The sequence below is a fragment of the Bifidobacterium sp. LH_424 genome, from assembly GCF_056356895.1.
The window spans coordinates 1-115,343 of record NZ_JBKEVC010000001.1 but is presented as its reverse complement, the minus strand read 5'-3'; the positions used below and the strand labels follow the sequence as shown (position 1 = coordinate 115,343).

74 protein-coding genes, 2 tRNA genes and 4 pseudogenes (1 of these 80 running past the window's edge) are annotated in these 115,343 nt (G+C 68.2%); 29 read left to right on the top strand and 51 right to left on the bottom strand.

All coding sequences use genetic code 11. The features are described 5' to 3' along the window. A protein-coding gene (locus AC1AYP_RS00400) for a bacterial Ig-like domain-containing protein (protein ID WP_476546461.1) crosses the window boundary here: on the bottom strand, positions 1-1,229 show its 5' end (the start). It extends 2,866 nt beyond the left edge of the window; the window shows 1,229 of its 4,095 coding nt (coding positions 1-1,229); the start codon lies at positions 1,227-1,229; the stop codon falls past the left edge of the window. 377 nt (positions 1,230-1,606) lie between these two features. Here AC1AYP_RS00400 and AC1AYP_RS00395 point away from each other — a divergent pair, with 377 nt between their 5' ends. The 5 genes from AC1AYP_RS00395 to AC1AYP_RS00375 all read left to right on the top strand — a co-directional run bounded on the left by AC1AYP_RS00395 (position 1,607) and on the right by AC1AYP_RS00375 (position 7,550). After that, positions 1,607-2,446, top strand: a complete 840-nt coding sequence (locus tag AC1AYP_RS00395) for an ABC transporter permease (RefSeq protein WP_476502601.1) — start codon at positions 1,607-1,609, stop codon at positions 2,444-2,446. An 84-nt stretch (positions 2,447-2,530) separates the two neighbouring features. Then, positions 2,531-4,132, top strand: a complete 1,602-nt coding sequence (locus AC1AYP_RS00390) for an Eco57I restriction-modification methylase domain-containing protein (protein ID WP_476502600.1) — start codon at positions 2,531-2,533, stop codon at positions 4,130-4,132. After that, positions 4,129-4,839: a PaeR7I family type II restriction endonuclease gene (locus AC1AYP_RS00385; protein ID WP_476502599.1), complete on the top strand. Its 711-nt coding sequence runs from the start codon at positions 4,129-4,131 to the stop codon at positions 4,837-4,839. The genes AC1AYP_RS00390 and AC1AYP_RS00385 overlap by 4 nt, the downstream gene beginning before the upstream one ends. 277 nt (positions 4,840-5,116) lie before the next feature. Further along, positions 5,117-6,175 (top strand): ABC transporter substrate-binding protein, encoded by a 1,059-nt coding sequence (locus tag AC1AYP_RS00380; RefSeq protein ID WP_476502598.1) that lies wholly within the window; start codon positions 5,117-5,119, stop codon positions 6,173-6,175. Between the two features lie 187 nt (positions 6,176-6,362). Continuing rightward, positions 6,363-7,550 (top strand): nucleoside hydrolase, encoded by a 1,188-nt coding sequence (locus AC1AYP_RS00375; RefSeq protein ID WP_476502597.1) that lies wholly within the window; start codon positions 6,363-6,365, stop codon positions 7,548-7,550. 10 nt (positions 7,551-7,560) lie between these two features. On the opposite strand, the gene AC1AYP_RS00370 is transcribed toward AC1AYP_RS00375, so the two are convergent. From AC1AYP_RS00370 to AC1AYP_RS00345, 6 genes are all read right to left on the bottom strand, one after another. Further along, positions 7,561-8,352: an isoprenyl transferase gene (locus AC1AYP_RS00370; protein ID WP_476502596.1), complete on the bottom strand. Its 792-nt coding sequence runs from the start codon at positions 8,350-8,352 to the stop codon at positions 7,561-7,563. 5 nt (positions 8,353-8,357) lie between these two features. Further along, positions 8,358-9,173, bottom strand: coding sequence for a DNA repair protein RecO (gene recO, locus AC1AYP_RS00365; protein ID WP_476502595.1), 816 nt, complete (start codon positions 9,171-9,173; stop codon positions 8,358-8,360). Between the two features lie 113 nt (positions 9,174-9,286). Further along, positions 9,287-11,035 carry an alpha/beta hydrolase family protein gene (locus AC1AYP_RS00360; protein ID WP_476502629.1) on the bottom strand — a complete coding sequence of 583 codons (1,749 nt, stop codon included), beginning with the start codon at positions 11,033-11,035 and terminating at the stop codon, positions 9,287-9,289. 68 nt (positions 11,036-11,103) lie between these two features. Further along, positions 11,104-12,324: a flavodoxin-dependent (E)-4-hydroxy-3-methylbut-2-enyl-diphosphate synthase gene (gene ispG, locus AC1AYP_RS00355; RefSeq protein WP_476502594.1), complete on the bottom strand. Its 1,221-nt coding sequence runs from the start codon at positions 12,322-12,324 to the stop codon at positions 11,104-11,106. After that, on the bottom strand, positions 12,324-13,505 hold the full coding sequence (gene dxr, locus AC1AYP_RS00350; RefSeq protein WP_476502628.1) for a 1-deoxy-D-xylulose-5-phosphate reductoisomerase: 1,182 nt from the start codon (positions 13,503-13,505) through the stop codon (positions 12,324-12,326). The genes ispG and dxr overlap by 1 nt, the downstream gene beginning before the upstream one ends. Beyond that, a complete protein-coding gene (locus AC1AYP_RS00345) occupies positions 13,505-15,352 on the bottom strand; it encodes a DivIVA domain-containing protein (protein WP_476502593.1) in 1,848 nt (615 codons plus the stop codon). Before AC1AYP_RS00345 ends, dxr begins: the two co-directional genes overlap by 1 nt. Positions 15,353-15,491: 139 nt before the next feature. On the opposite strand from AC1AYP_RS00345, the gene AC1AYP_RS00340 reads away from it, so the two are divergent. Continuing rightward, positions 15,492-15,565, top strand: a tRNA-Val gene (locus AC1AYP_RS00340). A 60-nt stretch (positions 15,566-15,625) separates the two neighbouring features. Here the strand turns inward: AC1AYP_RS00340 and AC1AYP_RS00335 are convergent. Continuing rightward, complete coding sequence (locus AC1AYP_RS00335; RefSeq protein ID WP_476502592.1) at positions 15,626-16,042, bottom strand: DUF3052 domain-containing protein; 417 nt, start codon at positions 16,040-16,042, stop codon at positions 15,626-15,628. A 124-nt stretch (positions 16,043-16,166) separates the two neighbouring features. Next, positions 16,167-17,054, bottom strand: a complete 888-nt coding sequence (locus AC1AYP_RS00330) for a YlbL family protein (protein WP_476502627.1) — start codon at positions 17,052-17,054, stop codon at positions 16,167-16,169. A gap of 110 nt (positions 17,055-17,164) precedes the next feature. Here AC1AYP_RS00330 and AC1AYP_RS00325 point away from each other — a divergent pair. Next, positions 17,165-18,050 (top strand): annotated as a pseudogene (locus AC1AYP_RS00325) (zinc-dependent metalloprotease); the annotation flags it as partial. 44 nt (positions 18,051-18,094) lie between these two features. Further along, positions 18,095-18,835 (top strand): annotated as a pseudogene (locus AC1AYP_RS00320) (zinc-dependent metalloprotease); the annotation flags it as partial. Here AC1AYP_RS00320 and AC1AYP_RS00315 read toward each other — a convergent pair. Next, on the bottom strand, positions 18,836-20,359 hold the full coding sequence (locus AC1AYP_RS00315) for an ATP-dependent helicase (RefSeq protein ID WP_476502590.1): 1,524 nt from the start codon (positions 20,357-20,359) through the stop codon (positions 18,836-18,838). A gap of 87 nt (positions 20,360-20,446) precedes the next feature. Between AC1AYP_RS00315 and AC1AYP_RS00310 the strand changes: the two genes are divergently transcribed. Together AC1AYP_RS00310 and AC1AYP_RS00305 are read left to right on the top strand one after the other, a co-directional pair. Next, a complete protein-coding gene (locus tag AC1AYP_RS00310) occupies positions 20,447-22,456 on the top strand; it encodes a phosphotransferase (RefSeq protein ID WP_476502626.1) in 2,010 nt (669 codons plus the stop codon). Between the two features lie 101 nt (positions 22,457-22,557). Then, positions 22,558-22,782: a DUF3107 domain-containing protein gene (locus tag AC1AYP_RS00305; protein WP_034530082.1), complete on the top strand. Its 225-nt coding sequence runs from the start codon at positions 22,558-22,560 to the stop codon at positions 22,780-22,782. 26 nt (positions 22,783-22,808) lie between these two features. Here the strand turns inward: AC1AYP_RS00305 and AC1AYP_RS00300 are convergent, their stop codons facing one another. Beyond that, on the bottom strand, positions 22,809-23,693 hold the full coding sequence (locus AC1AYP_RS00300) for a PHP domain-containing protein (protein WP_476502589.1): 885 nt from the start codon (positions 23,691-23,693) through the stop codon (positions 22,809-22,811). Positions 23,694-23,821: 128 nt separating this feature from the next. Here AC1AYP_RS00300 and AC1AYP_RS00295 point away from each other — a divergent pair, with 128 nt between their 5' ends. Then, a complete protein-coding gene (locus tag AC1AYP_RS00295) occupies positions 23,822-24,733 on the top strand; it encodes an SPFH domain-containing protein (RefSeq protein ID WP_476502588.1) in 912 nt (303 codons plus the stop codon). A 36-nt stretch (positions 24,734-24,769) separates the two neighbouring features. Then, the gene (locus AC1AYP_RS00290; protein WP_476502587.1) at positions 24,770-25,756 is read left to right on the top strand and encodes a D-2-hydroxyacid dehydrogenase; all 987 of its coding nucleotides are present in this window, start codon (positions 24,770-24,772) and stop codon (positions 25,754-25,756) included. Between the two features lie 55 nt (positions 25,757-25,811). Here the strand turns inward: AC1AYP_RS00290 and AC1AYP_RS00285 are convergent, their stop codons facing one another. Both AC1AYP_RS00285 and murI read right to left on the bottom strand, forming a co-directional pair. Further along, complete coding sequence (locus tag AC1AYP_RS00285) at positions 25,812-26,663, bottom strand: patatin-like phospholipase family protein (protein WP_476502586.1); 852 nt, start codon at positions 26,661-26,663, stop codon at positions 25,812-25,814. A gap of 140 nt (positions 26,664-26,803) precedes the next feature. Further along, positions 26,804-27,598: a glutamate racemase gene (gene murI, locus AC1AYP_RS00280; RefSeq protein ID WP_476502585.1), complete on the bottom strand. Its 795-nt coding sequence runs from the start codon at positions 27,596-27,598 to the stop codon at positions 26,804-26,806. 165 nt (positions 27,599-27,763) lie between these two features. Between murI and dapF the strand changes: the two genes are divergently transcribed. Together dapF and AC1AYP_RS00270 are read left to right on the top strand one after the other, a co-directional pair. Further along, positions 27,764-28,660, top strand: coding sequence for a diaminopimelate epimerase (gene dapF / locus AC1AYP_RS00275; RefSeq protein WP_476502584.1), 897 nt, complete (start codon positions 27,764-27,766; stop codon positions 28,658-28,660). Positions 28,661-28,790: 130 nt separating this feature from the next. Then, positions 28,791-29,507 (top strand): vitamin K epoxide reductase family protein, encoded by a 717-nt coding sequence (locus AC1AYP_RS00270; protein ID WP_476502625.1) that lies wholly within the window; start codon positions 28,791-28,793, stop codon positions 29,505-29,507. 302 nt (positions 29,508-29,809) lie between these two features. Here AC1AYP_RS00270 and AC1AYP_RS00265 read toward each other — a convergent pair whose 3' ends face one another. The 4 genes from AC1AYP_RS00265 to AC1AYP_RS00250 all read right to left on the bottom strand — a co-directional run bounded on the left by AC1AYP_RS00265 (position 29,810) and on the right by AC1AYP_RS00250 (position 36,936). Beyond that, positions 29,810-31,825, bottom strand: coding sequence for an ABC transporter ATP-binding protein (locus AC1AYP_RS00265; RefSeq protein WP_476502583.1), 2,016 nt, complete (start codon positions 31,823-31,825; stop codon positions 29,810-29,812). Further along, positions 31,822-33,687, bottom strand: a complete 1,866-nt coding sequence (locus AC1AYP_RS00260) for an ABC transporter ATP-binding protein (protein WP_476502624.1) — start codon at positions 33,685-33,687, stop codon at positions 31,822-31,824. Before AC1AYP_RS00260 ends, AC1AYP_RS00265 begins: the two co-directional genes overlap by 4 nt. A 59-nt stretch (positions 33,688-33,746) precedes the next feature. Further along, complete coding sequence (locus AC1AYP_RS00255; protein ID WP_476502582.1) at positions 33,747-34,331, bottom strand: MarR family winged helix-turn-helix transcriptional regulator; 585 nt, start codon at positions 34,329-34,331, stop codon at positions 33,747-33,749. A gap of 358 nt (positions 34,332-34,689) precedes the next feature. Further along, on the bottom strand, positions 34,690-36,936 hold the full coding sequence (locus AC1AYP_RS00250; protein WP_476546460.1) for an exo-alpha-(1->6)-L-arabinopyranosidase: 2,247 nt from the start codon (positions 36,934-36,936) through the stop codon (positions 34,690-34,692). 205 nt (positions 36,937-37,141) lie between these two features. Between AC1AYP_RS00250 and AC1AYP_RS00245 the strand changes: the two genes are divergently transcribed. After that, positions 37,142-37,732 (top strand): TetR/AcrR family transcriptional regulator, encoded by a 591-nt coding sequence (locus AC1AYP_RS00245; protein WP_476546459.1) that lies wholly within the window; start codon positions 37,142-37,144, stop codon positions 37,730-37,732. A 44-nt stretch (positions 37,733-37,776) separates the two neighbouring features. Here AC1AYP_RS00245 and AC1AYP_RS00240 read toward each other — a convergent pair whose 3' ends face one another. The 8 genes from AC1AYP_RS00240 to AC1AYP_RS00205 all read right to left on the bottom strand — a co-directional run bounded on the left by AC1AYP_RS00240 (position 37,777) and on the right by AC1AYP_RS00205 (position 52,268). Next, entirely contained in the window at positions 37,777-39,012 is a 1,236-nt protein-coding gene (locus tag AC1AYP_RS00240; protein ID WP_476546458.1) for a glycoside hydrolase family 5 protein, read from the bottom strand. Between the two features lie 103 nt (positions 39,013-39,115). After that, positions 39,116-40,393: a glutamate-cysteine ligase family protein gene (locus tag AC1AYP_RS00235; RefSeq protein WP_476502578.1), complete on the bottom strand. Its 1,278-nt coding sequence runs from the start codon at positions 40,391-40,393 to the stop codon at positions 39,116-39,118. Positions 40,394-40,522: 129 nt separating this feature from the next. Continuing rightward, a complete protein-coding gene (locus tag AC1AYP_RS00230) occupies positions 40,523-45,502 on the bottom strand; it encodes an acyl-CoA dehydratase activase-related protein (RefSeq protein ID WP_476546457.1) in 4,980 nt (1,659 codons plus the stop codon). A gap of 347 nt (positions 45,503-45,849) precedes the next feature. Next, entirely contained in the window at positions 45,850-46,581 is a 732-nt protein-coding gene (nrdG, locus tag AC1AYP_RS00225; protein WP_476502576.1) for an anaerobic ribonucleoside-triphosphate reductase activating protein, read from the bottom strand. Further along, complete coding sequence (gene nrdD / locus AC1AYP_RS00220) at positions 46,581-48,980, bottom strand: anaerobic ribonucleoside-triphosphate reductase (RefSeq protein ID WP_476502575.1); 2,400 nt, start codon at positions 48,978-48,980, stop codon at positions 46,581-46,583. Before nrdD ends, nrdG begins: the two co-directional genes overlap by 1 nt. A gap of 428 nt (positions 48,981-49,408) precedes the next feature. Continuing rightward, entirely contained in the window at positions 49,409-49,732 is a 324-nt protein-coding gene (locus AC1AYP_RS00215; RefSeq protein WP_476546718.1) for an exodeoxyribonuclease VII small subunit, read from the bottom strand. A gap of 159 nt (positions 49,733-49,891) precedes the next feature. Continuing rightward, positions 49,892-51,250: an exodeoxyribonuclease VII large subunit gene (gene xseA / locus AC1AYP_RS00210; protein WP_476546456.1), complete on the bottom strand. Its 1,359-nt coding sequence runs from the start codon at positions 51,248-51,250 to the stop codon at positions 49,892-49,894. A 49-nt stretch (positions 51,251-51,299) separates the two neighbouring features. Beyond that, complete coding sequence (locus AC1AYP_RS00205; protein WP_476546717.1) at positions 51,300-52,268, bottom strand: endonuclease/exonuclease/phosphatase family protein; 969 nt, start codon at positions 52,266-52,268, stop codon at positions 51,300-51,302. Between the two features lie 561 nt (positions 52,269-52,829). On the opposite strand from AC1AYP_RS00205, the gene AC1AYP_RS00200 reads away from it, so the two are divergent. Then, positions 52,830-52,902 (top strand) — tRNA-Arg (locus tag AC1AYP_RS00200). 76 nt (positions 52,903-52,978) lie between these two features. On the opposite strand, the gene AC1AYP_RS00195 is transcribed toward AC1AYP_RS00200, so the two are convergent. Continuing rightward, positions 52,979-53,149 (bottom strand): hypothetical protein, encoded by a 171-nt coding sequence (locus AC1AYP_RS00195; RefSeq protein WP_476502572.1) that lies wholly within the window; start codon positions 53,147-53,149, stop codon positions 52,979-52,981. A 220-nt stretch (positions 53,150-53,369) separates the two neighbouring features. Between AC1AYP_RS00195 and AC1AYP_RS00190 the strand changes: the two genes are divergently transcribed. Further along, positions 53,370-54,167, top strand: coding sequence for a DUF4391 domain-containing protein (locus AC1AYP_RS00190; protein ID WP_476546455.1), 798 nt, complete (start codon positions 53,370-53,372; stop codon positions 54,165-54,167). 117 nt (positions 54,168-54,284) lie between these two features. Here AC1AYP_RS00190 and AC1AYP_RS00185 read toward each other — a convergent pair whose 3' ends face one another. From AC1AYP_RS00185 to AC1AYP_RS00160, 6 genes are all read right to left on the bottom strand, one after another. Next, on the bottom strand, positions 54,285-55,253 hold the full coding sequence (locus AC1AYP_RS00185) for a Ppx/GppA phosphatase family protein (RefSeq protein WP_476502570.1): 969 nt from the start codon (positions 55,251-55,253) through the stop codon (positions 54,285-54,287). A gap of 100 nt (positions 55,254-55,353) precedes the next feature. Beyond that, complete coding sequence (locus AC1AYP_RS00180; protein WP_476531574.1) at positions 55,354-56,583, bottom strand: aminotransferase class I/II-fold pyridoxal phosphate-dependent enzyme; 1,230 nt, start codon at positions 56,581-56,583, stop codon at positions 55,354-55,356. A 70-nt stretch (positions 56,584-56,653) separates the two neighbouring features. Continuing rightward, positions 56,654-57,889 carry an MFS transporter gene (locus tag AC1AYP_RS00175; protein ID WP_476532297.1) on the bottom strand — a complete coding sequence of 412 codons (1,236 nt, stop codon included), beginning with the start codon at positions 57,887-57,889 and terminating at the stop codon, positions 56,654-56,656. Positions 57,890-57,996: 107 nt separating this feature from the next. Beyond that, complete coding sequence (locus tag AC1AYP_RS00170; RefSeq protein WP_476546454.1) at positions 57,997-58,725, bottom strand: GNAT family N-acetyltransferase; 729 nt, start codon at positions 58,723-58,725, stop codon at positions 57,997-57,999. 201 nt (positions 58,726-58,926) lie between these two features. Continuing rightward, positions 58,927-63,042, bottom strand: coding sequence for an ATP-dependent DNA helicase (locus AC1AYP_RS00165; protein WP_476546452.1), 4,116 nt, complete (start codon positions 63,040-63,042; stop codon positions 58,927-58,929). After that, complete coding sequence (locus AC1AYP_RS00160) at positions 63,039-67,277, bottom strand: PD-(D/E)XK nuclease family protein (protein ID WP_476546716.1); 4,239 nt, start codon at positions 67,275-67,277, stop codon at positions 63,039-63,041. The genes AC1AYP_RS00165 and AC1AYP_RS00160 overlap by 4 nt, the downstream gene beginning before the upstream one ends. 233 nt (positions 67,278-67,510) lie before the next feature. Here AC1AYP_RS00160 and AC1AYP_RS00155 point away from each other — a divergent pair, with 233 nt between their 5' ends. From AC1AYP_RS00155 to AC1AYP_RS00120, 8 genes and pseudogenes are all read left to right on the top strand, one after another. Next, positions 67,511-68,932, top strand: coding sequence for a serine/threonine-protein kinase (locus AC1AYP_RS00155; protein WP_476546451.1), 1,422 nt, complete (start codon positions 67,511-67,513; stop codon positions 68,930-68,932). A 119-nt stretch (positions 68,933-69,051) separates the two neighbouring features. Beyond that, positions 69,052-74,985: an Ig-like domain-containing protein gene (locus AC1AYP_RS00150; RefSeq protein ID WP_476546449.1), complete on the top strand. Its 5,934-nt coding sequence runs from the start codon at positions 69,052-69,054 to the stop codon at positions 74,983-74,985. Then, on the top strand, positions 74,982-76,124 hold the full coding sequence (locus tag AC1AYP_RS00145; RefSeq protein ID WP_476546447.1) for an AAA family ATPase: 1,143 nt from the start codon (positions 74,982-74,984) through the stop codon (positions 76,122-76,124). Before AC1AYP_RS00150 ends, AC1AYP_RS00145 begins: the two co-directional genes overlap by 4 nt. 79 nt (positions 76,125-76,203) lie before the next feature. Further along, a complete protein-coding gene (locus tag AC1AYP_RS00140) occupies positions 76,204-77,415 on the top strand; it encodes a DUF58 domain-containing protein (protein ID WP_476546445.1) in 1,212 nt (403 codons plus the stop codon). Further along, positions 77,412-79,088: pseudogene (locus AC1AYP_RS00135) on the top strand (transglutaminase TgpA family protein); the annotation flags it as partial. The gene AC1AYP_RS00140 and the pseudogene AC1AYP_RS00135, both read left to right, overlap by 4 nt. A gap of 763 nt (positions 79,089-79,851) precedes the next feature. Then, entirely contained in the window at positions 79,852-80,778 is a 927-nt protein-coding gene (locus tag AC1AYP_RS00130; RefSeq protein WP_476532327.1) for a PP2C family protein-serine/threonine phosphatase, read from the top strand. Further along, positions 80,771-81,349: a variant leucine-rich repeat-containing protein gene (locus tag AC1AYP_RS00125; RefSeq protein ID WP_476546443.1), complete on the top strand. Its 579-nt coding sequence runs from the start codon at positions 80,771-80,773 to the stop codon at positions 81,347-81,349. Before AC1AYP_RS00130 ends, AC1AYP_RS00125 begins: the two co-directional genes overlap by 8 nt. Before the next feature lie 14 nt (positions 81,350-81,363). Then, on the top strand, positions 81,364-81,882 hold the full coding sequence (locus tag AC1AYP_RS00120; protein WP_476546442.1) for an FHA domain-containing protein: 519 nt from the start codon (positions 81,364-81,366) through the stop codon (positions 81,880-81,882). A 149-nt stretch (positions 81,883-82,031) separates the two neighbouring features. On the opposite strand, the gene AC1AYP_RS00115 is transcribed toward AC1AYP_RS00120, so the two are convergent. The 7 genes from AC1AYP_RS00115 to AC1AYP_RS00085 form a co-directional block, all read right to left on the bottom strand. After that, positions 82,032-84,542 carry a S9 family peptidase gene (locus AC1AYP_RS00115; RefSeq protein ID WP_476546440.1) on the bottom strand — a complete coding sequence of 837 codons (2,511 nt, stop codon included), beginning with the start codon at positions 84,540-84,542 and terminating at the stop codon, positions 82,032-82,034. A gap of 92 nt (positions 84,543-84,634) precedes the next feature. After that, positions 84,635-85,885, bottom strand: coding sequence for an App1 family protein (locus AC1AYP_RS00110; protein WP_476546715.1), 1,251 nt, complete (start codon positions 85,883-85,885; stop codon positions 84,635-84,637). 68 nt (positions 85,886-85,953) lie between these two features. Continuing rightward, on the bottom strand, positions 85,954-86,358 hold the full coding sequence (gcvH, locus tag AC1AYP_RS00105) for a glycine cleavage system protein GcvH (RefSeq protein WP_476546438.1): 405 nt from the start codon (positions 86,356-86,358) through the stop codon (positions 85,954-85,956). A 116-nt stretch (positions 86,359-86,474) separates the two neighbouring features. Then, the gene (locus AC1AYP_RS00100) at positions 86,475-88,112 is read right to left on the bottom strand and encodes a L,D-transpeptidase (protein WP_476531556.1); all 1,638 of its coding nucleotides are present in this window, start codon (positions 88,110-88,112) and stop codon (positions 86,475-86,477) included. Between the two features lie 198 nt (positions 88,113-88,310). Then, a complete protein-coding gene (nudC, locus tag AC1AYP_RS00095; RefSeq protein ID WP_476546436.1) occupies positions 88,311-89,441 on the bottom strand; it encodes an NAD(+) diphosphatase in 1,131 nt (376 codons plus the stop codon). Next, positions 89,438-90,283: an alpha/beta fold hydrolase gene (locus tag AC1AYP_RS00090; protein WP_476531552.1), complete on the bottom strand. Its 846-nt coding sequence runs from the start codon at positions 90,281-90,283 to the stop codon at positions 89,438-89,440. The genes nudC and AC1AYP_RS00090 overlap by 4 nt, the downstream gene beginning before the upstream one ends. A gap of 17 nt (positions 90,284-90,300) precedes the next feature. Beyond that, positions 90,301-90,927, bottom strand: a complete 627-nt coding sequence (locus AC1AYP_RS00085; RefSeq protein WP_476502555.1) for an NUDIX hydrolase family protein — start codon at positions 90,925-90,927, stop codon at positions 90,301-90,303. Between the two features lie 220 nt (positions 90,928-91,147). Between AC1AYP_RS00085 and trxA the strand changes: the two genes are divergently transcribed. Both trxA and AC1AYP_RS00075 read left to right on the top strand, forming a co-directional pair. After that, the gene (trxA, locus tag AC1AYP_RS00080) at positions 91,148-91,510 is read left to right on the top strand and encodes a thioredoxin (RefSeq protein WP_476502554.1); all 363 of its coding nucleotides are present in this window, start codon (positions 91,148-91,150) and stop codon (positions 91,508-91,510) included. A gap of 135 nt (positions 91,511-91,645) precedes the next feature. Then, positions 91,646-93,175 (top strand): hypothetical protein, encoded by a 1,530-nt coding sequence (locus AC1AYP_RS00075; RefSeq protein ID WP_476546434.1) that lies wholly within the window; start codon positions 91,646-91,648, stop codon positions 93,173-93,175. 111 nt (positions 93,176-93,286) lie between these two features. Here the strand turns inward: AC1AYP_RS00075 and AC1AYP_RS00070 are convergent, their stop codons facing one another. From AC1AYP_RS00070 to AC1AYP_RS00035, 8 genes are all read right to left on the bottom strand, one after another. After that, on the bottom strand, positions 93,287-93,940 hold the full coding sequence (locus AC1AYP_RS00070) for a peptide deformylase (RefSeq protein ID WP_476546432.1): 654 nt from the start codon (positions 93,938-93,940) through the stop codon (positions 93,287-93,289). A gap of 43 nt (positions 93,941-93,983) precedes the next feature. Next, positions 93,984-95,372, bottom strand: a complete 1,389-nt coding sequence (gene glmM, locus AC1AYP_RS00065; protein WP_476502551.1) for a phosphoglucosamine mutase — start codon at positions 95,370-95,372, stop codon at positions 93,984-93,986. Between the two features lie 265 nt (positions 95,373-95,637). Continuing rightward, positions 95,638-96,507: a sulfite exporter TauE/SafE family protein gene (locus AC1AYP_RS00060; RefSeq protein ID WP_476546714.1), complete on the bottom strand. Its 870-nt coding sequence runs from the start codon at positions 96,505-96,507 to the stop codon at positions 95,638-95,640. Positions 96,508-96,616: 109 nt separating this feature from the next. Further along, positions 96,617-99,226 (bottom strand): aminopeptidase N, encoded by a 2,610-nt coding sequence (gene pepN, locus AC1AYP_RS00055; RefSeq protein ID WP_476546430.1) that lies wholly within the window; start codon positions 99,224-99,226, stop codon positions 96,617-96,619. 101 nt (positions 99,227-99,327) lie between these two features. After that, positions 99,328-101,193 (bottom strand): ribonuclease J, encoded by a 1,866-nt coding sequence (locus tag AC1AYP_RS00050; protein ID WP_476546429.1) that lies wholly within the window; start codon positions 101,191-101,193, stop codon positions 99,328-99,330. 193 nt (positions 101,194-101,386) lie between these two features. After that, a complete protein-coding gene (gene dapA, locus AC1AYP_RS00045) occupies positions 101,387-102,292 on the bottom strand; it encodes a 4-hydroxy-tetrahydrodipicolinate synthase (RefSeq protein WP_476531545.1) in 906 nt (301 codons plus the stop codon). A gap of 58 nt (positions 102,293-102,350) precedes the next feature. After that, positions 102,351-103,106 (bottom strand): 4-hydroxy-tetrahydrodipicolinate reductase, encoded by a 756-nt coding sequence (dapB, locus tag AC1AYP_RS00040; protein WP_476502547.1) that lies wholly within the window; start codon positions 103,104-103,106, stop codon positions 102,351-102,353. Between the two features lie 135 nt (positions 103,107-103,241). After that, positions 103,242-107,156, bottom strand: coding sequence for an SNF2-related protein (locus AC1AYP_RS00035; RefSeq protein WP_476546428.1), 3,915 nt, complete (start codon positions 107,154-107,156; stop codon positions 103,242-103,244). 141 nt (positions 107,157-107,297) lie between these two features. Between AC1AYP_RS00035 and AC1AYP_RS00030 the strand changes: the two genes are divergently transcribed. Together AC1AYP_RS00030 and AC1AYP_RS00025 are read left to right on the top strand one after the other, a co-directional pair. Then, positions 107,298-108,665: a bifunctional phosphopantothenoylcysteine decarboxylase/phosphopantothenate synthase gene (locus AC1AYP_RS00030; RefSeq protein WP_476546426.1), complete on the top strand. Its 1,368-nt coding sequence runs from the start codon at positions 107,298-107,300 to the stop codon at positions 108,663-108,665. 68 nt (positions 108,666-108,733) lie between these two features. Next, positions 108,734-109,498, top strand: coding sequence for a type III pantothenate kinase (locus AC1AYP_RS00025; protein WP_476502544.1), 765 nt, complete (start codon positions 108,734-108,736; stop codon positions 109,496-109,498). 65 nt (positions 109,499-109,563) lie between these two features. Here the strand turns inward: AC1AYP_RS00025 and AC1AYP_RS00020 are convergent, their stop codons facing one another. The 4 genes and pseudogenes from AC1AYP_RS00020 to AC1AYP_RS00005 form a co-directional block, all read right to left on the bottom strand. Beyond that, positions 109,564-110,991 (bottom strand): ABC transporter substrate-binding protein, encoded by a 1,428-nt coding sequence (locus tag AC1AYP_RS00020; RefSeq protein WP_476502543.1) that lies wholly within the window; start codon positions 110,989-110,991, stop codon positions 109,564-109,566. Between the two features lie 131 nt (positions 110,992-111,122). After that, positions 111,123-112,463 (bottom strand): ABC transporter substrate-binding protein, encoded by a 1,341-nt coding sequence (locus tag AC1AYP_RS00015; protein WP_476502542.1) that lies wholly within the window; start codon positions 112,461-112,463, stop codon positions 111,123-111,125. Between the two features lie 276 nt (positions 112,464-112,739). Continuing rightward, positions 112,740-114,818 (bottom strand): beta-galactosidase, encoded by a 2,079-nt coding sequence (locus tag AC1AYP_RS00010; RefSeq protein ID WP_476546425.1) that lies wholly within the window; start codon positions 114,816-114,818, stop codon positions 112,740-112,742. A 415-nt stretch (positions 114,819-115,233) separates the two neighbouring features. Next, a pseudogene (locus AC1AYP_RS00005) lies at positions 115,234-115,343 on the bottom strand (carbohydrate ABC transporter permease); the annotation flags it as partial.

Sequence of the window (115,343 nt, the reverse complement as noted above, 5' to 3'; positions counted from 1 at the left end):
CCGTCCACCTCGCTCATCGAGAGCTTCTTGCCGTCGGCCTGCGCGATGTCGCGGGCGAGCATCTGGCTGCCGGTGGAGTAGGCGTGCACGTTGTACTGGCCGACGAGGTCCTTGACCTCCTGCGGGTAGTCGTTGTAGGACTTGACGAAGTCGGCGGAGTTGGTGGCGTCGGTGGCGGAGATGATCGTGTCCGCGTTGCCCTTGAGCGCCTTGGACAGGGCCTTGATGGTGGCCTGCTGCTCGGCGTTGTTGACGTGCATGCCCTCCTGCGGCTTCTTCAGCGCGTTGGAGTACGGCGTGACGGTCTTGTCCTTGTCGGAGTAGTACTTGCTCCAGTAGTTGTTGATGAGGTTCTCGTTGGAGTCGCCCTTGCCGTCGTAGTCGGAGGCCTTCTGGGACGGGGTGCCCCAGTAGCTGGTCTCGGACTCGTTGAACGGCTCGACGGTGTCGACGTTCACGTTCGCGCCGAGGCTTTCCAGATGCTCGACGTTCTTGGCCATGTACTGGGCGAACTTCTCCGGGTCCTTGAGGTTGTTCGAGCCGGAGTTGTATCCGCCGGTCGCGTAGCCGCTGTTGGTGAGGAACCACGGGGCGGAGTTGGCGAACGCCTCGATGTCGGTGATGTCGGCCTTGCCGTTCGTGCCTTCGGCGCCGCGCTTGATCCACCAGTCCTGGGCCGCGGACTTGCTGAAATCGTACTGGCTGTCGTCGGTCGGGTCGAACGCGGCGGCGAGCTTGTCCTTGTCGGCCTGCTTGGTGGTGACGCCGCCGTAGACGTTCTTGGAGCCGTCGGCGTCGTCCTTCCACGTGCCGGGCACGGCGGCGCCCTGGCGCATGAACGGGTAGCCGTACGCCACGTCGGAGGCGTTGCCGCCGCCCACGTTGTAGCGGGCCATGTTGAGGTCGAGGCCGTCCGAGCCGAAGATGGACTGGTAGAACTGCTCGCGCAGCTGCTTGCCGTATGCGACGGCCTTCTGCTTGGACGCCTCGTCGCCGAGGTTGGTGGTGATGGACGATTCCTCGCCGAGGCTGCCGGTCGCGTTCGCGAACCATGCGAGCGAGGTCCCCCAGCCGTCGAACTCGTTGGCGTACCACGGGTTCGGCGTCACGGTGACGGCCGTGGCGCCGGCGTCGGCGGCGTTCGCCGTGCCGACGGCCGCGAACGCGCCGCCCGTCGTGAGCGTCGCCGCGGCTACCAGCGCCGCGAGCGACCTTCCCAGTGATTTCATTGATTCTCCTTGCCTTGTCGTTCCGCCGTCGCCATCGATGCGGCACCGCGTCTTCGCATGTGGGCCGTTCCACCGGTTCCGGCGTCCGCGTCGGCTCCTTCACCCGACGCCCGGAATGTTTGCGCAAACATCCCGATTGCGTCCCATCATACCACAAGAGCGTCGCCGAGGCGCCGTCGAGGCCGTCGCCACCCCGCGCGCGGCGGCGCGGCGGCGACGGTCCGCGGACGGCCCCGTCACGGCCTATACTGTGTGCGGCAGACGCGCGCCGGCCGGGAACGGCGGCGCGCGAACGACACGATGCGACCGGACGACGCGCAGGCTCCTCACCTTACTGTCCCACGTCCCGGCCGCGAGAAGGAAGCAAGGTGACCCTCATGACAGGAACGACGCACACGACCCCGCACGCGGGACCGACGGAACCATCCGCGTGGACGCGCGTCATCGCGGCGGTCTCGCGCCGCATCCCCACCATCATCGCCGTGGTCGCGCTGTTCGGCGTCTGGGAGGCGTGGGTGCGCATCGGCCACGTGCCCTCCACGATGATTCCCGCGCCGAGCGAGATCCTCCAGGCGACGATCGAGGTATGGCCGACGCTCGGACCGGCGGCGGCCGTGACCACGTACGAGGGCGTCGTCGGATTCCTGTTCGCCGTGCTGCTGGGCGTGCTCGTCGGCATCGGACTGTACTGCTCGCGCGTGTTCAACGCCGCGTTCTACCCGCTGCTCGCCGCCGCGCAGACCATGCCGCTCATCTCCATCGCGCCGCTGTTCCTCATCTGGTTCGGCTTCGAGACGTCCGGCAAAATCGTCATCACCGCCGTGTTCGGCCTGTTCCCGGTGGCCGTGCAGACCGTGCGCGGGCTCGAGGCGGTGCCCGAATTCTATTCGGACGTGGCCCTGACCTGCGGGGCGACCCGCTGGTGGACCCTGTGGCACGTGAAGCTCCGCGTCGCGGCCCGCCAGATCTACGGCGGCATCCGCGTGACCGCCGCGTACATCTTCGCCACCGCCTCCACCGCCGAATACCTGGGCGCACGCAAGGGCCTCGGCATCTGGCTGCAGGCCGCGTACAACTCGTTCCGCACGCCGCTCATCTTCTCCGCCACGTTCACGATCATCGCGATGACCTGCCTGCTGCTCATCGCCGTGAACCTGAGCGAGCGCCTGCTGCTCGGCCCGGTCGGCGACGACGCCGATCCCGACGCGGACCAGTGAGCGTGGTGTCATGAATGTCATTCGTGACACCACGCAGGTTCATCCGCCACCCCTCATGACGACCAAGGTAATACACTGGGGAGGATGAATCAGGAAACAGCGGGAGTCGTATATACCAAACCTTGGGTGGTGCAGCTCATGCTCGACATGGCTGGATACGTCGCAAATCGCGGAAAGGCACTATCGGAGCGTCTCGTGGTCGAACCCAGTTGCGGCGACGGCGCTTTTCTCGGAGAAATCGTACATCGGCTCCTTGCCGATTCCACCCCCACCTCCGATGAAGAATGGAAACAGCTGGGTGATGCAGTACGCGCGTACGATATCGATGAGCAGGCGGTGAATCGTTGCCGGGAATCCGCCGCGGGGATTCTGCATCAATATGGTTGCCCCGAAAGCATCGCGAAGGCTTTGACCGTCCGATGGATCACCAAAGACGATTTCCTCCTATCCGGAATTCCCGAAGCAGATTGGGTCATCGGCAATCCTCCCTACATCCGTGCCACAGATATGGATACCGTCACACGCGAACGGTACATGGCGGTCAGCAATTCGATGACAGCAGGAACCGACATTTACGTCGGATTCTTTGACCACGGCATCGACTCGCTTAAGCCAGGCGGCAAACTTTGCTTCATCTGCTCCGATCGATGGCTGCAGAATCAATACGGCACTCGCCTACGCGAAAAGATCGCTACCGAGGCGAATCTCGACACATTGGTCCGCATGCACGGCGTAGATGCGTTTGCAGAAGAGGTAGATGCTTATCCGGCAATCACCCTCATTACAAAATCCCGTCCATCTGAATCATTGAAATACATAGACTGCGCGTCGAATTTTACCGATTCGGACGCATCCTCGGTGCTCGCATGGATAAGCACCCCATCCGAGGTATCCGGATTGCGATTTTCCGCAGCAATCGCCCGAAAACCGCAATGCCCATCAGATATGTTTCCGCTGGGAACCCCCGATGATATGCGATTCGTGCTGCGGGCTCAGGAGCGGCTACCCAAATTGGAGTCAACGGGCGTGAACCTTGGTATCGGAGTAGCTACGGGCTGTGATGCGGTCTTCGTGACGGATAATCCCGATCTCGTAGAAAAGGATCGGATGCTGCCATTGTTCTATATGCGCGATCATCGACGTCATATCAACAAGCAACGCTGGCTGGTCAATCCATGGAATCCGGATGGTTCTTTGGTGAATCTCAATGATTATCCGATTATGGAGGCCTATTTCAACGACAATCGCACCAAACTCGTCAAGCGACATGTAGCCAAGAAACACACTTCGGCGTGGTACCGAACAATCGACAAACTCAACCCATCCCTCATGCACCGCGACCTGTTGCTTATGCCCGATATGGCCGCGACACCGGACCCCATTCTCAGTCGAGGAAAATACCCGCACCACAATTGCTACTGGATTGCCAGCGATGTGTGGGATCTACCAGTACTCGGCGGATTGCTGATGAGCGATCAGACCAAGACGTTCATCGATTGTCTCGGAGTGAAAATGCGCGGGAGGACACTCCGTTTTCAAGCCCAGTATCTGCGGCTACTCCACGTTCCCCAATACAGTGATATCGCTCGCCCGACGCGCGAGGCTCTGGCTCAGGCGTTTCACAACGGAGACAGGGAACTAGCCACCATTTCGACACGACAGGCGTATAAGGAGGCCTTGTCATGAGAAACGACGTCAAAGCGGCGATTCTGCAAATGTACCGCATGCTTGAGGAAGCCGCCCAACGGCAACGTACCGCCGGCGACATCGATCGTGGACGCAGAGCCGAAGCCACGTCAGGACGGCATCTCGACCCACTCGCCGATTTGATTCGCGAGGACCTCATTGCCGGAGGATTCTCCCCCGACGACATTTTTGACGGCACGGCGTATCAACTCCGTCTTCCCGGCTGGTATCGGCGCTCGAAGAACTGGGACATAGTCGCTCTTAACGGCGATGACGATTTGGTGGCGGCGATTGAACTGAAATCCATCACCAGTTCGTTCGGGAACAACGCGAACAACAGAGCCGAGGAGGCCCTGGGAAGTGCAGCCGACGCTCACGCAGCGTTCTCCGAACACCTTTATGGCGCCGACGCCATGCCTCCGGCGCTCGGCTATGTCATGATTGTCAAGAATTGTAAACAAAGCCGAGATGCCGGGCGAACCACACAGCAAACGCTTTTCGACACGGATTCCGTATTCGAGAATGCCTCGTACTTGGACAGATTCCGAATTTTGTGCGAAAGACTGAGAGCATCAAACCTGTATCAGGCAGTATGGCTGGTATATGCCGATCCAGACACAGGAATGGTTACGGAGCCCAGTCCGACGTTGACCTATGAGAAGTTCATAGCTACCATTACCGCGACCCTTTCGATTCATCGAGCGTAAACGATTCAGCCTTCCACCCACAGAGTCGATTGTAGATATCGATGGATACGAAAAAAAGAGAAATGAGATAAGCCTCCTCTACCCTCCCCTCTATAATGGCAAGCGCTTGTCCGGCGTGTGGCAAACGGCCCCCTCTCCCCTTTTTTCGCTTCGCATGGGAGGGCGGCCGGGGCGCCGGTCGGGCGGACTGTCAGGCCCTCCATGCCGTTCTCTGCCGATCGTCCGTCCGGAGCGACACCCAGAGAACGGTTGAGAGACAACGAACTAGGGATTCATCATGAAGCACAGCCTTGTGACCAAGGCCATCGCCCTCGTGGGCGCGATCGCCATGACGATCGGCGTCGCCGCGTGCGGCCAGAGCAACGACTCCTCCTCCACCGACGGCCTCAAGAAGGTCACGTTCATGCTGTCCTGGGCGCCGGACACGAACCACATCGGCGTCTACGTGGCCAAGAACAAGGGTTGGTTCAAGGACCAGGGCCTCGACGTGGACATCGTGGCCGTCGCGCAGGCCGGCGCCGAGCAGGCCGTGAACAACGGCAACGCCGACTTCGCGCTGTCCAACCTCACCAACGTGGGCATGTACAACCTCAAGGGCGCGCACCTGAAGCAGGTGCTGCAGGTCCAGCAGAAGCCGAGCGCCATCTGGTGCGCGCTCGCCTCGAACACCGCCATCAAGTCCCCGAAGGACCTGGACGGCAAGACGTTCGCCACGTTCGGCTCCAACGAGTCCGACGCGGTGGTGCGCCGCATGATCCAGACCGACGGCGGCAAGGGCGAGTTCGACAAGGTGACCGTCGGCACCTCCACGTTCAAGACGCTCGAATCCGGCAAGGCCGACTTCGGCGGCTTCTACGCCACCTGGGAGGGCGTGCAGGCCGACATGTACGGCCCGAAGCTCAACTGCTTCACCGAGCCCGACTACGGCGTGCCCGGCAACGCGGACGCGATCGGCGTGATCACCAGCGACAAGACCATCAAGGAGAACCCGGACCTCGTGAGGAAGTTCACGCAGGCCACCCAGAAGGGCTACGAGTACGCGTACTCCCACCCGGACGACGCGGCGGACATCCTCGTCAAGGAGGCGCCGGACGCGAACCTCGAGAAGAAGTTCGTGCGCAAGAGCATGCAGACCGTCGTCGACGGCCAGTACTGGGGCGATCCGGCCAAGATCAAGGACGGCTCCTTCGTGCTCGGCACCAACGACTTCGTCGAGCCGCAGAAGTACTTCGACTTCCTCGCCCAGGAGGACGCCTACACGGATTCCCACGACAAGGTGATCCACAAGGCCCCGAACACGAAGGACTTCGCCACCAACGAGTTCCTCGGCAAGTAACGCCGACTTGAAACGGCTCCCCTTGTCAGGGGAGCTGGCCCGCGAAGCGGGACTGAGGGGTAGTCGACCGCGGATATACGACGGCGTGCTCTCCCCCAGTCTACCGAACGACAAAGCCCCCTCTGACGAGGGGGCTTTGTCGTTCGGTAGACTGGTCGGCATAGCCATCATGGGAGGGGACGATCATATGGACATCGACCATACGGCCTGCAGGACCCGCGTCGTCGCGTGCGTGGATACGGGCGTCGACGACGCGATGGCGCTCGCGTACCTGCTCGCCTCGGCGGGCGAATGCGAACTGCTCGGCGTGCTCGCCGGCTACGGGAACGTGGACGCGGCCACGGCCGAACGGAACACGCGGATCGTGCTCGACCTGTTCGGCGGGCACGACGTCCCCGTGTTCCGTTCCTCGACGCATCCCTCATGGGCGGACGCGTTCATCCCCGACGCGGGATGCGCGCAGTTCCATGGGGCCGATGGGCTGGGCGGGACCGTCGGCGCGGCGGCGGCCGACCCGTCCGAACCGTCGGTACCGAAAGGCGCGATCGTGTCCGTGGGCGGCTACCGGACGGACGACCCGCATGCGAATCCGGCGGCTCCGGCCTCGCCGGCAGCCTCCCGTCCCGTCGCCAGATTATCGTACGGCCGCCCCCACCGGCCCACGTCCACGGCCTACGCCGGCCTGGACGCGGACGGGGACGGCATCGACTTCCTCATCGACGCGGTGCGCATGTTCGGCCGCCGCGTGACGGTGCTCTCCACCGGGCCGCTCACCGACGTGGACGCGGCGATCCGACGCGCGCCGGACATCGCCCCGAGGCTCAGGCTCGTGATGATGGGCGGCACGCTCACCCAGCCGGGCAACTGCTGGGACGCGGTGGCCGAAACGAACATCATCCAGGATCCGGAGGCCGCGGACCGCGTGTTCCATTCCGGCGCGGACGTGACGATGGTCGGCCTCGACGTGACGCACCAGTGCCTGCTGCCGCGGCGCGCGGTCGCCCGATGGCTCGACGCCGGAACCGACCGCGGCCGGTTCCTCGCGCGGATCGCCGGATTCTCCATCGCCGCGAACCGCAACGCCGATCCGAAGCTCTTCGCGGCCGGCATGCCGTTGCACGACCCGCTGGCCGCGGCGGTCGCCCTCGACCCGACGTTGGTCTCCACGTTCGACGTCGCCCTGCGCGCCGAGACGGCGACCGGCGACTTCACCGGCGTGCGCGGACGCACCACCGGCGACCCCGTGGGGCTCGTCACGCCGGACGTGCCGCGCGTCCACGTCGCCCTCGGCGTGGACGCGGATCGTTTCGTCGGCGAGTTCACCGACCGTCTCGCCATGATGTGCGACGCCCGGCCGTTGCTGAGGTACCTCTGACGCCCCTAGTTCACTTCTTCACGCCACCGAACCTGCGGTCGCGGTGGATGTAGTGGTCGATGGAGCGCCACAGGACCTCGCGGCCACAGTCGGGGAACAGCTCGGGCACGAAGTCGAGCTCGGCGTAGGCGGCCTGCCAGGGCAGGAAGTTCGAGGTGCGCTGCTCGCCGGAGGTGCGGATCACCAGATCGCAGTCGGGCACGTCGGGCAGGTAGAGGTGGTCGGCGATCATCTTCTCGGTGACGCGGTCGCCGCTGATCTTCCCGTCGCGCACGTCCTTCGCGATGGCGGCGCAGGCGTCGGCGATCTCGGCGCGGCCGCCGTAGTTGATGCAGAACACCACGTCGATGACCTTGTTGTGCTTCGTGCGCTCCTGCGCGACCTCGAGCTCGTCGATGACGGACTTCCACAGCTTCGGACGGCGGCCGGACCAGCGCACACGCACGCCCCACTCGTCCATCTGCGCGACGCGGCGGTGGATGATCTCACGCGAGAAGCCCATGAGGAAGCGCACCTCCTGCGGGCTGCGCTTCCAGTTCTCGGTGGAGAACGTGTACAGCGACAGGTAGCGCACGCCCGCCTCGATCGCGCCGGCGATCGTGTCGAACACGACCGGTTCGGCGGCCTGGTGGCCGTTGGTGCGGATCATGCCGCGCTCCTTGGCCCAACGCCCGTTGCCGTCCATGATGACGCCCACGTGGCGGGGCACCTTGCCCTTGGGAAAGTCGGGGATGCGGGAGGGGTCGGAGAAGGGGGCCGCCGGGATGTTCAGCGACGTGTAGTCCACGTTTTCGAAAGCCATGTCTGTCAATCTAGCAGTCGCATGGAACGTAGCGGGCGCTCGAGATAGTACTCGGCCCAATCCTCCACGAGACGCGCGGTCTCGGGCAGGAGCCCGCGGCCGTCGAGCTCCGTCCAGTCGCCGTCGGTCAGCGCCTCGAGCTGGGCGAGCGCGAGCGGCGTGATGCACTTCGCCTCGGGCGTGTGGTCCTTCGCGCACATGAGGCCGCCGGCGGGGATGGACAGGTACACGCCGGCGGAAAGGCCGCCCGTGAAACCGTCCGTGAAACGTTGCGGCTGCTGGGTTTCCGCCGTGCCGCCTTCCGTGGAACCGCCTGTGAAACCATCCGTGAAACGCCGTTGCCCGCAGACGACGCACGCGTGCAGGCGCGGCGACCAGCCGGCGAGCGCGAGCGCGCGCATCACGTAGGAGGCGGAGATCTGGTCGGAGGCGTGCGCGTGCTTGGCGAGCGCGTTCAGCGCGCCGATGAGCAGCCGGTATTGGCCGGCCACGCGCTCCTCCTCCGCGCCGACGATCTTGTCGGCGGTCTCGACGATCACGTTGGCGGCCGTGTACGCGTCGTAGTCGGCGCAGATCGGTTCGGCGTAGGCGGCGACGGATTCGGCCTGGGAGACGACGTCGAGCGAACGTCCCTGCGCGATGAGCAGGTCGGCGCGCATGAACGGTTCGAGGCGTGCGCCGAAGCGTGATTTGACGCGGCGCACGCCTTTGGCGACGGCGCGGATCTTCCCGTGGTTGCGGGTGAGCAGGGTGATGATCCGGTCGGCCTCGCCGAGTTTCGCGGTGCGCAGCACCACCCCTTCGTCTCGATACAGCGGCATGGTTCCCCATTATGGTGCGACGTGTGACCGGCGACGTGCGGCCGGTCCCGGGACACCCCCTCAGTCGGCTTCACCGACAGCTCCCCCTCAAGGGGGCGCCGGAGAACAACGAATCAGTAGACGAAGAGGCCCCAGAAGGCGAAGAAGAAGAGGACGTGGAGCATGGCAGCGGCGGTGAGCCAGAACAGGACGCGTCCGAAGCGCGTGTCGGCGAGCACCGGTTCGCGTCCGGTCACGATGCCGTGGATGGCGTCGCGCCGGGGCGGCCAGCGCAGCACGCCGCGCCGGGAGGCGACTTCGATGAGCCGGGCGAACACGCGCGACCACGCCCAGACGACGAGCGTGCACACGATCTCGATGACCGGCCAGCTCCACCAGATCATGCCCGGCTCCTCGTCGGGCGCGGCACCCCAGGCGAGTCTGACCACGGCCATGACCACCTGGCCGAGGCCGGCGGCGAACAGGAGGAGCGTCGCCATCGTGGTGACGGTGAGCGTGACGAGCGCGTTGCCGAATCCGTGCCGGAATCCGAGCCCCGGGTAACGCACGCCCCGATTGCGCCGCCGCAGCCGAAACGCGATGCGCCGGCCCAGCGCGATAAGCCAGGCGACGAGCGTCGCCAGCAGCAGCACGAGCATGCCCGCGTGCAGCACCGTGCCGTAGATGGTGAGCGAGCGTCGCGGCGTGAGGTCGTCGGGCACGGCGATCGACTGGTAGATCGTGTCGCCGGCGACGCGCTCCGATGTCTGGCGAAGTCCCGCGGCGGTGCCGGACGCCCAGGCGATCACGTCGTCCACGTAAGCATCGGCGAATTTGGTGCCGGTCTCCGCCTCGTCGCCGAGCCGCAGCACGTGGTTGGCGACCGGGTAGCTGCGTACGGTCACGTCCTTGTTGCCGGCCGCGTGGGCGAGGGCGAGCATATGCGTGACGCCGTCGACCTGCGCGGTCATCACGTCCTTCGACCCGTAGGCGATGAGCGTGGGTATCGCATAGGCGGACGTCTCGGGCAGGTCGAGGTCGAAGTTGTGCAGGCCGAACAGCGCCGTGTCCGCGTTGAACACGCGGCGCACGATCGACTGGTAGCCGTCGTTCGCGCCGACGAGCGCGAAGTCCTGGGAGACGAAGAAGCCGAGCGAGCGGCGCGGCGTGAACACCATCGGCGACAGGAGAATCTGGAACGCGACGTCCGGATCGTCGGCGAGCAGGTATTGCGAAATCCACGTCGATTCGCTGGTCGCGTAGATGCCGACCTTGGCCGCGTCCACGTCGCTCCGCGCGCGCAGCAGGCCGATCGCGGCGTCGTAGACGCGCGCGGAGGCCGGATAGTCGCGCGTGATGTCCGTGGTGGACCAGACGGGCTTGTCGATGACGGCGGTGACGAAACCGGCCGAGGCGAGCGCCGTGGCCATGTCGCCGAACGAGTTGTAGGCGGTGCCGAAGCCGGCGCCGTGCATGAACACGATGCCGGGGCGTTTGCCGGCCGCGCCGGCCGGTCGGCGGATGAGCACGGTCACGTCCTGCGTCTCGCTGTCGCCGTCGCCGTGCACGCGCCACGTCGAGTCCGCGGCGGCGTCGACCTTCACCCGGCGTGCGCCGCCGACCTGCGTGCCGTCGCGGCGCACGGTGATGGAGACCGCGGATTCCTTCACGTCGTACGCGCCTTCGCCGGCGGCCGTCGCGGTGCCGCCCGACGCGCCGTCGAACGTGACGGACGTGTCGTCGGTGAGCGTCGCGACGGTGCGTCCGGTCGGTTCGTTGTCCCACGGCACGGTGGTGAGGTTCGACACGGAGACGAGCAGGCCGATCAGGATGATGAAGATCGGCAGGCTGACGGACAGCCTGCGCCATCGCGACCACGGCATCTCCCGTGTCGCGTCAGTGCTGTCCGATGCATGCTCGTCGCGCGTCACACCGCTCCCCCGCGTCCGGCTCAGTGGCCGGGATGCTGGATCGGCACGACGACCGGGCCGGTGGAGCCGTCGGGCACCTGGCCCGCGGCCTCCATCTTCGCGGCCATGTCGTTGGCGATCTCGAGCAGCGTCTCGACGATCTGGTCCTCGGGCACGGTCTTGATGACCTTGCCCTTGATGAAGATCTGGCCCTTGCCGTTGCCGGAGGCGACGCCGAGGTCGGCCTCGCGCGCCTCGCCCGGGCCGTTGACGATGCAGCCCATGACGGCCACGCGAATCGGCGCGGTAACGTTCTTGAGGCCGTCGGTCACGGCGGAGGCGAGCTGGATGACGTCCACTTGGGCGCGGCCGCAGCTCGGGCAGGAGATGATGTCGAACTTGCGCGGGCGCAGGCCCATGTATTCGAGCAGCTTGCAGCCGACCTTCACCTCTTCGACGGGCGGGGCGGAGAGGGAGACGCGGATCGTGTCGCCGATGCCTTCGGCGAGCAGGGCGCCGAACGCGAGGCACGACTTGATGGTGCCCTGCCACTGCGGACCGGCCTCGGTGACTCCGAGGTGCAGCGGCCAGTCGCCCTTGGAGGCGAGCAGGCGGTAGGTCTGGACCATCGTGATCACGTCGTGGTGCTTGACGGAGATCTTGAAGTCGTGGAAGCCGACGTCCTCGAACATGTGGGCCTCCTTCAACGCGGAGGCGACGAGCGCTTCGGGGGTCGGCCCGCCGTACTTGGCGTACAGCTCCTTGTCGAGCGAGCCGGCGTTCACGCCGATGCGCAGGCTGATGCCCGCGTCGGTCGCGGCCTTGCAGATGTCAGGGCCGACCTGGTCGAACTTGCGGATGTTGCCCGGGTTGACACGCACGGCCGCACAGCCGGCGTCGATCGCCTGGAACACGTACTTCGATTGGAAGTGGATGTCGGCGATGACCGGGATCGGCGACTTGCGGCAGATCTCGGGCAACGCGTCAGCGTCGTCCTGGCTCGGGACGGCGACGCGCACGATGTCGCAGCCGGCGGCCGTGAGCTCGGCGATCTGCTGGAGTGTGGCGGGCACGTCCGCGGTGAGCGTGTTGGTCATCGACTGCACGGAGATGGGTGCGCCGCCACCGACCGGCACCGGGCCGACCATGATGCGGCGGGATTTGCGGCGCGGGTGGAGCGGCGACTCGCTGGTCAGCTCGACCGGGTCGCCGGTCTTGCGGAACGGTTTGTTGACGGGGTTCACGGTATTCAACGTATTCATCACTGCTTGTCTATCAGCTCGTCGGCCTTGGCGCGGGCCTCGCGTTCGAGCTGTTCCATTTCCTCCACGTCACGGAACAGCGGGTCGCCGCGCAGCTCGGCGTCCATCAGGTCGAGCACGGCCCTGACCGTGTCGACGATGCCGAGGTAGGGCAGGCGATGCTCGAGGAACGCGTGCACGGCCTGCTCGTTGGCGGCGTTGAGGACCGCCGTGTGCTTCTCGGAGGCGTTGAGGCAGTGGCGCGCGAGGGAGACGGCGGGGAACGCCTCGTCGTCGAGCGGCTCGAACGTCCACGAGGCGGCCTTCGTCCAGTCGCACGCGGCGGCCACGTTCGGCATGCGCGCCGGCGCGGACAGGCCGAGCGCGATCGGCAGGCGCATGTCCGGCGGGGAGGCCTGGCAGATGGTCGCGCCGTCGACGAATTCGACCATCGAATGGACGATGGACTGCGGGTGCACGGTCACGGCGACGCGTTCGGGCGGGATGTCGAACAGTCGGGACGCCTCGATGACCTCGAGGCCCTTGTTCATCAGCGTGGACGAGTTGATGGTGACGACCGGGCCCATGTTCCACGTCGGGTGGTTGAGCGCCTGCTCGGGCGTGATATCGGTCATCTGGTCGCGTTTCATGCCGCGGAACGGGCCGCCGGAGGCGGTGACGACGAGGCGCGCCACTTCGGCGTGCGTGCCGGAGCGCAGCGACTGCCAGATCGCGGAATGTTCGGAATCGACCGGGTTGATCTGGTCCTCGCGCGTCTGCGCGCCGAACAACAGGTGGCCGCCGGCGACGACGGACTCCTTGTTGGCGAGGGCGAGCTGCGAGCCGGCCCTCAGCGCGGCGATCGACGGTTCGAGGCCGATCGAGCCGGTGATGCCGTTGAGCACGACGTTCGCGCCGGAGCCGGCCATCGCGATGACCGCGTCCGGTCCGGCCTGCACCTGCGTGTGCTTCGCGCCGGCCTGCTCGAGTGCCTCGCGCAGCGCGGCCGCCTTCGTCTCGTCGAAGACGGCGACCTGCGGCACGTGGAACTCGGCGGCCTGCCGCGCGAGCAGGTCGATGTGCGCGCCGCCGGCGGCGAGGCCGACGACGGTGAAACGTTCGGGGTGGCGGGAGATGACGTCCAGTCCCTGGGTGCCGATGGAGCCGGTGGAGCCCAGGATGACGACGGTGTTGCTGTGGATCACTGCTGCTTCTTTTCGTCGTTGCCGAGACCCGGGAACGACAGGTTGGGGATTTCGAGGTTGCCGTCATCGGTGGACAGCAACGAGAACGGATTGGCCTGGACCGCGGGGGCCGGGGCCGGATTGGCCTGGACCGGCGCGGCGTGGGCCGCATGCGCCGCGTGCGACGCGCGGGTGGGCGCCGGCGCGGGGGCCGCGACCGGAGCCTGCGAGGACGTCACGGACGGGATGTCGAGGCGCGGCATCTGCGGCGTGAACGACGGCGCGTCGATGGCCGGGAACTCCTGCGAGACCGCGGCCATATGGGCCAGGGCGGCCAAAGAGCCGGTGGTGGGCTCAGGTTCGGAGGCCGCGGCGGGGGCAGGGACGGTCGTCTCGTGGGTCGCGGGAGCCGCGGCCACGGGAGCGGGCTGCGCGACCGGCTGCGCGGTAGCCGCGACGCTGATCGGCTGGGTCGGGTACGTCGACGGCGCCGGCTGCACCGGCTGCGCGGAGACCTCGATGGGCGCGGCTGCGGGAGCCGCGGCGGTCTGGGCGGGCGCGAAGGACGGTGCGGCCTGCACCGGAACAGTCTGCACCGGAGCGGGCGTCACGACCGGAGCCGGAGTCACCGGTTGCGCCGCATGCACCGACTGCACGGACGGCGTGAAGGAGACAGGCTGGGCGACGGGGGCCGCCGGCTCGACCGGAGCCGTCTGCACCGGCATCGTCTGTACGGGAACCGTCTGGACCGGGACCGTGGCCTGCGCGGCGGCCACCGGCTGCACCGGAACCGTCTGTACGGGAGCCGTGGCCGGAGCAGGCGTCACGACCGGCGTGACCGCGGGGGCGACCGCCGGCGTAGACGCGGCCGGGGCGACCGGCGTGGACGCGACGGACGCCGCGGCGGCGTTGCCGGCGAGCACGACGGACGGCGAGGCGACCGGCGGCTCGGGCGACGGGGTGAACAGGCTCTGCTCGGCCTGGCTCAACGCGTCGAAGCTCTCGGCGCGGGCCGCGGCGTCTCGAGCCGGCACGACGGGCGCGGACGCGGCCTGTGCCGGGGCCGCGGCGACGGGCGGGGCGGGCGCGACGGCCGGCGGCGCGTAGCTCTGCGGCGCATCGGAGACGTCGGCCTGCGGCGCGGCCGGACGCTGGTACTGGGCGTCCGGGGAGAACAGCGGGGCGACGCCGTCGACCGGCGCGGACACGGAAGCGGAGGCGTCATCGTCGCCGGTGGTGATGTAGTCGGCGATGCGGGCGAAGGATTCGAGACGGCTCAGCAGCTGCGCGCACGTGTTGAGGAAGTAGTCGACCTGGCGCTCGTCGTAGCCCTTCTTGCCCTTGCGCTGCGTGAACACGGAGTTGGAGACGAAGTCCGCGGTGATCTTGTCGAGGTCGCCCACGTCCTTCTTGGATACGCCGTCGAGCCCGAGCTCGGAGGCCGCCTTGTCGGCGATCTGGTCGGAGAGCCTGTCGACCTGCTTGCGGTCGTAGGAGGGGGTGCGCGGCTTGCCGGAGCCGAAGCGTTCGCCTTCGGCGCGGTCGAGATGCTTGACGATCTCGCGGTACAGCTCCTCCGTCTTCGCCTTCCACGCGATGCGCCCGTGCTGGGAGATCTCCCACGTGGTCTGCTTGTCGACCACGGCGCGTTCGAGGCGGGCGAGCGCCGCGTCCACCTGGGCGACCTCATAGCCGCCGCGGGTCAGATCGAAGGACACGTTCTGGATGTCCCGCTGCGTCAGCTGGGCGCCGTCGCTGTCGTACAACGCGTGCGCCCGCTCCAGAAACGCGTCCACCTGGGCGGGGTCGTAGCCCCACTTGCGCTTGCCTGCCCTGGGGATTCCGGCTTCGGATTGCTGCGCCATGGGCTATCAACCTCCTAGAGGAACGAACGGTACTGTCAGTCACCTTACGTGATTGTTGGGACGCGGCCGGGCGCCCGGACCCCCGCGTGCGGCCGTCTTCGCGTGTTTCGCCGGGGGTTACGCTATGGTGTTGCGGTGCGGGCGATTAGCTCAGTCGGCTAGAGCGCCACCTTTACACGGTGGATGTCGGGGGTTCGAGCCCCTCATCGCCCACAATCGACCGAAGAGGCTTGGAATCATGCGGATTCCAAGCCTCTTCGTCGTATCAGGCCGTCAGCGGCCCTTGCCGTAGGCGCGCAGATGGATGCCGTTCCAGTCGGGGCTCACGGTGATCGGCGTGGCCGCGTTCATGCCCGCGGTCTTCGCGGCGGACTGCACGGTGCTGGAGCTCGCGGCGCCGTCGCGTCCGGGCTTCGGGGTGAGCACCCACAGCGGACCGTCGTCGCCGAGCACGGCGTACGCGTCGACGATCGTGTCGGACAGCTCGTCCTCGTCGTCGCCGTCCCGCCACCACAGAATCACGCCGTCCACGGCGGAGTCGTAGTCCTCGTCGACGAGATCCTGCCCGGTCAGATTCTCGATCTTCTCACGGATCGTATCGTCCACGTCGTCATCCCACAGCCATTCCTGCACGATGTCGCCGGGTTTAAACCCAAATTCCTCAGCGTTCTGTGATGCGGTTTGATTCACGCAGACCACAATACCAACACACGGCGAACAGGAGCGTTAACAAACGGGGAAAAATGAGACGGACGCGCGGCGAGACGCGCATGGCGGCGGTCGGCGCGACGCCGCGCGCGCCCGCCCCGCCGCCTCACTTCGCCACGCAGTGCGGCAGGGACTCCCCCTTGCCCTCGCCGATGGCGACAAGCGCCGCGTACGCCTCGTCGAGCGTGGACACGCTCACGTCGCGCAGCCCGTCCGGCACGTGGCCGACGACCTCGTTGCAGTTGGACTTCGGCGCGAGGAACCAGGTGGCGCCGTCGCGTTTCGCGCCGATCATCTTGAGCCGGATGCCGCCGATGCGCCCGACCTTCCCCTTCGCGTCGATGGTGCCGGTGCCGGCGATCGTCCTGCCGCCGGTCTCGTTTTCCGGGGTGACCTTGTCGATGAGGCCGAGCGTGTACATCATGCCGGCGGACGGGCCGCCGATGTCGTCGACGTGCATCGCGACCTTCATGCCGGACACGTCGACGCCCTTCTTCTTCAGGAAGCGCTTCGCCGCCTTCACGGCGTCATCCTGCGAGGAGGTCATCTCCTTGCTCGTCTCCTTGCGGTACTCGTCGGTGGTCTGGCCGGCCGGCACGACCGCCTCGCGCGGCGTGACGACGCGCTGCGGGTCGAGCCACGACCAGATCACTTCGGCGTTGGTCAGCGGATAGCCGGGCACGCCGTTCGCGGAGATCGTGACGAGCAGGAGGCGGCCGGAATCCTTGTGCGTGGCGATGCCGGTCACGCCGATCACCTGGGAGGCGTCGCCCTTCCCGGACGGGACGGCGCCGAGCACGTCGCGGGTGGGTCCGGGCCATTCGGTCGCATACGCGCTCGGCAGGCACAGCGTCACCGCGCACAGGATGACGGCCGCCGCGCCGGCGAACCACCGGGGCGAGCGGGAGCGGACGTAGCGGACGAGGCGCGCGGGCGCGGCGCGCAGGGAGCCGGCACGCGGGGAACCGGCGTTCGGGGAATCGGGGAAAGGCATGGGCATACCGCGCATCATACCAGCGCACGCTTTGCGCGAAACATGCCCGGGACACCCTAATATGGACGGCAGGAAACGCAACCCGACGGCGACAGACAAGAGGATCCGATATGGACGAGAACGCAATCCACGAGTGGCTGATCAAATGCTTCGGCCCGGTGCAGGGCGAGATGGCGTGGCAGCAGATCTCCCAGCTGCCCGATTCGATCCGCGAACAGCTGATGAGCCAGGATCCGAGCACCCTGCCGAACCCGGCGGAGGTGCAGCAGATGATGGCCGCGTTCACCGCGGGCGGCCTCAACACGATGGGCGACATGAACCAGGTGGTCGAGGAGGGGCCGATCAACGTGAAGCTCGCCCGATCGCTCGCCCTCCAGCAGGCGAACGCGGACGGCTCGCGCACGAGCGTCACCGCCGCCGAGGGCGCGGCGGTGCGCCGTGCGATGAGCGAGGCGAACCTGTGGCTGGACACGGCGTGCGAGTTCGATCCGGCACCCGGCGAGCCGCAGGCGCTCACCCGCGCCGGCTGGGTGGAGGACACGCTCGACGCGTGGGCGAAGTTCGCCGCGCCGGTCGCCTCCTCGATGGGCGAGGCGCTCGCCTCGGTGATCTCCGAACGTCTCGGCGGCGCGTTCGACGGCGAGATCGCCGGCATGTTCGCCGGCCCGGTGCCGATTCCGATTCCAGACGGCATGAAGGACCCGAAGCAGCTGGTCAAGCTGCTCGGCAACACGTCGTTCGCGATGCAGCTGGGGCATGCGGCCGGCTCGCTGAGCCGCGAGGTGCACGGCGGCTTCGACCAGGGCATCGCGCTGCTGTCGAACCCGGCGGGCGCGCTGGTCGCGCAGAACGTCGAGGAGTACACGAAGCAGCTCAACGGCGGTTCCGGCGCCGCCGATGCCGGAACCGCGGACGGCAACAGCACCGGCGCGGGAGCCGCGTCCAACCCGATCGGCTTCACGTCGGCGAAGCCCGCCGACCATCCGGCCTCCGACCCCGAGACCGAGGCCCTGTTCGACGACATCGTGCGCCCCGACCCGATTCCCGCCGAGGAGGTCATGGCGTTCCTCGCCCTGCGCGAGGTGGCGCATGCGCGCCTCTATTCGGCGGTGCCGTGGCTGATGCCACGCTTCGAGGCGCTGATCGGCAAGTACGCGCGCGGCATCTCCATCGACCTGGACGCGATGGAGGAGCAGCTGCGCGACGCGGGCGCGCTCGACCCGGATTCGATCTCCGGCGCGGTGAACCTCACCAAGGTCGGCATCCCGGACACGCCGGAGCAGCGGGAGGCGCTGGCCGCGCTCGAATCCCTGCTCGCGATGGTCGAGGGCTGGGTGGACTGCGTGGTGTGGCGCGCCGGCATGGCGCACATCCCGCATATCGAGCAGCTGCGCGAGATGATGCGCCGCGAACGCGCGACCGGTGGCCCGGCCGAGCGTACGTTCGAAAGCCTGCTGGGCCTGGAGCTGCGCCCGAAGCGCATGCGCGAGGCGGCCGGCATGTGGGAGATGATCACCTCCGCGGAGGGCGTCGAGGCGCGTGACGCGAAATGGTCGCACCCGGATCTGCTGCCCGTGCTCGCCGGCGACCACGGCACGGCCGCGCAACCGGGGGCCACGGGGACCACGGGCGACGCGGATTCCGGCAAGGACGGCGACGGCAAGGGTGGTCCCGACGGCAAGGGCGAATCCGGCTCCACCGGCACCGACTGGGATGCGGAGCTCTCGAAGCTGCTCGGCGAGGAAGGCGACGGCCCCTCGGACGTTTCCTCGGCCGAATGATCAGCTGAGGAAACGGCTCAAGCGACGGTACTGGGAGCCCATGCCGTCCTTGGACCGGGCGTAGGAGACGTGGAGCGTGTCCTCGGCGCGCGTGATCGCCACGTACATGAGGCGGCGCTCCTCCTCCAGTTCATCCCCCGGCTGGGGCGAGCCGTAGGGCATGAGGCCCTCCGAACAGCCGATCACGAACACGTGTTTGAACTCGAGGCCCTTCGAGGCGTGCACGGTGGACACGGTCACGCGCCCCAGCTTCGCCGCGAGCCGGCGGGCGTCCTGGGCCTCGTCGTGCTCGCGCAGCGTCTCCGCCATCGCGAGCCGCGCGGCCATGTCCATGTCCGCCACCGGCGAGGCGGACGCCCAGCCGTTGTCGCGCTTCACCCGGTAGCCGATCCCCGCATGCCGCAGCGCCGCGCAGCATACGGCCTGCTGCGCGTTGATGCGCGTGAGGATCGCGCAGTCGGCCGGGTCCTCCCCCTGGTCGATGAGCCGGCGGATGCGCATGACCACGCCGCGCGCCTCCTCATCGTCCGTCTCGTACACGGTGCGTTCGATGCGCCGGCCGCCCTCGCGCGCCGAGATCAATTTCAGATACTCGTGCCTCACCGGCGAGGCAGCGAGCACCCGGTTCGCGTAGGAGACGATCTGCGGCGTGGAACGGTAGTCCGTGTTGAGGGAGATGTCGGCCGAAAGCGGTTTGAACTCGTCGGCGAAGGCGAGCAGGTCGTAGCTGGACGCGCCGGCGAACGAGTAGATCGTCTGCGCCGGATCGCCCACCACGCACACGTTGCGGTTGTCGCCCAGCCACAATCGCATCAGACGGTGCTGCAGCGGCGAGACGTCCTGGTACTCGTCGACGGTGAGCCATCCGACCGAGCGTCGAATCGCGGCGGCCGCCTCGTCGAAATCCTCGATCACGTGGCACGCCATCAGCAGGATGTCGTCGAAATCCATCTCGCCGCGCGACGTCTTCTCCCGCTCATACGCGTCGTACACGTCGGCGAACCGGTCCGGTTCGAGGCCGGCGGGGCGGCAGCGGCCGGTGACGGCGGCGACGCGCGTCGCCTGGTCCGGCGCGACGAGCGAGATCTTCGCCCAGTTGATCTCGTCGCGCACCGCGCGCACCGTCGTGTCGTCCTCGTCCACGCCCGCGTCGACGCGGCGCAGGGCGCGCGCCGTGATGTCGCGGGCGTCCTCGACGAGCCGCGGGAACGGCGCGTCGCACACGTCGGTCCACACGCGGCGCAGCTGGCGCAGCGCCGTCGCGTGGAACGTGGACGCCGTGACCTGCTCGCCCACGCCGAGCGACGCGAGACGCACGCGCATCTCGGCGGCCGCCTTGACCGAGAACGTGACGGCGAGCGTGCGCGACGGGTCCCACGCGCCGGTCGCGCACGCGTGCGCGATGCGGCGCGTCACCGTGCGCGTCTTGCCCGCGCCGGCGCCCGCGACGATCCGCACCGGACCGTCCAGCGCGGTCGCCGCCGCCGTCTGCGCCTCATCCAACCCGTCGAGCAGCCTGTCCATGCCCTCATTGTGGCACACCGCGCGGCGGGCGGGCGCGACGCGGTCGGCGTGTACTAATGTGGGAGTGTGACAGAACGTAATGAACTGATGCTGGCGGCCCTCACCTCCGCCGCCCTGCCGTCCGTCGTCGTGGCCGGCGTCTTCCCGGGGATGACGCATGCGGACGGCGTCGACCAGGCGCAGGTGCGTGACGTGACCGGCAAGACGTACGACGTCTACGCCTCCAACACCGAGGAGGGGCGGCGGAAGCTCGCGGCGAGGGTCAAGGCGGCGAGGACGCTGGCCGAGGCCCGCGATCCGGGCGGGCTGGGCTTCGCGCTCGACCGCGTGCTCGGCTTCGCGCCCGGCACGGACCCGCAGGGCGCCACCGGCGACACGGCCGTCATGGTGGCGATGCATCAGGACGGCGTCGAACGCGACCTCAACTTCCTCACCTTGGACGACTGCGCCGCGATGGGCACGGCGATCGGCGCGATCCACCGGCTCAACCCGTCGTTCCTCGGCCCCGCCGGGTACCCGGCGTATGCCACCGGGCAGATCCGCGCGCAGCTGACCGCGTGGATCGCACGCCTGAAGAACGCGGGCCATGTGCCGCCGGAGATCACCTCCAGCTGGTCGAAGATCATGGAGACCGAGGGCCTGTGGTCGTTCAACACGTGCATGGTGCACGGCGGCTTCGAGGACGGCGACGTGCGCTTCAGCGGGTCGACGATCACCGCGATCAACAACTGGCAGAACATGCAGGTGAACGATCCGGCGCGCGACCTGGCGTGGATCTTCTCCAAGCTCGACGAGGCCCACCGCAACGCGGTGCTCACCGCGTACGGCCGCATGATGGGCAACCGTCTCGACGGGCTCATCATGCTGCGCGCGAACCTGTGGGTGCAGATGGAGCAGGTCGGCGACTTCATCCAGGCGGTCAAACGCGCCGACTCGCAGCAGATCATCCGGTTCAAGGCGCAGGTGGACCGTCTCGCGCACCAGCTGTCGCTCGCCGCGCGCGCCGCCGAGCCGAAGCCGGCGTCGTACCGTCCGGGCGCCCGCCGCGCCGGCGCGCCGGCGGTGGACGAGGGACGGGAGAAGCCGCCGTCGACGATCACCGTGGGCACGCTGCTCGAGGCCGGCGAGCGCCGCCGAGCCGCCGCCGAGACGGCCGCGGCCGCGACGCGCGCCACGGCGGGCGAGACGGACAGCACTGGTTCGGCCGATATCGTCGCCGCCGGCGAATACGCGCCGGGCGGCGCGGACGCGGACGACACGTCGCGCACGCCGATCAGGTCGGCGGGGGCGTATGCGCCGGCCGGCGCGGACGGCTCCGACTCGTCGGCCACGATCGCGCTGCGGCAGGGGCCTCAGGGTCCCGTGAGCGGAAACGCGGACGCGAGCGCGAATGTGACGGATGCGGACTCCACGGCGACCGAGACCTCGAACGACGGACGCCGCACCGTGGGCGGCATGCAGATGCCCCCCACGATCGCGCCGATCAATCCGCTCTCCCGCACGGCGACGCCGGGGGCGGCCGCCGTGCACGTGGACGGGCCCCACGACGAGGCTCACGCTGACGGGGCGTATGAGCCGCCGGCGGACACGTCCGCGACCGTCGTGATCCCGCTGCTCGAACGTGAGGAGCGTGCGCTGCGCGACGCTCGCGCGGGACTCGAGCTCGAGGATGCGACCTCCGACGACGCGCCGCAGGCGGACGGCGAATACGTCCCGCCCGCGGCCGACGGGACGCCGCGGATCGTGGCGGAGCCGGAGGAGACGGACGACGCCGGCCTTGGTTCCGGCACCGGCGACGGCGAGGACGCCGACGAGGCGATCGACGACACGCCGTCGGTGACGCCGATGGTCGTGGCTGCGCCGTCGGTCGCGATGGTCGCCTCCACCGGCATGGTGGCCGCCGGCGAGGCGCGGGACGCCGAGCCGACGGGCGAAACGGATGAAGCCGAACCGGGCAACGGCGAAACGAATGAAGCCGAGACGTCCGAAGCCGAATCATCCGAGGCCGCCGGCGAACCGGATGACGAACCCGACGACGACACCGGCGAGGCCGTCACCGTGCCCGACGAGGCGCGGGACGCCACGCCGACGGCGTAATCACGCCCGTCCGCCGCGTCATGCCGCGGCGGACGGGCACAATGGAACATCGACGACCACAATCGCACACGAATCACACGAATCACACACAAAGGAGCAACATGGACATCGAACTGGGCATCCGCAACGTGGCGCGCACCGTCACCTTCAGCACCGAGGATTCCGCCGACCAGGTGAACGAGACCATCGCCAAGGCGCTGGACGCGCACCAGCCTGTCGTCCTCACCGACGACAAGGGCCGCCGCATCATCGTGCCGGCCGACGCGCTCGGCTATGCGATCGTCGGCTCGGAGACCAAGCACGCCGTCGGTTTCGGCGCGCTGTGACCGTGTGACCGGACGCGGCGCGGTCCTTACCGCCACAGGGGGATCGCGCCGCGTTCGACGATGCGGCGCACCGTCGCCTCGTCGGTGAGGTTCTCCCCCAGCAGGTTCGGTTTGCCGGCGCCATGCCAGTCCGAACCGCCCGTGACGAGCAGCCCGTGCGCGTTCGCGATGGCGAGCAGGCGTGCGCGCTGTTCGGGCGGGTTGCCGCGATGCCACACCTCGAGCCCGTCGAGTCCCTCTCCGATGAGCCGTTCGATCTGCTCGTCGGAGAGCAGCCGACGGTTGCGGCTCAGATCGCCCGCATGCGCGATGACGACCACGCCGCCCGCCTCGTTCACCGCACGCACCACCTCGTGCGTGGTCGGCGAAGGCGTGGGGATGTAGTACTTCGAATCGGCGCTCACCGCGTCGGCGAACGCCTCCGAACGGTTCGCGTACACGCCGGCCGCCACCAGCGCGTCGGCGATGTGCGGGCGGCCCACCGTCGTCCGGCCGCCCTCCTTGACCTGCGCCATCACCGACTCCCAGCTGATCGGATAGTCCTCGGCGAGACGCGCGACCATGCGTTCGGTGCGCTTGAGCCGGGCCTCGCGCGTCGCCGCGAACAGGCGCGTGATGTGCAGGTTGCGCGGATCGTACTGGTAGGCGAGCATGTGCACCGACACGTCCTCGTCGCACGCGGTGATCTCGCTGCCGCGCAGCAGCGGCAGCCCCTGCGCCTTCGCCGCCTTCTGGGCGCTCTCCCAGCCCGCCGTCGTGTCGTGATCGGTGATGGCGACGCCGACAAGCCCCCGCTCCCCCGCCTCGGCGAGCATCTCGGCGGGCGTGCGCGTGCCGTCGGAGAACACGGTGTGGCAGTGAAGATCCCATCCCTGCTTCGGTGGTTCGGTGGGCGCAACGTATCCAGTCATACGTTCTATCGTAACCCGGGCCCGGAGGCCTCCCGCACATCGACGTGCCCGCGCCGCGCTGGTAGAATCGACGGTACTGGGCCATGTGACTAACGAAGGTCACGGCACAACGGAAGGGAAAACAGAAAATGATAGGCGCGGTATTGGGAGGCGTGATCATCCCCATCGTGGTGGTCGTACTCGTCCTCGTGTTCTCGTCCATCTTCATCGTCCCGCAGCAGCAGGCGTACATCATCGAACGGTTCGGCAAATTCCAGTCGGTGCAGTTCGCCGGCATCCACATCCGCATCCCGTTCGTCGACCGCATCGCGATGAAGACGAACATGCGCGTCAACCAGCTCAACGTGCAGCTGGAGACCAAGACGCTCGACAACGTGTTCGTCACCGTCGTCGCATCCACGCAGTTCCGCGTCAACGCGCAGAACGTGGCCACCGCCTACTACGAGCTGCGCGACCCGGCCGGCCAGCTGCGCTCCTACATGGAGGACGCGCTGCGTTCCGCCATCCCCGCGTTGACCCTCGACGACGCGTTCGCCCGCAAGGACGACGTCGCGTTCGACGTGCAGAAGACCGTCGGCAACGAGATGAGCCGCTTCGGCTTCACCGTCGTCAAGACGCTCATCACCGCCATCGACCCCTCGCCGCAGGTGAAGAACGCGATGGATTCGATCAACGCCGCCCAGCGCGAGAAGGAGGCGACGCGCCAGCGCGCCGAGGCGCAGCGCATCCAGATCGAGACGCAGGCCGCCGCCGAAGCCGAGAAGACGCGCCTGCAGGGCGAAGGCCAGGCGAACTACCGCCGCGAGATCGCCAACGGCATCGTCGACCAGATCAAGAGCCTGCAGGCCGTGGGCATGAACATCAACGACGTGAACAACGTGGTTCTGTTCAACCAGTACCTCGACGTGATGCGCTCGCTCTCCGAATCCAGCAACGCGAAGACCGTGGTGCTGCCCGCCTCCACGCCCGGCGGCTACCAGGACCTCTACGAGCAGGTCACCAAGGCCATGCTCACCGCCTCCGAGACGCAAGGCAAGTAGGAAAGCCGACGGACCTGCGATGCCTACAATGACGGTATGAGCGAAAGCACCGAATCCGCGAAGACCATCATCAACTGCCTGCCGCTCAGCGACGCCGAACGGCAGGCTTTCATATCCGCCGCGCCCGGCGTGCGCCAGGAGTTCGTCGGCAATCCGATCGAACGCGGCACGATGACGTGGAAGGCGCGCGTCCCCGCCGGACTGCGCCACGCCGCCACCGCCGTCATCGGCAACATCCCGCCCGCCGAGGCCCGCGACTATCCGCGGCTCGAATGGCTCCAGACATGGAGCGCCGGCGTCGACAAATACGTCGCGCCCGGCGTCCTCGCCGACGGCGTCACCGTCACCAACGCGACCGGCGCCTACGGGCAGACCGTCGGCGAACACCTGTTCGCGATGATGTGGGCGCTCATGCGCAACATCCCCGCCTACGCGCGCCAGCAGGACGAGCGTCGCTGGCACGACCTCGGCCGCGCGCTCACCCCGGCCGGCGCGACCGTCCTCGTCGTCGGCACCGGCGACATCGGCTCGCATTTCGCGCGGCTCGCCAAGGCGGTCGGCGCGCGCACGGTCGGCATCCGGCGCAACCCCGCGAAACCCGCGGACGGCATCGACGAGATGCACGGCTTCGACGAACTCGACGCGCTGCTGCCCGACGCGGACGTGGTCGCGCTCGCCGTGCCCGCCTCGCCGGACACGGACCATCTCATCGATGCACGCCGGCTCCACCTGCTCAAATCCACATGCGTGCTGCTCAACGCGGGACGCGGCAACGCCGTCGACCCGCGCGCGCTCGCCGCCGCGCTCTCCGAGGACCAGTTGCACGGCGCCGGACTCGACGTGACCGAGCCCGAACCGCTGCCGGCCTCGAGTCCGCTGTGGGACGAGCCGCACTGCCTCATCACCCCGCACGTGGCCGGCGGCAACCATCTGGAGGTCACCGAGCGGCGCATCATCGCCATCGCGTTGGAGAACGTGCGGCGCTACGCGGCCGGCGAACCGCTCGCCAACGTGCGGCGGTAGGCGACGGTAGGCGACGGAGGAGCGGTAGGCGTGAAGGCGTTCCTCGCGACCGCGTTCAGCTCGCGAGGAACGCCTTCACCGACGATTCCGCCGCCGCATACCCCTTGCGGTACATCATCTCCAGGCCCTCGAAGCTCTTCCTCAGGGTGTTGAGGCCATACAGGTCCTCCGGCGCGAGGATGAGCACGCGGCCCTCCGCCTCGTAGCGCTTCGCCAGCTCGATCTCGTCGTTGTACGTCTTGTAGCGCATGCGCAGACGCTCGGCCGCCTCCGGATACGTGCGCTCGAGGATACGCGCCGGCGCGAGGTCCTTGCGCTGCTGGCGCACCTCGTCGCGCAGACGCGACAGGATGAGGATCACGCGGTCGTAGCCGTCGTCCAGCGCCTTCTGGACCGGCACCGGATCGGCGATGCCGCCGTCGTAGTACGGCACGCCGTCCACCACGTACGGCTCGCACGCCACCGGCACCGCGGACGATGCCTTCACCGCGTCGAAATCGTCGAAGCGGATGCGCGACTTGTCGAAGTACTTGGTCGAACCGTCCTGAGCGTTGCAGGCGACCACGGTGAAGCCGGTCGGATTCGCCTCGAACGCGTCGAAGTCCACCGGATACTCGCCGTCGTGGTTGCTCAGCGTGCCGTAGATGTAGTCGAGGTTCGCGAAATTATGGTTCTTGAAGAAGCTCTCCGCGCTCGCATACTCCTTGCGGAACGCGAACTTCGTATAGAACGTGTGGTTGCGGCCGTGCTGGCGCGCGATGAACGAGGTCATGTTCGCAGCGCCCGCGGAGACGCCGTAGCACATATCCACGTCGATGCCCTCCTCGAGCATGTAGTCCATCACGCCGCATCCGAAGATCGCGCGGAAGCCGCCGCCCACGTCGATCATCGCCGTCCTGTTCGCCATGTCATTTCCCCCTTGCGTTCCGTGATCCGTCAGGCCGACACTACGCCACAAGCCGGGACATCCCCGTGGTTATTGGACAGGCGGAGCGGAACCGTCGCAACGCGGGATGGTTCCGCTCCGTCTCACGTGATTCACGCGATTCACGCGTGCAGCAGCTCGCGCGACAGCGCGGCGATGCGCTCCGACGGGTCGGAGTTCGCGAGCTCCACGCCGCCCTCCGCCGATTCCGGCGCGAGATGGCCGAGCGATTCGAGCACGACGCCCAAGTGCCGCACCGTGCCCTCGTTGCCGTCGATGACGGCCGCACGCTCGGGCAGAAGCTCGCGGAAGTAGTCGCGGTAGAACACGAAATGCGTGCAGCCGAGCACCACCGAGTCGATGCGGTCGAGGTCGTACTGGTCGAAGTAGCCGTGCAGCGTGCGCATCACCAGATCATGGTCGCCGAGCCGCCCCGATTCGACGATCTCCACCAGATCGGGGCACGGCTCCTTATAGATCTCGTTGTCCGAGTCGAAACGCTCCATCAGCTTCGCGAACTTGCGCTCGCGCAGCGTCAGCGGCGTGGCCGCCACGATCACGCGCTGCGGGATGTGATGCGGGTCGGAGGGCACGTCGCCGCGGTCGCAGGCGATCTTCAACGCCGGCTCCATGCCGATGATCGGGATGTCGTACGCCTCACGCAGATCGTTCACCGCCGCGGACGTGGCCGTGTTGCACGCGATCACCACCGCCTTGATGCCTTGTTTCACGAAGCGTTCCACGATCGCGAAGCTCAACGCCTTCACCTGTTCCGGCGATTTCACGCCGTACGGCGCGTTCGCGGAGTCGCCGAAGTAGAGGACCCGCTCGCGCGGCATGTCGCGCACGAGCTGGCGCACCACCGAGATGCCGCCCAATCCGGAATCGAACACGCCGATCGGCGCCGTCGAACTCATCGCCATCCTCCTTGCCGTTCCCATGGTTCCCGTAAGGCGTTCCGCGGTCGTTCCCGCCGGTCGTTTCCCGTCGGCGTCCGCGACGCGTCCACTGCCGTCCCAGCGTACTCGCGCATGGCGAACAGCGCGGGGCCCGGGGCCGGCGCGACGGGTATGCTGGCGTGCATGAGCATTCCGCAGCATGTCACCAAAGCGCACGCCACCGGCAACGATTTCGTCGTCTACCTCGACCGCGAGGGGCGGTTCGAACCCACCGAGGAGGAGGTGCGCTTCCTCACGGACCGTCATTTCGGCATCGGCGGCGACGGTCTCATCCGTCTCGCCCATCCGCGCGACGTGTCCGATCTGAGCGGCGAGCAGATCGCCGACTGCGAGGCGCACGGCGCTGAATGGTTCATGGACTACCGCAACGCCGACGGCTCGCTGGCGGAGATGTGCGGCAACGGCACGCGCGCCATCACCCTGTTCGCGCAGCGCGAGGGCCTGTTCGACGGCGACGTGTTCCGTCTCGGCACGCGCGCCGGCGTCAAGACCCTCACCTCGCTCGGGAAGGTCGAAGGCCTCGGCGAACACGTGTTCCGCGTCGACATGGGCGCGTGGCGGCGCGGCGAGACCGACGCGTACGAGGTCACGATTCCCGGCACGCCGGGCGCGGCCCGCGGCACGTTCGTCGACATGGGCAATCCGCACGTCGTCGCCGTCATCGAAGACGCGTTCTCCACGCTGCCGACCGTCGAGGCGCTCGACCTCGTCACGAAGCCGGTCGTCGCGCCCGTGATCGAATCCGACCAGAACGTCGAATTCGTGCGTATCGACGACATCGACGACGACGCGGACGACCTCGGCGAGGCGACGATGCGCGTCAACGAGCGTGGCTGCGGCGAGACGCTGTCGTGCGGCACCGGACTGTGCGCGACGGCGATCACGCTGCGCGCGAAGACCGGCGTCGACCATTGGCTCATCACCGTGCGCGGCGGCACGTTGCGCGTCGACGTGAGCGACACGGACGTGACGCTCACCGGCGACGCGACGATCGTCGGCGACGTGACGTTGGCGCGGTGAGTCGCGCCACGCACGACGCGATACGCACGACGATACGATACGTTCGATAAGGCATTTGATAGTCGACGACGGAAGGGGACGATGACGGATGACGGATGACACGACGACGGACGAGAGCGTGGAGGACGATATGACGACCGAGGAGGTGCGGGCGCTTGGCACCCGCGACCTGAGGCCGCACGGATGGCGGCATGGCGCGACCTGGACGTATCTGGTCGTGCTGCTCGCCTCGGCGGCGGCGCTGATCGTCTCGTTCGTGCTGAGCGCGGAGACGCTCCAGCTGGCGAGGCACCCCAAGGAGCAGCTCGGCTGCGACGTGAACGCGGTGCTCTCCTGCTCGACGGTCGCGCAATCCTGGCAGTCGGAGATTGTGAAGTTCGCCGGACTGAGCTTCCCGAACGCGTTCTTCGGCATCGCCGCGGAATCCGTGTTCGTGACGATCGCAGTGATCGGACTGGTGAGGGTTCGCGTGCCGCGCTGGTTCGCCGCGTGCACGTGGCTCGGCGGGCTGGCGGCGTTGCTGTACTCGTACTGGCTGACTTCGCAGTCGCTGTTCGTGATCAACGCGCTGTGCCCGTGGTGCCTGGCGCTCATGTTCTCCACGACGATCCAGTTCATGGCGCTGAGCCATACGACCGCCGTCGTGCAGGGGCTGCCCGGTGGCGTGCGGGCCGATGACGCCGGTGCCGTCGCTGCCGACGAGTCCGACAAGTCCGGCGCGATGTCGAAGCCGCGCGGCCTCGACACGTACTACCGGCTCAACTACGATCTCATGGTCGATTTCGTGTGGATTCTCGCGATCGTCGTCCTGATCGTCGTCAAGGACGGCGCCGCCCTGTTCATGTGACGGCGCTTTCTCCCCTCGGGAGGGGTACACCTTTCAAAGCCCGGACATCCATCTGCATTCCAAGGGGTGCCTGACGAGTGTCATCCCGGATATCGTCGCCGATATGATGCCGTCCGTACCCGGTGTAACGAGGATTGAATACCCCTCGGAAGCTGGTTACAGCTGGTCAACGACGTGGAAGTACCCCTTCCAAGCGAGAAATCCCGCCGAATCTCGGTCAAACGGAGATGAATATGCCGATGCCCGGGTGCTGGGATGAGCATGCGGTCTCATCCCAGCACCCGGGCATCGGCATATATAACTTACTCGAGTTCCACGGCTCCGGTGTAGAGCTGGTAGTACTCGCCCTTTTGGGCGATGAGCTCGTCGTGGGAGCCGCGTTCGATGATGTTGCCGTGGTCGAGCACCATGATCACGTCGGAGTTGCGCACGGTGGAGAGGCGGTGGGCGATCACGAAGACCGTGCGTCCCTTCATCAGCGCGTCCATGCCGGCCTGCACGACCTCCTCGGTGCGCGTGTCGATCGACGAGGTGGCCTCGTCGAGGATCAGCGCCGGGGAGTCGGCCACGGCGGCGCGCGCGATGGAGATGAGCTGGCGCTGGCCCTGCGACAGGCCGGAGCCGTCGCCTTCGAGCACGGTCTGGTAGCCCTGCGGCAGCATGCGGATGAAGCCATCCGCGTTCACGAGCTTCGCGGCCTCGATGCACTCCTCGTCGGTGGCGTCGAGACGGCCGTAGCGGATGTTGTCCATCACGGTGCCGGTGAACAGGTTGACGTCCTGCAGCACGATGCCAAGGGAGCGGCGCAGGTCCGGCTTCCTGATGTTCTTCACATCGATGCCGTCGTAGAGGATCTGGCCTTCCTGGATGTCGTAGAAGCGGTTGATGAGGTTGGTCACCGTGGTCTTGCCGGCGCCGGTCGCGCCGACGAGCGCCATCTTCTGGCCCGGCTTGGCGAACCAGGTGATGTCGTGCAGGACCGGCTTGGCCGGATCGTAGCCGAAGGTCACGTTGGTGAAGCGCACGTCGCCTCTGAGCAGCGTGTAGCGCCCGTCGGGCGAGGTTACGGCCTGCTCCTTGGCCTTGAGCGCGACCTCGCGGGCGGCGCCGTGCAGCTTCTCCGCGGCCTTGAGCGAGCGGGTGCCGTCGTCGCCCTCCTCGCGCTTCCACGCCCAGTGGCCGGTCTCGTGGTCGACTTCGCGCATCGTGCGGCCGTCCTCGCCGAGTTCGACGTTGACGAGCGTGACAGTGCCGGAGTCGGCCTCGACCGGCTCGTCCATCAGCTGGAAGATGCGGGAGGCGCCGGCGAGCGCCATCATCACCATGTTGAGCTGCATGGACACCTGGCCGAGCGGGTTGATGAACGAGCGGGACAGGGTGAGCAGGGAGATGAGCGTGCCGAGCGTGAGCGGACCGGCGCCGGCGAGGCCGAAGTTGCCGACTCCGGCGAGCGCCATGGCGCCGCCGACGATGGCGAGGAGGATGTAGAGCATGTAGCCCATGTTGCCGACGACGGGCATGGTGACATTGCCCCACGTGTTCGCCTCGGCGGACGCTTCGAACAGCTCCTCGTTCTTCTCGTCGAAGGTCTTCTGGGTGTCGGGCTCGTGGTTGAAGACCTTGATGACCTTCTGGCCGTTGACGGATTCCTCGACGAACGCGTTGACGTCGCCGATCCAGTACTGCTGCTTGACGAAGTAGCGGCCTGCGCGGCCGACGATCTTGCGCACGACGAAGTAGAGTCCGACGGTGAACAGCAGCACGAACGCGGTGATCGGCACGCTCAGCCACAGCATGGAGACGATCGCGGCGAGCGCGGAGATGCCGGCGGCGAACATCTGCGGGAACGACTGGCTGATGGCCTGGCGCAGCGTGTCGGTATCGTTCGTGTAGTGGCTCATGATGTCGCCGTGCTCGTTGGTGTCGAAGTAGCGGATCGGCAGCCACTGCTGGTGGGCGAACATATCGTCGCGGATCTTCTTGAGCACGCCTTGCTCGACGGTGACGATGAGCCACTGCCACAGCCAGCTGGCGACGATGCCGGCCACGTACAGGCATCCCATGAGGGTGATGGCGCGGATCAGCGGTCCCCAGTCGGGGTCGGTCGCGCCGACCATCGGCAGGATGTACGTGTCGATGAGGGACTGGAGGAAGAGGGCGGAGCCGGCCTGGGCGGCGGCGCCGACGAGGATGCAGGCGACGATGGCGATGACGCGCCACCGGTAGGCCATGATGTAGCCGAAGATGCGCTTGGTGGTGCCGGGGGCGGGCTTGCGCATCGCGGGCTTGCGGTTCTGCGCGGTCTGCTTGTCGCTCATCGGTTCTCTCCTTCCTGTTCGGCCTGCTGCATGTGCTCGGCGCGTTGGGCCGCCTCGCGTTCGAGCTCGGCCTGGCCGGCGGCGGTGTTGCGGGTCTGCGATTCGTAGATGGACCGGTATTCGTCGCAGGTTTCGAGCAGTTCGTCGTGCGTGCCCTTGGCCATGATGCGACCGTTGTCCATGACGAGGATCACGTCGGATTCCTGCACGGAGGCGATGCGCTGGGCGATGATGATCTTCGTGGTGTCGGGGATCTCGTGGTGGAACGCCTCGCGGATCAGCTTGTCGGTCTTCGTGTCGACGGCGCTGGTGGAGTCGTCGAGGATGAGGATCTTCGGCTTCTTGAGCAACGCGCGGGCGATGCACAGGCGCTGCCTCTGGCCGCCGGACACGTTGGTGCCGCCCTGTTCGATGTGCGTGTCGTATTTGTCGGGGAATTCCTGGATGAAGCCGTCGGCCTGCGCGAGCTTGCAGGCGTGGCGGATCTGGTCGTCGGTGGCGTCGGGGTCGCCCCAGCGCAGGTTCTCGGCGATGGTGCCGGAGAACAGCACGTTCTTCTGAAGCACCATGGCGACCTGGTCGCGCAGGGTGACGAGGTCGTAGTCGCGCACGTCGCGGCCGCCGACCTTGAGCGAGCCCTGGCTCACGTCGTAGAGGCGGGGCACGAGCTGCACGAGGCTTGACTTGGCGGAGCCGGTGCCGCCGACGATGCCGACGGTCATGCCGGAGGCGATCTTCAGGTCGATGTCGTCGAGCACGGGCTTCTCGGAGGACGCGGAGTAGCGGAAGGTGACGTGGTCGAATTCGATGGAGCCGTCCTTGACGTCCATGACCGGATGCTCCGGGTCGGTGACGGTGCTCTCCTCCTGCAGCACCTGGCAGATGCGTTCGGCGGAGGCCTGGGAGATGATGCACATGACGAAGATCATGGAGAGCATCATCATGGCCATGAGGATCTGCATCGCGTAGGTGACGAGGGCGGTGAGGTCGCCGGTGGTGAGTCCCAGCGCCGCGTTGTTGCCGGAGGCGACGATCTGCTGCGCGCCCATCCAGGAGATCATGATCATCGAGGCGTAGATGCAGAACATCATGATCGGGCTGTTGAAGCTCATGATGCGCTCGGCCTTGGTGAAGTCCTTGAAGATGCGCTGGGAGATGCGGCCGAACTTGCCGATCTCGTAGGATTCGCGGTCGTACGACTTGACGACGCGGATGCCCTGCAGGTTCTCGTCGACGACGTTGTTGAGCGCGTCGTACGTGTGGAACACGCGCTCGAACACCGGGTGGACGAGCACCGCGAGGCCGCACAGGCCGATCGCGAGGATCGGCACGCAGGCGAGGAACACGAGCGAGATGGACGGTGAGATGCGGAACGAGAAGATCCACGCGACGACGACCATGATCGGGGCGCGCACGCCCATGCGGACCATCATGCCGTAGGCCATCTGCAGGTTGGTCACGTCGGTGGTCAGGCGCGTGATGATCGAGCCGGTGGAGAACCGGTCGATGTTGGTGAAGCTGAACGCCTGCACCTTCTCGAACTGGTCGCGGCGCAGGTTCTTCGCGAATCCGGCGGCGGCGATGGCCGCGTACTTGCCGGCGAGGAAGCCGCAGGCGAGCGACACCAGCGAGCACAGCAGCAGGATGAGGCCGAACTTGACGATGGCGTTCATGTTCCCGCCGGTGATGCCCTGGTCGATCAGGGAGGCCATGACGGTGGGGATGACGATCTCCAGGATGGCTTCGATGAACACGAATAGCGGTGCCAGCCAGCTTTCCTTCGTGTATTCGCGCATCGATCCGGCCAGCGTGTGGATGATGTGTTTCGGCCGGTCGGGTTCGACGGTCTTGCGCGATGCCATGATGGCCGCCTCGGTGGCGGTCAGGCCGTCCGCGTCGCGTGTCGCGGTCGTGTTGTCGCTCATGCGTTCTCCTCCTTCGTATCGTCCGTGTCGTTCGCGTCACCGGTCCCCTCGACCGGGACGTCATCGGGGTCGCCGGGGTCGCCGGCGAGGTCCCCGCATGGCTCACCGACCGGGGCGCCGGCGGCCGACCGTTCCTCGAACTCGCGTTGCGCCGCGTCCACGTTCGCGCGCATGCGCAGCACGTAGTCCATGAGGGCGGCCCGCTCCTCGTCGGTGAATCCCTCCACCAGTCGGTGTTCCATCCTTTCGCCGTTCGCCGAGAGGCAGGCGACGATGGAGTCGGCCTTGGCGGTGAGCACGATCTTCTTGAGTCGTGCGTCATGCGCCACCGACTCGCGGGCGATGAGGCCCTTCTTCTCCATCAGCGCGAGCACGCGCGAGGCGGTGGACCGCGTGATGCAGAACTTGCGTTCGATGGTGTGCTGGTAGATGTCCTTGTCGCGGTTGCGGGCGAGGAACATGATGATGCGGGCGTTGCCGCCCGTGGCGATGCGCGCCGATTCGGGCATCGTCTCGCCGAGATGGCGGTTGATCGCCTTGACCAGCGCCCTCAGCTCGAAGCTGAGGATGTGACTGTCCATAACTCATCCACCTTCGTTTCCGGACATGGTCGGACATGCGTTTTGTTGCATATGCAACCATCTTGCATGGTGCGATAGTAATACGTCCCGCATACAACAGTTGCAGATGCAACAATCGGCGTGTCGTATGTCACATGATGGCGAAAGCCCCCTCAGTCGAGGGGGCTTTCGGACGGCAGTCGACTCGAGGTGAGCACGGAAGGGTGGGCTTCACATATCTCCCCAGTCGGGATGACCGCGCTTCACTGGTCTCTCCCCCAGTCGGCTTCGCCGACAGCCCCCTCGTCTGAGGGGGCCATGAACAGGCCGGCGACTCCGTGCCGGAGGGGCCACGGAGAGGCCACGGAGAGGCCGACGGCTACTTCGTGAGCTTGGCGTATTCGGCGAGCATGAAGGCGGTGATGCGCCGGCCGCCGTCGCTCATCAGCATCGGCATCGAGTTGATGGGCATGGACTTGAGGAAGATGCGCATCATGGCATTGTCGGGCAGCTTCGGCAGCGCACCCGATTCACCGGCGGCCTCGACCGCCGCGACGACCTTCGCGCCGACCGGGTCCGCCTCCCATTCGCCGTAGGTGGACCATTCGTCGAGCGGCAGCGACTTGCCGTCGCCCTCCAGGTCGACCGCGACGGTGGCGGCGATGTCGCGGCTGGACGTACCGACCTCGATGCCGTATGCGCCGGCCTCGATGTGCCAGTCGCCGTATTTCTCGGACCAGTAGGCGAAGGCGCGCTCGTCGAGGTCGAACGTCACGGTCTTCGACTCGCCCGCCTTGAGGAACACCTTGACGAAGCCCTTGAGTTCGTGGGCCGGGCGGGCCACGTCGGCTTTGCCGGGGGCGACGTACACCTGCACGGTCTCGGCGCCGTCCACGTCGGAGACGTTGGCGACGGTGGCGGTGACGGACGCAGTGTTGGCGCCGGTCTTCTCCGCGTGGACGTCGGAGATCTCGAACTTGGCGTAGCTCAGGCCGTAGCCGAACGGGTAGTCGACGGCGACATCGTAGGTGTCGTAGTAGCGGTAGCCGACGAACACGCCCTCGCCGTAGTCGACGTGGCCCTCCTCGCCCGGCCAGTTGACCATGCTCGGGTCGTCGTTGATATCCAGCGGAATGGATTGGGCGAGCTTGCCGGAGGGGCTCGTCTCGCCGAAGATCACGTCGGCGAGCGCGGGACCGCCGGCCTGGCCGAGCAGCCAGGATTCGAGGATGCCTTTGGCATGGCCGGCCCACGGGGCGACGGAGACGACGGATCCGTTGGACAGCACGACGGCCACGTTCGGGTTGACGGCGGCGATTTTGGCGAGCAGTTCGGTCTGCTTGGCGGGCAGGTCGAGGGTCTCGCGGTCGAAGCCTTCGGATTCGGCGGCCTCGGGCAGGCCCAGGAACAGAAGCGCCACGTCGGCGCCCCGGGCGGTTTCGACGGCTTCGAGTTCGAGGGCAGAATCGGCGGGTTCGAGGTCGAGCGTGAAGCCGGGGGCGAAGTCGGTTTCGATGCCGCGTGCAGCGAGCGTGTCGAGGAACGAGGTCATCTTCGTGGGGGTGATGTGGGAGGAGCCGCCGCCCTGGTAGCGCGGGGTGCGGGCGAATTCGCCGATGACGGCGATCCTCGAATCCTTCTTCAGCGGCAGGATCGCATCCTCGTTCCTGAGCAGGACCATCGATTCGACGGCGGCCTGGTGGGCCACCTCGTCGTGGGCGTCGACGTCGAAGAGGTAGCCGTCGGCGCTCATGGCGGCGCGGGCCTTGTCGGTCAGGTCGATCATGCCCTGGGCCATGCGGTCGAGCTGGGCGGGGTCGATGCGGCCGTCGCGGGCCGCGTAGACGATCTCGTCGTCGGTGCCGCTCGGTGGCATTTCGAGGTTGAGGCCGGCGTTGAGGGAGGCGACGCGGTCGTGATCGGCGCCCCAGTCGGACATGACGATGCCCTTGAATCCCCATTCGTCGCGCAGCACGTCGGTGAGCAGCCAATGGTTCTGGGCGGAGTGGACGCCGTTGACGCGGTTGTAGGAGCACATGATGGTCCACGGCTGGGCGGTCTTGACGATGTGTTCGAAGGCCGGCAGGTAGATCTCGCGCAGGGCGCGCTGGGAGACGCGCGCGTCGACGCGCAGGCGGTCGGTCTCCTGGTTGTTGACGGCGAAGTGCTTGAGCGACGTGCCCACGCCCTTGGACTGCACACCTTCGACGATGCCGACGGCCTCATGGCCGGCGAGGTACGGGTCTTCGCTCCAGTATTCGAAGCAACGGCCGCCGAGCGGGTTGCGCTTGATGTTGACGCCGGGTCCGAGGATCACGGCGACCTTCTCCTGGATGCACTCCTCACCCATGGCCTCGCCGACCTTGCGGACGAGCGAGGGGTTCCACGAGCTGGACAGGCCGGCGGCCGGCGGGAAGCAGGTGGCGGGCACGGAGTCGTCGAGATCGGTCTCGCCGGTGCTGGTGGCGAGGGATTTGCGCAATCCGTGCGGACCGTCGGTGATCATGTAGCCGGGGATGCCCTTGGCTTCGACGCCCTGCAGATGCCAGGCGTCGCCGCCGGAGGTGAGGGAGGCCTTCTCCTCCAGCGTCAGATCCTTGACGGACGGGTGGGTGTGCTCGCTCATGACGTGTGCCTCTTTCCTTGAGTTCCTTTGCGTGTTCCGTTGAGTCATGCGGCCGGCCCGTTCCGGTGCGGTCCCCCGGCCCTCATCCATGAACCCCAAGCGAACCACTCACAACCAACCGGTTGGTAGGTAGATTATCAAAACACCGCCCACAACACGCCGGAATCATTTGAAATACCAACCAACCGACCGTATGGTACATACCATGACCACCAACGACCTCACCGACGACACCGACCGCCGTCATTCCATCCTCGAAGCGACCACGCTGTCCTTCGGGCGCTTCGGCTACTACGGCACGTCGATCCAGCGCATCGCCACCGCCGTCGGACTCACCAAGGCCGGCGTGCTGCACTACGTGGGCAGCAAGGAGGGACTGCTCCATCTCGCGCTCACCGACGAGTACGACCGTGCGGGAGACCTGATCATGGCCGACATGATCGCCATGGACCGCCCGCTCATCGCCGAGATGTGGCGTCGGATCGTCGCGCTCAACAGCACCCGCCCCGATCAGGTGCACATGTTCTCCACGCTGAGCGCCGAGGCCCTCGACCCGAAGCATCCGGCGCACGATTATTTCGCCGACCGCGAGCGCCGTACCGTGGCGAACGCGCTCAACATCCGCTGGTCGGTGCCGGACGGCGTGGACGTGGCGCATGTGCTCGAAGCCGGTTTCGCGATGATGGACGGCGTCCAGCTGCGTTGGCTGCGCACCCCCGGCCGTGACCTCAACGCGATGTGGGCCGACTGCGAGGACGCCCTGCTCCCCTCACCCCTCTGGGACGGCTACCGCTGAGCCGGCCCGCCATCACTACAGCATCACCACAGCATCATCGCGCGTCACTCCATCCATCCCGCGTGCCACACGTGCGTCAGATCCCACGGGTCGAGACGCGAGTCGTCCGTCACCGTGCCGTCGCCGCCGACCGGCGCGAGACGATCAAGCCGGCCGGTCGCGTCGCGGCCGCCGCGCAGACGATAACTCCAGTAGACCTGGCCGGCGGAGACGTCCCATGCGTCACGCTGCATCGCGGCGACCGCGCGGTAGACGTCGCGGCGCCGCGCAGCGGGCGACGGGACGCCGTCGTCCGCGCGCGAAACGCCGCCACCGGACGCGCCGCACCTCCCCCGCTCCCCCACGCGCGCCGCGAGCCGGTTAGCGACGCACCATTCGCCGACCATGACCGGCGTGAACCGCGCGGCGCGGCGGATGCGGCGCTCGTGCCACGCCGTGAACAGCCGGTACCAGCGTATGAGCCACGCGGCCGGCAACCTGCGGAACAGCGCCTCGGGCCGTTCCGACATGACGAGATAGACGTGCGTGTCGAGGCAGACGCCCCGCATGCCCTCACGCGCGAACCAGCCGCGCCACCGGCCGAGCCGGAACCCGTCGTGGAACACGATGACGGGACCGTCGCCGAGTATCGGGCGCAGACGCCGGTACGCCGCACGATAGAACCGTTTGAGGAAGCGCATCGGGATGTGCCCGCTTCCCCGCGCCTCACGCGGGTCCTTCGCGCGTGAGCTCGACGGCGACGTGAGGTAGGTGAGCCAATCGACCGGCTCGTTGAGCACTTCGATGCCGTACAGCGCGGGACGGTCGCGGTAACGGCGCGCGAGACGCGCGAGCACGTCCAGCGCGAACGCGACCTGCCGCGCGCTCCTGTGCCAGCGGACGACGCCGGTCAGGCCGCCGTTGTCGAAGCCGTTCTGCGAGCCGGGTACGGTGTGCAGGTCGATGAGCACCTTGAGTCCGGCACGTTCCGCCCAGTCGAACGCGCGGTCGAGATAGTCGATGCAGCCGGGATGACCGGGCACGTCGCCGAAGATGAAATACGGCACGGGGATGCGCACGAGGTTCAGGCCATGCGAGGCGATGGCGTGGAAATCGGCTTCGGTGACGTACGTGTCGCGATGACGGCGCAGCAGACGCTCCAGTTCGGACCGATCGGCCGTCCGATGCAGCCAGATCTCGTCCTCCTCGCCGCTCGCGCGGAACAGGCCGGGCGTCATCCATTGTTCCAGCACCAGCCAGCCGCCGAGGTTCACGCCGTCGATGCGCCCGATGCGTGTCATCCCGTCACCGTTGCGCGTTCTCCCATCCCGTCCCGCCGAATCCGCCGAAAACGCCGCCGCCCGCCCCGGCATGGGCCGGAACGGGCGGAAAACGGCGAATGGATCAACGCTGGAACACATCCGGGTGCTTCGGGTCGCCGGGGATGTCCTCGAGCAGGCCTTCGAGGCCAAGGAACTCGCGCCAGAAGTCGAGCGGCTGGCCGTACGGTGCGGATTCGCGGCCGTGCGCCTGAATGTTGGCCTTGGCCTCGAACACGTCCTCCTCGGTGAGCCCGTCGAAGTAGCTTTCGATGCGGATGCGGTTGGCCGGCACGTAGTACAGGGAGGCGATGATCTCCGTGAGGCGTTCGGCGCGCTCGATCGGCAGCGAATCCCAATGGCGGAACTCGATGAAGTTCTTGAGGCGCACGTCGTTGAAGTGCGTGGAGATGATGTGGTTGATCTCGTACGCGTTGAGCTCGCGGTCCGGGTACACGTCGCCCGCGTTCTCGCGGAAGGCGGCGCGGTGCAGTTCCTTGCGGCTCAGACCGGATTCGACCGCCTCGGGCGTGTGCGTCAGATCGGCGAACATGAGCGGCGTGGACAGCACGTCCACCGCGTAGTCCTCCCACGTGAACCGGCGGTCATACAGGCCGGGAATCACGTTGGTGCGCTGGAAGTCGAGGTAGTCCCACATGCGCTGGCGCAGCAGCGGGTACGGGTTGACGCGGCCCTCGAAGTACGGGGTGTTGCGGAAGAACCAGGCGAGGATCGGACCGATGGCGGTGCCGACGCGCATCTTGTCGATGGCGTCCTGCTCGTCGACGAAGTCGATGCTCACCTGCGTGGAGGCGGAGCAGCGCATCATGCACGGGCCGAACTGGCCGACGCGGCCGAGATAGTCGGTCATCGCGTCGTAGCGGTCCTTCGGGTTGACGGGGACGTCCGCATAGCTCGACTTCGGCTGGTAGCCGTAGTTGACGAGGCGGAAGCCCAGCTCGTCGAGGATCGGATCGGCCTCGCGGCGGAACTGGCCGTACAGCTGGTTGAGGTCGGCGGGCTCCTTGAGGATGCCGATCGAGGTCTCGACCTGGCCGCCCGGTTCAAGCGAGACGGAGACGCCCTTGCGGCCGAGCCCCACCAGATGCCCGTTCTCCCAGTACTCCTTGCTTTCGTCGTAGTACGGGGCGAGACGTTTGAGCAGCGCCTCGATGCCGTTCTCCTCGTAGTAGGTCACGGCGGTGTCGTCGGAATTATGCACCGGCAGGTGCTCGATCTCGACGCCGAAACCACCGGTGCCTCGCTTGGAGCATCCGGCCTCGAAGAACTTCAGGAGGCTCTCGACATGCTTCGGATTGGGCTTGGCGAGCAGATGCGCATAGCTGATTCTGGGAGTAACCATAAGGGGTATCGTAGGCGAGCCGCCCTACACGCCCCGCCGCGCGCCCGTGATTCGGCTATATGAAAAACCGATAGCGGGCGCGCTGCGTGGGCGGACGGCGGCCGAACCGACTGTCGGCCCCGACCGCCGTCAGTCGGCGGTGACGAAGCCCTGCGGCTCGTCGTCGCCGAACTTCGCCTTGTGGGCCTTCTTGGCGGCGGCGATCATCAGCTTGATGCGGTTGAGCTGGTTCGCCTCGGAGGCGCCCGGATCGTAGTCGATGGAGACGATGTTGGCCTCCGGGTGCAGGCGGCGGATCTTGCCGAACATGCCGCGTCCGGTCACGTGGTTCGGCAGGCAGGCGAACGGCTGCGCGCAGATCACGTTCGGGCATCCCTGTTCGATGAGCTCCAGGATCTCCGCGGTGAGCAGCCAGCCTTCGCCGGCCTGCACGCCGATCGACGTGACCTCGGCGGCCTTCTCGACGAGTTCGGGCATCGGGTCGTCCTGCTTGAACTTGCCGTGCGAGGAGGCGATCGCCGCCTTGATCGGCGCGTTGTAGCGGTCGAGGCCCCAGCGCATGAGCGCGTACAGGGTCTTGTTGCCGCCGGTGCCGAGATGCTTCTCGTTCCAGTCGGTGATGTACGGACGGGTCGTCATGAACTCCATGATGCCGGGCACCACGGCCTCGCAGTCCTGCGATTCGATGACGTCGACCACGTGGTTGTTCGCGTCCGGCTGGTACTTGACGAGGATCTCGCCGACCACGCCGACGCGCACCTTGCGCGGCTCGTCCTTCAACGGCAGCGCGTCGAACGACTTGACGATCTCCTTGGCGAGGCGGCCGTACGGCAGGTAGCCCTTCTTCAGCCACGGGGTCTTCGCGGCCGTCTTCGAGTAGCCGTGGTGTTCGATCGTCTCGCGCACGATCGTGTCCCACTGCTCGTAGAGGCGGTTCGCCGAGCCCTTCTCGACCTCGTACGGGCGCACGCGGTACAGGCACTTCATGAGCAGGTCGCCGAGAATCAGGGCCTTGACGGCGCGGTGCAGCAGCGCCGGCGTCGCCTTGAAGCCCGGATTGTCCTCCAGGCCCTGCGTCGAGATCGCGATGACCGGGATCTGCGGGTAGCCGGCGTCGACCAGCGCCTTGCGAATCAGGCCGAAGTAGTTGGTCGCGCGGCACATGCCGCCGGTCTGCGTAATCGCGAGCGCCACGTGGTCCGGATCGTACTTGCCTTCGATGATCGCGTCGATGAGCTGGCCGATGACCATGATCGCCGGATAGCAGGCGTCGTTGTTCACGTATTTGAGGCCGGTCTCCACGTCGCCGCGGGAGGCGTGCTTCAGAATGTCGAACTTGTAGCCGCCGGAGCGGATGACCGCCTCGACGAGGGACATGTGGATCGGGCTCATCTGCGGGGCGACGATTGTGTAGTCCTTCTTCATGTCCTTGACGAACTTCTCGCGCTTCGCGTAGCGGGACATCGTCGCGTTGTTGTGTCCGGACTTCCCCGCGGCCTTGCCGTTCGCGCCGGTCGCGTTCGCCGTGGTGCCGTCGCCGAGCGCGGCGAGACGCGCGTTCTCGACGTCGCGCTTCGCGGCGCGCTTCGACGCCTTGCGCATCGCCTCGGTGAGCTTCGGATTGGCGGCCATCGTCGTGTCGAGCAGGATCTGGCGGCCCGCGGTCGGCGCCTTCGTGCCGGTCCTGCGGAATCCGGTGGACTTCGGCGCGTCCGCCGGGACGTCGCCGCCCGCGCCGGTCGCCTTCACCTTCGCCTCGGCGGCGTCGACGGCTGCCTGCGCCGCGGCGAGCGCCGCCTTCGCGGCCGCGAGATCGGCCTCGGCCTGTTCCTGCGCCTTGCGGGAGGCCTCGTCGGTGACGTCCACGACCTGGTCGTGCTTGTCGACGGCGCCGGACGCGACCGACGCGGCCGCGGCGAGACGCGCCTTGTTCGCCTCACGCTCCTCGACGGCGGCCTTGAGCGAGCGCAGACGGATCTTCGCCGCGCCCAGGTTGGAGACCTCGTCGATCTTGAGCAGCGTGTAGACGTCGGCCTTGTCGGCGAGGATCTCGGCGACCTGGTCGGTGGTGATGGCGTCGAGGCCGCAGCCGAACGAGTTGAGCTGGACGAGTTCGAGGCCCGGGTAGGAGGCGACGAAGTGGGCGGCCGCGTACAGGCGGGAATGGTAGGCCCACTGGTTGGTGACGCGCAGCGGCATGCGCTTGACGGTGAGCTTGCGGTCGCCGACGTGGCGGAAGCCGTTCGCGTTCTTCTTGCGCGGGTCCTCCTCGCCCTTGGCGAGGAATTCGGTGAGGTTGAGCCTCTCCCCCGGCTGCAGTTCGCAGATCGAATCCTCGGAGAGCACGACCATGCCGAGCGAGCAGATCGTCTCGGGGATACCGTGGTTGATCTCCGGATCGATGTGGTAGGGGCGGCCGGCAAGCACGATGCCGCGGCAGCCGTGCTCCTTCATATAGGCGAGCGCCTTGAGACCCTCCTGCTGCACGTCGTGCTTGAAGACCTTGTCCTCCGCGTAGGCGGCCTTGACGGCGGTCTCGGCCTCCTCGCGCGTCACGTTCGCCCACGCGAACTCCTCGACGATGCGGTCGACCATGAGCTCGTGGTTGGCGAGGTTGAAGTACGGGTGCATGTAGCGGATGCCAGGCCCACGCAGTTCGGGCATGTTCGCGCCGACGACGAGCGGGTAGTTGGCGACGACCGGGCAGTTGTAGTGGTTGTCCGTATTGGGCACGAGATTGTCCTCGTAGCTCACGCACGGGTAGAAGATCGTCTTGACGCCCTTGTTGAGCAGCCACTTGATGTGGCCGTGCACGAGCTTGGCCGGGTAGCAGATGTTCTCGGAGGCGATCGATTCGATGCCGGTCTCGAACAGTTCGTGGGAGCTGCGGCCGGAGATCATCACCTTGAAGCCGAGCGAGGTGAGCAACGTGAACCAGAACGGGTAGTTCTCGTACATGTTGAGCGCGCGCGGGATGCCGATCTCGCCGCGCGTGGCCTTCTTGTCGGTCAGACGGCGGTAGGCGAAGCAGCGCTTGTACTTGTAGTCGTACAGGTTCGGACGATCGGAGCGCTTCTTCTTCGCATCGCCGCCGCGCTCGCAGCGGTTGCCGGTCACGAAGCGGGAGCCGTCGGAGAACGTGGTGATGGTGAGCTTGCAGTGGTTCTGGCACAGCTTGCACACGTCGCGTTCGGTGGTCATCGACATGTCGTCGAGCGCGTCGCCGGTGAGGATCGACGAGCGCGTGTGCTCGACCGTGCCGGTGTCATCGCCGTCCGCGGCGTCCTCGTAGTGCATGCGGGCGGTGAGGGCGGCGCCGAACGCGCCCATGAGGCCGGCGATGTTCGGGCGCGTCACCTCGCGCTCGGTGAGCAGTTCGAACGCGCGCAGCACGGCGTCGTTGAGGAACGTGCCGCCCTGCACGACGACCGTGTCGCCGAGTTCGCCGGAGTCGCGCAGCTTGATGACCTTGTACAGGGCGTTGCGCACGACCGAATAGCACAGGCCGGCGGCGATATCCTCGATGGACGCGCCCTCCTTCTGCGCCTGCTTGACGGACGAGTTCATGAACACGGTGCAGCGCGAGCCGAGGTCCACCGGGTGCGTGGAGGCGAGCGCCTTCTGCGTGAACTCCTGGATCGTCAGTCCCATCGACATGGCGAAGGTCTGGAGGAACGAGCCGCAGCCGGACGAGCAGGCCTCGTTGACGGCGATCGAGTCGATGACGCCGTCGGTGATGGCCAGGTACTTCATGTCCTGGCCGCCGATGTCGATGACGGCGGTGACGCCGGGGCTGACCATCTCGGCGCCGCGGTAGTGGGCCATCGTCTCGACGACGCCCTCGTCGAGGTGCAGGCCGGTGGTGATGAGGCCCTCGCCGTAGCCGGTGGCGCAGGAGCGGGCGATCCACGCCTCGGGCGGCAGCTCGGACTGGATTTTCTTGACGATGTTGATGGCGGCCGTCAGCGGGCTGCCCTCGTTGTTCGCGTAGCTCGACCACACGATCTCGCGGTCGTCGTTGACGAGCGTCGCCTTGATGGTGGTGGAGCCCGCGTCGATGCCGAGGAAGTGCGGGCCGTGCGCGCCCTCCAGCGTGCCGATGTGCACGTGCTCGCGGTGGTGGCGCTTGTTGAACGCCTCGCGGTCCGCCTCGGTGGGGAACAGCGGCGGCATGGTGGGCGTGTTGCTGGGCAGGTTCTTGAGCTCGTCGAGACGCTTGAGAATCTCGTCGCAGGTGTGCGCCTCGAAATGGTGGCCTTCGTCGTCGACGTCCATGTCCGCCTGGAGCGCGGAACCGTAGGCGACGTACAGGTGGGCGTCGGTGGGGACGATGAACTCGTCGACCTTGCCGTCGAGCGCGCGCTGGAACGCGGCCCTGAGCTCGCTCATGAAGAACAGCGGGCCGCCGAGGAAGATGACGGTGCCGTGGATCGGGCGGCCGGAGGCGAGTCCGGCGATGGTCTGCGTGGCCACGGCGGTGAAGATGGAGGCGGCGAGGTCCGGCTTGGCGGCGCCGTCGTTGATGAGCGGCTGGAGGTCGGTCTTGGCGAACACGCCGCAGCGAGACGCGATCGGGTATAGGTTCTCGTAGCTTTTCGCCATCTCGTTGAGGCCGGCCGCGTCGGTGTCGAGCAGGGTGGCCATCTGGTCGATGAACGCACCGGTACCGCCCGCGCACGAGCCGTTCATGCGCTGTTCCGGCGTGGGCTTCAGGTACGTAATCTTGGCGTCCTCGCCGCCGAGCTCGATGATGACGTCCGCCTGCGGGTATTCCTTGTCGATCGCCTCGGTCTCGGCGATGACCTCCTGGACGAACGGCACGTGCAGGTTGTCGGCGAGCGCGAGGCCGCCGGAACCGGTGATGGCGAGCCGGATCGGCTCGTCGCCGCGGCCGAGCTTCTCGAGCTCCGCGTGGATGTCGACGAGGAGTCCGGCGACGGTGGCGCGCACGTTGGCGTGATGGCGGCGGTAGTCGGAGAACAGCGTGTCTTTCAGGGAGTCGGACTGGTCGAGCACCACCGCCTTGACGGTGGTGGAGCCGATGTCCAAACCCACGCGCAACGGCTTCGTATCGTGGTTCGACGCCACGGTATGTGCTTCGTTCACCATGTAAACCTCTTCAACCGATTTCCGGGACGCGTCTTGCGAGTCGCAAGCAAATCGCGTATGGCCCGGCCACTCAAATCCCATACTCTAGTCCGAAGCCCTGCCCAAGGAAGGCGGGTCACGCGGGGCGCGGGCGTGATTCATCTAACAGGAAAAGCCGTAAACGCAACGCCTTCGCGTGTCCTGTCGGAATACCGCGGGAATCCCCTCCCTACCACCCCGCCAACTCCCATGGTGCGGCAACACACTTCCTCCACAACCCCGGAATCAAGCCGTTTTGGCCGACCGCACCATGGAAGATTCACCGCACCATGGGAGAGAAAGGAGGGGGAAAGGAGGGGAGGAGCGTGTCACGAGGCCTGCTGGGCTTCGCCGGCGACGCGGTCCTTGAGATAGATCTCGGGGATGTCGCGTTCCTGGTCGTGGAGCTTGCCCCAGATGACGGGGCGGCCTTGCGCGAGGGAGGCGGGCACGTCGAGGATGCGCTGGTTCTTGGAGCCGCGGAACTGCAGGAGCGAGTCCTTCTGGGTCTTCAAGTACCGCCCGTCGACGAGCACGTCGATGAGTCCGAGGAGTTCGCGCTTGTCCGGGGTCTCGCCGGGGCGTGCGAGCTCCTCCCACGTGTAGCCGGTCCAGCACCAGATGTCCTTGGAATCGCCGAATTCGGCGCGGATGCGGTGCGCGAGCGGCAACAGGACGGGGGTGTTGAGCAGCGGTTCGCCGCCGAGGAACGTGATGCCCTGCACCCACGGGGCGTTCAGGTCCTCGATGATTTTGTCTTCGAGCCGCTGCGTGTACTCGTGGCCGGCCTGGAAATCCCAGATGGACGAGTTGAAGCAGTCGACGCAGTGGAACGGGCAGCCGGAGACGTACAGGGAGTTGCGCACGCCCTCGCCGTCGGTGACGACGAAGGTCTTGTAGTCGGCGATCATGCGATGGGACATGCGCCGGCCGTCCCATTGCCCGGCCCGCGGATCGTTGGCGAGTCCGCCGGATGGTACGGAAGGGCCGCGCCCGGTCTCCCCCGCCGCGAAGTCGCGACGCTTGGGCTCCCGGAGCGCGGCCTGCTGGAATCCGCTCACTACTTGGCCTCTTCGAACCATTCGCGGGTGGAGCCGTCGCCGAGGGTGACGTGGCCGGTCTCGCCGCTCATGTGCTTGACGCGGTGGGAGATCTCCTCGTGGCGGCCGTGCACCATCGGGCGCTGCACCGGGTTGCCGAGGTAGCCGCAGGTGCGCTTGGTCACGTTGCACTTGTCAGGGTCGGAGTTGCCGCACTCGGGGCACTTGAAGCCCTCGTCGGTGGGCTCGAAGTCGCCTTGGAAGCCGCACACGAAGCAGTGGTCGATCGGCGTGTTGGTGCCGAGGTAGCCGATGCCCACGTTGTACGCGTAGTCCCACACGGCCTCGAGCGCCTTCGGGTTGTCCTGCAGGCACGGGTACTCGCAGTAGTTGATGAAGCCGCCGGACGCGTAGTACGGGAAGTCCTTCTCGTAGTTGAGCTTCTCCATCGGGGTGGGCTGGAGCCACACCGGGTAGTGGAAGGAGTTAGTGTAGAAGTCGTGGTCGGTCACGCCGTCGACGCGGCCGAACTTCTCGCGGTCCATGCGGTTGAAGCGGTCGGTGAGGGATTCGGCCGGCGTGGAGTACACGGAGTAGTGGTAACCCTCCGCCTTGCTCCACTGCTTGCACAGCTCGCTCATGCGCTTGACGATGGACAGCGCGAACTCCTTGCCTTCCGGATCCCAGCCGTGGTCGCGGATCCAGTTCTTGCCGTAGAACACGGCGGTGGTCTCCGCGAGGCCGATGTAGCCGAGGGAGACGGTGGCGCGCTCGTTCTTGAACAGGGCGTCGACGCTGTCGTTCGCGCCGAGGCGGCCGAAGGCGCCGAAGCGGAACAGAGTGGGCGCGTTCACCGGGGTGGCCTGCTTGCAGCGCATGATGCGGAACTGCAGGGCCTGGTGGGCGATCTCCATGCGCTCCTCGAACAGCTTCCAGAAGCGTTCCTTGTCGCCGTGGGATTCGAGGGCGATGCGCGGCACGTTCACGGAGACGACGCCGAGGTTCATGCGGCCGTCCTCCTCGTCCTTGCCGGTGGCGGGGTTGATCCAGCCCTGCAGGAAGGAGCGGCAGCCCATCGGCGCCTTGAAGGAGCCGGTGATCTTGACGATGTTGTCGTAGAAGACGACGTCCGGGTACATGCGCTTGGTGGCGGATTCGAGGGCCAGCTGCTTGAGGTCGTAGTTCGGGTCGCCCGGGTCGGCGTTCACGCCGTGCTTGACGGTGAACACGAGCTTCGGGAAGATCGCGGTGTGGTGCTCGCGGCCGAGGCCACGGATGCGGTTGAGCAGGATGGCGCGCTGGATCTCGCGGGCGAACCAGTCGACGCCGAGACCGAAGCCGACGGTGACGAACGGGGTCTGGCCGTTGGACACGCGGTTGGAGTTGATCTGGTACTCCATGGTCTGCATGGCGTCGTAGATGGCCTTGCGGGTGCGGATCTTCGCGAGGATCTCGCGCTCCTGCTCGAGCTCGTCGACGTCCGTGTGGAACGGGGTGTCCATCGGCAGCGGCTCGCGGCCCTTCTCGAAGTGGAGCTTGGCCGGCTCGTTGGCCTTCGCGTTGGCGACCTGGCGTCGCGCGAACTCGATCGGCATGTCGTCCGGGATCATCTCGCGCGCCTCTTCGAGGAACTTGTCGTAGTCGAGCTTCGCGTAGCGGGCGAGATGCTCGTCGGCGCGGTTGGCGGTCTGGCCGCCGTACTGGCTGGAGGCCACGTCCTTCATGATCTGGGTGATCTGCGTGGCGGCGATGGCGATGGACTTCGGGGAGGCCATCGGCGCGTTGCCGAGGGTGAAGCCGTTGGCGAGCATGTCCCAGAAGTTGGGCAGCGAGCAGTTGGACTGCGCGGTGAACGGCGAGTAGTCGGCGTCGTGGAAGTGGATGTCGCCTTTCATGTGGGCGTTGGACACGGCCGGCGGCAGCATGTTGAACGCGGCGGCCTTGGAGACGGCGCCGGCCAGCAGGTCGCGCTGGGTGGCGTAGACGTTGGCGTCCTTGTTGGCGTTCTCGTGGATGAGGGTCGGGTCCTGGTTGATGAAGCGGGACACGGCCTCGTTCACGTCGGTGGCCTTCGCGCGCTCGATGTCCTTGTCGAGGCGGTAGGTGGTGTAGGCGCGGGCCACGTCGTACAGGTGCGCGTCGATGAGCGCGTGCTCGACGAGGTTCTGGATGTCCTCGATCTTGGCGGGACCGGCGTAGCGTTCCTTGATCTCGCCCTCGACCTGGTCGGCGAAACCGCGGATGAGCTTCTCCTCCTCCGGGCCGACCTGCTTGTCGAGGTCGCCGAACGCGGCCTTGACGGCGGAGATGATGTTGATCGGATCGAAGTCGACGACGCGGCCGTCACGCTTCTCGACCTGCACCGGACGGCCGGCGGCCCTGACGGTGGTGGTCGTCGGACTGATGACTGCTGTCTCCATCTCACATCTCCATCCCGGCCCTTCCGGGCCTAGTCGTACATCTTCTTTCCGGGGTTCCGCGGGCGGTCCAGCGCCCTGCGTTTTCCGGAGCCTCAGATACTGTACGGCATCCCCACCCCTATATCTAGTTGCGGCACGCCGCCAAAACACTAGCGGTAGTGGTTTTCGGCGGAATCTCGCGGAATCACATCTGTGTGATTAACGTAACAATCCCCAGGCTCCGCGTGTCGTGCGCCGGCCATGGCAGGCACGCGCGGGCCATGTCCGAGGGCGGGCCGGAAAGCATGTTGCCAACCCGCCCGGACAATGGCACGGAGGGCGTTTCCACCCCGGCGGCGCGATCGGATCGGATCGGATCGGGCTTCGCGCCCCCGGTCCGCCGAGGCGGACGGCCCCTCGTCCGGGGCCGGAATGCGCCGCGAGGTGGCTTAGTCCAGATTGGATTGCGTGCCGGCGGTATCGGCCGTGGCGGCCTGGGCGTTCTGCGCGGCGTCGAGACGGGCGCGCACGTCGTTCAGCAGGCTCTGCGCCCGCTGGGCGAGCGCCTCGCCGATCTCCCACTGGCGCATCGACTGGTCGAGGTCGAGCCCGCCGGCCTCCAGCGCCTGCACGGCCTGGATGAGCTTGTCGCGCGCCTCCTCGTAGGGCATCCGCGCGATGGCGGCGCGTTCCTTGTCGGTGAGCGTCGAGGCGGGGGCGGCGGACTCCGCGCCGGCCTTCGCGGCCTCGGCCTGTACGGTGCCCGTCTGCACGGCACCGGCCTGCACGGTCTCGTCCGTGGTCTGTTCCGTCGTGTTCGTGTTCTTGTCGGTCATGTTCGTTCCTTTTCGTTGGTTCGTCGGTATCGTTCGTTCGTCGGCATCGTCCGCGCCGATATCGTCCGTGTCGGCATCGCGGCGCCCGCGCGCCGGTCAGTCCGCCTTGGCGGTGACGACGCCCCTGCGCAGCGTCAGGGTGAGCTCGTCTCCGGCATGAACCTTCGCGGCGTCGTCGAGCACGTGCCCGTCGGCGGTCTGCACGACGGCGTATCCGCGGTTCAGCGTGGATTGGGGGCTCAGCGCGGTGAGCGAGGCGTGCGCCTTCTCGATGGTGAGCGAGGCGTCGTCGACGAGGCGCCGCAGGCCGATGTCGAGCCGGCCGCGCGCGTCGTCGAGGAACCGCTGGTGCGGTTCGAGCATCGTGAGCGGCCGGGTGAGGCTCGGCCGGTTCGCATAGCCTTCGACGAGCCGGATCTCGTTGTCCACGCGCGAGGAGATGCGCATGCGCATCCGTCCCACCGCGTTGTCGATCAACTGCCATTGCTCGCGCACGTCCGGCACGACCTTCTTCGCCGCGTCGGTGGGCGTGGAGGCGCGCAGGTCGGCGGCCAGGTCGATGAGCGTCCAGTCGTCCTCATGGCCGATGGCGGAGACGATCGGCGTCCTGCACGCGGCGGTCGCGCGCACCACGCCCTCGTCGGAGAATCCGATGAGATCCTCGAACGCGCCGCCGCCGCGCGCCACGATGATCACGTCCACCTCCGGATCGGCGTCGAGCCGCCGGATCGCCTCGATGATGTCGGGCGGGCACTGCGCGCCCTGCACGTGCGCGTGCACGATCCTGAACCGCACGACCGGCCACCTCAGGTTCACGTTGGTGACCACGTCGCCTTCGGCGCGCGCCTGCGGGGCGCAGATCAGGCCGATGCACTTGGGGAACTCGGGCAGCGGCACCTTGTTCTCCGCGTCGAACAGGCCTTCGCCTTTGAGCTTCCTGCGCAGCTCGTCGATCTGCTCCTTGAGGCCGCCGGCGCCGATCTTGCGGATCTCGTCGCCGATGAAGCTCAATCGGGTCTGCTTGACCCAGATGTCGGCCCGGCCGTGGATGACGACCCGGTCGCCCTGGCGGAACTGCGCGGCGGCTGCCGCGAATGCGCGCCAGCCGGAGACGGAGATCGCGATGTCCTCGAAATCGTCGCGCACCGTGAGATAGGCGGATCCGGCGCGGCGCGTGTTGATCTCGGTGATCTGCCCGCAGATCCACGCGGCCGGCCATTTCGCCACGGCGTTGTGGAACTTCTGGCTCAGCACGCTCACCGGCCAGGGGTTCTCAGCGGTGGTGTCGGCGGCCATCCGCGGCAGCTGATCGAGCGGGCGCGGCCGGCTCAGGTCCGGCGCCGCCGGCGTGCCGGCGCCCGCGGCGGCACCCGCGCGCGCGCCGAAGCCCGCACCGGCGCCGTACCCGGTTCCGGGGGCCGTTCCCCGCATGTTGGCGTTCATGTCGTAACTCATGCCCTCACTATAACGCCGGGTTCCACGGCCGGTGCATATGCACCGTCGTTCATCCGACCGCCAGCGTGGCGAGCAGCGCGGCATGGTCCGAACCGTCGACCGGCACCACCTTCATCCGCCCGGCCACGATCCCCCGGTCGACGACCACATGGTCGATGCCGGCGAACCGCGGCGGCAGCAGCCCCCGGTCCGCCGGCCACGTGAACGTGAACCCGCGTCCCGCCATCCGCGCCCCGTCGCGGAACCGGTCGCCCAGGAAGTCACGGAACGGCGCATGATCGTAGGTCGCGTTGAAATCCCCCATGAACACGTATCGCGTGTCCGTATGCGCCTTCATCGCGCCCAGCTCGTCGAGCGCCCGCCTCCACTGCCCCCAATAGCCGGGCACGGGGGCGGTCGTGTGCACGGACACGAACCGTACCTTGACGCCGCCGGCGAACGCGACCGTGCCGCCGGGCATGAACGAGGCGCTCGAGTTCACGTCGTCGTTCGCCGGACTGATGAGCGGCGAGGCCGACCACAGTCCGTTGCCGTACACGCCGTCGGAGCTCGCGACCTTGCTGTACGGCAGATAGTCGCCGATCCCCGCCTCCTCGAGCGCGGCGACGAACGCGTCCGTCGTCTCCTGCAACGCCAGCACCTCGACCCGCTCGTCGCGCACCGTATCGACGATCTGCCGCGCGTCGGCGCGCCCCTTGTACACGTTGCAGGTCATCACGCGCGCATAGGCGTCGCCGACGACCGCGTGCGCCTGTCCGGTCGCGGCGTCGGCGGCACGCGTCAACGGCTCGGTCGTGTGGAGGAACGGATACTGCCACCACACGTTCACGGCGAACGTGGCGACCGCGACGAGCGCGACGACGAACCGGCGCGACACGAGCGCGAACATCAGCGCGACGACGGACAGAATCGCGAACCACGGCGTGGCGGAGACGACGATCGGCACGAACGGGAGCGCCTGGAGCCCGGCCGGCAGCGCGCGGGCGGCGACGGCGCACGCCGCGAGCGCCGCGCACACGACCGCGAGCGCGCCGAATACGCGGCGGTGGGGCGGGAGCGCCGCGGCGACGCCGGCGCGACCACGCCCGCCGCCGGACGCGCCTCCGCGCGACGGCGCACGGCCGCGGGACGCGCCGGAACGGCGGCCGCCGCGCTTCCCGCCACGGGTTCCGGCCGTACCCGCGCGAGACGATGGTGTGGAGGATTTCGACGGGGATTTCGTTGTCGATGATGCGCGCGGATGCGGGGACCTCGACGACGACTTCGCGGACTTCGACGATCGTGACGACTTCGACGACTTCGACGATGATGACGCGCTGGACTTCCCCGCCGCGCGTTTGCGTCCGCCGTCCTGCGGCGTCGCCGCGCGCCTCAGCAGTTCGCGCCGGGCGTCGGCCTTTGCTTCCTCGGGGGTGAGATAGCCGTCCCGCGTCCGTTTCGCCACTTCAGACCTCCCTTCGTCCCACAACACTGTACCGTGCGCGCGGCATGCGCGGCCAGCCGGAGAAAAGACGTGGAGCCGGGCCGCAACACGTCATGCGCGCCGCCGGCCGGGAACCGTGTACAATGAATTGCCGTCGCCTCGGTAGCTCAGGGGATAGAGCACCGCTCTCCTAAAGCGGGTGTCGTCAGTTCGAATCTGATCCGGGGCACAAGTCACCCCTTGGAATCGCAGTGATTCCAAGGGGTTTCGTTTTCGCCCAGCCGCAATGCCGGGCGCAGGACCGATCACAGCACGAACTTGTAGAGCACCAGGCAGAGGATCGCATTGGATACGAACGGCCACGTCTCCCCCGGCGGCGGATTCCCCGTCACCATTTGATAGACGACGTTGCAGAAAACCAGCAGCAACGACAGCGCCACGACCGCCAACAGCAACCGTTTGAGAATCGCCCTCATGGCCATCTCCTCCTTCGGTAAAGCCGGAATCGTGAAACCTCGCTATGGCGCGCGCCCGTCCATGTGAAACCTGTCTCCATGATATCGGCATCTCTTTCCCAGCCGTGCATGGGCGCGCACGGTCACGTCCCGCCATCGCGCCGGCATCTGGTGTAGTGTCGTAGCAATATCCGCGGGCGTCGCGGCGTACATGCGCGGCGCGAAGGAAGGGAGGCCGACGATGGCCGATGGGACGAGTGCCGGCAAGGCGACGCGAAGAGTGGCGAGCTGCGGCACGGTGACCGCGCTGGAACTGGGATTGCCGGACAGGTCGGCGATACCGGTGGCGAAGGGGACGCTGCCCAAAGCATTGTTCGCCGGAAAGGGGCCGATCTCCAACACGTTGAAGCAGCATCTCGTGCACACGGTCGCCTCGATCCACATGCTCGCGCTGCTGCGGCCTTCCACTGCGGGCGTCGCCGAGGGAACGCGGGTGAGGGAGATCCTCGTGCTCGGGCTGCGGCTCAACGGCGTGGACGCGGCGGTTCCCGCCGACGTGGTCGAGCATATCGCGGCGCAGCGGCCGGGCAGCGGCGTGCTGTTCGTCTGCGTGCGCGACGGGCATGCGGCGACGGCTGGCGGCGCCGGCGGCACGGACGGCACGGACGCGGATACGAATGCGACCGTCGAGCAGTGCGCGCTCGCGGTGCGGCGCAAGGTGCCGGGACGCCCCGGCCATACGGCGCAATACGCCGTGCACGTCTCCGACTGGGCGGACCCGCGCGACCTGCTGCTGGAGATCACAGGGGCTTCGATGGATGACGCGTGGGAGTCGCTGTGTTCGCAGGCGATTCTCGGCACCGCCGACCACGCGGATCTGGACGCACGCCTGTTGCGCCGCGACCGCGTCGTCGCGCTGCGGGCGCAGGAGGCGAAGCTCGTGCGCGACCACGGCCGCGCGAAGAACCCCGCGCAACGCAACGAGGTGTTCGCGAAGCTCGCCAAGGTGCGCGCGGAGCTCAAGCAGTTGGAGGGGTGACGGTTCGCTCCTCACCCGTCACGGTTCGCTCCACGTTCCTCAACGTTTTTCCATGGCAAATCACGGAACGAACCGTGCCGAACGCGGAGCGAACCACGACAAGACGGCGAAATCAGCTCAGAAGCCGAGGCGGGTGCGGCCGAACTGGTCGAGCCAGCGCAGGATCGCGCCCTCGCGCAGCGCCCACGGGCAGATCTCGATCTCCTGGATGTCGAGCGCCTTCATGATCTCGTCCGCCACGATGCCGCCGCCGACAATCTGCAGCGTGCGCTCCGGCGTGATGCCCGGCAGGGCGACGCGCTGGTCCGGTTCGATGGCGGCGAGACGCGGGATCCAATCCTCCAGCTGCTCGCGCGTCATGATCATCGTGTCCTCGCGGCCCGGCTGGCGCAATACCGCGCCGGCGAGGCGGGCGAGCGAGCGGAACGTCTTCGACGTGCCGACCGCGTGATTCGGATGCTTCGACTTGGGGAACGCCTCGATCATCGGTTCGAGGATCCGACGCACCTGCTTGCGCGCCTCATCCAGCTCGTCGGGCGTGGCAACGCCTTCCGGCAGGAACTCCTTGGTGACGCGGCCGGCACCCGCCGGCACGGACAGCGCGACCGTCGGCTCCTCGTCGGAGCCCATCGCGACCTCCAACGAACCGCCGCCGATGTCGAGCATGAGCAGTCGGCCCGCGTCCCAGCCGTACCAGCGGCGGGCGGCGAGGAACGTGAGTCGCGCCTCGTCGGTTCCGGACAGGACCGTCACGCCCTGGCCGATGCGCTCCTCGATCTTGCGCAGCACCTTGTTGCCGTTCGGCGCCTCGCGGATGGCGCTGGTGGCCATGGCGAGCAGCTGCGTGATCTCATATTCCTCGGCGAGCTTCATGCCCTCGTCGACCGCTTCGAGGATCGCTTCGATGCCGGCCTTTTTAATCGAACCGTCGTCCTTTAGGTATTGCATGAGGCGCACGGTGGTCTTCGTGCTGGCCTCCGGATCGGGGCGGGCGCCGGGTGCGGCGTCGACGATGAGCATGTGAATCGTGTTCGAGCCGATGTCGAGCACGCCGAGTCGGGTGGTGTGCGAGCGCAGGTTGACCATGTGCGGTGTCGTTCCTTTATATATCGATGGTTGTCGATGTGTCGTTTCGTATCGTGTTCTGCCGTGTCGTCGTCACGTGTGTGCCGTCACGTGTGTGCCGTCACGCGTGCAGCGTGGGCAGCCAGCGGCCGAGCCGATCGAGTCCTTCGGCGAGCGCCTCGCGCGACGCCGCGTAGCTGAGGCGCACATGCGTGTCCGCCGTGGCGGCACCGAAGTCGCGTCCCGGCGTGAGCGCGACGTGCGCCTCGTCGAGGGCGCGTTCGCAGAACGTCCACGCGTCGAGCCCGGTGGACGTGATATTGAAGTACGCGTAGAACGCGCCGTTCGGTTCGACTTCGACGGGCAGGCCGATGCGCTTGAGCCCGTCGATGACGATGCGGCGGCGTGCGAGCAGCTCCTGGCGGCGGCGTTCGCATTCGGCGAGGCTGCTTTCGGTGAAGCAGGCGAGCGCCGCGTGCTGGGTGGGCGTGTGCGCGCACAGGTAATAGTTCGTGGCGAGGTCGTCGACGGCCTTGAGGATGGCGTCGTCGTCGGGGATGACGGCCCAGCCGAGTCGCCAGCCGGTCATGCCGAAGAACTTGGAGAAGCTGTTGCACACGATCGCGTCGTCGTCGCAGGCGAGCACGGAGCGGATCTCGGTGCCGTCGGGTTCGCGGTCGGCGAGGTCGATGTACGTCTCGTCGACAATGCGCCACGCGCCGTGGTCGCGCGCATAGTCGCATACGTCCCTCAGCACGTCGAAGTCGATGGTCGTGCCGGTCGGGTTGGACGGCGAGGTGATCATCACGGCCTTCGTGCGGTCGGTCCAGTGGGCGGCGACGAGGTCGCGGTTGAGGTGGAAGCGCGTGGCCGCGGAGGTGGGCACGTCGATGACGTTGCCTTCGAAGCTGTTGATGAGTTCGCGGTTGCACGGGTAGGAGGGGTCGGCGACGATCACGTCGTCGCCCGGGTCGACGGTGAGCGCGGTGGCGAGCAGAAGCGCCGCCGAGCCGCCGGAGGTGATGATGATGCGCCTCGGGTCGATGTCGAGGTCGTGGCGTTCCCGGTAGAAGCGGGCGATGGCCTCGCGCAGTTCGGGCAGGCCCATGGCGGCCGTGTACGGCAGGGCGCGGCCGTCGTACTGTTCGCGCATCGCGTCGCGCACGGCGGGCGGCGCACCGAAGTCGGGTTCGCCGAGGGAGAGTTTGATCACGCTCACGCCGTTGGCGATCATGCGGTCGGCCTTCTCGCCGAACACCATGGCGCGGAACGGCTGCGCCTCGCGGGCTCGGCGGGACATCACGGGGGATGCGGGGGTCGTCTGTTCGGGCTGCTTTGCTTCTCCAGTCATACCGCCCGTTGTATCGGCAAGACGCGACACGCGCGCCCCGCGTCCCGAGTGGTGGGACGCGGGGCGTCGGTCAGCGGCGGCGCGCCAGAGCCCAGCCGAGCAGGGCGAGCGGCACGGCGCATGCGGTGAACAGCGCGGGCAGAAGCATGCCGACGTGCGGGCTGGACGCGTCGAGCACGACACCGGCGACCGACGATCCGAACGACGTTCCGACCGTGCCGGCGGTGGTCACCCAGCTCAGCCCCTCGGTGAGGCTTTCCGCCGGCACCAGATCCTTGACGATGAGGTTGCCGGTGGTGAACAGCGGCGAGACGACGAGTCCGGACACGATCTCGATGACGCCGAGGAGGATGAGGTTGTCCATCGCGAGGCGGAAACCCACGTAACCGACGACGAGCAGGCTCAGGAAGACGACCATGTGCGCCCAATGCGAGCCGCGGAACGTGCGTGATCCGAACACGATCGCGCCGATGCACGAGCCGACGGCGAACATGGCGAGCTGGAGGCCGAGGAACCGTTCGAGCCCCATGCCCTTCATGGTGGCGGTGACCGACACGTCGAACGAGGTGAAGCTCATGTTGAACACGAGGAACACGACGAGCAGCGGCAGCACGCCGCCGTAGAGGAGCGCGCTCTTCGGCTTGGCGCCCTGACGGCGCAGCCGGTCGAGGGACAGGCCGTCGGCAGGAGGGGCGGAAGCACCGGAGGCGGCCTCGGATGTGTCGGGAGCGCCGCCCGCGACGTGCGGGACCGCATCAGACGCCGTGACCTCGATGATCTCGACGATGGCGGGCGGCTGCGTGGATTTCAACGAGAAGAAGACCGCGCCGCCCACGCCGCAGGCGATGGTGGGCACGAACAGCTGGCTGACCGGATGCACGCTGGTGGCGAGCCATGCGGCGAGAATCGGGCCCAGGATGAACACGACCTCGTCGATGGCCGCCTCCATCGCGTACGCGGTGTTGAGCAGCGTCTCGCCGTCGTCGCGCCCGCGCAGCGCGTACGCCCAACGGGTGCGTACGAGCGCGCCGAACGAGAACTGGGTGAGACCCATCACGACAGCGAGCGCGAACAGCAGCGGGATCGGCACGCGGAACAGGGCGGCGAACGCGAACGCGAGCATCGCCGCGACCTGCACGGCGAGCGCGACGCGGCCGACGCGACGCTGCCCAAACCGGTCGAACAGGCGCGCGTAGAACGGGGTGACGCAGGAGAGCGCGAACACGTAGGTGGCGCTCATCGTGCCGGCGACCGTCCAATTGTCGTACAGGTGGTTGAGGGCGAGCACGATGCCGAGGCTCATCATGGAGATCGGCAGTCGCGCCACCGCGCCGGAGACGCAGAACGCCTTCGTGCCGGGGATGGAGAAGAGGCGCGCGTACGGGGAACGCGGCTTCGCGGCCGCGACCCCGTTCACGCGGTCACCTCGCCCTCGTAGATATAGATGTCCTCCCCGTCTCCCACGTGTTCGTCGGGGTGGTCTTTGGCGTAGCGTTCGGCGACGCGGGCGAGGCCCTTGTGCTCGTAGAAGCCGACGTCGCAGCTGGAGTCGGTGTGCAGGTAGTAGCGGGAGGCGCCGGCTTCGGCGAACGAGGCGAGCAGGTTGCGCCACAGAGTGCCGCCGACGCCGTGGCCGCGTGAGGCGGGGGCGACGACGAACAGCTCGAGTTCGGCGGGGGCGCGGTCGTTGATGGCGATGTCGTCCTCCATGCGTTCCTCGAGCGCATGCCAGGCCTCGGTGCGGGCGAGCGCGTCCGCACCGGCGGGAGTGGCGTCGAGTTCCGCGTTGACGCGGGCGAGTTCGCCGGTCACCTGGGGGAAGAGCACGGATCTGCCGGCCACGCGCGACAGGGTGACGCCGAGGAACGTGCCGTCCGCGGTTTCGGCGAGTTCGCCGCGCGTTGCGGGTTCGAGGTAGTGGAGGACGAAGTGGCGTGAGGTGAGCCGGGCGATGTGGGGGTCGCCGGGCTCGTCCACGCCCCACGTGTCATAGAACGCGTCGACGATGGCGTCGAGGTCGTCCCAGGTGACGGCGCGGTAGGTGATGGCGGTGCCGGGGGCGACGGCGGCGCGGCGTGCGGTGTCTGCGCCCGTGGTGCCGTGTGTTGCGGTGCTGGTGGTTGCGTTGCTGGTCGCAGCCATGGGTGGTTCACTCCTTCATGTCGGTGGTGTCGTGGAGCACGTGCGCCCGCCCACACATGCCTGCACGAGGGTAGCGGTCTCCCGCCGGCGAGACATTCACGGCGCGTTCCAGCCGCGGGACCCGCTGTCGCCGGGTGCCGTGCGTGGCGTCTGCGCGCCGCACGGCACCGTCCGCGGTCGCGCCGCGGATCGGCGATGGGTCTAATCGTCGTCGGTGTGCTCGGGGATTCCGGAGCTCAACTCGGCAATGATCTCTTGTTCGGTTTTCTCTTCGGCGCGCAGCTCGCGGAGCTTCGCGTCGGGTTCACTCACATAGTAGAGAGCGGCGTCGATGCTGTCCAACGGCACGCCTTCCATCGCCGAAAGCAGAAGCCGGTACAGGTCGAGCTGCACGAGCTTGTCGGCCACGTCCTTCGGCTTGCGGGGACGATGGCCGGTCTTCCAGTCGATGACGGTGTACCGTTTCGTCGCGTCGACCGGGTCGAGGCCGCCGAGGAACACGGCGTCGAGTTTGCCGTTGGCGATGATGCCGTCGAGTTCGGGCAGGGCGACGACGAGCTGCCGCTCCGCCCAGACCGGCGTGCGCCGTGCCCATGGCGATTCGGCGAGACGCCGCTGCCAGGCGACGAGCTCCGCTTCGACACGGGTGTTCCGGCGTGCGGCGCGTCGACCGCCGCCGTCCGCACCGGAAGCACCATCCATACCGGCGGTGCCGTCGGCGATGGCCTTCTCCCGGCGTTCCAGATCGGCGAGCATCGCGTGGCGGTCCATGACCGTGACGGCGTCCGATTCGGCACTCGTGCCGTCTCCCGCGTCGAGTCCCGCGTCGATGAAACGCTCCGCCCACGCGTGGAACCTGGTGCCGGCGGAGGCCGCGGGCGAGGCGATGGACGGGATGGGGCGCACGATGCCGCGCCAGTAGCGTCGTTCCTCGCGCTCCCCCATGTCCGTCGCGCGGGCCTGCAGACGGGTGACGCTCTGACGCGATCCGGCGAGGATGCGCTGCGCCTGCTCCTTGGTCCGCTCGTCGAGGGCCGCCCCGTCGAGCGTTCCCGACATGAGGTCGTCGTCGGCGATGAGCAGCCGGGCCTTGTCGAGCAGCGTGCCGCGTGCCGGGGCGCCCGGCGAGGACTCACTTGGCACCGTGGAATCATCCGCCCCATCCACCTCATTCGCACCATTCGCCTCGGTTCGGGCGCGCATCGCGGCTCGGACGGCCCGCGCCGCCCCGACGAGCGAGGATGCCGTCGTTGCTCCCAACGCGGACGGCCAAGGCAGGGTGTCTTCCGCCCGTTCCTCAAGAGGCGTGTCCCATGCCTCGTCGATGACGGCGTGCGCGTATCCGGCGGCGTGATCGCCGGTGAAGAACCCGTCGGGTCGGGGCGCGCCCGTCGTCGCCGGCGTGCGGGGCTGTTCCCCGGCATCGGCCGCCGTATCGGACGACCCTGTGGAACCGGACACCCCGGTGGAGCCGGACGACCCGGCCATGACGGTCCCGTCGTGCGAGTGCAGGGCGTCGTGGACCTCCGACCAGAAGTTGGAGGGTTTCGCCATGCGGGGCTTCGCGCCGAGCACCGACGGGTCGCGGCCCGTTTCGCCGTTGCGGCTGTAGGTGAGCAGCACGTCGCACCGGGCGCGGGTCAGGGCCACGTACATGAGCCGGCGTTCGTCGGCGTGCAGTCGCCTGCCGTATTCCTCCTCCTGGGTGAGGTACCAGCCGTCCGGATCGACGTCGTTCACGCCGTCGCCGACGGCGCGCAGCGACCCGTAGACCTCGTCGTCGATGAGTTCCACGTCGTCCAACGCCCGCAACGCGTCCAGCGGGTCCGCACCGACTGGCGCGTCATGCGGGAAACGCGGCAGGATGCCCGCGTCGGCGCGCACCGGCACCGGCACGGCGGTCGGATCGTCCAGCCATGTGGAGGCGCGCTCGCGGTATTCGGGTGCCGTCCAGACGCCGTTCTCGACGCCGCCCGGGTGGGCGTCGTCGAGTGTGACGGAGAGGTGATCGCCCTGGCTGCTGGGGAACGCGCCTTCGGCGAGGCCCACCACGGCGACCGCATCCCATTCGAGTCCCTTGGACTGGTGGACGGTCATCAGCTCCACGTCGACGTGCCGTTCGGAGTCTAATGCGGCGGTCTCGTCCTCGATGCTGCGCAACGCGTCCACCCATGCCATGAATCCGCGCAATGTGGGCGTGGCATCGGCCGCGATCTCGCTGGCGTACGTGTCGACCAGATCGATGACCGTCTCCATGGGGATGCGGGCCACCGTCGGGTCGGGCGCGTTCCCGCGAGCACGCATGGCCTGCGCCACGATGGTGTCGATGTCGAGGTCGAGCGCCTGCACGGCCGCACGCACCACATCGGGCAGGGGTCTGCCGACCGTGCCGCGCACCATGCGCAGCATGCGGGAGGCATGCAGGATCTCCCTCGTAGAGGCCTCGTCGAACCGGTCATCACGTTCGAGCAGGCCGGGCAGATCGGAATCCTCCAGCAGGTCGGGCAGGAACACGGCGTTGGCGACGCCGTCACGATGCTCCCGGACGATGCCGGCGCGGTCCCGGCGCGGTGCGTCGGCCGGCACCAGACCGGCGGCGACGAGCGCCTGGTACCGCACCTCGGTGTTGGCCGCGTCGGCGAGCGCGGCGAGCGCGGCGAGCGTCGACGCGTCAAGTCCGAACCGTGGCGTGGCGAGCAGCCGCATGAGCGAACCGGAGTCGGTGTGGTCGGAGGCGACGTGCAGCAGGGCGAGTATGTCGCGGATCTCGGGGCGGTCGAGCATCGCCGAATAGCCGACGACGAGCGTGCTCAATCCGGCCTGCTCCAACGCCTGCTGGTATTCGGCCATGTGCTTCTTCGACCGGAACAGCACCGCCGCGGTGGGGGGATGCTTCGGATTGCCGTGGTCGTTGACGGCGAGGGCATGCCGGCAGAATCGTACGATGCCGTCGATCTCCTGGCCGAGCGTGTCGTACCCGAGCACGCCGACCGTGCCCGCGGCGGCTTCGGGCAGGGCGTCGAGGGGCGCGACGTCGACCTCCCGCATCGTCGAGCTGCCTGCACGGCGGGGAGTCCCGCGCAGCGGCAGGGTCAGGTCGTTGGCGGCTTCCAGCACGAGCCGTGAGTTGCGGCGGGTGACGCTCAGCTCGTAGGGACGATCGTTCTCCCGCATGCCGAAGTCCTGCTGGAACAGGCGGAACGCGCCCGGGCTGGCGCCTCGCCATGCGTAGATCGACTGGAACGGGTCGCCGACGGCGTTGACGGCCGTGTCGCCTCCGTGGAACAGGGTGGCGAGCAGCGCCGCCTGCGTGGTGGATGTGTCCTGGTACTCGTCGAGCAGCACGTGGCTGAACCGTTGCCGGTAGCGTTCGCCGATGGAGGGGAACCGGGTGACCAGCTGATAGGCGGCGATGGTGAAATCGCCGAATTCGGCCAGGTTGAGCCGTCGTTTCTCCTGGGCGTACGCCTCGACCAGGTCGAGCAACGCGTCACGTTGCCCAGCGGTGTCGACGAGTCTGGCGCAGTGGAACACGCAGGCCGTGTGCAGACGTTCATGGTACTCGTCGAGTTTCGCCGTCCATGCGGCGTCGCTGTCCTTCTTGAACCGTCGCGGCTTGGTGAGCTTGGGCTCATCGTCGGGAATCGGCTCGGAGCCGATGGCGTCGCGTACCTGTGCGGCGAAGGCGTCGTCCCATGCGCGCACGCGGGCTATGGCGGTCTCCATGTCGGTCACGCCGTGGCCTATCATCGCGCTGCCGATCGCGCCGGAGAGCGCGAGGACCTTCGAGGCGAGCGTGCGGAACGCGCCGAGGTCGCGCCCGCGCAGCCGGTCCATGTTCCGGTCGATGACGTTCGCGGCGAGCTGGAGCGCGCCCGCCTCGCTCAACGGCTGCGTGTTCTGATCGAATCCGACGAGCAGACCGTACTGGCGCACGATGGATTGGAAGAACGCGTCGTACGTGTAGACGACGGGCTTGAGGAACATGCGGTCCCCTGCGGCGCGGATCGCCTCGGCGTTCCCGACAGCCCCTTCCGGGGATGCCGGCATGTCGTCCCGTCCCGTCCCGCGCGCCCCGTCCTCGGCCACGGCCTGGGACACGCGTGACAGCAGCTCGCCGGCGGCCTTGCGCGTGAACGTGAGGCCGAGGATCCGTTCGGGGGCGACGCCCCGGCGGATGAGTTCGATGATGCGGCGCGTCATCGTATAGGTCTTGCCCGAGCCGGCGCCGGCGACGACGAGCACGTCGTCCGCCACGGGCGCGTTGATGACGGCGGCCTGTTCCGGGCTGTCGGTGGGTTTCGGTGTGCTGCTCATGCCTGCCTCGTTTCGAATACGGTATCGACCCGGCCGGCGCAGGCCGGGCATACGGTGCGCATGCGACAGTATGCGAGATGCTGCGCGGTGGGATGGGCGGTCAGACGCTCCGAGCGGCTCGCCGCCGCCGCATAGAACACCCGCGCAATCATGGCGAGCGCCCACATCGCCTGCGTGCCCTGCAGCGCGGCGAACCGCTCCCATGCGCGCGGGTCGACGCCCTGCGGCGGTTCGCCGGGAACGCCGGGGATGTCCATGAGCTTCGCCGGGTCACGGTAGTGGAATCGTGGCGTGAACGGTTCCGCGTTCAGCGAGCCTCCGGTGAACAGGGGCGGCTGGAACAGGCCTTCGGGGGCGTAGCTCTGCGCCGGCGCCTCATGGGCTTCGACATGGAACAACGCGCTCTGCACGATGGGCGGCGCGTCGACGGGGCGCCGGCCGCCGCGCGCGGCGCTTCCATCGGCCGTCTCGGGGAAGGCGAGTCCCAGCTGGTAGCACACGAGCTGCAGGTCGTTGAACCGCTGCGGGGTGGTGGGCACCTGGCCGGTCTTGTAGTCGATGAGCCGTATGGCGCGGCTCCCATCGGCCATGATACGGGTCTCCTTACGGTCGATGCGGCCGGAGAGCCTGATGGTCAGGTTCTCGTCCATGCCCTCCGGCCAGCCTCCGACGAGCGTGCCCATCATCGCCATGAGATCGCGCCGTCCGACCGGACCGGCACCGGGCACGGCGTCGTATGCGGCGAGGATGTCGTCGAGCCCGAACCGCGCGGCGAACTCCTCCTCGCATGAGGCGTGTTCGAGCACGCCCACGTCGAATTTGCCCGTGTTCTCCCCAAGATAGCCGGACGTGTTGGAGGCCACGAAGTACGAGGCGAGATTGGCGAGCGTGGCGCCCGCCTGCTCGTCCTTGCGAATCGCCGCATAGCGCGCCGACGGATCGTCGATGTCGGCGGGGTCGGGCTTCATCCCGTCGTAGAGTTCGACGAGCCGACGCGTCACGGCCGTCAGACGTTCCTCGTCGCCGGCTCCGGGCATGAAGCCGGGCAGGTCCAGGCCTTCCCCGCTGCCCTGCTGGGCGACCGCATGGATCAGCGTGCCGAAGCCCGTCGCCGCACTGCCGGGGCGTGGCCCGGCGAATCGGTTCTCCAGCATCCAGCACACCGGGCATTCCCACAGGCGGTCCACCGCCGATGGGGACAACGTCACCACGCACGGTTCGGCGTCCTGCGCCCGCGCGCTCGACGTATCCGTCGCGCTCGGCGTATCCGATGCGTCCGCCGTCCCATGACCGCCACGTTCCGCCGTATGCAGGTACGCCCATTCGTCCGGATCGGCGGCGGCGACGCCGTTCCCGGCAAGCAGGGCGAGCGCGGCGGCCGCATCCCGCGCCTGCGGGTCGTCGGACGGGTGCCGTGCCAGGATGAGGCGCGCTGCGGCCACGAGTCCGCGGGGATCGCAGTCCAGGCCGGCGAGCGAGATCTCCTCCACGTCCGACGAGGCGCGTTCCGCCGTCTGACCGTTCCCGTACGGCTCCCCCACCTCGACGAACCTCGCCTCGTCTCCGCGGCCGAAGCATTCTGGCAGATACCCGTAGAGGAAATCGGACGGGGTCAGGTCGTCGTCGCTCACGGCGCTGATCGTCACCGTGCCCGTTCCCCGCGCATCCGATTCGGCGCGGGTGAGCGCATACAGGAAGCTCTTCTTCTCTCCGGAGAGCACCTCGCCCAGTCGTGCGCCGTAGGAGGGGGCGGCGGCCCAGACGGCATGCGCCTCCGGGCCACGCAGGATGATGTCCGCTAGGTCCTCGCCGCCGAACATGGTGTTGCGCTCGGCGAGGTTGGGCCATACGTCCTGCTGCACGGCGGGCAGCCACACATGACGCCAGTGGCGGCCGGCCGCGCCCGCCGGGGTGGTGAGGGTGACGGCCTGCTCCATCGGCTTCACACGGGCGAGTGAATCGGCTTCGATCCGCATGGAGCGCACCTGGGCGATGAACGTGACGATGTCATGCCCGGCGGCACCGCCCTCCGCATATTGGAACAGCCGCATGGCGGCATCCAGCCGGTCGTTGGCCGCCCTGCCCTCGGACGTGTTGTCGAGCGCGCGCCGCTGCCATGCCGACGCCACGCCCGCGGCGTCCCATGCGGCGGCGAGCGCGAACTGCGGCTCGTCGGATTCCAGACGGCCCAAGGCGGCGGCGACCTTGCCGACGAGCGTCCAGAGACGGATGAAGGCCCGGGCCTGCGGGTCTCCTCCCAGTACCTGGTTGATCACGGCGAGCACGTGCGATGCGGGAGCCCGGGGATCGTCCAGCGCGAGCATCACGTACTGGGCGTCCGTTCCGAACGGCGGGATCCGGTCCCCGCCGTCGGACGGGACGGGCCGCCCGGTCTCCGACGTCGCATCATCTCGCCCGCGCAGCAGGGAATCATCGATCCGGACGTCGCCGCCCGCGGGCCAGGCCTCGCCCAACGTACGCCACGCCCTCATCAATCCGCCCAACGCGCCATCCACGTCGTCCGCATCACCCGCATCGTCCACGTCATCCGCAGCGACCGCCTGTCCGACGATCCCCGCGAGGGATTCCAGCGAACGCATCGCGGCCTCGACCGGTTCCACGCGTCCCAGCGCGCCTTCGCCCGGCGTGGAGCCGACGGTGATCAGCGGGCCGGTCATCAGCGTGACAACGCGGGAACGCACATAGGCCGCCAGCGCACGCGGATCCGACTCCGCTCCCGCGATGCCGCGCCCACGCAGACGCGCCAGTTCGATCAGGGCGAACAGACCGCGCACGAACGGCTCCTCCCCGAGGGGACGGGTGACGGACGAATAGCGCACGGGCACGCCGTCCCGGCGCAGCCGTTCGCCGAACAGGCGCACGGTGCCGTTATCGTGCGCGATGACCGCCATGTCGTTCCACTGGGCGTGCCCGTCGAGCCGCTCGTGCTTGATGCGCCACACCACATCGTCAAGCTCCTCCCGGGGACTGCGGTAGAGCGCGCAGCGAAGGGAACCGTCCGCAGGTAACGGGGACGCGCCGTCGAGCCGGCGGATCGGCCACGCGCCCTCATGCCGGGGCAGCTTCCACGGGCGATCGGGCAGCGGCGTGGAATCCTCCAGCGGCGAGGGAATCGACAGGGAGATCCTCGCCGCCACGACGTCGCGATACGTGGGGGCCGTCTCGGACTCCCGGCCGCCCCGCGGCCGTGCGTCCAGGACGCAGCGACGGGCGGCGATGGGCCCGTCCGCGGCCCTGGCGAACAGATATTCGGGGTAGGACCCACGGAAGGTCTGCACCGCCTCGTCCGGGTCCCCCACGAGTACGAGCCGCGTGCCCCGCCGTACGATCTCCTCCAGGAACCTCATGGCGGCGAGGGTGGAATCCTGGAAATCATCGACGACCAGCAGCGCGGGGACCGTTCCTCCGCCGCCCCGCAGCACGGTGGCCGCCTCCACCAGCAGACGTGAGGAATCGAGACGGTATTCGCCCCGATACGCCGCCTCGACGGCCGCGGCATACTCACGACGCAGCGCGAACGCCAGCCGCCACTGCACGCGCAGCCGTTCCACGCGCACGTCCCGTCCGTCGCGGGCGGATTCCTCCAACACGCCGAGCAGCTTCTCCTCACCGTTGGGGGAAACTCCCAGTTCGTCCATGCGCGCCAGCATGTCGCGTAGCTGGGCGACGAATTCCGCCGACACGCCACGTTCGAGCAATGCGGCCGTGGCGGCACGACCGTCCCGCCCGTCCTCCGAACCGTCGTCGGGGAACACCCCCATGGACGACGACCACTCCTCGGTCGCGAAATAGTCGCGGAGCATCATGCATACGCCGCACACATCACCGGCTTCGGAGTGCCCGACATGCCCGGCGAGCACCCCGCGCAGCAACGCGTCCTGCTCGGCGCCGTTGAGCAGCCTCGGTGCGGGAGCGCCGGAGGCGAACCGCTCGTCGGCGATGACGCGGAACGCCAATGCGGCGAGCGTGGTGACCGGACGCACTTGCGCGGACGCGCCGATGCGGCGGATGACTTCGTCGCCGAGACCGTCGGCGACGACGCGGTTCGCCACGGCCATCACCGCGCGGGTGTCGCCGTACGCGTCCAGGCCGCGCAGGAGCGCGTCATAGGCGAATCGCGTCTTGCCGGTCTGCGGCGCGCCGGCGACCAGCAGCGCGCTCCCGCCGTCTCCGCCGCCGCGGATCAGTTCGTCCAACGCCTCGTGGGCATCCATGTATCCAGTCATGGCTCCAGCCTAAACCGTGACGACCACGCCGGTGCATATCTACCGGAACTTCCCCTTTTCTCGCGTGTTCCAATGGTTCCGGCACCCGCCACGGGCGGCACGCCGCCGTTCACGCGCCCATATCGGATGGGCGGGTGAGGCGCCGCCGTCCGTGGCGGTACCATTGTGCCGAGGGGACGGCGCAAGTCCCCAGGGGGACGCCTTCGGGGGAAGGGGGCATCATGCGCACCACGATCACAGCGCCGCCGGAGCTGCCCGGGTATTCGTTCGTCCGGACGCTCGGCTCGGGTTCCACGGCCGACGTGTACCTGTACCGGCAACGTGTCCCGGACCGGGATGTGGCGGTGAAGGTGTCCAGGACGCCGCTCGACCCGCGGGCCGCGGCGAGGTTCGCACGGGAGGCCGATACGATGGCCCGTCTGTCGAGCCACCCGTACATCATGCAGGTCCACGGCGCGGGCGTGACGCCGGACGGATCGGCCTACATCGTGTTCGAATACGCGCCGAACGGCACCTATAAGGAGATCGCACGGCGCCGGCCGCTCACCTGCGACCAGATGCTCGATCTCGGAATCAGGCTGGCCGGCGCCCTGTCCGCCGCGCACCGGGCCGGCGTCATCCACCACGACATCAAGACGAGCAACGTGCTCGTCAACGCCCAGGGGCTGCCGGTCCTCGCCGACTTCGGCATCTCGACGAACATCTATGACAGGACGTTCACCGGCTATTCGCTGCCGTGGGCGCCTCCCGAAGTGCTGAACGGCCGTTCCGGTGCCGAGGAGGCCGACATCTATTCGCTGGCGGCGACGCTGTATGCGACGTTGGCGGGCGGTTCGCCGTTCGAATGCGGCTACCGGCCGGACACGGCCGCGCGGCTGAGGGAGCTCATCCTCACCAAGCCGCTGCCTCCGATCGACCGCCCGGACGTGCCGGAGGACGTGGAACGGGTGTTGCGCAGGGCGATGTCGAAGGACCCGGAGGACCGTCAGCATTCCGCGTTGCGGTTCGCACGTGACCTGCAGCATGTCCAGCAGGAGCATTTCGGTCATATGACCGCCGTGGTCGCCGAAGGCCGGGATCCGTATCCGCCGGATCGTCGCGTGGCGCGCCGCCGCTTCGCCACGCCACGGACCGGAGCCCCGCCCCGGGCGGCGGCACCGGCAGTCGCCGGTCAAGCCGTCGCCGGTCTGGCCGTCGCCGTCTTTGTCATCGCCGTGGCGCTCGTATTCGCGATCGCCGTCATGCCGAATCTCGATTCCGGCGCCGTCGCCGACCGCGCATCCGTCGGAGACGCGACGACGCGTCGTGGGACGGGGACCGGGCGGGATACGGACGCCACGCCGGACGGCGTCATCGGCGACGACGTCCCCTCGCCGACGGACCTGCATGGGGAATACGGCGACGACGGCACGGTGACGTTCACGTGGAGCAACCCCGATCCGAAGAGGGGCGACACGTACGCGTGGAGGCCGATCGACGGCCAGGACCCGCAGGACGAGGGGAACGTGTCGATCGTGAGGGGCGAACGGGTGACGTTCGACGTCTCCCGGGACACGGCCCGGACGTGCATCGAAGTGTCGGTCGTGAGGGCGGATCGACGCATGTCGCCCCGGCCCGCGGCCGTCTGCGCGATGCGGCGCTGATCCGCACGCGACACGCCGTCTCCCCGATCTCCGGTGCATCCGAGGCGGTACCCAGCGACGGGGTCTACATTTGGCGTACCGGCCGACCGGCCGGGCTCGGAACTACGACGGGAGCCGGCATGGCGAAGAGATCTTCCCCGGCATACGGGCGGACACGCGGAACCGACGCGCCGACGCGCCGTCCGGCGCCGTCGGGCCGGCGCGGGTGGGCCGTCCCGGCCGTCGCCCTGATGCTGCTGCTCGGCGTGGTCGCCGGCGCGATCGTCATCAGCTCCGTCACGCAGCGTCATGTGCGGTTCGACGACGGATCCGTATGGGTCACCTCGTTGAAGGACCGCAAGGCGGCCCGGTTCAACGTGCGCGTCAGACAGGCGGATGTGGCCGTCGCGTCGTCCGCGCCGCGCTTCGACGTCCTCCAGCATGACGCCGACACCGTGCTCGACGAAGGCGGCCGGGCGTCGTCGATCAAGGCGTCGACGGTAGAAGTGGATTCCAGCGCCGAGACGGGGGACGAGACTATATCGGCGGCAGGCGGCGGCACCATCGCGTTCCTCGATGAGGGGACCGGCGACGTCTGGACGGGATACGCCGATGATGTCGGCTCGGCGTCCCCCATGCACGCGGATCCCCGGTTGAGGCTCGGTGCGGGAGGCAGGATCGTGGTCGACGCCGACGGCGCGGTATGGGGATACCGTCCTTCCGACGGCATGGTGTTCAGGCTCGACTCGCCGCGGAGCCGTTCGCCTTCGTCAGTCGGATCGATCACCGACGGGGTGAGGACGGACGCCTCCTCGTTCACGGTGGTCGACGGGGTCCCGGTCATCACGGCCGGGAACCGGGTGCTCTTCAGAGGAGGAGGCACCGCTTCCGGCATGGATGGAAGGCTGAGCCTACAGTCGCCGCCGGTGGATGGGCTCCAATCCGGCTGGGTCGCCGTGGCCGGCCGGGACGGCCTGGACCTCATATCCCTCTCATCGCCGGATCCGGAACCTGTGCCGCTGCGTTCCGGCGGGCACGGGGAGCCGGCGCGCCCGGTCTCCTCGGGCGGCTGCGTGTTCGCCGCGTGGAGCCAGCGGGCCGACAACTACGTTTCCGTATGCTCCGCGAAGGACGGAGGGGCGACGTTCCGCTCCCTCGGTTCGGTGAACGGCACCTCCGAACTGGTGTTTCGCGCGAACCACCGGCAGGTGGTGCTCAACGACGTGGTTGATGGCAACGTGTGGGACCCGCGTGCATCGACCGACGTCATCAAACTCCAATGGAACACGATCCGGACCGAACGTTCCGAGGAGAACCGGCGCGAGGGGGACGAGACGGCGAACAACCGGCGCGAGTACGACAAGACCTGTTCGCACGGCTCGGACGGAATCCAAGCGGAGAACGACGAGTTCGGGGCGCGGGCCGGCGGCGAACGGATCCTCGACGTGCTGCGCAACGACCGGCAGACCGACTGCTCGGTGCTGAGGATCACGCGCGCGAACGCCCCCGACGGGGCCGTGATCGAGGTCTTCCCGGTCTACGACGGCCGCTACCTCCAACTCGACGCCACGAAGGCGGGCCCCGGCGCGGTGGGCTTCTCCTACGAGATATCCGACGGGCACGGCCAGACGTCCTCCGCCACGGTGAGGCTGACGCTCACCGATTCCGGGAACGCCGCCCCCGTCCAGACCGATACGCCGCAGGAGCTGGAGGTCGAGCAGGGCGCTTCCTACGAGTTCAACGCGCTGGGTGGTTTCACCGACCCGGACGGCGATCCGATGACGCTCGTCTCCGCGTCGCCGCAGGGCTCCGATCAGGTGACGGCCTCCACGCGCGCGGACGGTCTGCTCACGTTCGACGCCGGTTCGATGGCCTCCGGACGAGTCGGCGTCGAGCTCACGGTCTCCGACGGCGAGCAGACCGGCACCGGCATGGTGTATTTCTCCATCAAGCCCTCAGGCACCCTGCCCGCCGACATCGATCCCGTGGCCGAATCCGCCGCCCCAGCCACGGACGCGTCCATCGACCTGAAGCCGTACGTCCACGCCACCGGCGCGAACCCGGCGCGTCTGTCCGCGGCGGACGCGCCCGATGGAGCCTCCGTGACGATGAACGCCGCCGATCTGGCCCTCCGGTTCAGGGCGGACGCCCCGGGCACCTACTACGTGTCGTACACGATCACGCAGGGGACCGTGCCCGCGACCGGGCTGGTCCGGGTGGAGGTGCAGCCCGTATCCGGCCAAGCCGCCAGACCGGTGGCCGCGAACGACGTGGCGTTGCTCGGCGCGGGGAACACGGCCATCGTGGAGCCGCTGTCCAACGACGTCGACCCGATGGGCGGCGTGTTGTCCGTCACTTCGGTCACGGCCGATCCGGCCTCCGGCATCAAGACCGGTCTCGTAGGCCACAGGCGGGTCTATCTGACGGCGCGGCGGATACCGACCGAACCGGTCGACGTCACCTACACGGTGGCGAACGCGGCCGGCACGTCGACGGGCACGATCGTGCTGCATCCGCCGACGTCGTCGAACGCCGACTCGGCTCCGAAGGCGCCGGACATGGCCGCCCAGGTACGCACCGGCGGCATCGTATCCATCGATGTGCTCGACCGTGCCGGCCAACCAGACGGCACGACGGTCAGACTGCGGAACGAGCTGAGGACCGATGCATCCACGTTCAAGGGGGTCGCGTTCGTCTCCGGCGACACCGTACGGTATCAGGCGTCGGACGAGACCGGCACGTTCCCCATCGTCTACACCGTGGAGAACGGTCTCGGCGCCTCGGCGTCGGGGACGATCACCGTCACCGTGCATCGGAGCGACGCGGGGGACAAGCCCGCGCCCACGCCGCACGACACGGAGGCGCAGGTGGCCGCGGGCCGGAAGGTGCGCATCCCGATCGCGCTCACCGGCATCGACGTGGACGGCGACGACGACCAGCTGCTCGGCCTGGGCAACACGACGCCGCAGCTGGGCCGCGTCACCGAGGTGGGCGCGAACCACCTCGTCTACGAGGCCTACGCCGACTCCTCCGGCACCGACGTCTTCTCCTACGCGGTGGAGGACTGGACCGGCCAGCGGGCTCAGGCGCGGATCCGCGTGGGAGTGTTCCGGGGAGCCTCCGATTCCGGCGTATACGCGCGCGACGACGAGGTCACGCTCCGTCCGGGCACCCCCGCCACCGTGCCGGTCACCCGGAACGACGTCTCCGGCGACGACACCGACCTGACGCTTGACGGAAGACTCGACGCCCCCGGCATACCCGATGCGAAGGCGAGCGCCGGCGCGATCGGCTTCACCACGCCCCGTCAGGCGGGGACGAGCTACGTCGTCTACACGGTGAGGGACAAGGCGGGACTGTCGGATACGGCCGTATTGACCGTGAACGTCGACCCGAACGCGCCGATCGAACCGCCGGACGCCTACGACTACCGCGTGCCCGCGTCGGCCACCATCGACAGGAAGAGCGTCGACGTGGACGTGGGCCGATGGATCGCGAACCCCTCCGGCCCGGATTCGGATCTCAGGGTCGACGTGCACGGATCGGCACACGCCCATGCACGCGTCAAAGGCGATGACGGCTCGACCGTCATCAGCGTGGATCTGACGCGGAACGCCCGGGCCGTCCCCTACACGGTGACCAACACGAGATACGGCGTGACCTCCACGGCGTTCATCCAGGTACCCGCATACGGCGTCTTCCCGCCGACCGTGCGGCCGAAGGCGCCCGCGCTCAGGGTGAACGCGAATGAGACCATCAGGATCGACGTCGCCGACCACGTGCGCGTGGGCGCCGGCAAGGAGGCGTATGTGGGCGGCGAGGATTCGGTGAGCGCCACGAAGGCCGCCGACGGACGGCTGTACGTGAACGACAGGACGCTCAGGTTCACCGCCCCCGGCGACTACGCCGGACCGGCTTCGATCACGTTCACCGCGGTGGACGGCAGAAGAGAATCCGGCAGGACGAGGATCATCAACTCGGCGGTGATCACCTTGCCGATCACGGTGGTCGGACGCGGCGTGAGGCCGCCCACGTTCTCCTCGTCCACGATCGACGTGGCGGCGGGCGACGGGACGACGACCATCGATCTGAAGGCGCTCACGCACGCGCCGGAAGGCCCCGGTGGGGATGAAGGGCGATACACGTATTCCGGCGGTTCGGACACCGGCAAGGTGACCGCCTCCGTCTCGGGTTCCGGCCGTCTGGAAGTGAAGGCGGACAAGACGGCCGTGCCGGGGACGACGATCGGCGTCCCCGTGCGGATCGGATACGACGGTGGCACGGTGGACGCCGGCATGACCGTCCGCGTCGTCCCCTCGACACGTCCGCTGGCGCGCGTGCCCGATAGGACGCTCAAGCTCGAAGCGGGAGGAGACGGGACGGTGGACGCGCTCGCCGACGCCTACAATCCGTTCCCGTCATCCCCTCTCACCCTGATCCGGTGCGCGGCGGACGACCCATCCGGGGTCGCCGTCCGCTGCGATGCCTCGGGGTCCGTCGACGTCGCCGCCGCCCCGGGCGCCGGAGGCGGCACGAACCGTGTGCTCGTCACCGTCGAGGACGGCACGGGAATGGCCGAGCGCAGGGTCACGGGCACGATCACCGTCGCCGTGGTCGACAGGCCCGAAGCCCCGCTGCTCTCCCCCGTCGACGCGAAACCGCAGGACGGCGCGGTGGATCTGACATGGACGCCCGGCTCGGCGAACGGCAGCCCGATCACCGACTATGAGGTGCGCTGGAGCGACGGGGACCGTGTCTCCTCGAAGTCGTGCGGCGCCGCGACGGTCTGCCGGATCGCGGGGTTGGAGAACGGCAGACCGTACTCGTTCCGTGTGCGCGCGAGGAACGAGGTCGGATGGTCGGAGGATTCCGGCACGGTGACCGGCATGCCCGACACAGTGCCGCCGGCCCCGTCGAGGGTCTCGGTGGAGGGCGGCAGGCAGGTCGTGACCGTCTCGTGGTCGATGCCCGTCTACGCGGGGTCGCCGGCCGACTACTACACCGTGACCCTGAGCAACGGCATGCGCGCCGTCATCGAGGGGGCCTCGTCCGTCGACTTCGGCTTCAGATCGTCGGACATCACGGACGGGTTCGCCGTGACCGCCACCGTCGTGCCGCACAACCGGGCGGGCGACGGCGCGGCGGCCGCATCGGCGGAGTCCGCCAGGCCGTACGGCGTGCCGGACGCTCCGATTGTCTCCACGTCGCAGTCGGACGATGGCGACGAGGTGACGGTGTCCGCCGAGATCGGCGACATGCGCAACAACGCGTGCGCCTCCGTCGTCGTCACGCTCGGCGATCACACCGGGAACGTCGCGTGCGGGCAGACGTCGCACACCTTCGACATCGCGGATTCCGATTTCGGCGACGCCCTCACGCCCGGGTACGCCATCGTCACGGTGCATGGCGACGAGGTGCGAGGCGAAGGCGTCCCCGTCGTCCCGGTCCACCGTCCGGCCGCGCCGTCCGGTCTCTCCATCCGGGCGGAGGACGGCCGCTGCGTGGTCTCGTGGACGGACGGCGACGGCAAGGAGGGCCGGTTCGAGTACACGGCCGGGAACGGCTCGTCCGGATCCACCACGCGGACCTCGTTCTCCTATGAGCCCGGCGGCTGGCGTGTCTGCGGCTCGGTGAGCGTGCGCAAGACGTTCCGCGGCGCCGCCAGCGCCGACGTCACCGCCTCCAGCCAGGACATGCCGGACAGGCCGAAGGCCGGCATCGGCGACTACGCACTGGAGTGGAGCGGCCGCGACACGCTCCGCATCGCCGGCGATGTGGAGACCTACGGTCAGGGCGCCACGGTCATCCTGACCCTCACCGACGGGGACGGCACCGCATGGCGGCGCGAATGGGCGGCCGGCGGACAGCCGCGGACCCTCGATATGAGGGATTCCGGGCTCGACGGCGACGTGACGTGGCGCATCACGTTGGCCGACGGGCCGGACGAGCTCGTCGAAGGCGTGGAGAAAACCGGGACGGTACGGGGATCTCGCCCGACGGCCGACGGCGCATCGGTGGCGTTGCCGGGAAGGATCTCCCGGCAACGGGACGACACGATCAAGGAGCGATCATGAACGAGAACGCCAACGGGTCCGTCGACGACCGGACCCTGCTGTCCAGGGACGCGGGAGCCCGCAGGGCCGGCACGCGGCGGCGGACGCCCGCGCACCGCGCCACCGCCACCGCTCCCGCCACGACGGGCACCCCCATCCCCGACACCGGCACAGTTCCCGCCACCGGCACCATCCCCGGTGCCGCCACGCCCGAAATCGAACGGTTCCGGGACATGTTCGACCTGCTCGTGAAGAACGTCTCCCAGGCGGTGGTGGGCAAGACCCGCCCGGTCCGCGAGGTGCTCACCGCGCTCATGGTCGGCGGCCATGTGCTGCTCGAGGACAATCCGGGCACCGGCAAGACGCAGTTGGCGCGCGCCCTCGCCAACTCGGTCGACGCCGGCTTCAAACGCATCCAGTTCACCCCCGACCTGCTGCCCTCGGACGTGGTGGGACTCACCTTCTACGACCGGAAGACCGGCGATTTCACGTTCCGCGAGGGACCGGTCTTCGCGTCCATCGTGCTCGCCGACGAGATCAACCGCACCTCGCCGAAGACCCAGTCCGCGCTGCTCGAGGTCATGGAGGAGCGGAAGGTCACCGTGGATGGCGTCACGCATGACGTGCCGCGGCCGTTCATCGTGATCGCCACGCAGAACCCGGTGGAGCAGCTCGGCACGTACCGGCTGCCCGAGGCGCAGATGGACCGGTTCCTCATCAGGACGTCCCTCGGATACCCGGGCCACGACGTGTCCGTGGAACTGTTGCGCCAGCTCGACGTCACCGACCGCGCCGGCGGCGTCGTCCCCGTGCTGGCCGGCGGCGACGTCATCGCGATGGGGCGTGTCGCGCACACGGTCCACGTCGACGAGTCGATCCTCGAATACATCGTCAGACTCGTCGAACGCACACGCCATGACGACGGCGTCCGGGTCGGCTCCTCGACGCGAGGCGCCCTCGCCCTGGCGCGCTGCGCACGCATCTGGGCCGCGGCGGACGGACGCGGCTACGTCGTCCCCGATGATGTGAAGGACCTCGCCACACCGGTGCTCGCCCACCGGCTGAGTCTCACCGCCGAAGCCGCGTTCGCCGGAGAGACGCCGCAGGCCGTCGTCACGCGCATCCTCGAGGACGTGCCCGCGCCGGCACTCGGCGGCTGACGCGCCCATCGCCAAGCCGCTCCCCACGCCCCCCCACGAACCGCCCCGGACCAAACCCACGAACCGAAGGACCGACATCATGCCCCGTCCCATACGCGCCGCACGGACGCCGCGCCGGATACGCCGGCCGCTCGCGCCCTTCGTCTCCCCGCTCGCATCCTCCATCTCCCCGCTGGGGTGGACCGTGACCGGCTCGGGCGCGGCGGCGCTCGCCGCCTTCGTCCCCCTCGGATGGCACGAGCTGCTGGCATACGGCGTGGCGGCCCTGTCGATGATGCTCGTCTCCGTCGTCATGTCGTTCGGCAACACCTCGTTCCGGGCGACGATCGACCTGCGGCGACGCCGCATCACCGCGGGGGATACGGCGAGCGTCCGCGTCGATATCGGGAATCCGGGGAGAACTCCCACCACGGCCGCGCGCGGCGACCTGCCGATCGGCTCCAGGTGCGAGCGGTTCACCATCCCTCCGCTCGCCCCGGGAGGGTCCCGACGAACCGACATCGAGTTCCACACGCCGCGACGGACCGTGATCGCCGTCGGCCCGCTGCGCATCCGCAAAGGCGACCCATTCGGTCTGATCCGCCGCGAGCGGCGGCTCACCGATGGAATCGACCTGTTCGTCCACCCCGTCATCGTGCCGTTGGAGGCGCTCGACGCGGGATCGGTCCGCGATCTCGAGGGGAGTCCGAGCGGCGACACCGTCGACGACGACCTCGACTTCCACGGTCTGCGCGAATACGCGCCGGGCGACGACGTGCGCAACGTGCACTGGCCGAGCACCGCGAAGACGGGCGCGTTGATGATCCGCCGATACGAGGCGACGCGACGCACGGACACGGCGCTCACCATGTCCGTCGACCCGGACGAGTACGCGGGCCCCGGCGAGTTCGAGCTCGCCGTGTCCGTCCACGCGTCGATCGGCGCGCGATGCTTCGCGCGGCGTCGGCCGCTGTCCACGCATGCGGGCTCCGCGCACGCCGCGCCGCGCCGCGCGACGGACTTCCTCGACTCGTGCAGCAGGATAGTCCCGGACCGCTCCGACGATCCGAACCTCGCGCGCGGCACGCTCGCGCACGCCCCGGACGCCTCCTTCTACGTCCTCACCGTCGGCTCGCTGCGCGACTCGGATGACATCAGACGCATGGCGTCCGCGCTGCCGGTGTCCGCGTCCACGCTCGTGCTGCAGGTCGCGGAGGGCATGCCCCGGGCGATCCGCCGGTTCCCCGGCTTCACGCTCGCCACGGTCGGCGGACTCGACGACCTGCCGATCATCATGGGGGTGCTCGCATGACCAGCCGACGGCACGCCGACTGGCGGAACGACACCATTTCAGCTTCCCTCTCCGCCCGCGGCCCATGGGGGCGGCGCTTGGGCGGTCTCGCCGTGGCCGCGGCGCTCACGCTACTCGCCGCGTCGAATCTCATCGATGTCTACGGAGACGCGGCCGCATGGGCCTCGGCCGCCGCGCCTGCCGCGCTGCTCGGCTGTCTCATCGCCCTGGCCGGAGTGACGCGCCGGCTGCGCCTGTGGTGGCAGCTCGTGTCCCTCGTGTTCGCCCAATCCGTCGTCGGACCGGTCATCGCCCTGAACGGCACGACGATCGGCCATGTAATCCCGACGGCCGCCACCCTGTCGCAGGGATGGTGGGACATGTTCGGCTCGTTCAAATACCTGATCTCCATCACGCCGCCCGTGGGCACGGCGTCGGGTTCGCTGATGGCCGTCTGGACGCTGACGCTGTGGACGGCGTTCCTCGCCGGCCTGCCGGCGCTCGCCGACGACGCGCGCCTGGCCGCGGCGTCCGGCCTGCCCGCGGCCGCCGCGTTCGCCGCCGCCGCGCTGCTCGGCACGTCCGTCGGCTGGTGGCGTGCCGCCGCCGGCCTCGCCGCCATGCTCACGTTCGTAGTCTGGCTGTCCGTCCGATGGGGCCTGTTGGAGACCGGACGCCTGCCGGGCGCCCTCGCCGTCATCGCCATCGCCGCCGGTCTCGCCGCGGGTGTGTGCCTCGTCACGCCCCAGCACCGTCTGATCCTGCGCGACCGTTACGAGCCGCCGCTGACCCCGTACGACTATACGAGCCCGCTGTCCGGCATGCGCGCGTATATCAAGGATCATAAGGACGATACGGTGCTCACCGTGCGCGGTCTTCCCGCGGGCGCATCGGTGCGTCTCGCGGTGATGGACCGTTTCGATGGCAACGTGTGGAACCTGTCCGATTCAGCAACGGTCTCCGGCTCGTCGAACTACCGGCGTGTGAGTACGACGATCGCCGACGACGCCGAGGGGACCCGTTTCACGGCCACGTTCACCGTGGGCGAGGGACTCACGGACCGATGGCTGCCGTTGGCCGGTTCGGCCGCCGAAATCACCGTCGAGGATTCAGCCGACGGGCGGGGCGACCTCTACTACAACTCGGACACCGATTCGGCGATCTACCCGGACGGCATGGCGGAAGGGCTGACTTACACGGAGAGCGGCGTCATCCCCCGCACGCCCTCCGACAGTCAGATCGACGACGCCGAGGCGGCGAAGACCCTCCAGCCCGCAACGGTGGACTCCCCCGACGCCGCCGGCCGGCTCGCCACCGCCATGGCGGGAGGCGAGGCCACGGGCGGCGCCGCGGCGCGCAGGATCGCCGAAGGGCTGCAGGATTCCGGCTGGTTCTCACATGGCTTGGCGGGCGACTATCCGTCGCCGCCCGGCCATGGCAACTACCGCATCGGGAGACTGCTCGACGGCACGCGGATGGTGGGCGATTCGGAGCAGTACGCCTCCGCGATGGCGCTCATGGCCCGCGAACTCGGCCTGCCCAGCCGCGTGGTGCTCGGTCTCGTCCCGAAGAACGACGACGGCTCGATCGGCACGGCGCGCTCCGAACGGCGTGGCGCCTACACCGTCACCAGGTTCACGGGCGATGACGTCGAGGCCTGGGTGGAGATCAAGCTCGACGGCTACGGCTGGACCGCGTTCCATCCGACCCCGGAGGAGACGAAGGTCCCGGACCCAGAGGAGGAGCCCACTCCGCCGAACCCGCGGAAGCTGGTGCGCCAGCCTCCGGTGCCGCTGCAGGACCCGCTGCGCGACGAACGGCAGATGCGGGGTCGTTCCACGCTCGGCGGCGAGGAGGCGGACGCGGCCGGCGCGGACCCGTTGAGGACGGCGCTCGGCCGCGCCGTTCGGAACGTCGCGGTCTACGGCAGCCCGGTATGGGCGATGGCGGCCGTCTGCGGGATCATCCTGCTCGTGAAGGCGCTTCTGCTGCGTCATGCGCGACGCTCCGGCAGTCCCCGCATGCGGATCGCCGCCGGATGGCGGGCCGTCACGACGCTCGCCCGGCAGAGCGGCGTCGACGTGCACGGCACCCGACGCGAGGAGGGGCGGGCGATGGGCGGACGGATGGACGTCGACGCTTCGACGCTCGCGACGTTGGCGCGCGAAGCCGACTACGCCGCGTTCTCCGGCGAACGCATCGACGACGATCGGGCCCGCCGGTACTGGGCGGACGTGGACGCCATGCGCGCGTCCATGCTCGCGTCGTTACCCCGTCCGCGCCGCTGGTGTGCACGGCTCAGCCTCGCCGGAGTGTTCACACGCCGAGGAAGACCCCGGCGCGCCCACCGTGCAGCAGGTATAGTGGCGAGTATGTGTGTGCCTGGGCCGCCGAACGCGGCATGGGCGAGACGACCGCCGCCGGGGAACCGGGCGCACGGACAGAGGGGAAGCGTTCATGACCATCGGACATCTCGCGGCGGGATTCGCCACCGATGTGGGGCTCAAGCGCAGGAACAACCAGGATGCGGGCTACGCCGGCCACGGCGTGTACGTGGTGTGCGACGGCATGGGCGGCGGCATGGGCGGCGAGCATGCGAGCGCCCGTGCGGCCGATCATCTGCGCGCGCTCGCCGCATTGCCCGTGCGCAACCGCGCGGACATCGAGACGGTGCTCGCCGACGCGCAGGCCGACGTGCTCGCGCTCGGCCACGAGCTCGGCGGCGTGGCCGGCACCACGGTGACCGGCCTCATCCTCGTGCACGGCGACGCCCCCGACATCGACGACGGCTCCCAGACCGGCGAACGGACGTCCGCGACGCCGTTCAGCACGGAGAACCTAGCCTACGTGGTCAACGTCGGCGACTCGCGCACCTATCATATGGATGCCGCGCGGGACGGCGCGGGCTGGGATCCCTCGACGCTCGTGCGCATCACACGCGACCATTCCCAGCGCCAGGAGGCGATCGACACGGGCGAGCTGCTGCCCGACATGGCCGAATCGCTCATCCCGCGCAATATCATCACCCAGTGCGTCGGCGATCCGGACGGCATCAGGCCGGACCTGTTCCTCACCGACGCGACCGGCCGCTTCATCATCTGCTCGGACGGCCTGTACGCCGAGGTGTCGGGCGATGACGAGATCGCCGCGATCGCCGCGCGCCACGACGATCCGCAGGAGGCGGCGGACGCCCTGCTGCGCGCCGCGCTCGACGCCGGCGGCGGCGACAACGTCACCGTCATCGTCGCGGACATGCCCGTGCTCGCGCCGCCCCGGCACGCATGGTCGGTGACTAAGCTGGGCGATGAGGAGGATATCGGCAACATCGCCGATGTGACTTTGCAGACTTTGCGGACCATAGCACCTAGGAGGCATGATGGTTGATTACGATGCCGCGGTCGCGGCGGTTCAGGATCGGAACGCGGATCCGATCCTTCTCGCGAAGATCGCCTATGAGAATCCGGAGTTCGGCGCGAACGTGGCGGTGAATCCGCGCGCCTACCCCGGTCTGCTGCGCTGGCTCGCCGAATTCGGCGACGATCGCGCCCGCGAGACCGTGCGCCAGATGGGCTATGCCGTCTCCGACGATGCGGCCGGCGCCGGACAGTCCGACGAGACCGTGGCCGTGCGGCAACACACCTCCGCCGCGGCCGGCACCCCCACGGCCACGACCTTGCAGCCCACGCGGACCGCGCAGGCACAGGCATCGCAGACGACGACGCAGGAGCCCCGGACGGCCGCGTCGGAACCGCAGAGCCCGGTGAACCCGCACGGCTTCACCGCACAGATCGCGCGCACCACCACCGATCAGATGCAGATGGCCGAGATCGCGCAGAAGGCACCGGAACTGTACGCCGCACTCGCGCAGAACCCGAACCTGTACCCGGCGCTTGTCGACTGGCTGTCCCGACTGGGAGACCCGGCCGTCGACGCGGCGCTCGCCGGCCGCCGCTGAAAGGGGCGAGACGGATGAGCAACGCGATTCCATTCCCACCGGCACCGGAACCCGGCTGGTACGCCGACGATCCAGTGGACGCCCAGCCCGCGGCACAGCCAACACAACCCACCGTCCAGCCCGCCGCACAACCGAACGACGGCAGTCTGGACGACACGGTCCTCTCCGACGCGAACGCCGCCGGTCAAGCCCCCGACCGCAAGACCTACACACTGCACAACGAGGCGACCGGTCAGACGATCGTCCTCGACAGGAGCGTCCTGCTCGGCCGTCGCCCGTCCGAGGCGATTCCGGAAGGTTCGAAGGCCGTGCGGATCGAGGACCCCACACGCACCATCTCCCGCAACCATGCGGCGATCAGCATCGACCAGGACGGCCGGCTGTGGATCGAGGACTACGGCTCGTTGAACGGCACGTTCATCATCCGCGACGGCGAGGAGCGCCAGGTCGTCGAAGGCACGCCCGTGCCGCTGGAGGCCCCGGCCACCCTGCGCGTCGGCGACCAGTTCCTCACCCTCGAGGAGCAGCGGTAGGAAAAGCCACGGAGGGAGAGACCCGCGGCGGGAACGACGCACCGCGGGTCTCTCCCTCCGTCCGCCTGCGGCGGCCACCTCCCTCGTCAGAGGGAGGCAACCCTATGACCGAGCCCCTTGGCCTTCACGGCCAAGGGGCTCAATCCGTTTCAGTACTTGAGGTTCATCACGTCCAGGCACCACGCGTTCTCGTAGGAGACCTCCTCCCACTGCTTGTAGCGCCCGGAGGTGCCGCCGTGGCCGGCCTCCACCTCGATCTTGGCGATCGCGTCGAATCCGCGCGACTGCATGGCGGCCACCCATTTGAGCGGCTCGACGTACAGCACGCGCGTGTCGTTCATCGACGTGGTGACGAACACGCGCGGGAACGCACGGCCGGCGTCCGAATCCGCGGCGGGCAGGTTCTCGTACGGCGTGTACGACTTCATGTACCGGTACACGTCCTCGTCGTGCAGCGGGTCGCCCCACTCGTCCCACTCGGTGACGGTGAGCGGCAGCGACGGGTCGAGGATCGAGGTCAACGCGTCGACGAACGGCACATCCGCCTCGACGCCCGCGTACAGTTCCGGCGCGAGGTTCGCGACCGCGCCCATCAGCAGGCCGCCCGCCGAGCCGCCGTTGGCGACGGTGCGGCGCGGGTCGGCCAGATGCGCGTGCTGGAGCGCGGCCGTCGCGTCGACGAAGTCCTCGAACGAATGTTTCTTGTTCAACCGGCGGCCCTGCTCGTACCAGGCGCGTCCAAGCTCGCCGCCGCCGCGGATGTGCGGCACCGCGTACAACACGCCGCGGTCGAGCATGCTGAGCCTCGCGACGGAGAAGTTCGGGTCGGAGGAGATCTCGTATGCGCCGTAGCCGGTGATGAACATCGGCGAATCCTGCGCAGGGAAGTCGCGCCGCCAGACGAGCGAGACGGGGATGCGCTCACCGTCGCGGGCGCGGATCCACACACGGCGTTCCATGTAGTCGCGCGGGTCGAAGCCGCCGAGCACGGTGGCGCGTTTGAGCAGCCGGTCCTCGCCGGTCACCGGGTCGATCTCGTGGAGTTCGCCGGGGCGCGTGTAACTGGTGAACGAGTAGCGCATGCGCGGCGCGTCGTAGGACGGGTTGCCGCCGGTGCCGATCGAGTAGAGGCGTCGCGTCTCGCCGGGCAGGTGGTCGTCGCTCGCGCCGTCCGACGACGACGTGCGGTCAGTCACGCCAACGGCCCCAGCACCAGCACCAGCACCCGCGTGCCCCGCGTCCCAGTCCTCCGCCCACAGCGTCTCGCCGTGGTCGCCGGTCTCGTCGCGGTCGTCGGCCACCGTATCCCAATCGTCCTCGAGCGCGGGCGGCAGCAGTTCGACGAACCGCCACGGCCGCCCGGCGAGGAAGTCCTCGACGGCGGCGCGTTTCGGCATCATCGCGACGTGCGGCAGGCCGTCGGCGCGGTAGGCGAGCGTGACGAAGTGGCGGTGGATGGCGATGCCTTCGATGCCGAGGCCGTGCAATCCCTGCAGGATGGCCGGGTTGTGCGCGTTGAAGTACGGCGCGGTGATCGCCTTCGCGCGGTCCTCGGCCGATGCGGCGTGCTCGCAGCCGTACGGCGAGCCTTCGGCGACGCACACGCCTTCGCCGAGCGTATACGGCGGCTCGTGCCGGCGCATGTCGATCACGTCGATCTCGAAGTTCGGGTTCTTCGCGTTGTGGTAGACGACGGCGAGCGGGATGTCGGCGCCGTCCTCCCCCGCGTTCTCGAAGCAGGCGAAGCTCACGTCGTATTCGACGTCGGTCTTGCGCGGGATGAACGCCCGGAATTCGCCTTCCGGGTCGGTCACGGGCAGCATGAGCACTTCGGTGGTGGTCTTGGAGCCGGTGCCGAGCACGAGGTTGCGCTCGTCGAAGCTCAGGCCGATGCCCACCCAGAAGCGTTCGTCCTCCTCGCGGTACACGCATACGTCCGTCTCGACCGGGGTGCCGACCTTGTGCCGCCAGACCGCGCACGGGCGCCACGCGTCGTCGAGTTCCACCCAGAACACGTAGCGCGCGTCGGGCGTGAAGCAGGCGCCGCCGACGCCGTGGAACAGTTCGGGCAGCTCCTCGCCGGTCTGAAGATCGCGGATCCGGTAGTCGTAGCGTTCGTCGCCGGCCGTATCGACGCCGTAGAGCATCCATCGGCCGTCGCGGCTCAGGTCCATGCCGCCGAGCCGGAAGAAGTCGTGTCCTTCCGCCTCCGCGTTCGCGTCGAACACGATCGATTCGCCGGGCAGCGAGCCGGGCGCGCCGAACGGGTCGATCTCGGGCGGGTTCCAGTCGTCGGCGCCGCGCACGCGCATGCGGCACTGCACCGCGTATTGACGGCCTTCCTGCGTGCGCGCGTAGTACCAGTAGTCGTTGATGCGCACGGGCACGGACATGTCGGTCTCCTGCACATGCGACTTGAGTTCGTCGAACAGGGTATGCCGCAGTCCGTCGAGATGCGCGTTGCGCGCCTCGCACAGGCGGTTCTGCGCGGCCACGTAGTCGCGCGTGCGCGGCGCGTCCTTGTCGCGCATCCATTCGTACGGGTCGACGAACACGTCGCCATGGTGCTCGCGTCGGGTCGGCTCACGGTGCGCGACGGGGACTTCGGGACAGATACAGGTGCCGTCGTCGCTGCCGGCCAGTTGCTTCTCTTCGGTCATACGGGTGATTATACGCACGCTCGAACCGGTTTCGTACGCGCATATCCCACCCGCGAACCTCTACCTCACGGAACTGAACCCCCGCGGAACCCCTACCCCAGATGCGCCTTCAGGTACGGCAGCATCGTCTTCATGATGTTCGCGCCGGTCGTGCCGGTGAACACGGGCACGTCGGTGTCGGGCATCGGCTGCGTGGCGGTCATGCCGGCCGGGTTCCTGAGGCCGAACGGCATGAGCTCGCGCGGGCTCAGCTGGCGGATCGCGATGGCGAGCACGCGGCCGGGGTACCGCCTGACGATGGTCGCGTAGGTGGTGGGGTCCTTCTGGCCGTCGTCGCCGACGAGGATGAACTTCATGTCGGGGAAGTCGGCCATGAGCTGTTCGGCGAATTCGAGCTTGTGCTGCGGCCCGGAGGGGATGAACGTCTTGGGCCGCGGGTCGAGGTCGCGCAGCAGCAGCGGGCCTTCCGGGAACCCGTGGTTCTCGAGGAAGTGGCGGATCGCGCCCTCCACGTTCCATGGCGAGGTGGACAGGTAGAAGAACGGCGCGTCCGGGAACAGGTCGGCGAGCTTGGTGAACAGCACGCTCATGCCGGGCACGGAGGCCTTCTTGTCCGGGTTGAGGAACAGCAGGTTCCACGCGGCCTTCCACAATATGGGCGCCTGTGTGATCATGACGGTGTCGTCCACGTCGGAGATGATGCCGACCTTCGCGCCCTTCGGAATCGTGAACAGCTTCGCATGCACGGGTTTGCGCCCGTTGACCCGGTAGGAGACGTCGTGCACGCCCGGTTCGAGCCGCTGTTCGGCGACGAGGTCGAGGTAGCCGGACGTGTCGGAGATCGCGTATTCGCTGTCGAGCTCCGGCCGCGCGTCCAACGCGTCGTAACGTTCGGAATCGCCGATCTGCACCGTTTCGAGCGGGACGTCGTCGATGCGGATCTTCACCTGCGTGTGCGGCGAGGGGATGGCGAGCATGCCGCGGATGCCGCGTGTGGCGCGTCCGTACTCGCTGCCCTCCCCCGCGTACACGGTGCGGCAGATGAGTCGCGAGTAGTCGCCGGTGCCGTACCCGACGTACGGGTCGACGCGCGGGAACCAGTCGAGCCGTTTCGCCGTGCGTGTCGCCGCCGTCACCCACGCGTTGAACCCGTGCGTGACGACGCGGCGGAGGATGCGTTCCGGCAGCGGCTGCGCCTCGAAGCGTTCGCGCCGCGACGCGGCGTCGAACGTGGTGACGGCGCGTCGTGCGGGAATCGGCACGGTGGGCATGTCGTCGCCGGTCGCGGCGGACGCGGCGGTCCCGCGCGCGGTGCGCGCGTCGCCGCCGTCGCCGTCGCGCATGCGGCGCATGTCGCCGAGCGCGCGCGCCGTGCCGCGTCCGTCGCATTCCACCGGTCGCACGATGCGTGTCATCGTATGACCTTCAGGTACTGTTCGGCGGTCAGCAGGTCCGGTTCGTCGTCTTCCAGCTCGATCTTGAGAATCCAGCCTTCGCCGTAGGGATCCGAGTCGATGACGCTGGGATCGTCGGCGACGGCCTGGTTCACATAGCGGATCGTGCCGGAGACGGGGGCGATCAGCGGTTCGACCGCCTTCGCCGATTCGAGTTCGAGGACTTCGTCGCCCGCCTCGACGCGCACGCCGACTTCGGGCAGGTCCACGTAGACGAGTTCGCCGAGCTTGCCGGCGGCGTACTCGGTGATGCCGACCACGGCCGGGTCGAGGGTGGTGTCCACCCACACGTGGTCGTCGGAGTATTCGAGGTGCGCGGGCACGTCGAGGTTCAGCGGCTGGTCGTCAGGTTCTTCGCTCATAGCCACCAGCCTACCAACCTGTTGCGAACACGCCCGGATACGGGAGGACCCCGTCTTGCGGATGACGCAAGGCGGGGTCCTCGAATGATCGGAACGGTCGTGCCGCGGAGCGGGGCTCAGCGGACCGGACCGGTCGGCTGGGTGCCGACGACCTGGACGAGCGTGCCGTTCGGGCAGTTCTCGTAGACCCACTCGGCGTCCTGCTCGTACATGTTCACGCAGCCGTGGGAGCCGTGGTTGGCGGCGTCGCCGCGGGCGATGCCGTTGTAGTTCCACGTGGCGGTGTGGAAGCCCTCGCCGCCGTTGAAGTAGCTGACCCACTTCACGCCCTTGGACAGGTAGCGGCTGCCGTCGTCGTTCAGGCCGGTCATGTCCTGCACGCGGTACTTGAGGTAGATGTACCAGTTGCCGCTGTCGGTCTCGTTGCCGCCGGGGCCGCCGGTGCACACGAGGAAGCTCTTGACCTGCTGGCCGTTGTGGTAGACGACGGCGGTCTGCGAGCTCTTGTCGATGACGATGCGCCATTCGCTCTGCTTCTGCTTGACGTCGAACTTCTTGACGTCGGAGGCGACCTGCACGGTGCCGCCGTTGCCGGCCTTGAGCGCGTCGAGGACCTGGTCGGCGGCCTGGTCGGTGTCCTTGACGGTGACGCCGTCCACGCCCTTGACCTGCGCGGCGACGAGCACCGTGCCGTTGGCGTCGACGATGTCCTCCTGGGAGACCATGTCCTGGTTGAGCTGTCCGGGCAGCTGCTCGGACATGAACTTCTTGACGGCGGTCTCATCGTAGGAGATGGTGATGGCGCCCTGGTCGAGGTGGGTCTCGGTCTTGATCCACGAGGCCACGGTGTCGACCGGCAGCTCGAACTGCTTCGCGTCGCCGTTGGTCATGACGATCGGGTTGGCGAGGCGCTGGTTCGCGGCGTCGGCGGCCTTCTGGGCGGCGTCGAGCGCGATCGGGGCGTCGATGGTCTCGTCGGTGACGCTCACCGTCGCGGCCGAGCCGGGCGTGGCGATGGCCTGCTTGACGGCCTTGACGACGGCGCCGAGCTTCGGGGCCTTGCCCGGGCGGCCTTCGGAGGCGACGAACGCGTGCGCGTTCCCGTCGTAGGTCACGGCGGACGGCACCGCGCGCTCGGCATCGGTGACGAGCTTGGCGGACAGGTATTCGTCGAGCGTCGCGTTGTCCGGGGTGGCGGAGAGCGCCACGTCCTGATGGGCGAACGGGTTGACGCGCAGGATGTCCTCGCCGATGTTGGAGGAGGACTTCGCGTCCATGATGTCGTCGACGGTCTGGTCGACGTCGATGTCCACGCCCAGATCGGTGAGGGAGGCGGTGGCGCTGGTGTTGCCGTCCGTGTCCTTCACGGTGATCGAGGTGTCCTTGACCGCCTGCTCGACGGTGGCCTTCACCTCGTCGCGGGTCTGGCCGGCGAGGCTGACCGAGCCGAACCGCACGCCGGGCGCAACCTTGTCCTGGTAGTACGCGCGGGCGCCGAAGAACGCCGCGACGAGCGCCACCAGCAGGACGGCCACGACGGCGAGGGTGATGATGAGCGGCTTGCGCGACCTGCGCTTGGCCGCGACGGTGCCGATGTTCAAGTCCTCCGGACGCGCGGCGGAGTCCATCACGCCGGCGAGCGGGGCGGGCGCGGCGCCGGGCAGCGACGGCATGGCCTGCGTGGCCTCGAAATCCTCACGCATAGCGCCGTATTCCGGGCGTTCCGCCGGCTGCTGATTGCGTTGGTCGGTCATTCGCGATCCTTAGTCTGTTGCTACGCTTTCATGTCCGCATTGCCTCGCGGACTGCGTCCGACTGTACATCAACACCACCCCAGCGCACGGCCCGGAACCGTGCGCGACACCCCGTTTGGGCCGTCGGCGCAACGGTTTGTGGCATATATCACTATTCGAGATATGTCGTTTCGTCAGGCTTCCGTGGCACCACCCACGTCACAGCTCGCGGCCGAGCCACTCCTCGATCATGTAGCGTGCGATCGTCGCCTTGCCGGGCGCGCTCATGCGCCCGGAGACCAGCGCCGCCGTGTACTCGTCCGGCGTGACCCATTTCGCCTCGACGGTCTCGACGCCGTCCACATGGACGTCGGTGGTCAGGGCGTGCGCCTTGAACGCCATCATCAGGGAGGCGGGGAACGGCCACGGCTGGGAGCCGAGGTACTTGACCTCGCCGAGCCGGATGCCGACCTCCTCAAGCGCCTCGCGGCGGGCCGCATGCTCGAGGTTCTCGCCGGCCTCCACGAATCCGGCGGACACCGAATACAGCGTGGGGTTGCGCCACGCCGCGTTGTGCTGCAGGAGCGCACGCCCCTCGGAATCCACGATGATGGTGATCACGGCGGGTTCGACGCGCGGGAACAGCAGACGGCGGCCGTCCGCGTCGTTCGTGCAGCGCTGCGCCCAGCCGCCGTTCGCGGCCTCGACGGGAGCGCCGCAGGTCGGGCAGTGGCGCTGGCGGTTGTGCCAGATGCTCAGCGTGATCGCGCTGGTCGCCTGCCCCGCCTCGCGTGCGGAGGCGTGCGGCGCGAAACCGCGCAGGTCCACCCAGTCGAAGCGGTCGACGGCCTGTTCGAGCAGACTCGCGTGCGCGCCGCGGCCGGCGCCGGCGCCGAAGCCGAACGCACCGCCCGCCGCGACCACGCCGCCGTTCGTGCCGTCCTCCGGCTCGTCGAACGCGTCGTCGGCGCCGCGTTCGCCGCCGTCGGCGATGCGCGCCACGCGCGTGACGTCCACGGCGACGACGTGCTCGTCGCGCCGGCCGCCGTAGCTGCCGAGGAACATGGCGACGGCCTGCGGATGCGTCTCGAGTTCGCGCGACACGTATGCGCCGGGGATGGTGGCGAGGAGCATCTTCACGTTCTCGTAGTCGGCGAGTTCGCCCTGGCCGCGCGGCACGGCGATCTTGCCGTCGCGCGTGAGGATCACCTTGGTCGCCGGCTCGGCGAGCGTGTCCGAGATGAGATGCGGTTCGGCGCGGCGCTCGGTCTGATAGTCGATGTCGCCCTGCGCGAGCGGCAGGAACGGCAGCGCCCGCGTCAACGCCAGCGGACTGAACGACACGCTCATGCGATCACCCGCTTCATCAGGTCGACGAGCGCGGCGGCCACCGTGTCGGGGTGCTCGACGGCGCTGAAATGACCGCAATCGGGGATCGCGGTGAACGTGGCGTTCGCGCCGATGCGTTCGGCGAGCGGGCGCATCACGCCCGGATTCGACGTGGGGTCGAGTTCGCCGGAGACGACGGCGACCGGCACGTCCATCGTCTCGGGCACGCCGGCGAGTTCCGGCCTGCCGTAGGTCATGCGCTGGCGCCAGGCGAGTCCGGCGGGCTTCTGGTCGCGGATCCACGCGGTCATCGTCGCGATGAATTCCGGTGACTTCTTGATCGTGGAGTCGCCGTCCGCGGGCTGGGCGAAATGCATGACCGGCTCGACGGAGCCGGTGCGCTCGCACGCGTCGGAGGTCTCGAGACGCGGCTCGCCGCCGACGCCGTCGGACGAGGCCATCGTGTCGCACAGGGCGACGCCGGCCACGGACTCCGGGTGGAGGCGGTACAGGTCGGTCACGAGGTAGCCGCCCATCGACAGGCCCACCCACACGGCCTTCTCGAAGCCGTTCCGGTAGAGCAGGTCCACGTAGGATTCGGCCATGCGGTCGAGCGCGTCCGGGTAGGAGCCGTTCGCAGCGCGGCGTCCCGACGCCTTGTCGTCTGGCGTGGGCGATTGGCCGGAGCCGGGCATGTCGGGCGCCCAGATCGGGAAGGCAGGAAGGCCTGCCTCGTCGGCGAGCTCGGCGATGCGGGCGGCGCATGTCTCCCACATGCGTCCGTCGACCGGATACGCGTTGGCGAGCACGAGCGGGGTCCCCTCCCCCTCGCGCAGCACCCGGTTATGGATTTCAAACGTCATGGCAATACTTCCTTTTTCTATGCGCCGCAGTATTCCAGCGCCTTGCGCACGATGCGGGCGTGGCCGTTGGGCATCTGGTCGAGGAACGTGTCGAGCAGGTCCGAATGCGGGTCCACCCATTCCACGTCGAGCGTCTCGTCCTGCGGATGGCAGTCGCCGGCGATCGGCACCACGTAGCACAGCGCGATCGCGTGCTGGCGCGGATCGTAGTATTCGCTCAGGCCCGGCGTCGGGAAGAACTCGGCGACGGTGAACGGCTGCAGGTTGACGGGCAGCATGGGCAGGGCGATGTCGCCCAGGTCCTTGGCCACGTTGCGGGCGATCGCCTCGCGCAACGTCTCGTGGAAGAGCACGCGGCCGGAGATCAGCGCGCGTTCGACCGAACCGTCGTCGGTGACGCGCAGTAGCGAGCCGACCTGCGCGACGCGGCCGAACTCGTCGGTGCGCACCGGCACGATCTCCACGTATGCGATGGGCATCTGGCCTCGGGCGCGGTTGATGTCCGCGGGGTCGAGCCATCCGGGGGGATTGCCGTGGCCGGAGCCGCGGATGAAGTCCTCCGGGGTGACGTGGTCGAATTCACCGCGCGGACGGTCGGCGTCGAAGTCGCCCTCGTCCGGCACCTCATCATTCATCACTGGCATGCTCCCCATTATCACGCGCCGAACTGACATGCGCCCCCGCATGCCCACATTCGCCTTTGCTCTGCGCCCCCTTCAGGGGGAGCTGGCCGCGCGGCGGGCTGAGGGGGTGCCCGCACGCGCCCCGCCCTATCCCCTCAGCCTTCAGCCCAATCCCCTTCCCGTTGTTCCCCCGTGACGGTTTACTGGGTACCGGTAGCGACACATATAAGAAGGAGTCATCATGGCCACCACGCAGATCACCTCGGCGGAGTTCGAGAAGACCATCACCGGCAACGAGATCGTATTCGTCGATTTCTGGGCGACGTGGTGCGGACCGTGCCGCGCGTTCGGCCCGATCTACGAGGAGGCGAGCGACAAGCCGGAGAACAAGGACATCGTGTTCGCGAAGGTCGACATCGACCAGAACCAGGATCTGGCGGCGGCCGCCGGCATCCAGGCGGTGCCGACGCTGATGATCGTCAAGGACGGCTCGGTCGTGTTCCAGCAGGCCGGCGCGCTGCGCGCCGAGGACCTCGACGACCTCATCGCCCAGGCGAAGAAGCTGGATGTGGCCGCCGCGAAGGCGGAGTCCGGCCAGGCCTGATTCCGGTGGCCGGTCGCGGACCTGGTTCCGCACGTTCGGCGGCGTGCATGCGTGCCGGGCGACCCCTCGTCGCGGGTCGCCCGGCACGCTATGATGTTGGGCAGCGATAGGCATGGGGGTTGAGGAGTTGAGGATATGGTGAACAAGCATACTGACGGAACCGTGGACGAGCCGGACTTCGGCTCGCCGAAGGCGCTGCTCGACGCGCAGGACGACGGCGATTGGGACATCCCGTCGCTCACGTTCCCGTCCGTGGACGAGACGGGAATCCACAAGGCGGGGAAGCCCTCCCTGTCGTTCCCGCAGGTCGACGGCGAGACGACGGTGGCGGCCGGCCATACGGCCATGCCCGCCGTCCCGCTGCCGCAGGCCACGTCGACCAGCGAGACCACCGTGCTGCCGCCGGTGGGCGACGGTCCGACGGCCCCCGCGGCCCACGACGCGGCCGAATCCGAGGCGACCACCGTGCTCACGCCCGGCGGTATCGACGCCGTGGCGGATCCGGCGCGTCCGGAGGCCACCGGCCTGCGCGGCATCATCGAAGGCACCGACGGTCACGGCGAACCGGACGCCGGTGCCGCCGCCGTCCCGCCCGTCGCTTCCTGCGCGGCGGGAGGCGGTGCGACGGCGCGCAGGTCCGCCCCGTCGCGCAGGAAGCTGTTCATCGGCATCGGCGTGGTCGCCGTCGTCGCCATCGCGGCCGGAGTCGCCGCGTTCCACTACGTCCAGCAATCCGGCGAGCAGGCGCGGTTCGACACCGCCCTCGCCGCGTGCAAAACCTCGGCGAACGACGCGACGAAGGCGAACGACGCGCTGGCCGCCGCCCTGAAGAAGGCGAAGGACGCGCAGAACATCACCGCTGACAAGCTCGCCGACGCGCAGACGCTCACGAAGCTCTCCAACGCGATCGACGACGTGCAGTCCACGGACGCGACGCACGCCTGCTCGGCCACGCTCACCACCGCCGAACTGAACGCGCACGCCGAACAGAACACGAAGCTCGCGAGCACTCTCGCCGCCTCCACGAAGTCGCTGAATTCGGCGGTGAAGGCCGTGACCGACAGCCAGGACAAGAAATCCGAGGCCGAGGCCGAGACGATCAAGCAGAACCTCCAGCAGGCGGTGACCGATGCGCAGACCCTGCTGACGGACAGCGAGGGCGCGGTCGCCGATGATTCGACCCGTCAGACCCTCCAGTCCGCCGTCGACAAGGCGAACAGCCTCCTCAAGGAGAAGAAGCCGAAGGCCGCCGACCTCCAGCAGGCGCTCACCGACATCCAGAACGCCACCGCCGCGGTCAACGAGTCGATGAGCTCGCGGTACACCACCAGCGGCTCCACGAGCGGCTCCACCGGCACGGGCAACAGCTACAACTACGGCAACAGCGGCTACGACAACAACAGCTACAACAACGGCAACAACGGGTACGGCTACTCGAACTACGGCTACGGCAGCTACAACTACGGCAATGGGTACGACAGCGGCACCACCGGCGGCACGGACCAGAGCCAGAGCGGCACGCAGAACGGCGGGACCGGTACGGGAACGGGCACCGGGACCGGGACCGGCAGCAACAGCTCCGGAAGCACCAGCGGCTCGGGTTCCAACAGCGGAACCGGATCGGGCACGGGAACGGGCACCGGGACCGGCAGCACCGAGGAGTAGCCAGGCATAACCAGGCGTAGATACAGGAACCGGCAACGACGGCGAACGCCCCTGCGACCACATCGGTCGCAGGGGCGTTCGTCATATCGGCGGCCGGGCCGCCGCGCCGCGTTACAGCTCGAAGCCGAGCTCCTCGGCGGCCGCGGTGGGCACCGGATCCTCGCACCAGAAGTCCTCGAGGTTCTCCGTGGTCGTCAGGGACCGGATCTCCGCCTGGTCGATGTACAGCTCGCCGCTCAGATGGTCGGTCTCATGCTGGAAGATGCGCGCCGGCCAGCCGTGCAGCCGCTCCTTGTGGCGGACGCCGTCCTCGTCGTCCCATTCGGCCTCGATGTCGAGCCAACGGCGGCGCACCGCCTGGTAGCCTTCGAAGCTCAGGCAGCCCTCGTAGAAGCTGGCGGTCTTCTCCCCCACCGGCGTGTACTTCGGGTTGATGATCACATGGAACGGGAATTCGGCGATCTCGCGCGGATCGTCCTCGTCGTCGCGCACATGGTCCTCGACGACGGCGAGCGCGAGGCCGAGCCCGATCTGCGGGCCGGCGAGGCCCACGCCGGGCGCGTCGAGCATCGTCGCGCGCATCACGTCGATGAGCTTGGCGAGCGTGCGCTTGGACAGCTGGCCGTCGTAGGCGGCGCACTGGATGCGCAGCACCGGCTCGCCGGCCTCGACGATCGGCAGGATGCCCTCCTTGCCGCCGGATTTGATGAGTTTCTCGACGTCGCGGTTGAGCGCGAGGTCGACCTTCGTGTTCTTGCCGAACATGCGTGACTCCTTATAGGGGTGGGCGGGGTGACCGGGACGTGGCCTACAGGGCGAGTTCCTCGGCGACGACCTTGGCGAGGCGGTCGCACACCTCGTCGGCCTGCTCCTGCGTGGCGGCCTCGGCCATGACGCGCACGAGCGGCTCGGTGCCGGAGGGGCGCAGCAGCACGCGGCCGGTCTCGCCGAGCAGCTTCTCCTCGCGTTCGACGGCGGCCTGCACCTTGGCGTTGGTCGTGGCGGCCATCTTGTCGACGTTCGGGACGTTGACGAGCGTCTGCGGCAGCTGCGGGAAGTCGGCGGCCAGCTCCTTGAGGCTCTTGCCGGAGCGGACGACCTCGTTGCACAGGGTGAGGGCGGTCAGCGTGCCGTCGCCGGTGGTCGCGAACTCGCGGTTGATGACGTGGCCGGACTGCTCGCCGCCCAGCGTGTAGCCGCCGCGCAGCATCTCCTCGAGCACGTAGCGGTCGCCGACGGCGGTCTGCACGGTCTTGATGCCCATGTCCTTCAGGGCGAGTTTCAGGCCCAGGTTGCTCATCACGGTGACGACGAGCGTGTTGTCGGCGAGCTTGCCCGCCTCCTTCTTGGCGCGCGCGAGGATGCCCATGATCTGATCGCCGTTGACCATGTTGCCGTCCTCGTCCACGGCGAGGCAGCGGTCGGCGTCGCCGTCGAACGCGACGCCCATGACCGCGTCGGTGGCCTTGACCATGGCCTGCAGCTGCTCCGGGTGGGTGGAGCCGGCGTGCTTGTTGATGTTGTAGCCGTCCGGGGAGGCGTTGATGACGATCACGTCGGCGCCGGCGCGGCGCAGCGCCTCGGGGGCGACGACGGAGGTGGCACCGTTCGCGCAGTCGGCGACGATCTTGAGGCCGCGCAACGGCTTCGGCTGCGTCTTGTCCGGGTTGAGCGGGGCGATCGACGAGACGAGATGGTCGATGTACAGGTTGGTGGCGGTCACCGTGTCGTGGCTGACACGGCCCACGCCGGCGCCGGTCGGACGCTCCCAGTCCTGGCCGAGCACCGCCTCGATCTCGTCCTCCTTCGCGTCGGGCAGCTTGTAGCCGCCACGCGCGAAGAACTTGATGCCGTTGTCGGGCATCGGGTTGTGGGAGGCGGAGATCACGGCGCCCATCTCCACGTTGAGCACGGAGGTGAGGAACGCGACGCCCGGCGTCGGGATGATGCCGGCGTCGATCACGTCGAAGCCGCCGGCGGCCATGCCCGCGGACAGCGCGGAGGCGAGGAAGTCGCCGGACACGCGCGTGTCGCGGCCGACGAGCGCGCGACGGCGGCCCTCGGGCTGCGTCTCGTCCTTCTGTCCGGCCTTGCCCAGCACGCGCACGGCGGCGTCGCCCAGGTCGAGCGCGAGACGCGCGGTCAGATCACGGTTCGCCAATCCGCGGACACCATCGGTTCCAAACATCTTCGGCATTGTTCTGCATCCTTCATTCGAATATCCGGACATCGTCGGGGAGCCGCGCGCCGCGCGCCGCATGGCGCACGCCGGCGCGTCCCCGTTACCTTGCCCCATGGTAATCGGCGTGGGCCGGCAAATCACCCGGCTCGCCCGATTGCCGCCCAAATCGGCCACAATCGTGCGCCGCGCGCACGGCGACGCGCGCACGGCGACGCACGCACGGCGACGCACGATGCGGGAGTCCGTGCCGACTTCCGCGGCGGCGTTCGGTAGGCGGCGTTCAGTAGGTCTTCAGCGCGAGGTCGATGGTGAGGACGACGCCGGCGATCACGGCGGCGGCGCGCATCACGTTCGCGGGAATGCGGCGGGTGATGGGCGGGGCGATGTAGCCGCCGATGAAGCATCCGATGCACAGCATGATCGCGGCCGGCCAGTCGACCGCGCCGCGCACGATGAACACGACGGACGCGGTGATGTTCGCGCCCGTGCCGATCAGCGTCTTCAACGCGTTGATCTTGTGGAACGGGCCGATCTTCGCCGCGTCGAGCACGGCGAGCGCGAGCGTGCCCGCGCCGGCGCCGAAGTACCCGGAGTAGACGGCGACCGCGACGACGCCGATCCACACCCACCAGGAGTCCCGCTTCAGCGGCTGCACGGGCCGTTCGAGGGAATCCGCGCCGGATGCTCCGGCCACGCCGGTAGCACCGGATGCACCGTCCTGCATGCGCGCGAGCTGCGCGTGCGCGTCGGCGGCCGCCTGCTTGGCCTGCATGCGCCCGCGCGGGTTGACGGCGATGATGAGCGACGAGAACAGGATCAGCGCGGGCGCGGCGAATTCGAACACCTTCGGGTCGAGTTCGAGCAGCAGGTACGCGCCGGCCACGCCGCCCACCGCGCCGATGGACACGTAGACGGCGACACGCAGCGCCTGCCCCTTGAGCTCGCGGTGCGCGCCCATCACGCCGCCGATGCCGGTGCCGACCACGCCCACCGTGTTCGACGCGTTCGCGAGCACCGGCGGGATGCCGCAGGCGAGCAGCGCCGGATACGACACGAGCGACGACGCGCCCACCGCGTACCCGACGAATCCCGCGCCCACCCCGGCGAGCAGGATCAACAGCAGCGTGACGACGGAAAAACCCGCGACCATCCCTTCGGCTCCTCTCATGCAAGGCTCCATGGGCGAAGGCCCATGACCTTGTAGGGAGGATACGCCGTTGGGGAACGGGCGCGGGTTTTCTCTTGCTATGCGGACTGCGTCACAGGCTCTCGTTGTACCGGCGGACGGCGAGGGTGCGGCGCGAGGAGGCGACGTTCTCGACGACGAGACGCTTCAGGGCGTCGTCGGCGTCGGCGTGGGCGGCGAGCCAGGCGTCGCCGAGCGAGACCAGCGTGGCCGGATCGGCGTAGCCCGGGTAGAGGCCGTTGAGCAGCGCCTCGGCCATGTGGTAGGTCTTGTTCGACCAGATCCAGTCGATCGTCTCGAAGTACTTCGCGGCGTACGGCTCGGCCAGGTCGGGGCGCGGCGTGGCGGCGAACCCGCGGGCCACGGCCTCCAGCTGGCTGTTGGTGAGCTCCGCGTTGTGGAGCGCCTGGTCCCACGCCCAGGCCTTCGCCTCGGCGGTGCCCTTGACCGCGTGCGCGCCGTAGGCGAACTCGCGGTTCTCGGTGGTCTCCTTGCGCTTGAGCTGCGCGTCGATGTCGTCGTCGGAGTACTCGTTCACGGAGGCGAGCGCGTTCACGATCGTCCACGTGAAGTTGTTGTCGATTTCAAGACCGTCGAACTTCACATCGCCGGAAAGCAGGCCGCGGGCGTTCGCGGCGAACGCGGCGTCGCCCTCCTCGCCGTAGCCGAGGTAGGCGGTGGCGAGCTGGAACTGCGCGTCGGAGCCGGGCTCGGCGGCGCGCACGAGCTCGAACAGCTCGGCGGCCACATGCTTCAACACCTCGTCGCGGCGCGAGGCGGCCACGTAGTGGTGCACGGTGGTGCTCATGCAGGCGAGCGCGTAGCGGAACGTGGTGGATTCGGTCTCGTGCGCGAGCAGGCGCAGCGTCATGTCGACGAAGCGCTCGGCCGGGAACTCGCCGTCGCGGGTCATGTCCCAGAAGGCGAGCCAGATGACGGCGCGGGCGAGCGCGTCGTCCACGTCCTGCAGGTGCTCCTCGGCGAAGGCGAGCGAGGCGGCGTCGAAGCGGATCTTCGTGTAGGTGAGGTCCTCGTCGTTGACGAGCAGCAGCGCGGGGCGGCGCTTGCCGGCGGCCGCCTCGACGATCGTGGTCTCGCCGTCCACGTCGAGTTCGACGCGGTCGGTGCGCACGACCTTGCCGGTGGCCTCGTCGAGATCGTAGAAGCCGACGGCGAGACGGTGCGGGCGGAGCACGGCGTGCTCGGCCGGGGCGGTCTGCGTGAGCGTGAGCTTCGCGATCGCGCCGTCCTTGCCCTCCTCGATGGCGGGGAGGATCGTGTTGATGCCGGATTCCTCCAGCCACTTCGCGCTCCACGCCTTGAGGTCGCGGCCGGAGGTCGCCTCCAGCTCGCCGAGCAGGTCGGCGAGCGTCGCGTTCGCGTACGCGTGCTTGTCGAGGTAGTTGTGGATGCCCTGGAAGAACTTGGCGCGGCCCACGTAGAACACGAGCTGCTTCAGCACGGAGGCGCCCTTCGCGTAGGTGATGCCGTCGAAGTTCACGTACGTGTCGTTGAGGTCGTTGATCGGCGCGACGATCGGGTGCGTGGTGGGCAGCTGGTCCTGGCGCAGCGCCCAGCTCTTCTCGCCGGAGCAGAACGTGGCCCAGGCGTCGTGCCATTCGGTGGCCTCGGCGGTGGCGAGCGTGGAGGTGAACTCGGCGAAGGACTCGTTGAGCCACAGGTCGTTCCACCACTTCATCGTCACGTAGTCGCCGAACCACATGTGGGCGAGCTCGTGCAGGACGGTGACGACGCGGCGCTCGGCGAGCGCGTCGGTCACCTTGGATTCGAACACGTAGGAGTCGCGGATGGTGACCATGCCGATGTTCTCCATCGCGCCCGCGTTGTATTCCGGCACGTAGATCTGGTCGTACTTGGCGTACGGGTAGGGCACGCCCCAGGTCTTCGCGTAGAAGGCGAAGCCCTTCTTGGTGATGTCGAACAGGTAGTCGACGTCCTTGGCGAACGCCTCGGCGAGCGACTGGCGGCAGTACTGCGCCATCGGCACGATGCGGCCGTCCTCGTTCGCGTATTCGGTGTGCCATTCGGCGTACGGGCCGGCGCAGATGGCGGTCAGGTAGGAGCTCATCACCGGGGTCGGCTCGAAGCTCCACAGCTTCGTCGTCTCGTTCGGCTTCGCCTCGAGCGTGCCGTCGGCGGTCTCACGCGCGAAGTCCTCGACGGTCCTGACCGGCATGTTGGAGGTGACGATCCAGCTCTTCGGGGCGAGCACCTTGAAGTCGAAGGTGGCCTTGAGATCGGGCTGGTCGAACACGGCGTACACGCGGCGGGCGTCCGGCACCTCGAACTGAGAGTACAGGTACACGTTGCCGTCGGACGGGTCGACGGAGCGGTGCAGGCCCTCGCCGGTGTTGGAGTAGCGGCACTTGGCCTCGACGACGACCTCGTTCTTCTCCTCGAGGCCGGCGAGCTCGATGCGGTCGTCGGCGAACGCCTCGGCCGGGTCGAGCGCGCGGCCGTTGAGCGTGATCGCGCTCACCTCGTCGGCGATGAGGTCGAGGAAGGTGGACGAGCCGGGCTTCGCGTTGAAGCAGATCAGGGTGTGGGAGCCGAAGGTCTTGGCGCCGACGGTCAGGTCGAGGTCCACGTGGTAGTGGATGGGCGCCTCGACGATGGACTTGCGTTCCTCGGCCTCGATGCGGGTCAGGTTCGATCCGGGCATGGTGTTCCTACTGTTCCTTTCCTATGAACATGCTCCCCCTGGAACCAGGGGGAGCTGGCCGGCCGTCGGGCCGGACTGAGGGGGGTGTGCCGGGGCTCCGGTCAGTGCTGTTCGGTGACGTCGGTGGCGATGTCGGCCACGACGGGCACGATCATCGGCTTGCGGCGCAGCTGGCGGGCGATCCAGCCGCCGAGCGTGCGGCGCATGATCTGCTGCAGCTTGTACGTGTCGGTGGTGCCGGCCATGAGCGCGTCGTTCAGCTGCTCGACGATCTGGTGGCGCACCTTGTCGAACTCGCTCTCGTCCTCGGCCACGGCGTTCAGGTAGATCTTCGGGCCGGAGACGACCTCGCGGGCCTCGGAGTCGACCACGACGAACGCGGAGACGAAGCCCTCGGTGCCGAGGATGCGGCGCTTCTCCAGCTCCTCGTCGGTGAGCTCGCCGACCGAGTCGCCGTCGACGTACACGTAGCCGCACGGCACGGAGCCGACGACCGCGGCCTTACCGTGGTACAGGTCGACGACGTCGCCGTCCTCGGCGAGCACGACGTTCTGCGGGTCGACGCCGGTCTTCACGGCGATCAGGCCGTTGGCGACGAGGTGGCGGTTCTCGCCGTGGATCGGCATCGCGCACTTCGGCTTGACGATGTTGTACATGTACAGCAGCTCGCCCTCGTTGCAGTGGCCGGAGACGTGCACGGCCGCGTTGTCGCGGTTGACGACCTTCGCGCCGAGCTGGACGAGCTTGTTGATGACCTTGTACACGCCGTGCTCGTTGCCCGGGATGAGCGAGCTGGCGAGGATCACGGTGTCGAACTCGTTGATGTGGATGTCGCGGTGGTTGCCGTCGGCGATGCGGCCGAGGGCGGCCATCGGCTCGCCCTGGGAGCCGGTGCACATGTAGACGAGCTTGTCGTCCTGGATGTCGTTGGCCTGCTTGAGGTCCACGACGGTGCCTTCGGGGATGTGCAGGTAGCCGAGGTCGGCGGCGATGGACATGTTGCGCACCATCGAACGGCCGACGAACACGACCTTGCGGCCGTACTTGTGGGCGGTGTCGACGACCTGCTGCACGCGGTGCACGTGCGAGGAGAAGCTCGCGACGATGATCTTGCGGGTGGCCTGGGCGAACGCCTGGTCGAGCGCCGGACCGATGGAGGTCTCCGGCTTGACGAAGCCCGGCACCTCGGCGTTCGTGGAGTCCATCATGAGCAGGTCCACGCCCTTCTCGCCGATCTTGCCGAACTCGACGAGGTCGGTGATCTTGTGGTCGAGCGGCAGCTGGTCGAGCTTGATGTCGCCGGTGTCGATCAGGGAGCCGGCCGGGGTCTTCACGTGCACGGCGAGCGCGTCCGGGATGGAGTGGGTCACGGTGATGAACTCGAGGTCGAACGGGCCGACCTTGAGCTTGTCGCGGCCTTCGACCTCCACCTTGGTGGGGTTGATGTGGTGCTCCTTGCACTTCGCGTCGACGAAGGCGAGGGTGAGCTTGGAGCCGATCAGCGGGATGTCCTCGCGCAACTTGAGCAGGTAGGGCACGCCGCCGATGTGGTCCTCGTGGCCGTGGGTGAGCACGAGCGCCTCGACCTTGTCGAGACGGTCCTTGATGTAGTGGAAGTCGGGCAGGATGAGGTCGACGCCCGGCTGCTCCTCCTCGGGGAAGAGCACGCCGCAGTCGATGAGCAGCAGGTGGCCGTTGTATTCGATGACGTTCATGTTGCGGCCGATCTCGCCGAGGCCGCCGAGCGGCGTGATGCGCATCGAGCCCTTGCGGTACTTCGGCGGGGCGATGAGCACGGCGTCCTGCTGGGGCGCGGTGGCCTGCGTGCCGACGTTCTGGTGGCGGGCGCGGGAGGCTCCGCCGCGGCCGCGGCCGGTGCCCTTGCCGCGGGTCGAGGAGCCACGGCGGCGCGATGCGCCCGAGTTCTTGGAGGAGTTCTTGGTGTTCTTTTCTTTGTCTTGTGCCATTGCTTTCTTGTGTTTCCTGTAATTCTTGCCTTCGTGCTCTCACGAAGGCGACAGATGTGTCGGCTCGCGGCCGGCCCATGCACGCGGGAACCCACGTATGCGCGTATGCGTGTGAACGCGAACGGCCCCGGCTCCCCCGCGCGTCGGCGTCGTCATGACGCGCGCGCCGGGGGTGCCGGGGCCTCGTCGCCCGTTACAGCAGGCCTGCGGCCCGCATGCCCATCTCGGCCTTCTCGAGCTGGGTGGCGTCCGGGCCGACGTTCGGCAGACGCATGAACGTGGAGTCGAGCACGCCGCGGACCTTCAGCGCGGCCTTGGCCATGACGGCCTGGTAGCCGTCGCCGTTGAGCGCGTGGACGAGCGGTGCGAGCTGGTTGGCGAGGCGCTGCGCCTCGTGGATGTCGCCGCGGTCGAAGGCCTCGACGAGCTGGCGCATGGGGTTCGCGGCCGCATGCGCGATGACGGAGATGATGCCGACGGCGCCGATGGAGAGGAACGGCAGGAACAGGCCGTCGTCGCCCGAATACCAGGCGAGGCCGGTGCGCTGCTGCTTCTCGACGGCGGCGGCGAGGTCGCCGGTGGCGTCCTTGACGGCCACGACGTGCTCGAGCTCGGCGAGACGGTCGTAGGTGTCGACCGTCACCTTGAGGCCGGTGCGGCCGGGCACGTCGTAGACGATGATTGGCTTGTCGGTGCTTTCGTCGACGGCCTTGTAGTGGCCGAAGACGCCGTCCTGGGACGGGCGGGAGTAGTAGGGCATGACGACGAGCACCGCGTCGGCGCCCGCCTCCTGGGTCTGTTCGACCATGCGCACGGTGTGCGCGGTGTCGTTGGAACCGGCGCCGGAGATGACCGGCACGTCGACGACCTCCTTGACCGCACGGACGAGGTCGACCTTCTCGTCCATGTGGGTGACGGGCGATTCGCCGGTGGTGCCGTTGACGACGAGGCCGTCGGCGCCGTCGGCGACGAGCTGCTTGGCGAGCTTCTGCGCCGCCGCGTAATCGACGTCGCCGTTGGACTTCATCGGGGTGACCATCGCGGGCAGGATACGCCCGAACGGGGCAGGATTCAGCAGATGCATAGCGCTCTCAGTCATAGTGTTCACCGTACTTCGCGTTGTGGACTCTTCTGTAACGTGCGATCACGGAGCGCGATCACAGGTCGAGGAACTTGTCGAGGCCGACGGTGAGTCCCGCGGGGGCGTCGCCGGCGAGCTTGCGCACGGCGAGCAGGACGCCGGGCATGAACGAGCCGCGGTCGAAGCTGTCGGCGCGGATGACGAGCTGCTCGCCGGCGTTGCCGAAGAGCACCTCCTCATGCGCGTTGAGGCCGCGCAGGCGCACGGCGTGCACGTGGACGCCGTCGACGACCTGGCCGCGCGAGCCGCCGTCGGTCTGGGTGTTGTCCGGCACGGGGCCGAGTCCGGCGGCCTTGCGCGCGGCGGCGATGCCGGCCGCGGTGTGGATGGCGGTGCCGGAGGGGGCGTCCACCTTGTCCGGGTGGTGCAGTTCGATGACCTCCACCGATTCGAAGTACTTGGCGGCCTGCGTGGAGAAGTGGTCGGCGAGCACGGCGGAGATCGCGAAGTTCGGCGCGATGAACACCTTCTGCGTGTCCGGGCGCGGGCCGGCGGCGATGGCCTCGCGCACCTCGGCGAGCTTCTCCTCGGTCCAGCCGGTGGTGCCGACGACCACGTCGACGCCCTGCGCGACGAGCGCGAGCACGTTCGTCAGGCTCACGGCGGGCACGGTGAACTCGACGACGACGTCCGTGTTGTCCGGCGTGATGGCGGTGAGGTCGTCGCCCGCGTCGAGCGCGAGCGCGAGCTGCGTGTCGGCCGCGCCGTTCACCGCGTCGACGACGTGCGATCCCATGCGTCCCTTGGCGCCGACCACCGAAACCCTGATCATGTTGTGCTCCTTGTCTTTCTATATCCCTTGCGGGGCGTATCCGTCACGAGACTATCACCGCCGTCGCGCCGGCCGCCGTTTCGCCCACCTGTCAGACACCACCTGTCAGACAGCCGTTTCCGGCGGTCCCGGCGGCTATTCCAGCAGACCCAGCAGGTCGTCGCGGGTGAGCGAGGCGATGGACGCGGGCGCGGCCCCGGCGAGCGCGGACGCGTCGGTGAATTGCCGTGCGAGCGCGCTTTTCGCGTGCTGCAGTTCGAGGATGCGCTCCTCGATCGTGTCCTTGGCGACGATCCGGTACACGTCCACGTCATGGCGTTGGCCGATGCGGTGCGCGCGGTCGGTGGCCTGGTCCTGCGCGGCCGCGTTCCACCACGGGTCGGCGTGGATGACGACGCTCGCGCCCACGAGGTTCAAACCCGTGTTGCCCGCCTTGAGCGAGATGAGGAACACGGGGGTCGCATCGGCGTTGAACCGGTCGACGAGTTCGAGGCGGCGTTTCTTCGGCGTGGAGCCGTCGATCCGGTACCAGGCGACGCCCTGCGCGTCGAGCCGTTCGCCGATCAGGTCGAGGAATCCGGTGAACTGCGAGAAGACGAGCGCCTTCTTGCCTTCGGACATGCAGCTGGAGACGAGTTCGGCGATGGCGGCGAGCTTCGCGGACCGGTCCTTCGCGTTCGCGTAGAGGAGCCGCGGGTCGCAGCAGATCTGGCGCAGTCCGGTCAGTTCGGCGAGGATGCGGATCTTCGACGTGTTGAAGTCGTCGTCCTCCTCGTGTTCGAGCTGTTTGCGCAGGCGCTGCTCGTGCGCCGCGTACAGCTTGCGCTGTTCGCCCTCCAATTGCACGGTGACGGTGGTCTCGATCTTGTCGGGCAGGTCGGTGAGCACCTGCGACTTGAGCCGTCGTTTGATGAACACGCCGACGAGCGCCTGGAGACGCCGTGCCACGCGTAGCCCTTCCGGGTTGACCTGCGCGGCGGCGCGCCCTTCGGGGCTCGACGCGTCGGCGGCGCGCGCGTTGGAGATCGGCAGTTCGTAGCGCTCGTGGAACCGCTTGTACGAGCCGAGCAGCCCCGGCATGAGGAAGTCGAAGATGCTCCACAGTTCGCTCAGCCGGTTCTCGATCGGCGTGCCGGTCAGCGCGAACCGGTGCGCGGCTTCCACGGTCTTGACGGCTTTGGCGATCTTCGTCGTGTGGTTCTTGATGACCTGCGCTTCGTCGAGCGCCATCACGTCGAACCGCACGCCGCGGTAGTCGTCCACGTCGCGGCGCAGCAGGTCGTAGGAGGTGATGAGCACGGTGGCCGCGGCGTCGCCCGCCGCGACCGACGCATCATCGTCGCCACCGTCCTCGCCGTCCGCCGCGCCGCCCGCGCACCGCGCGATGGCGGCGCGGCGTTCCGCCTTCGTCCCGGCGACCGTGACGGCGCGCACGCCGGGCGCGAACTTCGCGAACTCGGCGGCCCAGTTGTAGACGAGCGACGCCGGGCAGACGATGAGCGACGGCAGGGCGCGTTCCGGCGGCGTTCCGGCGTTCCGGCGCGCCTCGGCGAGCGCGACGAGCAGGGTGATGAGCTGCACGGATTTGCCGAGTCCCATCTCGTCGGCGAGGATGCCGCCGAATCCCTTGTCGCATAGGGTGCGCAGCCACCGGTAGCCGTCTACCTGATACGGCCTGAGCACCCGGGCGAGCGACGCCGGCACCTGGTAGCGCGCGGGGTCGATGGTCTTGAGCTCGTCCACGTACGCCATGAACGAGGGCTCCTTGACGACGCCCCCGCCGGCGAGTTCGCCGTCAAGCAGGAACGCCTGCATACCGGGCAGCGTGACCGGCCCCGCGTCGAGTTCGCTCTCGGACAGGTCGAAGTCGCCGGCGAACCGGTCGAGCGCATCCAGGTCGGCGCCGCGCAGGTCGACGAACGTGCCGTCCTTGAGCCGGTGGAAGCGTTGGCGGCGGCGGTAGGCGGCGAGCAGCGAGCCGACCTCGTCGGGCGGCACCTCGTCGGCGATCGGCGAGATCTCCACGAGGTTCGACGTGACGGACAGGCCGACCTTCACGCTCGGCGGCTTCGGCGCGAGCATGCGGTCGAACGCGGGCGTGGTGAACACCTTGCCCTGCGCGCGCAGCGCGTCGAGGCCCTCGTCGAACAGGGCGACGATGCGCGTCGTCTCGTCGCGGCCGATGCGCGCCGGCCGCGCGGGGTCGTCCACCGAGAAATACGTGCGCACGAGGTCGGACATGGCTCTCTCGGCGCCGAAGTCACGCCCCGCGCCGACCTCGGGCGTGAGTCCCGGCGCGAAATCGCCGCCACGCTGCGGCACGACCGTCATCACGCGCGAACCGTACCGGGCCTTCGCCTCGCAGGTGACGCCCTTCTCGTCGCGGTCGAGGTAGAACTCGGGTTCGCACTCGACGGGCCGCATCAGCGCGATCTCCTTCGGCACGTTGCCCGCGGGCATGAGGCCGCTGTCGAGCAGGCGCGGCAGCAGCGTGCGCGCGAACAGGGGCGCGTCGTCGAAGGCGATGTGCTCGCCCTCCGGAGCGCCCGCGCCGCCGGCATGCCCCACACCCGCCAGCGCATCCCGCGCGTCCGGCGCGGCGCACACGACGGGCAGCAGGTCGGCGACCGGCTCCAACGCCTTCGGACAGCGCACGAACCGGTATCCGGCGGCGCTCACGTGCAGCGTCTCGCGTCCGCGTCGGGAGAGCGCCGTGCCGCCGGGGCGCACCGCGCGTCCGTTCCCGTCCGCGGGCGGCAGCATCAGCCACATGCCCCGCTCCCCCGCGATCACGGCCGCGACCGGGGGCGTGCCGGCGAGCGCGTACCCGTCGACGCCGCCATCGCCGCTGATGCGCGTCATCGTCACGATCGGCGCGAACGCGGCCGGCCCGCCGTCCGTTCCGCCGGAGCCGCCGGGCATCCCCTCCACGCGCACGGTGGATGGCGACGACTCGTACCATGAATCGAGCACGAGCCCGATCTCGCTCCCCGCGACCAGGTCGAGCAGACGCGCGACCTCCGAGGCGGCGAGCGTGAGATGCCGACCGAGTTCCACGCCGCCGAAACGGCCGTAGCGCACGTCCTGCACGTCGACGGCGCGGCGCACGTCCGCGACGCGGTCGAGGAAGCCGAGCAGCGCGCGCGACCGGTCGTCGAACATACCGCGCGTATGCGTGAACGCGAGTTTCTTCCCGTACTCCCGGTACCGGTGGAACCGCACGTCGTCGAGCAGGTCGTCGATCGATTTGAGCACGTAGGAGGCGCCGCCGCGCGCGCCGATGCGGAACTGGACGCTCCACCGGTCGGACAGGCAGGTGAGGGTCGGCGTGAGCTCCACCTCGCCGGGGCGCGGCGTGCGGGGGTCGGCTCCCGCGCCGCGCCGGGTGCCGGACGCGCGACCGCCCATGCCGTCCGATGTGCCGGCGGCGATCATGGCGGCGCGGCGTTTCGCCTGACGCGTCGTCTCCTCCTGCTCGTCGATGCGCTGCATCGCGGCGAGCAGGCCGCGCGACGAACGCACCGCCGACTTCGCGCCGTACCCGGCGAACCCCTCCGGGTCGGCGACGAACGCGAGTACGAGCGCGGCCATGTGCTTGCAGATGTCGTAGCCGCGCGCGTAGGCGGGGCAGGTGCAGCCGCCGCCGGTCACGTCGCCGGTGTCCGTATGGAAGTACACGTTGACCGTATAGCGGCTGGCCGGGCTGGAACTGCCGCGGATCCTACCGGAGATCGTCGCGAGTCCGGTGCGCGCGTCCAGTTCGTAGGCGCAGTCGTCAATCATGCGGCTGCGCGCCGCGGCGATCGTATGGGCGCGCATGAGCACCACGGGCGAGGCGTCGTCCGACAGCGAACGGCGCAGGGATCTCAGGGGGACGCCGTCCCCTGCGTCGCCCCGGGCCCCGTCCGCGTCCCATGCGCCGTAGCCGACGCCGCCGAAATCATCGGCGGCGTCGCCGGCACTGTCGTACCCGTCGTCCGCGTACCCGTCATCGTCCACATGGCCGAACACGCTGAACCCCATGCCGCGGCTCCTTTCCTTCCCTGCCATTCTAGGAGACTCCCGCCGCCGGCCGCCGGACGGCCGCTATACTGGTGTGCGGCGTCGACGGGTGGTCCGCGGCGACCGCAGTGCACGGCGGCATCGGCATAGGTTCGACCGGGATTCCCGGCCGGGAGGCTTTTCACAACCATGGCACGTATTCTTCTGGGGGTCACCGGCAGCATCGCCGCGTTCAAGGCCTGCCATCTCGCGTCCGACTGGACGAAGGCGGGGCACACGGTCCGCGTGGTCGAGACGGCGGCGGCGGAACGGTTCGTCACGCCGCTCACCTTCACCTCGCTGACCGGCGAACCGACGCGCACCGCGATGTTCCCCGACTCCCCCGCCGTCCCCGGCGATGTGGCCGCGAATCCGGCGCCGGCGACCATCAACCATGTGAAGGACGCCGCCTGGGCGGACCTGCTGGTCGTGGCGCCGGCGAGCGCCGACGTGATCGCGCGCATCGCCGCCGGGATGGCCGACGACACGCTCACCTCCACGATCCTCGCCTACGAGGGCCCGAAGCTCCTGTGCCCGGCGATGAACGTACACATGTACGACAATCCGGCCACCCAGCGCAACATCGGCGTCTGCCGTGATTTCGGCTGGACGGTGCTCGATCCGGCGTCCGGCACGCTCGCCTGCGGCGACACGGGCCGCGGCCGCATGCCCGAGCCGGATCAGATCGAACGGGCGGCCGCCGCGCTGCTGGCGGGCGGCGACGGGCGCGGCGACGCGGATGCGCGCGATGACCGCGATGATGCGGATGCGCGCGTCGACGCGGACGATACGCCGACCGAGCGCATCGATGGGGCGGATTCCCATGGCGCGACCGCATCCCTGCCGCTCAGGGGCCTCAACGTGCTGGTCACGGCGGGACCGACGCAGGAGCCGCTCGACCCGGTGCGGTACCTGACGAACCATTCGACCGGCAAGATGGGCTACGCGCTGGCCGCGTCGGCGGCCGAGCTGGGCGCGCACGTCACGCTGGTCTCCGGCCCGGTCTCGTTGGCGGAGCCGGAGGGCGTGGACGTCGTGCACGTGACCACGGCGCGCGACATGTTCGAAGCGGTGTCGGATTCGTTCGCCGCGGCGGACATCACGGTGATGGCGGCGGCGGTCGGCGACTTCCGCGTCGACGACGTCGCCCCGGAGAAGATCAAGAAGGCGGGGCGCGAGTCGATCACGCTGACGCTCGTGGCGAATCCGGACATCCTCGCGTGGGCGGGCGGTCGCAAGCGCGACGACGGCTCACAGGTGCTGTGCGGGTTCGCGATGGAGACCGAGCATCTGGTGCGCAACGCGGCCAGGAAGCTCGCCGGCAAGCATTGCGACATGCTCGTGGCGAACGATCTGCGCGAGCCGGGCGCCGGATTCGCGACGGACACGAACGTGGTGACCGTACTCACGCCGGGCGGCCCGGACGAGCAGACCCCGCACATCGAGCACTGGGACCTGATGGACAAGACCGCCCTCGCCAAGCGCCTGCTCCTCCGTCTCGCCGCCCTGCGCAAATAGCCACGGCATCGGCCCCAGGCCGATACCATCCACAGCCTCCCTCTGACGAATCAAAGGAGATACGCATCATGCTGATGGCCGTCGATATCGGCAACACGAACATCGTGATCGGTTTTCTGGAGGGCGACCGCATCGTCGGCTCCTACCGCATCACCACGAAGGCGACGCACACGTCGGACGAGTACGGGCTCATGATCACGCAGTACCTCGCGCTGAGCCACTACACGGCCCGCGACGTGGACGACGTGATCGTCTGCTCGGTGGTGCCGAAGGTCATGTACTCGTTCCGTTCGTCGATCATCAAGTTCCTCGGCATGGAGCCGATGATCGTCGGACCGGGCATCAAGACCGGCATGAACATCCGTCTCGACGATCCGAAGACGCTCGGCTCGGACTGCATCGCCGACTGCGCGGGCGCCTACCACACGTACGGCGGCCCGATCCTGGTGGCCGACTTCGGCACGGCGACGACGTTCAACTACGTGGACGGGACCGGCACGATCGTCTCCGGATTCATCACGACGGGCATCCGCACCGGCGCCGAGGCGCTGTGGGGCCAGACCGCGCAGCTGCCGGAGGTGGAGATCACGCGTCCGAAGTCGATTCTGGCGACGAACACACGCACCGCCATGCAGGCGGGTCTCTACTACACGTTCCTCGGCGGCATCGAACGCACGATCGATCAGTTCCGCAGGGAGATCGACGAGCCGTTCCAGGTGGTGGCGACGGGCGGGTTGAGCCGCATCTTCAAGGACGACACGGACATGATCGACATCTACGATCCGGACCTGATCTTCAAGGGCATGGCGTACATCTACTCGCGCAACGCGTGAGCGGGGCCGGAGCGAAGCCGGGTGGGGGCCGGAGCCGAAGCCGGGTGGGGGCCGGCTTCGGCCCGTCAGCGGCTGAGCACGTTGAAGCCCTGGTTCACGCCGTATTCGCGCACGTCGGCCTGCCAGGCGGCGATGCCCTTCCTGAGGGTGATCTTCTCGCCCGGGTTCTCGCGCGGCTGCAGCGGGTTGCCGTCCTCGTCGGTCATGCCGAGGCGGATCTCATGGCGGCGTTTGACATACGACTGCCAGGCGCTCGACCACCGGTAGGATTTGCCGACGGTGGCGCGGAAGTCGGATCGCGCGTACACCTCGAACGGCAGGTACTGGTAGCCGACGGACACGTTCTCGGCCGCGTCGGCGAGCACCCGGTTGAACTGCTGTCCGCCGAAGTACGGGATGTCGATGCCGTTGGAGGCGCGCACGGTGGTCTTGGTGAGGAATTCGCGGCTGGACAGCGTGGCGAGGTCGGCGGGGAACGAGCCGCCGGCGACGCGCGCCTCGATGCCCTGCCGGTCGTGCGTGACGAAGTCGACGAAGCGGTAGGCGGCCTCCGGTTTGCGCGTGGATTGGAGGACGGTCATCGCCGATCCGCCGTTCTCCGCGTTGGTGGGCTGCCCGTCGGGCGTGGGCATCGGCGCGACGCGCCACAGTCCGGCGGCGCCGAGCACGTTCGACAGCAGCATCGACGGCATCCACGCGCCGGAGAACACGGAGGCGATGTCGCCGGTGCCGAGCGCGCGCTTCCAGCTGTCCGACCATGTGGTGCGGTGCGTGTCGATGAGTCCTTCGTCGATCATCTTCTGCCAGAACGCGGTGAACCGTTTCGTGCCGTCATCGCCGGTCAGATTCACGGTGACGGTCTTGCCGTCCGGGCTGGTGTGGAACGGCTGTCCGCCGGCGAGCCAGATCATCGCGTCGTAGAAGCTGGCGTCGCCCGCGTCGGCGGCGATGTACACGCCGATCTGCTTGAGTTTCTTCGCCGCCTCGTAGTAATCGTCCCAGGTCCTGATCTGCGAGGCGTCGACGCCGACCTGGTCGAACACGGATTTGTTGTAGAAGAACGCCATCGGGCCGGAATCCATCGGCAGGCCGTAGACGCGCCCGGCGAGCTGGACGCTCGACCAGGTGCCGGGCGTGTAGAAGTTCACGTAATCGTCGCCCACGTAGTCGGAGATGTCGAGCAGCTGGCCGGACACGGCGTACTGCAGGAGCGCGAAGTATTCGATCTGAGCCACGTCGGGCATGCCGTAGCCGTCCTGGATGGCGGTGTTGAGATTCTCGTAGCCGGAGATGTTCCGCAGTTCGACGACGACGTCCGGATTGTCCTGTTCGAAGCGGTCGACGACCTCCTCCATGCTCGGCTCCCAGCTCCACACGGTGATGTGCGTGCGCGTGTCCGTCGCGGCGCCGCATGCGGCGGTCGCGACGACGGCGAGCGAGGCGCACGCCACGGCGGCGGCGCGTCTGATCCGTGCGACGATTCGTGATGCCATGCCGACCAGTCTACACACCGGGCCTCATGGTTCCGGGCATGGGAAAGCCCCGTCGATCGCGGGGAACGACGGGGCTTGGGATTTCATCGGCTCATCCCGTCAGGGATGCCACCGAATCAAGGCTCGAAGGCTCACTTGACGGTGAAGCCCTGGTCCTTGCCGTAGTCCTGCAGGGCCTTCTGCCAAGCGGCGATGCCGTCGGAGAGCTTCTGGTCGCCGGTGTAGGACTTGCCCATGTAGTCACCGAAGATGGTGCGGGCCTTGACCTCGAAGGGCAGGAACTGGTAGTCGGAGGAGACGTTCTCGGCCGCCTGGGCGAGGACCTCGTTGTACTTCTGGCCGCCGAAGTAGTCGACGTCCTGGCCCTCGGAGTTCTTCACCGTGGTGGCGTTCTTGAAGGAATCGGACTCCATCGACTTCTTGTCGGCCGGGAAGGCGCCGCCGGCCACACGGGTGGCCACGCCGTCGCCGTGGTTCGCGTACTCGATGAACTTGTACGCGGCGTCGGACTTGGTGGAGGACTTCAGCACGGCCAGCGAAGAGCCACCGTTCTCGGAGTTGGTGGCGGAGCCGTCGGCGGTCGGCATCGGGGCGACGCGCCACTTGCCGGCACCCGCGGCCGCGGAGTTGGCCAGGTTGGCCGGCATCCACGCGCCGGTGAGCAGGGAGGCGATGGTGCCGTCGGTCATGCCCTTGAACCAGTCCTCGGACCAGCCGGTGGTCTTGGTGTCGAGCAGGCCCTCATCGAGCATCTTCTGCCAGAAGTCGTTGAACTCCTTGACCTTCTCGTCGCCGGTGAGGTTGATGGTCACCTCGGAGCCGTCGGAGGAGGTCTTGAACGGGGTGGCACCCGCCAGCCAGGTCATCGAATCGTAGAAGCCGGCGTCACCGGTGTCGGAGGTGATGTAGTAGTTGTCGCCGAGGGCGTGGATCTTCTTGGCGGCCTGGTAGTAGTCGTCCCAGGTCTTAATCTGGGTGGCGTCGACGCCGGCCTTGTCGAAGACGTCCTTGTTGTAGAAGAACGCCATCGGGCCGGAATCCATCGGCAGGCCGTAGACCTTGCCGGCGAACTGCACGGAGGCCCACGGGCCGGGCGTGTAGAAGTCCTTGTAGCCGGAGGTCTTGTCGGTGATGTCGAGCAGGTTGCCCTTGATGGCGTACTGCGGGATCGCGTAGTACTCGATCTGGGCGACGTCCGGGGCGCCGGAGCCGGCCTCGATCGCGTTGTCGAGCTGCGTGTACTCCTTGGTGTTGGTGCCGACGTTCTTGAGGTTGACCTTGATGCCGGTCTTCTTCGTGAAGTCCTTCGCCACCTGGGTCAGCGTGGGCTCCCAGGCCCACACGGTAATCTCCTTGGCGTCCTTCTCCTGAGCCGGCTGCGAGTTGGTATCGGAACCGCAGGCCGCGACGCTGGCGAGCATCGCGATCGCGCCGGTCAGCGCGATGGCCTTCTTCGCATTGGTGAACTTCATCGTCCTTGTGCTCCTTCCCTTCGACCGTCCGTCCGGCCGAAGACCTGTTGTCTACCACTTCCATCGACGACTCCGGGATTCGTACGATCCTGAACTCCCGGCCGTGGGAATCCGTTGTGGTTCCTACCTTCTTCGTCATTGATGGTTGCGATAACATCAATTATACATATAACGCGATATTCCGCCACCCGGTCCGGCGTGTTATCGCAACCACACCGGTCGCGGCCACGACGGACCGGACGGGGCCGCGACCGGGATGGGCGCGGCCCCGTTCCGTCACAGCTTGACGACGAGGACGCCGTTCGGCTGGATGGCGGCCGTATGCTCGCTGTCGTTGACCTGGGCGAGCGAGGCGACGAGCGGCTTGCCCTCCACGTCCACGACGGCCACGTCGTGCGTGCGGTTGAACAGGAACACGAAGTGGTTCTCGTCCGTCACGTCCGCGCGTTCGATGCGCAGCACCTCGCCGCGGTCGTCCTCGGCCGGGATCTCGACGCCGAGCACGTCGAGGATCTCCGGCAGGCTCGTCGCCAGCCCCTCGCGGCCGAGCTTCGCGCCGACGTACACGGCCTTGCCGTCACCGAAATCGTTGACGGTGATGGCGGGCGCGCCGTCGAAGCCGGTCCACTTGTCGGCCTTGAAGGTCTCGAGCACGCGGGTCGTCTCGGCCACGGAGCCGATCACGTCGGCGATGTCGTGCGCGACGGCGCCGTTCGAGAGGTCCAGATGGTCCATCGCGCCAGGGAAGTCGTCGCCCATCGGCGCGTGCTCCTCGACGCGCACGCCGACGACGTCGCGGATCGAGCCGGGGTAGCCGCCGAGCCAGATGTGGTCGCGTTCGTCGGACAGTCCCGTGTAGTAGGTGACGATGACCTTGCCGCCGTTCGCCACGTACTCGCGCACGCGGCGCGACGTCTCCTCGGAGAGGATGTAGACGGCGGGCAGCACGACGGTGTCGTAGCCGTCCCAGTCGCCGCGCACCGGCACCACGTCGGCGGTGACGCCGACGTCGGCGAGGGCGCGGAACCAGTCGAGCGGCTCGGTCCAGTGACGCACGTTCTGGGTGGGCGTCGCGGTGTGCTCGGTGGCCCACTGCGACTCGTAGTCGAAGACCACGGCCACCTTGGACTTGACGAGCGTGGTGCCGAGAAGGCCTTCGTCGGCGAGCAGATTCAAGTCGTCGCCGAGTTCGCACACGTCGCGGAACACCTGCGAGTCGGGGCCCGCGTGGGGCACCATCGCGGAATGCCACTTCTCGGCGCCCGCCTTGGACTGGCGCCACTGGAAGTAGCAGATCGCGTCCGCGCCCATGGCGAGATGCGCGAGCGAGTCGCGCACGAGCTCGCCCGGCTCGTTGCGGTAGTTGATCGGACGCCAGTTCACGGACGACGTGGAGTGCTCCATGAGGAACCACGGATGCTTGCGCGCGATGCCGTCGGTGAGGGACGCCGAGTAGGCGAGCTCGTCGAGATGCGCCTCGCCGGGCGTGAAGTAGTGGTCGTTGGACACGAAGTCGACGTCGTAGCCCCACTTGTCGTAGTCGAGGCCGGTGCCGCCGGCGGAGACCATGAAGTTCGTGGTCTGCGGCTTGGGCGCGATCTCGAGCAGCGTGTCGCGTTCGGCCTTGTAGAAGTCGAGCAGCGCGTCGGAACTGAAACGCTTCCAGTCGAGCAGCTTGCCCGGGTTCATGAAGTTGCCGTCGCCGATGAAGCGCGGCGGGATGATCTCGGAGAAGTCGTTCATGTGCTGCGCCCAGAACGCGGTGCCCCACGCCTCGTTGACGGCCTCGATCGTGCCGTAGCGCCTCTCGCACCAGTCACGGAAGGCGCGCGCGGCGTCGTCCGAGTAGTCGAAGCGGTTGTGGCAGCCGTACTCGTTGCTCACATGCCAGGCGACCACATACGGGTTGTCCTTGTAGTGCTCGGCCATCTTGCGGCACAGCTTCAGCGCGTAGTCGAGGAAGACCGGGCTGGTGGCGCGCCAATGCTGGCGGGCGCCGGGCTGGCACACGTCGCCGCGGTAGTCGACCCAGAGGATCTCCGGGTGCGCCTGCGTCATCCACATCGGCGGCGAGGCGGTGCCGGAGGCGAGGTCGACGGCGATGCCGGCCTTGCCGAGTTTGTCGATCACGCGGTCGAGCCAGTCGAAATCGTATTCGCCCTCACGCGGTTCGAGCTTCGCCCAGCTGAAGATGGCGACGGACACGAGGTTGACGCCGGCCTCCTTCATCAGGGTGATGTCCTCGTCCCACACCTCTTCGGGCCACTGGTCGGGGTTGTAGTCGCCGCCATACCAGATGCGCGGCTTGCCGCCGCCCAACGGCTGCGGCCACTGGAACGTCCTATGTTCACTCATAACAAAATCCTTAGTATCAAGCTTCGGAATCGGCTTCGGAATCGCCGCGGAATCGGGCGTGAGCCCGATTCGGTATTTCTGCGCCCCCTTTAGGGGGAGCTGGCGCGCGAAGCGCGGCTGAGGGGGTGGGCTCCCTCTGACGAGGGAGCTGTCCGCCGCAGGCGGACTGAGGGAGAGACAGCGGCCGCAGGCCGCAGGAAACAGGATCGGCCTTCGGCCGATGCGATCTCCCCGCGGCCTTATGGCCGCTCTCCTTCTCTCCCTCCGCCAGCCCATGGCCGGCACCTCCCTCGTCAGAGGGAGGCAGGAAGCCACATCGGCCGCAAGACCGATACCGTTCCCCGCGGCCTACGGCCGCGGTCTCTCCCCCACCCGGCTCCGCCGGGAGCCCCCTCGTCAGAGGGGGCCGACCGTGTCACTCCTTGACGGCGCCGGCGGCGAGGCCGGACTGCCAGTACTTCTGCAGGCACAGGAACGCGACCACCAACGGGATGATCGTGATCAGCGAACCCGTGATCACCAGGT

Excerpts from the sequence above, each read along its gene's own strand:
- trxA (WP_476502554.1), top strand. The coding sequence starts at position 91,148 with ATGGCCACCACGCAGATCACCTCGGCGGAGTTCGAGAAGACCATCACC.
- AC1AYP_RS00315 (WP_476502590.1), bottom strand. The coding sequence starts at position 20,359 with ATGGACAGGCTGCTCGACGGGTTGGATGAGGCGCAGACGGCGGCGGCG.
- AC1AYP_RS00270 (WP_476502625.1), top strand. The coding sequence starts at position 28,791 with ATGACGACCGAGGAGGTGCGGGCGCTTGGCACCCGCGACCTGAGGCCG.
- gcvH (WP_476546438.1), bottom strand. The coding sequence starts at position 86,358 with ATGAGCGAAGAACCTGACGACCAGCCGCTGAACCTCGACGTGCCCGCG.
- AC1AYP_RS00100 (WP_476531556.1), bottom strand. The coding sequence starts at position 88,112 with ATGACCGACCAACGCAATCAGCAGCCGGCGGAACGCCCGGAATACGGC.
- AC1AYP_RS00035 (WP_476546428.1), bottom strand. The coding sequence starts at position 107,156 with ATGGCAGGGAAGGAAAGGAGCCGCGGCATGGGGTTCAGCGTGTTCGGC.
- dapB (WP_476502547.1), bottom strand. The coding sequence starts at position 103,106 with ATGATCAGGGTTTCGGTGGTCGGCGCCAAGGGACGCATGGGATCGCAC.
- AC1AYP_RS00020 (WP_476502543.1), bottom strand. The coding sequence starts at position 110,991 with ATGGCATCACGAATCGTCGCACGGATCAGACGCGCCGCCGCCGTGGCG.
- AC1AYP_RS00190 (WP_476546455.1), top strand. The coding sequence starts at position 53,370 with ATGGCCGATGGGACGAGTGCCGGCAAGGCGACGCGAAGAGTGGCGAGC.
- AC1AYP_RS00305 (WP_034530082.1), top strand. The coding sequence starts at position 22,558 with ATGGACATCGAACTGGGCATCCGCAACGTGGCGCGCACCGTCACCTTC.
- AC1AYP_RS00015 (WP_476502542.1), bottom strand. The coding sequence starts at position 112,463 with ATGAAGTTCACCAATGCGAAGAAGGCCATCGCGCTGACCGGCGCGATC.
- nrdD (WP_476502575.1), bottom strand. The coding sequence starts at position 48,980 with ATGGAGACAGCAGTCATCAGTCCGACGACCACCACCGTCAGGGCCGCC.
- AC1AYP_RS00155 (WP_476546451.1), top strand. The coding sequence starts at position 67,511 with ATGCGCACCACGATCACAGCGCCGCCGGAGCTGCCCGGGTATTCGTTC.
- AC1AYP_RS00125 (WP_476546443.1), top strand. The coding sequence starts at position 80,771 with ATGGTTGATTACGATGCCGCGGTCGCGGCGGTTCAGGATCGGAACGCG.
- AC1AYP_RS00160 (WP_476546716.1), bottom strand. The coding sequence starts at position 67,277 with ATGGATGCCCACGAGGCGTTGGACGAACTGATCCGCGGCGGCGGAGAC.
- AC1AYP_RS00075 (WP_476546434.1), top strand. The coding sequence starts at position 91,646 with ATGGTGAACAAGCATACTGACGGAACCGTGGACGAGCCGGACTTCGGC.
- AC1AYP_RS00260 (WP_476502624.1), bottom strand. The coding sequence starts at position 33,687 with ATGGCATCGCGCAAGACCGTCGAACCCGACCGGCCGAAACACATCATC.
- AC1AYP_RS00180 (WP_476531574.1), bottom strand. The coding sequence starts at position 56,583 with ATGACTGGAGAAGCAAAGCAGCCCGAACAGACGACCCCCGCATCCCCC.
- AC1AYP_RS00090 (WP_476531552.1), bottom strand. The coding sequence starts at position 90,283 with ATGACGTTTGAAATCCATAACCGGGTGCTGCGCGAGGGGGAGGGGACC.
- AC1AYP_RS00235 (WP_476502578.1), bottom strand. The coding sequence starts at position 40,393 with ATGGTTACTCCCAGAATCAGCTATGCGCATCTGCTCGCCAAGCCCAAT.
- AC1AYP_RS00195 (WP_476502572.1), bottom strand. The coding sequence starts at position 53,149 with ATGAGGGCGATTCTCAAACGGTTGCTGTTGGCGGTCGTGGCGCTGTCG.
- AC1AYP_RS00170 (WP_476546454.1), bottom strand. The coding sequence starts at position 58,725 with ATGGCTGCGACCAGCAACGCAACCACCAGCACCGCAACACACGGCACC.
- AC1AYP_RS00265 (WP_476502583.1), bottom strand. The coding sequence starts at position 31,825 with ATGAGCGACAAGCAGACCGCGCAGAACCGCAAGCCCGCGATGCGCAAG.
- AC1AYP_RS00385 (WP_476502599.1), top strand. The coding sequence starts at position 4,129 with ATGAGAAACGACGTCAAAGCGGCGATTCTGCAAATGTACCGCATGCTT.
- AC1AYP_RS00030 (WP_476546426.1), top strand. The coding sequence starts at position 107,298 with ATGGCACGTATTCTTCTGGGGGTCACCGGCAGCATCGCCGCGTTCAAG.
- ispG (WP_476502594.1), bottom strand. The coding sequence starts at position 12,324 with ATGAATACGTTGAATACCGTGAACCCCGTCAACAAACCGTTCCGCAAG.
- AC1AYP_RS00310 (WP_476502626.1), top strand. The coding sequence starts at position 20,447 with ATGCTGGCGGCCCTCACCTCCGCCGCCCTGCCGTCCGTCGTCGTGGCC.
- AC1AYP_RS00395 (WP_476502601.1), top strand. The coding sequence starts at position 1,607 with ATGACAGGAACGACGCACACGACCCCGCACGCGGGACCGACGGAACCA.
- AC1AYP_RS00375 (WP_476502597.1), top strand. The coding sequence starts at position 6,363 with ATGGACATCGACCATACGGCCTGCAGGACCCGCGTCGTCGCGTGCGTG.
- AC1AYP_RS00390 (WP_476502600.1), top strand. The coding sequence starts at position 2,531 with ATGAATCAGGAAACAGCGGGAGTCGTATATACCAAACCTTGGGTGGTG.
- AC1AYP_RS00295 (WP_476502588.1), top strand. The coding sequence starts at position 23,822 with ATGATAGGCGCGGTATTGGGAGGCGTGATCATCCCCATCGTGGTGGTC.
- AC1AYP_RS00050 (WP_476546429.1), bottom strand. The coding sequence starts at position 101,193 with ATGGCACAAGACAAAGAAAAGAACACCAAGAACTCCTCCAAGAACTCG.
- AC1AYP_RS00120 (WP_476546442.1), top strand. The coding sequence starts at position 81,364 with ATGAGCAACGCGATTCCATTCCCACCGGCACCGGAACCCGGCTGGTAC.
- murI (WP_476502585.1), bottom strand. The coding sequence starts at position 27,598 with ATGAGTTCGACGGCGCCGATCGGCGTGTTCGATTCCGGATTGGGCGGC.
- AC1AYP_RS00240 (WP_476546458.1), bottom strand. The coding sequence starts at position 39,012 with ATGACACGCATCGGGCGCATCGACGGCGTGAACCTCGGCGGCTGGCTG.
- AC1AYP_RS00290 (WP_476502587.1), top strand. The coding sequence starts at position 24,770 with ATGAGCGAAAGCACCGAATCCGCGAAGACCATCATCAACTGCCTGCCG.
- recO (WP_476502595.1), bottom strand. The coding sequence starts at position 9,173 with ATGCCGCTGTATCGAGACGAAGGGGTGGTGCTGCGCACCGCGAAACTC.
- AC1AYP_RS00145 (WP_476546447.1), top strand. The coding sequence starts at position 74,982 with ATGAACGAGAACGCCAACGGGTCCGTCGACGACCGGACCCTGCTGTCC.
- AC1AYP_RS00330 (WP_476502627.1), bottom strand. The coding sequence starts at position 17,054 with ATGCCTTTCCCCGATTCCCCGAACGCCGGTTCCCCGCGTGCCGGCTCC.
- AC1AYP_RS00140 (WP_476546445.1), top strand. The coding sequence starts at position 76,204 with ATGCCCCGTCCCATACGCGCCGCACGGACGCCGCGCCGGATACGCCGG.
- glmM (WP_476502551.1), bottom strand. The coding sequence starts at position 95,372 with ATGCCGAAGATGTTTGGAACCGATGGTGTCCGCGGATTGGCGAACCGT.
- xseA (WP_476546456.1), bottom strand. The coding sequence starts at position 51,250 with ATGAGTTACGACATGAACGCCAACATGCGGGGAACGGCCCCCGGAACC.
- AC1AYP_RS00300 (WP_476502589.1), bottom strand. The coding sequence starts at position 23,693 with ATGACTGGATACGTTGCGCCCACCGAACCACCGAAGCAGGGATGGGAT.
- AC1AYP_RS00025 (WP_476502544.1), top strand. The coding sequence starts at position 108,734 with ATGCTGATGGCCGTCGATATCGGCAACACGAACATCGTGATCGGTTTT.
- AC1AYP_RS00165 (WP_476546452.1), bottom strand. The coding sequence starts at position 63,042 with ATGAGCAGCACACCGAAACCCACCGACAGCCCGGAACAGGCCGCCGTC.
- AC1AYP_RS00255 (WP_476502582.1), bottom strand. The coding sequence starts at position 34,331 with ATGGACAGTCACATCCTCAGCTTCGAGCTGAGGGCGCTGGTCAAGGCG.
- AC1AYP_RS00115 (WP_476546440.1), bottom strand. The coding sequence starts at position 84,542 with ATGACCGAAGAGAAGCAACTGGCCGGCAGCGACGACGGCACCTGTATC.
- AC1AYP_RS00110 (WP_476546715.1), bottom strand. The coding sequence starts at position 85,885 with ATGCGCGACGGCGACGGCGGCGACGCGCGCACCGCGCGCGGGACCGCC.
- nudC (WP_476546436.1), bottom strand. The coding sequence starts at position 89,441 with ATGAGCGTGTCGTTCAGTCCGCTGGCGTTGACGCGGGCGCTGCCGTTC.
- pepN (WP_476546430.1), bottom strand. The coding sequence starts at position 99,226 with ATGCCCGGATCGAACCTGACCCGCATCGAGGCCGAGGAACGCAAGTCC.
- AC1AYP_RS00150 (WP_476546449.1), top strand. The coding sequence starts at position 69,052 with ATGGCGAAGAGATCTTCCCCGGCATACGGGCGGACACGCGGAACCGAC.
- AC1AYP_RS00245 (WP_476546459.1), top strand. The coding sequence starts at position 37,142 with ATGACCACCAACGACCTCACCGACGACACCGACCGCCGTCATTCCATC.
- AC1AYP_RS00250 (WP_476546460.1), bottom strand. The coding sequence starts at position 36,936 with ATGAGCGAGCACACCCACCCGTCCGTCAAGGATCTGACGCTGGAGGAG.
- dapA (WP_476531545.1), bottom strand. The coding sequence starts at position 102,292 with ATGACTGAGAGCGCTATGCATCTGCTGAATCCTGCCCCGTTCGGGCGT.
- AC1AYP_RS00085 (WP_476502555.1), bottom strand. The coding sequence starts at position 90,927 with ATGCCAGTGATGAATGATGAGGTGCCGGACGAGGGCGACTTCGACGCC.
- AC1AYP_RS00370 (WP_476502596.1), bottom strand. The coding sequence starts at position 8,352 with ATGGCTTTCGAAAACGTGGACTACACGTCGCTGAACATCCCGGCGGCC.
- AC1AYP_RS00360 (WP_476502629.1), bottom strand. The coding sequence starts at position 11,035 with ATGCCGTGGTCGCGATGGCGCAGGCTGTCCGTCAGCCTGCCGATCTTC.
- dapF (WP_476502584.1), top strand. The coding sequence starts at position 27,764 with ATGAGCATTCCGCAGCATGTCACCAAAGCGCACGCCACCGGCAACGAT.
- AC1AYP_RS00175 (WP_476532297.1), bottom strand. The coding sequence starts at position 57,889 with ATGATGAGCCTCGGCATCGTGCTCGCCCTCAACCACCTGTACGACAAT.
- AC1AYP_RS00010 (WP_476546425.1), bottom strand. The coding sequence starts at position 114,818 with ATGAGTGAACATAGGACGTTCCAGTGGCCGCAGCCGTTGGGCGGCGGC.
- AC1AYP_RS00345 (WP_476502593.1), bottom strand. The coding sequence starts at position 15,352 with ATGGCGCAGCAATCCGAAGCCGGAATCCCCAGGGCAGGCAAGCGCAAG.
- AC1AYP_RS00230 (WP_476546457.1), bottom strand. The coding sequence starts at position 45,502 with ATGGTGAACGAAGCACATACCGTGGCGTCGAACCACGATACGAAGCCG.
- AC1AYP_RS00380 (WP_476502598.1), top strand. The coding sequence starts at position 5,117 with ATGAAGCACAGCCTTGTGACCAAGGCCATCGCCCTCGTGGGCGCGATC.
- AC1AYP_RS00130 (WP_476532327.1), top strand. The coding sequence starts at position 79,852 with ATGACCATCGGACATCTCGCGGCGGGATTCGCCACCGATGTGGGGCTC.
- AC1AYP_RS00070 (WP_476546432.1), bottom strand. The coding sequence starts at position 93,940 with ATGTTCGGCAAGAACACGAAGGTCGACCTCGCGCTCAACCGCGACGTC.
- AC1AYP_RS00060 (WP_476546714.1), bottom strand. The coding sequence starts at position 96,507 with ATGGTCGCGGGTTTTTCCGTCGTCACGCTGCTGTTGATCCTGCTCGCC.
- AC1AYP_RS00185 (WP_476502570.1), bottom strand. The coding sequence starts at position 55,253 with ATGGTCAACCTGCGCTCGCACACCACCCGACTCGGCGTGCTCGACATC.
- AC1AYP_RS00285 (WP_476502586.1), bottom strand. The coding sequence starts at position 26,663 with ATGGCGAACAGGACGGCGATGATCGACGTGGGCGGCGGCTTCCGCGCG.